This window comes from Citrobacter werkmanii (assembly GCF_008693645.1).
Lineage (GTDB): Bacteria > Pseudomonadota > Gammaproteobacteria > Enterobacterales > Enterobacteriaceae > Citrobacter > Citrobacter werkmanii.
The window spans coordinates 690,086-805,428 of record NZ_CP044101.1; the positions used below are offsets into that span (position 1 = coordinate 690,086).

Here is a 115,343-nt window from a genome sequence, read left to right on the forward strand (position 1 = left end):
ACCGTCACCGGCGGTCTGGCGCTGGAGGATCTGCCGCTGTTCCAGGGGATTCCGATTCACGTCTTTATCGCTGGCCGCAGCATTCGTGATGCCGCTTCTCCGGTTGAGGCGGCGCGTCAGTTCAAACGTTCCATCGCCCAGTTGTGGGGCTAAGGAGCGACTATGCTGTCGAAACAGGTCCCGCTCGGTATTTATGAAAAAGCGCTCCCCGGAGGGGAGTGCTGGCTGGAGCGCTTGCGGCTGGCGAAAGAGTTAGGTTTTGACTTTGTCGAAATGTCAGTTGATGAAACCGATGCCCGCCTCGCGCGCCTTGACTGGAGCCGCGAGCAGCGTCTGGCGCTGGTGGCCGCCATCGCCGAAACGGGAGTACGTGTACCTTCTATGTGCCTGAGCGCTCACCGCCGTTTCCCGCTGGGGAGCGAAGATGATGCGGTGCGCGATCAGGGACTGGCGATCATGCGGAAAGCCATTCAGTTTGCGCAGGATATTGGTATTCGCGTGATTCAACTGGCGGGTTACGACGTCTATTACCAGCAGGCTAATAACGAAACGCGTCGTCGATTTCGCGAGGGGCTAAAAGAGAGCGTTGAGATGGCAAGTCGCGCGCAGGTGACGCTGGCGATGGAGATCATGGATTATCCGCTGATGAATTCGATCAGTAAGGCGCTGGGTTATGCCCACTATCTCAATAATCCGTGGTTCCAGCTGTATCCCGATATCGGCAATTTGTCGGCGTGGGATAACGATGTACAGATGGAGTTGCAGGCAGGAATAGGCCATATCGTGGCCGTTCACGTGAAGGACACCAGACCCGGCGTGTTCAAAAATGTGCCGTTTGGTGAAGGTGTTGTCGATTTCGAACGTTGTTTTGCAACGCTCAAGCAGAGTGGGTATTGCGGGCCATACCTGATTGAGATGTGGAGTGAAACAACGGACGATCCGGCGCGTGAAGTGGCGAAGGCGCGCGATTGGGTGAAAGCGCGGATGGCCAGCGCAGGTCTGGTGGAGACGGTGTAATGCAAAAACTTAAACAGCAGGTTTTTGAGGCCAACATGGATCTGCCGCGTTACGGGCTGGTGACGTTTACCTGGGGTAACGTCAGCGCCATCGACCGCGAACGCGGGTTGGTGGTGATTAAGCCCAGCGGCGTCGACTACCAAACAATGACAGTGGATGACATGGTGGTTGTGGATCTGCACGGCAACGTGGTGGAAGGACGCTATCGTCCTTCTTCCGATACCGCCACCCATCTGGCGCTGTATCGCCGCTATTTATCTCTTGGCGGCGTGGTGCACACCCACTCAACCCACGCGACGGCATGGGCGCAGGCGGGTCTGGCAATACCTGCACTCGGCACGACGCATGCGGATTACTTCTTTGGTGATATCCCCTGCACGCGGGCATTAACTGAAGCAGAGGTTCAGGAGGAGTATGAGCTGAATACCGGCAAGGTGATTATCGAAACGCTGGGGAACGTGGAGCCTCTGCATACGCCCGGCGTAGTCGTGTATCAGCATGGTCCGTTTGCCTGGGGTAAAGATGCGCACGACGCGGTACACAACGCTGTGGTGATGGAAGAGGTCGCAAAAATGGCATGGATTGCGCGTGGCATTAATCCGGCCCTCAGCCCCATCGACAGTTATCTGATGAATAAACACTTCATGCGTAAGCACGGCCCAAACGCCTACTACGGGCAGAAGTAACGTCTTTGCCCCGGACAACGTGCATCTACGGATGTGCGTCACCGATCTGTTCGGGGCAATCTTCAGCGTTGCTGGTAAGCCGCTGGCGTAAATCGCATTCCTGCTAAAACTATCGCACAAATGACAGCACCAGCGTAAAACGTCGAGGCTGCGCCCAACGTTTCCCACAGAATGCCCGCGCCGGTACTGGCTAACAGCAGGGCGATGCCACTGATCAGATTAAACATACCGAAGGCCGTACCGCGTAGTTCTGCTGGCGCGGTATGCGCAATCATGGCAGCCAGCAACCCTTGCGTCATGCCCATATGAATCCCCCACAGTCCCACGCCTATCAGTAACGTGCTCCAGTGGTGACTCAGCGCCAGAGTGATATCCGCCGCGATCAGGACCAGCAGGCCCGCCTGTAACATGCGGGTGTGGTTCATGCTGTCAGACATTTTTCCAAAAGGATAAGCCGACAGACTGTAGACCAGATTCATGGCGACCATCACCAGCGGAATGGCAAACAGCGGGATATCCATTTGATATGCGCGCAACACGAGAAACGCTTCGCTAAAGCGGGCGAGCGTGAAGAGCGCGCCCAGTCCCACGACCCACCAGTAGGCTGCACTCAACTTTTTCAGGTTTTCCCGTCGTAACGGATTGGTGCGTTTATCAGTGACGGGGGTTTTCGGTTCACTCAGGCCAAACCATAGCAGGGCGATAGAGAGCACCCCAGGGATGACGGCAATCCAGAAGATAGTGTGAAAATCGTTGTTCCATAGCAGCATTAGCCCGACGGCGAGCAGGGGGCCCAGAAATGCGCCAATGGTATCCAAAGACTGGCGCAGACCATAAGCGGCGCCGCGGATTTCGGACGGGGTGACATCCGCGACTAACGCATCCCTGGGGGCACCGCGAATACCTTTACCCACACGATCAATCATGCGAGCGCTGAGTACCATGCCTGATGAGCCCGCCATCGCGAACAGGGGCTTACTCAGTGCCCCCAAACCATAACCGAGCATCGCCAGCCCTTTGCGTTTTCCCAGATAATCACTGAGAACGCCGGAAAAAACCTTAATGATCAGCGCGGTGGCTTCAGCTAATCCTTCAATCAGACCAATGATAATGACGCTGGCTCCCAGCGTGGTTGCCATAAACAACGGCAACAGGCTATGGATCATTTCGGAGGAGACATCCATAAGCAGACTCACGCCGCCCAGCACCCAAACGCCTTTTGGTATGCGATTCAGCGTCGCATAGCGTGCAAACATGGTTTCGCCCCAGAGTATCAGTTCGGTAATGCTTTATTTAATCAGTAAATGATGACCAGGATAAGATACAAAGAAAAATAATTCTCATTTACCTGATGTGCAAAAAAAAGCCCCCGGTGAGGGGGGCAAGTCAAACGGTGGCAATGTTCTCGTTGGTTGTTTCTGGTGCTAGCGATAAATATCCGCACTGGCGTGCATATTTCCGTTACTGCCGGGTTCCCTGGTGAGGATCACGTGGTAGTAGTTTGCGCCTTGCGCATCGGTCTCTTCATTCAGGGCCTGAGTGGCTTCACTTTCAGTGGCGAAGTTATGATTTATGTAAATGACGCCTAAGCTCTGCACATCATCCATATTCCTGGCCTGATGATTGTCAATTTGGATGGCTGCCGTTGCATTTGCACTGAGCAAAAGCACAGCCAGAAGGGTTAAAACACGGGCTCGCATATGTACCTCCTCGACTGCGGTCTCTGGTTGCTTCTCTCCTGTGAGTGATGAGCTTCTGATGTAATTTTAACCGCTACCGGCGCAGGCGTTAGCGACCATTTCTGATGCAGTTGTTCAAAAAATTACCGCATACCCGCCTTTTCTTTTATTTACAGGTAACTGATAGATACCGCTGCGTTAAAAAATACCTGTCTTTCGCGCACAAGCTCATACCAAATAGTCAATTTAAACGGATGGATACCCTGTTTATAGTGAGCCGTATAATTAATATAACTTTATGATAATAAGGCAAAAACTTATGGATACTTCATTCATGGATTTCAGCTACTTCGTGATTATGTTTATGGTCGCACTGGTGGCTGGCTTTATTAACGTGGTGTCGGGCGGCGGTGGGTTTCTCTCTATTGGCGCACTGTTAATTTCTGGTTTACCCCCGGCGAATGCGCTGGCAACCAATAAAATTCAGGCGCTGGGCAGTTCGCTAACCTCCGGGATTTACTTTTTACGCCGGGGACATATCAACGTGCAGGAGCACAAGTATGTCTTCCTGTCTGCTTTTATCGGCTCAGCGTTAGGCACGACGCTCATTCAGTTCATTGAACCGGAGGTGTTGAAAAAACTGCTTCCGGTACTGATTATCGCCGTCGCCATCTACTTTATTTCCGCTCCCAATCTCAGCGAACCGAAAAGAAAGCCGCAGGTATCCCTGTTTTTCTTTTCTCTGATCTGCGGCGGCTGTATTGGCTTTTATGATGGATTTCTTGGCGCTGGTGCGGGTTCCTTTTATACGCTCTGCTATATCCTGTTGTGGGGATACAGCATCGATAAGGCACAAATTCACTCGAATTTTATTAACCTTGCATCGAACATCGCCTCGATTTTGTTCTTCATTTTCGGCGGCAAAATGATCTGGTCGCTGGGGCTGGTGATGTTTGCCGGACAATCGCTCGGCGCGCGCCTGGGCGCAACGGTGGTACTGACGCGCGGAAAGAAAGTTATCCGGCCGATGATTGTCATTGTCTCCATTTGCATTAGCGTCAAAATGCTGCTGGATATGTATTAATGGCGACATGGTAAATAATCGTACAAGCGCCTTGAGTTTACCGGCTGACCCCAGTATTATGACGCGTCATTTTTCAGCCGACCTTTAACACGTTCCTTGCCTCCATGGGCCTCGGCTGACCCAGACAGGAGGCTGAATAATCCGTAAGGAGCAATTCGATGCGTCATTACGAAATCGTTTTTATGGTCCATCCTGACCAGAGCGAACAGGTTCCGGGTATGATCGAACGCTACACTGCTGCCATCACTGGCGCAGAAGGCACGATCCACCGTCTGGAAGACTGGGGCCGCCGTCAGCTGGCTTACCCGATCAACAAACTGCACAAAGCTCACTACGTTCTGATGAACGTTGAAGCGCCGCAGGAAGTGATCGATGAGCTGGAAACTACCTTCCGCTTCAACGATGCCGTTATCCGCAGCATGGTTATGCGTACTAAACACGCTGTTACCGAAGCATCTCCGATGGTTAAAGCGAAAGACGAGCGCCGTGAGCGTCGCGATGATTTCGCAAACGAAACCGCAGATGATGCTGAAGCTGGGGATTCTGAAGAGTAATTTCTGATGACCAACTGTCTGGCGTTGTCCGGCACCGTGTGCAGGGCCCCCCTTCGAAAGGTCAGTCCATCAGGAATTCCTCATTGCCAGTTCGTGCTTGAGCATCGTTCTGTGCAGGAGGAAGCCGGGTTTCACCGGCAGGCGTGGTGCCAAATGCCCGTTATTGTTAGCGGACACGAAAACCAGGCCATTACTCACAGTATAACGGTCGGTAGCGCAGTAACCGTTCAGGGGTTCATCTCTTGCCATAAGGCAAAGAACGGCCTGAGCAAAATGGTTCTGCATGCCGAGCAGATTGAATTGATAGATTCTGGAGACTAGCCATATGGCACGTTATTTCCGTCGTCGCAAGTTCTGCCGTTTCACCGCGGAAGGCGTTCAAGAGATCGACTATAAAGATATCGCCACGCTGAAAAACTACATCACCGAAAGCGGTAAGATTGTCCCAAGCCGTATCACCGGTACCCGTGCAAAATACCAGCGTCAGCTGGCTCGCGCTATCAAACGCGCTCGCTACCTGTCCCTGCTGCCGTACACTGATCGTCATCAGTAATCGGTCACGGTCCATTAATACGACTTTGAGAGGATAAGGTAATGCAAGTTATTCTGCTTGATAAAGTAGCAAACCTGGGTAGCCTGGGTGATCAGGTTAACGTTAAAGCGGGCTATGCTCGTAACTTCCTGGTACCACAGGGTAAAGCTGTTCCTGCTACCAAGAAAAACGTTGAATTTTTCGAAGCGCGTCGCGCTGAGCTGGAAGCTAAACTGGCTGACGTTCTGTCCGCTGCTGAAGCTCGTGCTGAGAAAATCAACGCACTGGAAACCGTAACCATCGCGTCTAAAGCAGGCGACGAAGGTAAACTGTTCGGTTCCATCGGTACTCGCGACATCGCTGACGCTGTAACTGCAGCTGGCGTTGAAGTAGCTAAGAGCGAAGTTCGTCTGCCGAACGGCGTTCTGCGTACCACTGGCGAGCACGAAGTGAGCTTCCAGGTTCACAGCGAAGTGTTTGCTAAGCTGACTGTAAACGTAGTTGCGGAATAAGTTTTTATTCTGCTAACCGCGTAAAAGCGCCGGCCCTGTGCCGGCGTTTTGCTTTTCTGTTCCCCGTCTTTCTCTCTGGCTATTCTTTGTCCTTTTCGGGATAATCATAAAAATAAAACATTATTTCAAAGTGGTGATGGAATGGAACCAACGCACCAACCTCTGTTTGCGCGTAAAAATGTTGTCTATCTGAGCGCGGCATTCTGCTGCTTGCTGTGGGGGAGCGCCTATCCGGCGATCAAAAGTGGATACGAGATCTTCCAGATTGCCACGGATGACATTCCCTCGAAAATTGTCTTTGCCGGCTATCGCTTCCTGTTTGCGGGATTATTGCTGCTCCTGCTGGCGGTGGCGCAGCGTAAACCGATTGGTCGGTTAAGCCCGCGTCAATATGGTCAGCTCACGCTGTTGGGGCTGACGCAGACTTCGCTGCAATATATTTTCTTTTATATTGGCCTGGCGTTCACCACGGGGGTGAAAGGGTCCATCATGAACGCGACAGGCACGTTCTTCAGCGTGCTGCTGGCGCATTTTATCTATCAGAACGATAAACTCAGCTACAACAAGGCGCTGGGTTGTATCCTGGGCTTTCTCGGCGTGATGGTGGTGAACTTTAACAGCGGACTGGATTTTAGCTTCAGCCTGTTAGGGGACGGCTCGGTAGTGATGGCTGCCTTTATTCTCTCCGCCGCTACGTTATACGGCAAACGCATTTCTCAGACGGTCGACCCGACGGTAATGACGGGGTATCAACTGGGCGGTGGCGGTCTGGCGCTGGTGATCGGCGGTTACGCTTTTGGTGGCACGCTGACCGTACACGGCGCGTCTTCGTTGGCGATTCTGGGCTACCTGACGTTGCTCTCTTCGGTGGCATTTGCCTTGTGGAGTATTTTGCTTAAACACAACCGCGTGGGGATGATTGCGCCGTTTAACTTCCTGATCCCGGTTTCAGGCGCGGTACTGTCGGCCATTTTCCTCGGCGAAAATATTCTCGAATGGAAATATGCAGTAGCGTTGGTGCTGGTCTGTTCGGGGATCTGGTGGGTGAACAAGGTGAAACGCTAACGCTTCACCTTGCTGCCTGATGGCACTGCGCTTATCAGGTGTGCTGGCTATCGGGCGCGAATAAAACTGCCGTTAGGCTGGCGGGTAAACAGGACCTGCTGGCCATTACCCGTATCGATGGTTAACCCTGTCACTACGCCACTGGCATTCTGCCTGATCTGCACCATCTGTCCGTCTTTCAAATTGCTCAGCGGTTTTCCGGCCCCTTCTACCTGCGCCATGGCGTACACATCGGTTGGCGGGAGATTGTGGTCACGAAATACCTGGGCCAGCGTTTTACCCGAATCTACGCGGTAGGAACGCCACTGCTGGTCAATTCCACTATCCGGCTGGAAAGGTTGCGTCTGTGGCTGAGATTGCTGGGCCTGCGGTTGTGCGTCTGGTTCCCCTTCCTGGATGGGTTCCGGCGCAACCGGCGCGACCTGGCCAGGGTCGTTTTGCGGGGCGACCAGTTGTGCCTGAAGCTGGGCCTCCGTCGGCGGCTGTGACTGCGACTGCAAATCCAACTGGGCAGTACGCGCGACCACTGGTGCATCGCTGGTGTCGCTGGAAGGGAGCAGGAAACCGATCACCAGCACGATAGCAGCAGCAATAATGCCGCGGCGGTGCATCGGCGGCAGCGGGTCCATAATGCGAAAATTGTCCGGTGCATGCCAGATTTTCGCCAGGGTTGGTTTTAATTCAAAGCGCCCGGGCATGGCTTTCCTCCTGCTCCGCGTCTCGTTCCTCAGTCATAGAGTATAGATCGCTAACTCTATGATACTTGTTCGGGTACCCGCTTTCGTGACATTCATGCGGACAATAGTCATTGTTTCTTTTTCCTCGCGATTTGTCATCAGTTCCCGAGACAAAGTTTTACCGGATGCGGCATGGCTGATATGCTGCCCGCTACTTTACATCCGATGAAAGGAAATATGATGGCTACCCCGACTTTTGACACTATCGAAGCGCAAGCAAGCTACGGCATTGGTTTGCAGGTAGGACAGCAGTTGAGCGAATCCGGTCTGGAAGGGCTGTTGCCTGAAGCGCTGGTAGCGGGTATCGCTGACGCGCTGGAAGGCAAGCATCCGGCAGTGCCGGTTGATGTTGTGCATCGCGCACTGCGTGAAATCCACGAGCGTGCTGATGCAGTTCGTCGCGAGCGTTTCCAGGCTATGGCCGCTGATGGCGTTAAATATCTGGAAGAAAACCGTGAGAAAGAGGGCGTGAACAGCACTGAATCCGGTTTGCAGTTCCGTGTTCTGACCCAGGGCGAAGGTGCTATCCCGGCACGCACCGACCGCGTTCGCGTGCATTACACCGGTAAACTGATCGACGGTACCGTGTTCGACAGTTCTGTCGCACGTGGCGAACCGGCTGAATTCCCGGTTAACGGCGTCATCCCTGGCTGGATTGAAGCGCTGACTCTGATGCCGGTGGGTTCCAAATGGGAACTGACGATTCCTCAGGAACTGGCTTACGGCGAGCGTGGCGCTGGCGCGTCCATTCCTCCGTTCAGCACGCTGGTATTCGACGTTGAACTGCTTGAGATTCTGTAAGCAGTGACTTCTGTTCCCCCCGAGGCCGGGGGGAGCAAAGAAATAGAGTGAAAAGCTATAGTTACGCCGTTGTCGATATTTTATCTTGCAAATGCCTCACCAGCGTGTATTTTTGTGAGCTGATTCGCGCTATCAGAGTGATATGACACTCACTTTAAACATTAAATTAACATTATATCTAAATCTTAGTATTCATCCCGCCAATTCTTACCTAATATCGATGAGTCCTGCTAACAGGATCGTCGTATCATAGACACACTAAAGGCCGTAGAGCCTGAACAACACAGACAGGTACAGGAAGAAAAAACATGGTAGATCAGGTAAAAGTCGAAGCCGCAGAAGAGGCTTCGTCTGAACAGTCGCTACGGCGCAATCTCACAAACCGTCATATTCAACTTATTGCCATTGGCGGCGCTATCGGTACCGGCCTGTTTATGGGCTCCGGTAAAACTATTAGTCTTGCCGGACCGTCGATCATCTTTGTGTATATGATCATCGGTTTCATGCTGTTTTTCGTGATGCGGGCAATGGGAGAGTTGCTGCTCTCGAATCTGGAGTACAAATCATTTAGTGATTTTGCCTCCGACCTGCTTGGGCCATGGGCCGGGTATTTTACCGGTTGGACTTACTGGTTCTGCTGGGTTGTTACCGGGATGGCCGACGTTGTCGCCATTACGGCGTATGCGCAATTCTGGTTCCCTGAACTCTCAGACTGGGTCGCCTCGCTGGCGGTGATCGTGCTGCTGCTGAGCCTTAACCTCGCCACGGTAAAAATGTTCGGTGAGATGGAGTTCTGGTTTGCGATGATCAAAATCGTTGCCATTATCGGTCTGATTGTCGTCGGCCTGGTGATGGTGCTGACGCACTTCCAGTCGCCAACTGGCGTTCAGGCATCGTTCACGCATCTGTGGAATGACGGTGGCTGGTTCCCGAAAGGGCTGAGCGGCTTCTTTGCCGGCTTCCAGATTGCGGTGTTCGCGTTTGTGGGCATTGAGCTGGTGGGGACAACCGCTGCGGAAACCAAAGACCCGGAGAAATCTCTGCCGCGCGCCATTAACTCGATCCCGATCCGTATCATCATGTTCTACGTTTTCGCGCTGATTGTGATTATGTCCGTCACGCCGTGGAGCTCGGTGGTGCCATCCAAGAGCCCATTCGTTGAACTGTTTGTCCTGGTCGGTCTGCCCGCGGCGGCGAGCCTGATCAACTTTGTGGTGCTAACTTCTGCGGCCTCTTCCGCAAACAGCGGCGTGTTCTCAACCAGTCGTATGCTGTTTGGTCTGGCGCAGGAAGGCGTGGCACCTAAAGCGTTTGCCAAGCTGTCTAAACGCGCGGTTCCGGCGAAAGGTTTAACCTTCTCCTGTATCTGCCTGTTGGGCGGCGTGGTGATGCTGTATGTGAATCCGAGCGTGATTGGCGCGTTCACCATGATCACCACCGTGTCGGCGATTCTGTTCATGTTCGTATGGACCATCATTCTTTGCTCGTACCTGGTGTACCGCAAGCAGCGTCCGCACCTGCATGAAAAATCAATCTACAAGATGCCGCTCGGTAAGCTGATGTGCTGGGTGTGTATGGCGTTCTTTGTTTTCGTACTGGTACTGCTGACGCTGGAAGAGGATACTCGCCAGGCGCTGATCGTGACGCCGCTGTGGTTCATCGCGCTGGGTCTGGGCTGGTTGTTTATCGGTAAGAAACGTATGGCAGGCGTGCGTTAGGCGTAGCCATATCGGACATAAAAAAGGCCACATAAGCAGTGGCCGAATTCGGACTTCAGGAAGGCGCTCTCGGGCGCCTTTTTTTATTCACCTGCGAGGGCACGCGGGAACAACACATTATTTTCCAGACTGATGTGTTCCATCAGGTCGTCGATCATCTCGTTAATGCCGTTATACATGGCTTTCCAGGTGGTGCAGGCTTCTGGCGGCGGCGTCACATTATGGGTGATGTGTTTGATCACTTCGACCAGTTCACCGGCATCGTCATGCTCGCTTTCCATCACGCTGATTGGTCCCATTGCCTGGCTACCCATGCCCTGTTTAATCATCGGGAACAGGATCTGCTCTTCCTTCATCATGTGGCTGGACAGCTCTTCATGCAGCATGCTCAGGTTCTTCGCCAGACCACGCGGTACGTTCGGTTTGTCTGCGTGGACGCGTTCAACTTTCGTGGCCTGCAGGATCAGTTCCGGCAGCTGTTCGCGGTGTCTGTCGTGATAGCGCACGATGATATGGTCGATGATTTCAGCCAGCGCCACGGTACGCCAGTCTTTCTCCAACGGCTGTTCAGCCAGTTGCGCGAGCTGCGCCTCGATAGCGTCTAAATCCAGCTCTTTACGCGCGGCAGCGCGTGCCAGCGTTTGCTTACCGCCGCAGCAGTAATCCATATCGTATTTACGAAACAGGGCCGAAGCGCGAGGAATAGAGAGCGCCAGTTCACCTAAAGGTTGATCGCGATAAGACATTGCCGTTACCTCATTCTCAATAATATAAGGTGTATTTTAAATGCAAGTTATAGAGAAGGCTATAACCCTTTCGGGGTGGGGTGTTTTGTGATGAGCGTCACGAAAATTTCTTATTTCGTTAAGGTGCTGAATCTTATTGAAAAGGGGAAAAATGGCGAAAAAAGCCGCGTCACAAGATTAAATAAGCGCACGCCGCTGCCGATAGTTAGACCTCAGACAATACCTGCATAATAAAAGGCAACAGATGTTCAAACGAATCAAAGTGATAACCTTACTTATCACCGTGTTACTCGCGCTGGGCGCGATGCAGCTCATCTCCGCAGGCGTCTTTATTGGCGCACTCAATAACGATAAACAGAACTTTAATGTCTCTCAGCTTTCCAGTCAGAACGTGGCTGAATTTACCGATGCGTGGATTAGCCTGAACCAGGCTCGCGTCACGCTCAACCGGGGGATGCTGCGTTTACAGGGAACGATGGCCAGCGAGATCAACGGTGGTCAGTTGAAAGAACTGGTGAACACGGCAAATCGTCTGCTGGCCGAGTCGAAAGAGCATTACGATAAATACTACGCCCTGCCAGAAACGCCGGGGCTGGATGAGCGTCTGGCCGATCGACTGGAAGAACAGTACGGCATCTATTCTGCGACGCTGGCTAAAATGAACGCGCTGCTGGCTGAAGGTAAGCTGGAAGAGATGTTCAAGCAGAATGCTGAGCAGAAGCAGACGGCCATGCAGGAAGTATATCGGGAATGGCGTGCCGCGCAAACGGCGCTGGCCACTGCCGGCGTGCAGGACAATGAGAGTGATTACCGCAAGATAATCTGGCTGTTGTCTGCCGTGATGTTGACTGTCGTCACTGTGATTGTCGCCAGCTGGCTGGCGATGCAGCGCGTGTTGCTCAAGCCGCTCCACGAGGTGATGGGACATATTCGCCACATCGCTGCGGGTGACCTGACGCATAGCATCAACGCCGATGGCAGCAATGAAATGGCGCTGCTGGCAAGTAATGTGCGTGACATGCAGCAGGCGCTGGCGAATACGGTCAGCGTGGTGCGTGACGGGGCTGACACTATCTACACCGGCGCGGGTGAAATTGCCGCAGGCAGTAACGATCTCTCTTCACGTACCGAGCAGCAGGCTGCCTCTCTGGAAGAGACCGCTGCCAGCATGGAACAACTCACCGCCACCGTGAAGCAGAACGCGGATAACGCGCGTCAGGCGACCAGTCTGGCAAAAAACGCCTCACAGACGGCGCTGAAAGGTGGAACCGTGGTTGATGGCGTAGTGCGTACGATGGACGAAATCGCCACCAGTTCCAGCAAAATCGCGCAAATTACCTCTGTTATCGACGGTATTGCCTTCCAGACCAATATTCTGGCGCTGAACGCGGCGGTAGAAGCGGCGCGTGCGGGCGAACAGGGCCGTGGTTTTGCCGTGGTCGCTGGCGAAGTTCGTACTCTGGCGCAGCGTAGCGCTCAGGCGGCAAAAGAGATTAAGGCGCTGATTGATGACTCGGGCAATCGGGTCAATGCCGGTACGGCGCTGGTGCATGAAGCAGGCGAAACGATGGCGGAGATTGTCAGCGCCGTGACCCGCGTGACCGACATTATGGGCGAAATTGCCTCTGCTTCTGATGAACAGAGCCGGGGTATCGATCAGGTAGGCCAGGCCGTTGCCGAGATGGATCGCGTGACGCAGCAAAATGCTTCGCTGGTGGAGGAGTCCGCTTCCGCTGCCGCCGCGCTTGAAGAGCAGGCTGCACGACTGAACCAGACCGTGGCGGTATTTAAAGTGTCGCGCCGGATGGCGGCGTAAACGCCTTATCCGGCCTACATGAGATCGTACAGTCCTTGTAGGCCTGATAAGCGCAGCGCCATCAGGCATCCCCTGAAACCGGCACTACCGCCGGTTTCTGCGGTTTTGACCGCACCGCAATTACCACGCCTGTTACCAGTAGCGCAATACCGCTTAGCGTCAGCAGCGGCGGAAAAGCCTGGCGCAGCATAAAGGTATACAGCAGGCCAGCCAGCGTTTCGAAGACAATCAGCGGGCCGAGGATCACCGTCGGCAGCTTCTGGCTGGCGACGTTCCAGCACAGCGCGCCCACCCACGAACACAATACCGCAATGGCTATCATCAGGCCGATAAACACATCCGGACGCGGGCCGAAGGGCAGGGCGAAACCTGGCGTTTGCCCATGCAGCCACAGACATGCTGCAATGTACCCCAGCAGAGAAACGGGCAGCGTCACCAGCGCCTGAGCCGTCGCCCACATCATCGGATGCTTATCTGGATTCTCGCGTAGCCAGCGGGCATTACGCAGTGCATACCACGCCCAGCACACCACTGAGACAAGCGCCAGCACAATACCAGAGCCATAACGCCAGCCGCTGAAATCGGGTAATCCCTGGTTCAGCTCCGAGATATTCACGCACAGCAGGCCAATAGCAATTAATATCAGCGCAGGTGACAGACGCCACCAGGATAATTTACCGTCACGCTGGCTATAGAGCAGATTGGCGAAGACCGGGATCACCACCGGTAATGTACCAATAATCATCGTTGATACCGGCGCGCCGGTACGCTGGATGGCGCTGGCCAGGCAAACGTAATAAATCAGGTTACCCATCATCGTTAGCGCCAGCGCCGTTATCCAGTCTTTACCCGTCAGTTGGCGCAGACGTGCGCGTCCCAGCCAGGCGATCGGCACAGCGATCAGCCCCAGCGCCAGATAGCGTCCCATCGACTGTAATACTGCCGGGTATTCCGGCACGATCAGCGGCCCGACAAAAATTAATCCCCACATCAGCCCTGCCAGCAGGGCGTACAGCACGCCGCTAATCATTGTTAACATCCACATCATTAAACATTGCGTTGAGTGTAGGCAGGGAGAGTGCAGCCGTATTGTATGAGATTGCGCATTAGCGCGAATAAACCTGCTTCTGATAACGTACCGGCGTAATGCCGTAACGATGAGTAAATGCGCGGGTGAGATGCGACTGGTCGGTCAAACCGGTTGCGGCGGCGACCTCTGCGGCGGGCATTCCGTGAGTGAGAAAACCTTTGGCTCGCCACAGGCGAATGGCCATCAGCATTTGGTGCGGCGTAACGTGGAAATGAGATTTAAACTGGCGTTGAAAATGCCAGGGACTCAGTGAGGCAACCCGCGCCAGTTCGTCGAGCGTTATCGGGTGCATGTAATTATCATGCAGATACTCGCGTACCCGCTCAAAGCGATGCGCCCCCTCTGTAGATGTTGGCGCATGGCGGGCCAGCGGCTGGAACGTATCGATCAGATCGAGCAATAACCCTTTTTGCGCCAGCGCATCTTCCGTGTTCCACAGGCCGTGGATCAGTGAGCAGATCTGGCGCGAGCGCAGCGGATCGTGACGCGTTACGTCATGAAACCACCAGTGGCGGATCCCGGTGACCTCTTCCAGAAGATCGGGCTCAAGATAGATCATCCGATAGCGCCAGCCGTCGGCGGTTTCGGCTTCGCCGGTATGCAGCTCATCGGGATTCATGGTGACGACAGAATGGGCGGGCGCGACGTACTGCGTACCGCGATAGCGAAAACGTTCGGCTCCGGCTTCTATCGCGCCAATGCCAAACGCTTCATGGGTATGTGGTTCAAAGGCGTAACGTGAGATGTGTGCATGATACAGCTCAACGCCCGGCACCTGCGCCAGATGGCGAAAGCGGGCGCTGTCTTTCTCATCAATAAACTGCTCAGGTACACCTTGCACGTTTTCTCTCCCCACGCATCATCCTGTCATTATCAGAGAGGATGCGCGGGGATGCCACCACAATTAACTAATTTTTAACACTTACACGATGCCTTTGACGCTGTCAGCCAACGAGGTGGTTGGGCGGCCAATCAGTTTGCTCAGCGTATGGCTATCATCGAACAGACCGCCTTTAGAGGCGCCAACGTCAGAATCAGCCAGCATCTCCGCCAGCCCGGCAGGCAGACCAAAGTTTTTCAGCGCCGCGGCAAAATCAGCTTCGCTCAGGTTCTGATACACCACTTTTTTACCGCTCTGCTTTGCCAGCTCGGCAGCCAACTGGCTCAGGGTCCAGCCTGCATCGCCCGCCAGTTCGTAGGTTTTACCGGCGTGCCCCTCTTCACTGATGACGCGCGCGGCGGCAGCGGCATAGTCGGCGCGGGTTGCCGAGGCGATTTTGCCTTCTCCCGCCGCCCCGATAAAGAGGCCGTGTTCCAGTGCAGCTGGCGCGCTGGCGAGATAGTTTTCGGTGTACCAGCCGTTGCGCAGTAGCGCATAAGCGATACCGGATTCAGCCAGCATCTTCTCGGTGGCGACGTGTTCATCGGCCAGCCCCAGCGGGGAGGTGTCGGCGTGCAGCAGGCTGGTGTAGGCGATAAATTTCACGTGGGCAGCCTTTGCTGCATTAATCACGTTGCGATGCTGTGGGGCACGTTGTCCCACTTCGCTGGAGGAGATCAGCAGTAGCTTGTCGATACCCTGTAAGGCAGTCGTAAAGGCGGCTTCGTCGCTGTAATCCGCCTGGCGAACGGTAATGCCCTGCTGGCTAAGCGCCGTCGCTTTAGCGGGGTTACGCACGATAGCCACAATCTGGCTGGCAGGAACGGTTTTCAGTAGCGATTCAATAACGTGTTGGCCCAGTTGGCCGGTGGCACCGGTAATTGCGATCATGGGGTAACTCCTTGGTATTGGTCTTGTGTTTAATCACGCTAACACTTAAACTAACTTTTAGTAAGTACGCACAAAAAGGTTAGTATGAAAATGACAGCGTCGACCCTCTCCCAGCAATTACGCGATGGCAATTTGTTTGCCGAACAGTGTCCCTCCCGCGAGGTGTTAAAACACGTCACCAGCCGCTGGGGCGTGTTAATTCTGGTGGCGCTGCGCGACGGTACGCACCGCTTTAGCGATTTGCGCCGGAAGATGGGCGGCGTCAGCGAAAAGATGTTGGCGCAATCCCTGCAGGCGCTGGAGCAGGACGGGTTTATCAATCGGGTGTCCTATCCGGTGGTGCCGCCGCACGTGGAATATAGTCTGACGCCGTTGGGTGAGCAGGTGAGCGATAAAGTCGCCGCGCTGGCGGACTGGATAGAACTGAATTTGCCGCAGGTTTTGGCGCAACGGGAAGAGCGGGTTGCGTGATAGGTTGGCAGTGTGTTTTGTAGGCCGGATAAGACGCTAGTGCGTCGCATCCGGCACGAGAGTTACTTACTCAAATCCAGCTGATAAATCGCAAAGCCGATATCATCGGTAGCGACTTTTTTCAGCGGATATTGCCCTTTCTCTTTGATAAACGCTGCGGCTTTCTCAGACGGTGACGTTTCAAAACGAATATCCAGTGGCGTATCACTGTGAATCGGCGCCAGACGCCAGTTGTTATCTGCCGCCGGATGAATTTCACCGGCCCGCTTCGTCTCAGCACCAATCCATGCGGCCAGCACCGAGCGGTTTTCATCTGGTGACGCAAACGCGATGTGGTTGTCTCCTGTTCCGGCAAACTTACCGCCATAGGCGCGATAGTTGTTGGTCGCGACGAGGAAGGTGGCGTTAGGGTCGACAGGCTTACCGTTAAAGGTCAGATTCTTAATCCGCTCTGCTTTTGGGTTGATGGTCTGGCACTCGCCGTCGTAGCGGGCGGGCTGTGACACATCGATCTGATAATTCACGCCGTCGATCACGTCAAAGTTATAAGTACGGAACCCATCCCAGTTGATCAGCGACTGCGGCTTGCTGCTGTGAATATCAATTTGATTAAACTGCCCGGCGGAACATTCCAGCCACTCTTTCACCTCTTTGCCGCTGGCTTTCACGACCACCAGGGTATTGGGATAGAGATACAAATCAGCGGCATTACGGAAGGTTAACTGGCCTTTTTCGACTTCGACAAAGCTGGCCGGATCGTTCTTGCGTCCACCGACCTTAAACGGCGCGGCCGCGGAAAGTACCGGCAATTTTGCCAGGTCCGGATCGCCCTGAATAAAATGTTCCACATAGGCTTTCTGGGCGTTATTCACCACCTGCACGGTCGGGTCATCCTGAACCAACGCCAGGTAGCTGTACATGTTGTCGGCGGATTTACCAATTGGTTTGCTGACGAATTCACGAGTGGCGTCGTGATCGGCTTTCAGGATCTCAACGATTTTTTTGTCTTCTGCTGCCAGTGATTTTTTCGCCGCGGCGTCATAAATGGGGCGTGCCTCTGCTTTCGCCTGGCTGACCTGCCATTTACCGCTGTCGTTATTCAGTACCAAATCCACGACGCCCAGATGATCGCCCCACATGCCCGGCATCACCGCCGGTACGCCATTGAGCGTGCCTTTCGCGGTATCCGCGCCTTTAATATTGGCAAAATCTTTACCCGGGAAAACGGCGTGAGCATGACCAAACATAATGGCATCCACTCCCGGTACTTCACTGAGATAATAAACGGAGTTTTCCGCCATCGTCTGATACGGGTCGGCAGAAAGGCCGGAGTGAGCAATCACCACCACGACATCAGCGCCTTTTTTCCGCATTTCCGGCACATACTTACGCGCGGTTTCGGTGATGTCATTTACCGTCACTTTGCCGCTAAGGTTAGCTTTATCCCAGGTCATGATTTGTGGTGGCACAAAGCCGATATAGCCAATCTTCAGCGTCTGCTTGTTACCTTGCTGGTCGACCACTTCAGTTTCTTTGATCAAATAAGGCGTAAATAGCGGCTTTTTGGTCTTAACATCGATGATATTGGCGTTAACGTAGGGGAACTTCGCTCCGGCCAGCGCGTTATGCAAATACGCCAGACCATAGTTGAATTCATGATTGCCGAGGTTGCCCACCGCGTAATCCAGCGTATTGAGCGCCTTATATACCGGGTGAGTTTCGCCCGCTTTCAGCCCTTTGGCCGCCATGTAATCCCCGAGCGGGCTGCCCTGAATCAGATCGCCGTTATCAACCAGCACGCTGTTTTTGACTTCACTACGCGCGGCGTTGATCAGACTTGCCGTGCGCACCAGGCCAAATTTTTCAGTCGGCGTGTCTTTGTAATAATCGAAATCCATCATATTGCTATGTAAATCAGTGGTTTCCATTATTCGCAGATCGACGGTCGCGGCATTCACGCTGGCTGCAATCAGCGTTGCCAGAAGCGTTGCACTAAACTTAATCATCAGGGGCATCCTTTTAAGATCTAAGCCACAAAAGAAAATGTATATAAATCTTCTTGCTTACAGAACTGTGAATCATGACATGAATATAGCGTTTAAAACCGCAGACGCTATCACAGTTGGCGGATCCCCTGACGATCGGGTATAAGTAAAACAACGAGTTAACACCACTGACAAACGAGGTGGAGAATGTTAGAACATGTATGCCAGCTTGCACGGAACGCGGGCGATGCCATTATGCAGGTCTACGATGGAATCAAACCGATGGAGATTACCAGCAAGCAGGATGATTCTCCGGTCACGGCGGCGGATATCGCTGCGCACACGGTGATCCTCGAAGGATTACAGGCGTTGACGCCGGATATTCCGGTTCTGTCTGAAGAAGCTCCTCCTGGCTGGGATGTTCGCCAGCACTGGCAGCGCTACTGGCTGGTGGACCCGCTGGACGGTACCAAAGAGTTTATTAAACGTAACGGTGAATTTACCGTCAATATTGCGCTGATTGAACAGGGAAAGCCGGTGCTTGGCGTGGTTTACGCGCCAGTAATGAAGGTCATGTACAGCGCGGCAGAAGGTAAAGCGTGGAAAGAAGAGTGCGGTGTGCGCAAACAGATCCTGGTACGTGACGCGCGTCCACCGCTGGTGGTAATTAGCCGCTCGCATGCCGACAATGAGTTAAAAGAGTATCTGCAACAACTGGGCGAACACCAGACCACGTCGATTGGCTCGTCGCTGAAATTCTGCCTGGTGGCGGAAGGGCACGCGCAGCTGTATCCGCGTTTTGGACCAACTAACGTCTGGGACACCGCCGCTGGCCACGCCGTTGCCGCCGCAGCCGGAGCGCACGTTCACGACTGGCAGGGGAAACCGCTGGACTACACCCCACGTGAATCGTTCCTCAACCCCGGCTTCCGGGTCTCTATTTACTGAGCAATTTATGCAGCAGGGCAATCACCTGCTGCACCTCTTCCTGCGTTAATGCACCATCTTTTGCCCACTGTACGCGTCCGTCCTTATCGAGTACCGCAATAGCGGAGCTTTCTTCATCCAGTTGCCAGGCTTTACGCGCAATGCCGTTGCTGTCGACAATAAATTGTGACCATGGATAGAGCTTCTTGTTGCTCTCCAGACTGCTGCGCACAAACATACCGGAGCCGGGAATGGCGTCATCCGTGTTGACGATAGTGGTGGTCTGGTATTTGTCGTGCGGCAGGTTCGCTGCTTTGATGGCTTCAATCAGGTTCGCGTTTTTCTCTTTAGCGGAGGTGCGCCCGGCGATGTGTTGCACAATCCGTACTTTGCCGGGCAGTTGCGCGCTATTCCAGCTTTTGTAGCTAAACTTATCGTTATCAAGAATCAGTTCGCCGCGATCGGCGATCCCCACCGGTGGTACGCGCTGGTTAGTCTCAAACTTATGGGCGGAGGCAATCATCGGCAGCAGCAGGCACGACAGCGCCAGCAGTTTTCGTAAGGTCATAGGTTTTCCTTCTTTCTTTATTTTGCAGGTGATCCGACCACTTGGGTCTGGAATTTAATCATATGTGCGATTGATGCTTTTTCCCGCAAGCGCGATGCCAGTTTGCGGACGGGCGCACAAATCCTGCGAAAATCGAAGGCTTATACTGAAGACAGCGAAGCGTTGAAAAGATAATTCTGAATAATTGTAACTTGAAGGTAAATAAACTTATACACGCTGGAAACATCAACGAGATAGTCTATAGTCATAGGGCATTAAAATTTGCGCCTGAGGATTGTCGGACCGATTGTGGTACCGCAAAGGCGTAATGCTCAGCAGGAGACAACAATGAAAATTTTCCAACGATACAACCCGCTGCAGGTGGCGAAGTACGTGAAGATCCTGTTTCGTGGACGGTTATATATCAAGGACGTAGGCGCTTTTGAATTTGATAAGGGTAAGATTCTTATCCCAAAAGTGAAGGACAAGCTGCATTTTTCGGTGATGTCCGAAGTTAACCGTCAGGTCTTGCGTCTGCAAACTGAGATGGCTTGATCAAAGTGCTATGCGGTAGTTAAAAAAACGGCTCCAGGACTGGAGCCGTTGATGTTTCTGCAAGGCGCTATGACGCCTTCGCCTCTTCCTTCGCATCCGGCAGTTTTGGGACCAGAACGGTAGGTTTACTGTCCAGACGCGTCACCAGCAGCTGATCGATCTTGTAATTATCGATATCCACCACTTCAAATTTGTAGCCTGAATATTTCACCGAGTCGGTGCGTTTCGGGATTTTACGCAACATGAACATCATAAAGCCGCCGATGGTCTCATAGTTGCCGGACTGCGGGAATTCGTCGATATCCAGGACGCGCATGACGTCATCAATCGGCGTACCGCCGTCGACTAACCATGAGTTTTCATCACGCGCCACGATCTGCTCTTCCAGGCCCTGACCAACTAAATCGCCCATCAGCGTCGTCATCACATCGTTGAGCGTGATAATCCCCACCACCAATGCATACTCGTTCATGATGACGGCAAAATCTTCGCCTGCGGTTTTGAAGCTTTCCAGCGCTTCAGAGAGCGTCAGCGTATCCGGGACAATCAGCGTATTGCGGATCTGCACGCCGCTGTTCAGCGCCATGCTCTGGTTGGCCAGCACGCGGTTGAGGAGATCCTTTGAATCGACATAGCCAATGATGTGGTCGATATCTTCGTTACACACCAGGAATTTGGAGTGCGGGTGTTCCGCCACTTTGTTCTTCAGGCTCTGCTCGTCTTCGTGAAGATCGAACCAGATAATGTTCTCACGCGAGGTCATTGAAGACGGTACGGTACGGGATTCCAGTTCGAACACATTTTCAATCAGCTCATGTTCCTGCTTGCGCAGAACACCCGCCAGCGCACCGGCTTCGACCACGGCGTAAATGTCGTCTGACGTGATGTCATCTTTACGCACCATCGGGATTTTAAACAGGCGGAAAATGTTATTTGCCAGACCGTTAAAGAACCACACCAGCGGGCGGAAGACCAGCAGACAGAAGCGCATCGGGTTGATGATACGCAAAGCCACAGCTTCTGGCGCAATCATACCGATGCGTTTCGGGGTTAAATCCGCGAACAGGATGAACAGGCCAGTAACCAGTGAGAAGGACAGAATAAAACTTAACTGTTCGGACAGCTCTGGAGCGAAGTACTTTGAGAACAGACTGTAAAACGCCGGGGAAAAGGCCGCATCACCAACGATACCGCCGAGAATGGCGACCGCGTTAAGGCCAATCTGCACCACGGTAAAAAACATGCCGGGGTTTTCCTGCATCTTCAAAACACGCTGTGCGTTTACATTGCCTTCATCGGCAAGCAGTTTAAGTTTGATTTTGCGTGATGCGGCAAGCGAGATCTCGGATATCGAGAAAAACGCACTCACGGCGATCAGGCAGAGAATGACTAAAATACTGTTTAACATATCTTATCCGACCGTTCGGGTCAGATCCTCGGAAGGGAGAAGTTGATAAATCCGTGTGAAATACACATTGAAAACCGGCTCGTGGAAGTGAGCCGGTAAATTCAGAAGCTAGTATAGCGTAAGGTACTGTAACGTCGCCAGAGGGGGAAATTTATCCTTGTGGTGGCAAACACACGCCAATCCCGCCAATTCCACAGTATCCATAAGGGTTTTTGTGCAGATATTGTTGGTGATCGTCTTCGGCATAATAGAACGGGGTTGCCGTACTGATTTCCGTTGTAATGGTCCGCTCGTCGCCAGCGGCGTTCATCGCCGCCTGAAAACGCTCAAGGCTGGCCTGTGCTGCGGCGGTTTGCTCTGGCGTTAAGGGATAAATAGCGGAACGATACTGCGTACCCTGGTCGTTCCCCTGGCGCATACCTTGCGCCGGGTCGTGATTTTCCCAGAACACCTGCAGCAGTTGCTCGTAGCTGATAACATGCGGGTCATAGACGACGCGTACCGCCTCGGCATGCCCGGTATCGCCAGAGCAAACTTCCCGATAGGTCGGGTTAGGGGTATAGCCGCCGGTGTATCCGGCTGCGGTGCTGTACACGCCGGGTAATGACCAGAATAAACGCTCCACGCCCCAGAAACATCCCATGGCGAAAAGGGCGATTTCCATACCGTCGGGCACGTTGGTCATCGAATGTTGGTTAACCGCATGCAGCGTTGCCACTGGCATCGGGGTGTTGCGTCCAGGTAGCGCATCTGCTTGAGTAACGAGATGCTTTCTATCAAATAAACTCATGGCCGTTCTCCCGAAATCAGTCATTTGGGTTAAGGTTGTAACGAGACGCGTCTTTGCCCACAATAAACGGCATGAATACGTCTAGAGTTAAACATAAGAAATATTTGGGTTGCCGTCTGTTTTTCAACTCTTATTGTTGATTTTTTGTTAAGCCGAGGAACGGCATAGTATTTTTTTCCAGGGGTGGGAAAAAAGGATATTCAGGAGAAAATGTGCCACATATCCGTCAGTTATGTTGGGTGGGATTACTGTGCTTAAGTGGCTCCGCCGCCGCCGCGAATGTTCGCTTACAGGTCGAAGGATTATCAGGACCGCTGGAGAAAAACGTCCGTGCGCAGCTGTCCACGATTCAAAGTGATGAAGTCACGCCAGACCGACGCTTTCGTGCGCGCGTTGATGATGCCATCCGCGAAGGGCTAAAAGCGCTGGGCTACTTTGAGCCGACCATCGATTTTGAGCTGCGCCCGCCACCGGCGAAAGGACGCCAGGTGCTGATTGCCAAAGTAACCCCCGGCGAGCCGGTGCTGATTGGCGGCACCGAAGTGATTCTGCGCGGTGGCGCGCGTACGGATAAAGATTACCTGGATCTGCTGAAAACGCGCCCGGCAATCGGCACCGTGCTGAATCAGGGAGACTATGACAACTTCAAAAAATCCCTCACCAGCGTGGCGCTGCGCAAAGGTTATTTCGACAGTGAATTTAATAAAAGTCAGCTTGGAATAGCGCTTGAGCGCCGTCAGGCGTTCTGGGATATCGATTACAACAGCGGCGAACGCTATCGCTTTGGGCATGTCACCTTTGAAGGCTCGCAAATTCGTGATGAGTACCTGCAAAACCTGGTGCCATTTAAAGAAGGTGAAGCGTACGAGTCGAAAGATCTGGGGGAATTGAACCGTCGTCTGTCGGCGACCGGATGGTTTAATTCTGTGGTTGTCGCGCCGGAATTTGATAAAGCCCGCAAAACCAAAGTGCTGCCGCTAAAAGGCGTGGTCTCGCCGCGTACCGAAAACACCATCGAAACCGGGGTTGGTTATTCCACTGACGTCGGGCCACGGGTAAAGACCTCGTGGAAAAAGCCGTGGATGAACTCCTATGGCCACAGCCTGACCACCAGCGCCAGCATCTCTGCGCCAGAGCAGGTCCTTGATTTTAGCTATAAAATGCCGCTGTTAAAGAACCCGCTGGAGCAGTATTACCTGGTGCAGGGCGGCTTTAAGCGTACCGATTTAAACGACACCGAGCAGGACTCCACGACGCTTGCGGTTTCCCGCTACTGGGATCTCTCCAGTGGCTGGCAGCGCGCGATTAACCTGCGCTGGAGCCTCGACCACTTTACGCAGGGTAACGTCACCAATACCACTATGCTGCTCTATCCGGGCGTGATGATTAGCCGGACGCGTTCGCGCGGCGGTCTGATGCCCGTCTGGGGCGATTCACAGCGTTATTCCATTGATTACTCCAATACGGCCTGGGGCTCAGACGTTGATTTCTCCGTCTTCCAGGCGCAAAACGTCTGGATCCGCACGCTGTACGACAGGCATCGCTTTGTGATGCGCGGTAACCTCGGCTGGATTGAAACCGGGGACTTCGACAAAGTGCCGCCGGATCTGCGTTTCTTCGCCGGGGGCGATCGCAGTATTCGCGGCTATAAATACAAATCTATTTCGCCTGAAGGCAGCGACGGTAAGCTGAAAGGGGCCTCGAAGCTGGCAACCGGCTCGCTGGAATACCAGTACAACGTGACCGGGAAATGGTGGGGCGCGATGTTTGTCGATAGCGGCGAAGCGGTCAGCGATATCCGCAAAAGCGATTTCAAAACCGGCGCCGGGGTCGGCGTACGCTGGCAATCGCCGGTCGGTCCCATCAAGCTCGACTTTGCCGTTCCTGTCGGCGACAAAGATGAACATGGTTTACAGTTTTACATCGGTCTGGGGCCTGAATTATGAGTTTATGGAAGAAGATAAGCCTCGGCGTGCTGATTTTTATCCTGCTGTTGTTAGGCACGGTGGCGTTTCTTGTCGGCACCACCTCGGGCCTGCACCTGATCTTCAAAGCAGCTAATCGCTGGGTTCCGGGGCTGGAAATTGGTCAGGTCACCGGCGGCTGGCGGGATTTATCGCTCAAAAATATTCGTTATGACCAGCCTGGCGTGGCGGTGAATGCCGGCGAAGTGCATCTGGCCGTCGGGCTGGAGTGTCTTTGGGATAGCAGCCTGTGCGTCAACGATCTGTCGCTGAAAAATATCAACGTGGCGATCGACAGCAAAAAGATGCCGCCTTCAGCACCGGTTGAGGAAGAGGATAGCGGCCCGCTTAACCTTTCCACACCTTATCCGATTACGCTTTCACGCGTGGCGCTCAACAACATCAATATCAAAATCGATGACACCACGGTTTCAGTGCTCGATTTTACCTCCGGCCTGAACTGGCAGGAAAAAACGCTGACCCTGAAGCCAACGTCATTACAGGGCCTGCTGATTGCCCTGCCTAAAGTGGCGGAAGTGGCGCAGGAAGAGGTCGTTGAACCGAAGATTCAAAACCCGCAGCCGGATGAAAAACCGCTCGGCGAAACGCTAAAAGATCTGTTCTCAAAGCCGGTGCTACCGGAAATGACCGATGTCCATCTGCCGCTCAACCTCAATATTGAAGAGTTTCGCGGCGAGCAACTGCGCGTGACCGGGGATACGGATTTAACGGTGCATAACATGCTGCTCAAAGTGAGCAGTATTGACGGCAACATGAAGCTCGACGCGCTGGATATCGACTCTAATCAGGGCACGGTAAACGCCAGCGGTACGGCGCAGCTCACCAACACATGGCCGGTAGATATTACCCTCAACAGCACGCTGAACGTCGATCCATTAAAAGGCGAAAAGGTGAAGCTGAAGGTCGGCGGCGCGCTGCGTGACCAGCTGGAAGTCGGCGTCAATCTGTCTGGCCCGGTTGATATGGACCTGCGTGCGCAAACGCGTCTGGCAGAAGCCGGATTACCGCTCAATCTGGAAGTGGTGAGTAAGCAGGTTTACTGGCCGTTTACCGGCGACAAGCAATTCCAGGCCGATGACATTAAGCTCAAGCTGACCGGCAAAATGACCGACTATACGTTGTCGATGCGTACCGCGGTGAAAGGGCAGGATATTCCTCCGGCTACCATTACGCTGGACGCCAAAGGCAACGAACAGCAGATTAATCTCGACAAACTGAGCATTGCGGCGCTGGAAGGGAAAACCGAACTGAAAGCGCTGGTGGACTGGCAGCAGGCGATCAGCTGGCGCGGGGAGTTAACGCTGGATGGTATCAACACCGCGAAAACAATCCCGGACTGGCCGTCAAAGCTGAATGGTCTGGTGAAAACGCGCGGCAGTCTGTACGGCGGAAGCTGGCAGATGGAGATTCCTGAGCTGAAGCTGACCGGTAACGTGAAGCAGAACAAGGTTAATGTAAACGGCTCGCTGAAGGGGAACAGCTACCTGCAGTGGACGATCCCGGGCCTGCATCTGGAACTGGGGCGCAACAGTGCGGACGTGAAAGGGGAACTGGGGGTTAAGGACCTCAATCTCGACGCGACGATTGATGCCCCGAGCCTGGATAACGCGCTGCCGGGATTAGGTGGCACGGCGAAAGGGCTGGTAAAAGTTCGCGGTACGGTAGAAGCGCCACAGCTGTTGGCGGACATCACCGCCCGCGGCCTGCGTTGGCAGGAGCTTTCCGTTGCTCAGGTTCGCGTCGAAGGCGACGTGAAATCGGCGGAGCAAATCGCCGGTAATCTCAACGTTCGCGTAGAACGGATTGTACAACCTGACGTGAATATCGGCCTGGTGACGCTCGATGCCAAAGGCAGTGAGAAGCAGCATGAGCTACAGCTGCGCATTCAGGGCGAGCCGGTCTCAGGGCAGCTCTCCCTGGCAGGCAGCTTTGATCGCAAAGAGCAGCGCTGGAAAGGGGAATTAAGCAATACCCGTTTCCAGACGCCGGTTGGTCCGTGGGCGCTCAATCGTGCGATCGCGTTGGATTATCGCAATCAGGAACAAAAAATCAGCATTGGACCGCATTGCTGGAACAACCCGAATGCGGAGCTGTGCGTACCACAAACCATTGATGCTGGTGCAGAAGGACGCGCGGTGGTGAATCTCAACCGTTTCGACCTGGCGATGCTGAAACCGTTTATGCCGGATACGACTCAGGCCAGCGGGGTGTTCACCGGCAAAGCCGATGTCAGTTGGGACACGACCAAAGAGGGGCTGCCGCAGGGGCAGGTCACGCTTTCCGGGCGTAACGTGAAGGTCACGCAAAGCGTGAACGATGCGCCGCTGCCTGTGGCATTTGAAACGTTGAATCTGACCGCCGACCTGCACGACAACCGTGCCGAGCTGGGCTGGCTGATTCGCCTGACTAATAACGGGCAGTTTGACGGAAAGGTGCAGGTGACGGATCCACAAGGGCGCCGTAACCTGGGCGGCAACGTCAATATCCGCAACTTCAATCTGGCGATGGTGAACCCTATCTTCTCACGTGGTGAAAAGGCCGCGGGGATGATCAACGCCAACCTGCGTCTGGGCGGCGATGTGCAAAGCCCGCAACTGCTTGGACAACTGCAACTGAGCGGACTGGATATCGACGGTAACTTTATGCCGTTTGACATGCAGCCAAGCCAGTTAGCCGTTAACTTCACCGGAACACGCTCAACGTTGGCGGGTGTGGTGCGTACGCAGCAGGGGGAAATCAACCTGAGCGGCGACGCAGACTGGAGTCAAATAGACAACTGGCGGGCGCGCGTTGCGGCGAAAGGCAGCCGGGTGCGGATCACCGTGCCGCCGATGGTGCGTCTGGATGTCTCGCCGGATGTGGAATTTGAAGCGACACCGAGCCTGTTTACCCTGAACGGCAATGTCGATGTGCCGTGGGCGCGTATCGTGGTCCACGATCTGCCGGAAAGCGCGGTAGGGGTGTCCAGCGATATGGTGATGCTTAATAACGATCTGCAGCCCGAGAAACCACAGACCGCCGGGATCCCGATCAACAGCAACCTGAATATCCACGTCGGTAATAACGTGCGTCTTGATGCCTTTGGTTTGAAAGCGCGTCTGACGGGCGATCTGAAGGTGGTGCAGGATAAACAGGGGCTGGGGCTTAACGGGCAGATTAATATCCCGAGCGGTCGCTTCCATGCCTATGGTCAGGATCTGATTGTGCGTAAGGGCGAGCTGTTATTCTCCGGTCCGCCGGATCAGCCGTTGCTCAATATTGAAGCGATTCGTAACCCGGATGCTACAGAAGATGACGTGATCGCCGGCGTTCGCGTCACGGGCACGGCTGATGAACCGAAAGCGGAGATCTTCTCCGACCCGGCGATGTCGCAGCAAATGGCGCTGTCCTACCTGCTTCGTGGGCAAGGACTGGATAGTGAACAGAGCGACAGCGCGGCGATGACTTCAATGCTTATTGGCCTGGGGGTTGCACAAAGTGGTCAGGTTGTGGGTAAAATCGGGGAGACATTTGGCGTAAGCAATCTGGCACTGGACACGCAAGGGGTGGGTGACTCATCTCAGGTCGTTGTCAGCGGATACGTACTGCCAGGTCTGCAGGTGAAATATGGTGTGGGTATATTTGACTCCTTAGCGACACTCACGCTACGTTATCGTCTGATGCCTAAGCTATATCTGGAAGCAGTGTCTGGCGTAGATCAGGCACTTGATTTGCTCTATCAGTTCGAGTTTTAGCAATGCGAATATTTGTCTATGGCAGTTTACGAACCAAACAAGGCAACAGCCACTGGATGACCAATGCCCTGTTGCTGGGAAATTTCAGTATCGACAACTACCAGTTGTACAGCCTGGGCCACTATCCAGGCGCCGTTCCGGGAAATGGAACAGTACACGGGGAAGTTTATCGTATTGATAACGCCACGCTGGCAGAGCTTGACGCTCTGCGTACCCGTGGTGGTGAATACGCACGCCAGCTAATTCAAACGCCGTACGGAAGTGCATGGATGTACGTGTATCAACGTCCGGTTGATGGCTTAACGCTGATTGAAAGCGGTAACTGGTTAGACAGAGACCAGTACTGATGTGAACACGCCACCCTCGGGTGGCGTTGTTTTATGTGCCCGTTGCACTCGCATTTGGGCACAAAAAAGCCCCGACATGCGGGGCTTAGCATCAAAAGTAAGAATTACTTCTTCGCGCGCTCGAAGGAAGCAACGATTTCAGCTTTAGCAGCTTCTGCGTTGTCCCAACCGTCAACTTTCACCCATTTGCCAGCTTCGAGGTCTTTATAATGCTCGAAGAAGTGGGTGATCTGCGCTTTCAGCAGTTCCGGCAGGTCGGACACATCTTTGATGTGATCGTATTCTTTGCTCAGCTTGGTGTGCGGTACCGCAACCAGTTTCGCATCTTCACCGGATTCGTCGGTCATTTTCAGAACGCCAACCGGACGGCAGCGGATCACTGAACCAGGCTCCAGCGGGTACGGAGTCGGGACCAGAACGTCAACCGGATCGCCATCCAGAGACAGAGTGTGGTTGATGTAACCGTAGTTGCACGGATAGAACATCGCGGTGGACATGAAGCGGTCAACGAACAGGGCGCCGCTCTCTTTGTCAACTTCGTATTTGATCGGATCTGCGTTGGCAGGGATCTCGATAACAACGTAGATATCTTCCGGCAGGTCTTTACCGGCAGGGACGTTGAGTAAGCTCATGTCTGTTTCCTTTAAATAAGCTATGGCAAACAAGTGGCGGGTATTATAGCCAACTCGCGCGGAATGTCTCCGCTTGTTTTCGCTTTCTCTGCGTTCATTTTCTTCTTTTTCTCTCTCTCCGGTGACAGAAAAATCCATATCTTCAGCCGCATTTTTCATAGTGATATGAAAGCGATTACAAACTTGTGATTAACGTTTTATTTACTTTTTTGAAGTGTGATGTAACGCAATCCGTTACATGCTCAATTGTCTATAGTTTTTTCGCGACGGTTTATTAACCAACAATAATCACCCTACGAGGACGCACTTATGTGGAAGCGCTTACTTTTAGTCACAGCAGTTTCGGCAGCCATGTCGTCTATGGCAATGGCAGCCCCATTAACCGTAGGATTTTCGCAGGTTGGCTCTGAATCCGGCTGGCGCGCCGCAGAAACCAACGTGGCGAAAAGCGAGGCCGAAAAGCGCGGAATTACGCTGAAAATCGCTGACGGCCAGCAAAAGCAGGAAAACCAGATTAAAGCAGTCCGTTCATTTGTTGCCCAGGGCGTCGATGCCATCTTTATTGCACCGGTCGTGGCAACAGGTTGGGAGCCGGTGTTAAAAGAGGCCAAAGATGCCGACATTCCGGTCTTTTTGCTCGATCGTTCCATCGATGTAAAAGACAAATCTCTCTATATGACTACCGTCACCGCCGATAACGTGCTGGAAGGCAAATTAATCGGCGACTGGCTGATTAAAGAAGTGAACGGCAAGCCGTGTAACGTCGTTGAGCTACAAGGAACCGTTGGCGCCAGCGTGGCGATCGATCGTAAGAAAGGGTTCGCTGAAGCCATCGCTAACGCGCCAAACATCAAAATTATCCGCTCTCAGTCCGGCGACTTCACCCGCAGTAAAGGGAAAGAAGTGATGGAGAGCTTTATTAAAGCGGAAAACAACGGCAAGAACATCTGCATGGTTTACGCCCACAACGATGACATGGCGATCGGCGCTATTCAGGCGATCAAAGAGGCGGGCCTGAAACCAGGCAAAGACATTCTGACGGGGTCAATCGACGGCGTACCGGATATCTACAAAGCGATGATTGATGGTGAAGCCAACGCCAGCGTCGAGCTGACGCCGAACATGGCAGGCCCGGCATTTGACGCGCTGGAGAAATTCAAAAAAGACGGCACGATGCCTGAGAAGCTGACCATTACCAAATCGATCCTCTATCTGCCAGATACCGCGAAAGAAGAGTTAGAGAAGAAGAAAAACATGGGCTACTAGTTTTCCCAGAGTATACCCGTAGGCCTGATAAGCGCAGCACCATCAGGCGTTGAGATGCCGGATGTCGACGCAAATGCGTCTTATCCGGCCTATATCCAGGCCGGTTAAAACGATGCCGGAGGAATGCCATGACCACCGACCAACACCAGGAAATCCTCCGTACAGAGGGCTTAAGTAAATTCTTTCCCGGCGTCAAAGCGCTGGATAACGTGGATTTCAGCCTGCGACGCGGCGAGATCATGGCATTGCTCGGCGAAAACGGGGCGGGGAAATCGACGCTGATCAAAGCGTTGACCGGTGTATATCATGCCGATCGCGGCACGATCTGGCTCGAAGGCCAGCCTGTCTCCCCCAAAAATACCGCCCATGCCCAGCAACTGGGGATTGGCACCGTGTACCAGGAAGTGAACCTGCTGCCCAATATGTCGGTAGCGGATAACTTGTTTATTGGCCGAGAACCGCGGCGCTTTGGCCTGTTGCAGCGCAAACAGATGGAAAAGCGCGCGACGGAACTGATGGCGTCGTACGGTTTTTCCCTTGATGTGCGCGAGCCGCTGAACCGCTTTTCCGTGGCAATGCAGCAGATCGTCGCCATTTGTCGGGCGATCGATCTCTCTGCGAAGGTGCTGATCCTCGATGAACCTACCGCCAGCCTCGATACCCAGGAAGTTGAAATGCTGTTCGGCCTGATGCGGCATCTGCGCGATCGCGGCGTCAGTCTGATCTTCGTCACCCACTTCCTCGATCAGGTTTATCAGGTCAGCGATCGCATCACCGTCCTGCGTAACGGCGGCTTTGTGGGCTGCCGTGAAACCCATGCGCTGCCGCAGATCGAACTGGTCAAAATGATGCTGGGCCGCGAACTGGATACCCACGCGTTACAGCGTGCGGGCCGCACGTTGCTGAGCGATAAACCGGTGGCGGCGTTTAGTGATTTTGGTAAGAAAGGCACTATCGCCCCGTTCGATCTGCAAGTGCGTCCCGGTGAGATCGTCGGTCTTGCCGGACTGCTGGGATCCGGGCGAACGGAAACGGCGGAGGTGATCTTCGGCATCAAACCCGCCGACAGCGGCAGCGCACTGATCAAAGGTAAACCGCAGACCTTGCGATCGCCGCATCAGGCTTCGTGCCTGGGGATCGGTTTTTGCCCGGAGGATCGGAAAACGGATGGCATTATTGCCGCCGCCTCGGTGCGGGAAAATATCATTCTGGCGTTGCAGGCGCAGCGCGGTTGGTTGCGCCCCATTCCCCGCAAAGAACAAAACGAGATTGCCGAGCGCTTTATTCGCCAGCTTGGTATTCGCACCCCTAACGCTGAACAACCGATCGAATTTCTCTCCGGCGGCAATCAGCAAAAAGTCTTGCTGTCGCGCTGGTTACTGACCAAACCGCAATTCCTGATCCTCGATGAACCCACGCGCGGGATCGACGTCGGCGCGCATGCCGAGATCATCCGCCTGATCGAAACGCTGTGCGCCGATGGTTTGGCCCTGCTGGTTATCTCATCGGAACTGGAAGAACTGGTGGGTTATGCCGATCGGGTCATTATTATGCGCGATCGCAAACAGGTGGCCGAGATCCCACTGGCTGAATTGTCCGTCCCGGCGATCATGAACGCCATTGCGGCCTAAGGAGACTATGGTGATGCCTCAATCTCTCCCTCAATCCAATCCGCCTGAACGACGGTTTCATTGGCCCAAGGGAATGCCACAGCTGGTGGCGCTACTGCTGGTGCTGCTGGTGGACAGTCTGGTCGCGCCGCACTTCTATCAGGTGATTTTGCAGGATGGTCGTCTGTTCGGTAGCCCGATTGATATTCTCAACCGCGCCGCACCCGTGGCGCTGTTGGCGATTGGTATGACGCTGGTGATTGCCACTGGCGGCATTGATCTTTCCGTTGGCGCTGTGATGGCCATTGCCGGGGCGACGACCGCGGCGATGACGGTGGCCGGGCACAGCCTGCCGGTAGTGCTGCTTGCCGCCTTAGGCTCCGGCATTCTGGCGGGATTGTGGAACGGAGTTCTGGTGGCCATCCTCAAGATCCAACCGTTCGTCGCCACGCTGATCCTGATGGTTGCCGGGCGCGGCGTCGCGCAGTTGATCACCTCCGGGCAGATCGTCACCTTCAACTCGCCTGAGCTTTCCTGGCTTGGCAGCGGCTCACTGTTACTGTTCCCCACGCCGGTGATTATTGCGCTACTGACGCTGGTGGTGTTCTGGCTGCTGACGCGGAAAACGGCGCTGGGCATGTTTATTGAAGCGGTGGGTATCAACATTCGCGCGGCGAAAAACGCCGGGGTCAACACCCGCATTATTGTGATGCTTACCTATGTCTTGAGCGGCCTGTGTGCCGCTATCGCCGGGATCATTGTTACCGCGGATATTCGCGGCGCGGATGCGAATAACGCCGGATTATGGCTGGAGCTGGACGCTATTCTGGCGGTGGTCATTGGCGGCGGTTCGCTGATGGGCGGGCGCTTTAACCTGCTGCTGTCGGTGATAGGCGCGTTAATTATTCAGGGGATGAACACCGGGATTTTACTGTCGGGCTTCCAGCCGGAACTGAATCAGGTGGTCAAAGCCGTCGTGGTGTTGTGTGTGCTGGTTGTGCAGTCACAACGCTTTATCAGCCTGATAAAAGGAGTGCGTGGTCATGATAAAACGTAATTTACCGCTGATGATCACCCTCGGCGTGTTTGTGCTGGGCTACCTCTACTGCTTGACGCAATTTCCGGCTTTTGCTTCCACCCGGGTGATTTGCAATATCCTGACCGATAACGCTTTTTTAGGGATTATCGCCGTCGGCATGACCTTCGTGATTCTCTCTGGCGGGATCGACCTTTCCGTTGGCTCGGTGATTGCCTTTACCGGCGTATTTCTGGCAAAGGCGATTGGCTACTGGGGGATTTCTCCGTTACTGGCCTTCCCCCTGATTCTGCTGATGGGCTGCGCGTTTGGCGCGTTTATGGGATTACTGATTGATGCGCTGAAGATCCCGGCGTTTATCATTACCCTGGCGGGAATGTTCTTTTTGCGCGGCGTTAGCTATCTGGTTTCTGAAGAGTCGATCCCGATTAACCATCCGGTTTATGACACGCTCTCCAGTCTGGCATGGAAAATTCCCGGCGGCGGTCGTCTGAGTGCGATGGGTTTGCTGATGCTGGCGGTGGTGGTCATCGGCATCTTCCTCGCGCACCGTACACGGTTTGGCAATCAGGTATATGCGATTGGCGGCAACGCCACCTCTGCTAACCTGATGGGGATCTCCACCCGCAGCACCACCATCCGTATTTATATGTTGTCTACCGGCCTGGCCACGCTTGCCGGCATTGTTTTTTCAATTTACACCCAGGCCGGTTATGCGCTGGCGGGCGTCGGTGTCGAGCTGGATGCGATTGCCTCAGTCGTGATTGGCGGTACGCTGTTGAGCGGCGGAGTGGGTACGGTTTTAGGCACCTTGTTTGGCGTGGCTATTCAGGGCCTGATCCAGACCTACATTAATTTTGACGGCACATTAAGTTCCTGGTGGACCAAGATCGCGATTGGTATTTTATTGTTTATTTTTATTGCCTTACAACGCGGTCTCACGGTGCTTTGGGAAAATCGTCTAAGCTCGCCGGTCAGCCGCGTAAGCACGGCGGCGACACCAAAGTAACGTCCTGATTTTTCAAGAGACATTTAAATACCTAAACTTTTTCCGGTTGTAGTCGATAGGTTCTGTACAGGTCTGTTTTCACCCTACAACCGGAAATATAACAATGCCAAAATCCCTTTCAATTCGATCAAGTTTGTTGGTGTTATTGTCTCTGCTGGCGTTTCTGCTGTTGCTGACCGGCGGGATGGGGCTATACGCCTCTACCCGCATTATTACTTCATTGATTTATCACGGTATTATGAGTGCAGCAATGCTGGCGGCCATCGCCTTGCTGGCGGTTATTTGGTTTATGCTGCGAAATAAGTTTCTCAAACCGCTGGATAACATTGTTGAACAGCTGGAACGTCTGGCGACAGGCGATTTGTCGCCAGTTAGCGCGCCGTCGGCCAGCGCCGAATTCAACCGTCTCAACGCGGCAATGGATGAAATGCGCCATGCGCTGGGCGACTCGGTGCAACGCGTGCGTGACGCCAGCTCGCAAATTGATATCGGTAGCCGTGAACTGACGGCCGGAAACCAGCATCTGGCGCAGCGTACTGAATCGACAGCCACGTCGCTGGAACAGACCGCCGCCAGCATGGAAGAGTTAACGGCGACCGTGAAACAGAATGCGGACAACGCCGAACAGGCGCACCAGTTGGCAAAATCGGTATCGGATACCGCCGATCGCGGCAGCGAGATGGTGTGCTATGTGATCGAGAAAATGCGCGATATTGCCGGCAGTTCCAGTCGTATTGCCGACATCCTTAGCGTGATTGACGGCATCGCATTCCAGACCAATATTCTGGCGCTCAATGCCTCCGTTGAAGCGGCGCGGGCCGGTGAGCAAGGACGGGGTTTTGCGGTTGTCGCAGGTGAAGTACGTAATCTGGCCAGCCGCAGCGCCGAAGCGGCAAAAGAGATCCGCGCGTTAATCAGCGATTCGCACACTCACGTCGGTGAAGGGAGCGAGCTGGCGCAGCAGGCGGGCGAAACCATGGATGAGATTGCCACTGAGGTGATGCGCATGACTAAGCTGATGCGTGAAATCGCCAGCGCATCCCAGGAGCAGAGTCGCGGCATAGAGCAGGTGAATATCGCGGTGATTCAGATGGATGAAACGGCGCAGCAAAATGCGGCACTGGTACAGCAGTCTTCAGCGGCTACCCGCTCGTTGGAAGAGCAGTCACATGCGCTGCTGGAGGCGATGGCGGCGTTTAAGCTACAGACAACGTAACCGAACGTAGGCCTGATAATGCGAAGTCGGTCACTGCATCATGCCGATTGCGACTTCGCTTATCCGGCCTACAACGTACAGTAGGCCGGGATAGGGCGTTTACGCGTCCGGGAACTCGCGGATAAAGCGTTCTACATCTTCAACCATATGGTCATTGCCCACGAAGAAGGAACGGCGCTGGTGCAGGCTTTCCGGAATGATATCCAGAATACGTTCTTTACCATCGCTGGCTTTGCCGCCCGCCTGCTCGGCCAGGAAGGCCATCGGGTTGCATTCGTACAGCAGACGCAGTTTCCCTTGCGGGTGGCTGGCGGTGCTCGGGTACAGGTAGATCCCGCCCTTCAGCAGATTGCGATGGAAATCCGCAACCAAAGAGCCAATGTAGCGCGAGGTGTACGGGCGCTGGGTTGACTTATCTTCTTCCTGACAGAATTTAATGTACTTCTTCACGCCATTCGGGAATTTGATGTAGTTGCCTTCGTTAATGGAGTACGTGCTGCCTTTTACCGGGAAGCGCATACGTTCCTGGCTGAGGCAGAATACGCCCAGAGAAGGATCGTAGGTAAAGGCGTGTACGCCACAGCCGGTGGTATATACCAGCATGGTGGAAGAACCATAAACCACGTAGCCCGCAGCAACCTGCTTGTTGCCCGGCTGCAGGAAATCCTCTTCCGTGACCGGTGTGCCGACTGGGGTTACGCGGCGGTAAATAGAGAAAATCGTACCGACAGAGACGTTAACATCGATGTTGGATGAGCCATCCAGCGGATCCATTAGCACAACATATTTTGCGTGTTCGCAGCCTTCGAAGACGACGATTTCATCCTCTTCTTCCGAGGCAATGCCCGCCACAATGTCGCGCGCCTTCAGTGCAGCTTTCAGTTTTTCGTTCGCGAACAGATCGAGTTTCTGCTGAACCTCTCCCTGCACGTTCTCAGCACCGCTGGCACCCAGGATATCGACCAGACCGGCCTTGTTGATATCGCGGTGGATGATCTTGGCGCCCAGCTTTATTGCCGACAACAAAGCAGTGAGTTCACCGGTAGCATGAGAAAACTCGTGCTGCTTTTCGACAATAAATTCACCTAACGTTTTCATAACACTTTCCCTGCAATTTATGTGGAGTAAAGCGACCGCAACAATATTAACAAATATTTCCATTGTTGCGCTTAGGTGAATCGCGCCAGCAAACTACGGAATATCCTGAAATGCGTTTCTCACTTGCCGGACATGTGCGTAAAATGGCCCCCAGATTAAAAAAGGATAGTGACGTATGCGCATTCATATTTTGGGAATTTGTGGCACTTTCATGGGCGGTCTGGCGATGCTGGCGCGCTCGCTTGGTCATGAAGTAACCGGTTCGGACGCCAATGTGTATCCGCCGATGAGTACCTTACTTGAGAAGCAAGGCATTGATTTAATTCAGGGTTACGATGCCAGCCAGCTCAACCCGCAGCCGGACCTGGTGATCATCGGCAACGCCATGACCCGTGGTAATCCCTGCGTGGAAGCGGTGCTTGAGAAGAACATTCCATACATGTCCGGCCCGCAATGGCTACATGACTTTGTTCTGCGCGATCGCTGGGTACTGGCGGTTGCGGGTACGCACGGTAAAACCACCACTGCCGGAATGGCGACCTGGATCCTCGAAGCCTGCGGCTATAAGCCTGGCTTTGTGATCGGCGGCGTACCGGGCAACTTTGAGGTTTCTGCGCGTCTGGGCGAAAGCGACTTCTTCGTGATTGAGGCGGATGAGTACGACTGCGCCTTCTTCGATAAGCGTTCTAAATTTGTGCATTACTGCCCGCGTACGCTGATTCTCAATAACCTTGAGTTCGATCACGCGGACATCTTTGACGATCTGAAAGCTATTCAGAAACAGTTCCATCACCTGGTACGTATCGTGCCGGGCCAGGGACGCATCATCTACCCGGAAAACGACATCAATCTGAAACAGACGATGGCGATGGGCTGCTGGAGCGAACAAGAGCTGGTGGGTGAACAGGGGCACTGGCAGGCGAAAAAGCTGACCACCGATGCATCCGTTTGGGAAGTGTGGCTGGACGGTGAAAAAGTGGGCGAGGTGAAGTGGGGCCTGGTCGGCGAACATAACATGCACAACGGTCTGATGGCGATTGCGGCTGCCCGTCATGTTGGCGTAGCGCCTGCCGACGCGGCGAATGCGCTGGGCTCGTTCATCAACGCCCGTCGTCGTCTTGAACTGCGCGGCGAAGCAAACGGCGTGACGGTGTATGACGATTTTGCTCACCACCCGACGGCGATTCTGGCAACGCTTGCCGCACTGCGCGGTAAAGTGGGCGGCACCGCGCGCATTATCGCGGTACTGGAACCTCGGTCGAACACCATGAAAATGGGCCTGAGCAAAGACGATCTGGCGCCGTCGTTAGGACGCGCGGATGAAGTGTTCCTGCTGCAACCGCCGCATATTCCGTGGCAAGTGGCGGAAGTCGCTGAGGCCTGCGTACAGCCTGCGCACTGGAGCGGCGATGTCGATGCGCTGGCAGATATGGTGGTGAAAACCGCACAGCCTGGCGATCACATCCTGGTGATGAGCAACGGCGGGTTTGGCGGCATCCATCAGAAACTGCTGGATAGCTTGGCGAAGAAAGCTCAGGCAGAAGAAGAGTAAAAAATGCCCGGTGGCGCTACGCTTACCGGGCCTACGATGCGTTGTAGGCCGGATAAGGTATTTGCACCGCCATCCGGCACTTTCGGCAGACGAAGAGGTTACGCCTCGTTTTCCGCCAGTTCACGCAGGTACTGGAAAATCTGACGCGCTGATTTCGGCGGCTTGTTGCCCGCTTTTTCTTTCCTGGCGTTACGCACCAGAGAACGCAGTTGCTGACGGTCGGCGTCAGGCCACAGGTTCATCACTTCTTCGATGGCTTCATCACTACCGTCAACCATACGGTCACGCAGTTGCTCCAGCTTATGGAAGACAACGACCTGCTGGTTGTGACGGTTTTTCAGCTTGTCCAGCGCCTGACGGATAGGATCAACATCGCGCTGGCGCAACATTTTGCCAATCAGCTGCAGCTGGCGGCGGCGACCTTCCATCTTAATGCGCTGGGCCAGCTCAATGGCGGCACGTAAATCCGCGTCGAGCGGGATTTTATCCAGCGCGTTTTTCCCCAGTTCTACCAGTTCCACACCCAGGCGTTTTAACTCCTCGGCGTCACGTTTTATTTCACTTTTACTGACCCAGATAATTTCATCGTCTTCGTCTTCGATGTCATCACCGGGAACGTCGTCGAGCCAGTCTTCGGGCTGCTTAGTCATGTCAGGCTCCTTAAAAAAAGAGGCTAATGTTACCAGTTAAGATGCGCACTGAAAAACGGTTCTCTGTTAGACTTCAGAGAAACTCTCTCTACATTATGGCATTTGCGATGAAAGTAATCTCACAAGTTGAAGCGCAGCGTAAGATTCTGGAAGAAGCGGTCTCGACGGCTCTGGAATTAGCGTCAGGTAAGTCGGATGGCGCGGAAGTCGCTGTTAGCAAGACCACGGGTATTAGCGTCAGCACCCGTTATGGTGAAGTGGAGAACGTAGAATTCAATAGCGATGGTGCGCTGGGGATTACGGTTTATCACCAGAACCGTAAGGGCAGCGCATCCTCCACCGATTTAAGCCCGCAGGCGATTGCCCGTACCGTGCAGGCCGCGCTGGACATCGCTCGTTACACCTCGCCGGACCCATGCGCGGGCGTGGCAGATAAAGAACTGCTGGCCTTTGATGCGCCCGATTTGGACCTGTTCCACCCCGCGGACGTTTCCCCTGACGAAGCTATCGAACTGGCTGCTCGTGCTGAACAGGCGGCGCTGCAGGCTGATAAGCGTATCACCAATACCGAAGGCGGCAGCTTTAACAGCCACTATGGCATCAAAGTGTTTGGCAACAGCCACGGCATGCTGCAGGGCTACTGCTCCACGCGTCATTCCCTTTCCAGCTGCGTGATCGCGGAAGAAAATGGCGATATGGAGCGTGATTACGCTTACACCATTGGCCGGGCGATGGGCGATCTGCAAACGCCGGAATGGGTAGGGGCAGACTGTGCGCGCCGTACCTTATCGCGCCTGTCTCCGCGTAAGCTTTCCACCATGAAAGCGCCGGTTATTTTCGCCAATGAAGTGGCGACCGGACTGTTCGGACACCTGGTCGGCGCGATTGCTGGTGGCTCTGTATATCGCAAATCCACTTTCCTGCTGGACTCGCTGGGCAAACAAATTCTGCCGGAATGGTTGACCATTGAAGAGCATCCCCATCTGCTGAAAGGGCTGGCCTCCTCGCCATTTGACAGCGAAGGCGTACGCACAGAGCGTCGTGACATTATTAAAGACGGCATTTTGACCCAGTGGCTGCTGACCAACTACTCTGCCCGTAAGCTGGGGCTGAAAAGCACCGGTCATGCGGGCGGGATTCACAACTGGCGTATTCCTGGACAAGGTCTAAGCTTCGAGCAGATGCTCAAAGAGATGGGCACGGGCCTGGTGGTGACTGAGCTGATGGGGCAGGGCGTAAGCGGCATTACCGGCGATTACTCGCGCGGTGCGGCGGGCTTCTGGGTCGAAAACGGCGAAATTCAGTATCCGGTGAGTGAAATTACCATCGCCGGTAACTTAAAAGAGATGTGGCGTAATATCGTCACCGTCGGCAACGATATTGAAACGCGCAGTAATATTCAGTGTGGTTCAGTCCTGTTGCCGGAGATGAAGATCGCCGGGCAATAATACCCGTCATACTTCAAGCTGTGGCGTGAATTATTGAGGGCATCTGGCGTTTGTTTATTTTTGAATAATAAAAAAGGAAGTGAGCAATGCGTAAACACCTGTTAGCGATCGTCGCAGCTTCAACGCTGATTCTTGGTTCTTCTGCGTTTGCAGCCGATCTTGAAGACGATATGGGGATCCTCAACGACAACCTGAAAATCGTCGAAAAAACGGATAATGCGACTGAGCTGAAAGACGCGTTAACCAAAATGCGTGCAGCCGCGCTGGACGCGCAAAAGGGAACGCCGCCGAAGCTGGAAAACAAATCCCCGGACAGCCCGGAGATGAAGGATTTCCGCCACGGCTTTGACACGCTGATCGGTCAGATCGACGGCGCATTGAAGCTGGCGAACGAAGGTAAAGTCAAAGAGGCGAAAGCCGTTGCGGAAGACCTGAAAAAAACACGCAACGAAAACCACAAGAAGTTCCGTTAATTTGCTCTATCCGGCCTGCAAATCGTAGGCCGGATAAGACGCCAAAGGCTATCCCCGTCACATTTTTTCAACTTTAGAGTTAGAGAAGTCATTCGCCGAACTGGCTGTTTTCTGCTCATCTCTTGCGATACCCGTCACAGTTTCCCGCCACTAAAGCGCAAATATCGCCTTTTCTGCGGCATTGATCACTATCGCTGCGCCTCTTTCCACTTCGAAGTGGAAAACAACTCGCTACAAACTTTTAACCCCCGCCGCTAATTTACCCTCAGAGCCATTAGTGGGGTAAGACGAGTGAATAACGGAGCTGTAATGAATGACATGGGGGAATCGGTTGAACTGGCCGACCGCATGCTGGCGCAGGTGTATGCCTTGCTGCGTGAACGCCACATTATTCCCAACGCCGTACAGGAACAGATGCTGACGTCGCATGTTCGCGCCATGGCGCACCGCTCGGTAACGGGTGAACCCTTACCAGAAGTCGATGCCAGCTTGTTTGATGAAATATCTGCCGAATCAATGGCGCTTGCCCGCGACGTGGTCGCTGAGTTTGGCAATCTTCCTGAGGAAGAGGCCTGGCTGCTGTCGGTGCACTTCGAAGTCGCGAAAGACAACCTTTAAGGAGCAAAAGATGGATCAAATTACCGTAGTGATTGGCGATCGCCTGGGTAAAGGCCAGAAAGTGGCGGCAGGCGTTGAGAAAGCGGGTGGCCGCGCGGTCGTGGTGCCGGGTGTCGCGGCAGATATGAAGCTGGGCGATGTGATGAAAGCGGAAAACGCCACCTTTGGGATCTCGTTTTGCGGTAGCGGCGGGGCGGGCGCGATTACCGCGCAAACCAAATATGGCTACAAGGCGAAATATGGCATGCGCTCGGTCGATGAAGGGGTAACCGCCATCAACGAAGGCTGCAACGTGTTGGGGTTCGGTTTTATGGACAAAGAAGAACTCGGCGAGCGCCTGGTACAGGCGTGGCAAAAGAAATACGGCGCTTAAGCATGAAAGAGCAATTCACCACCACGGTGAGAGTCACGGGTAAGGGGGAGGCTAAAGCGCGCGCCTTTGCCGACGCCCTGAACCACGTTCAGGCTGCGGTGATGAAAGCGTCCCCGCATATCTTACTGCGTATTGAGCCACAGGATGTGCAGGTTGTTCAAGCGCGTGAAACGGTGCGCAAAGAGGCGTTTTTGTTCCTCTTCCTGCGCCGGGAAAGACGCACCTTCAGCGTGGAGCTGGACGTGACCGTCAACGTGACTGCCATCAATCTCGACAAGGTGGATTTCGTTACGCAACGCTGATCTTTTATTAAAAGGCATAATTATGTTCCTGATAATATTAATAAAATCGCTCATCATCGGCGGCCTGGTTGGCGTCGGTGTCGGCGCTGGGGCTGCACGCATGTTTCATGCGCCGACCACTCAAGGGATGGGCGCGTTTCGTACTCTGGGAGAACTGAATTCCTGTGAAGGGGATCCGGCTTCTCACTTCTCATTCGGTCTGGGCTTTTTCTTTAACGCCTGGGCTTCTTCCGTTGCCGCAGGGGCGTTCACGCAGGACGTCGACCATCGCATCATCCCCAACTGGGGGGCCGCCGCGCTGATGATCAAAAATCGCAACGTTGGTGAAACGCTGCACGATCCTAAGCGCATGGCGATCGCCTGCGGTGTTATCGGCATGATTGTCGTGACCTTCCTGAACCTCACCGCGTCATCCGTACCGGAAGCGCTACAGGTTACTGCCGTTAAGGTGCTGGTGCCCGCGGCAAACCTGCTGGTCAACACCGTGATGCCAGTGATCTTCTGGCTGGCGGCGATCGACGCCGGTAAGAAATCCGGCTTCTGGGCTACCGTTTTTGGCGGCGCGGCGCAGTTAATTATGGGTAACGCCGTCCCGGGTCTGGTTCTGGGCATTTTGATCGGCAAAGGTGTTGAAGAGAGCGGCTGGAACCACGTGACGAAAGTGATGATGGTGGCTATCGTCGCGCTGTTCGTCCTGAGCGGCTTCTTCCGCGGCTTCGACATGAAGATGATCGAATCCTTCCATCTGACCGTGCCTGACTGGTTGGAACTTATCCATAACTCGCTCAGCGGTAAATAACGGAGGCCATCATGGAACAGAATAAAGGTTTTTGGTTCGCCGACTGGTCGTTCCCGATCTTCGTTGGCCTGCTCTCATCCGGCGTATTTGCCGGAACGCACATGTACTACCTGTACGGTATCGGCGCATTCAACGAAGTGGCGTTCGTGGCGATGTTGAAAGCGGGAATGGACACTGGCTCCTACGGGGCGGTAGCGGCATTTGGCGCCAGCTTCCTGTTTGCCCGCATCATTGAAGGTTCGCTGGTGGGGATTCTGGATATCGGCGGGGCGATCCAGACCGGGGTCGGGTTAGGCGTTCCGGCGCTGCTGTTGGGCGCGGGAATTATCTTCCCGGTCGCCAACTTCGCTGCCTCGCTGGTCACCGGTCTGGTGATTGGTCTGGCGATTGGCTACATCATCATTCTGGCGCGTAAGTTCACCATCAATCAGAGCGACTCAACCTACGGAGCGGACGTGATGATGGGGGCCGGTAATGCTTCTGGCCGCTTCCTCGGTCCCTTGATTATCCTCAGTGCGATGACGGCCTCTATTCCGATTGGCGTGGGTTCGCTGCTGGGTGCGCTGCTGTTTTATATCTGGCAAAAACCGATCACCGGCGGGGCGATTCTCGGCGCGATGATCCTCGGTTCCATCTTCCCGATTGCGATTAGCTAACTGTTGATTTGTAGGCCGGATAAGGCGGTTACGCCGCCATCCGGCAAAGGAGAGAACGATGTTTGATTTACTCCTGCGCCATGCGCGTCTGGTCGATGACACGCTGACTAATATTGCCCTTCAGGATGGCAAAATCGCGGCGTTGGGTGACGTTGATGGTCCGGCGCTGAAAACCATTGACCTGCGCGGCGAATGTTACGTTAGCGCGGGTTGGATTGATTCTCACGTTCACTGCTACCCGAAATCGCCGATTTACCACGACGAACCGGACAGCGTGGGTATTGCCACTGGCGTAACCACCGTGGTGGATGCCGGGAGCACTGGCGCTGATGATATTGACGATTTTTACACGCTGACCCGTGGCGCGGCCACCGAGGTTTATGCGCTGCTGAATGTTTCACGCGTTGGGCTTATTGCCCAAAACGAGCTGGCTGACATGGCCAATATTGACGCCGATGCGGTGCGGCTGGCGGTGAAACGTCACCCGGACTTTATCGTCGGCCTGAAGGCGCGCATGAGCAGCAGCGTGGTAGGGGTTAACGGCATCACGCCGCTGGAGCGCGCCAAAGCGATGCAGGCGCAAAACAGCGACCTGCCGCTGATGGTGCACATCGGCAACAACCCGCCAGATCTGGATGAGATCGCCGAACGCCTCACCGCGGGCGACATTATTACCCACTGCTACAACGGTAAGCCGAACCGCATTCTGACGCCGCAAGGTGAGTTGCGGGCGTCAGTGACGCGGGCGATTTCACGCGGCGTGCGTCTGGATGTTGGGCATGGCACCGCCAGCCTGAGCTTTGCGGTGGCAAAACGCGCTATCGGCCTGGGTATTTTGCCGCACACCATCAGCTCCGATATTTACTGTCGCAACCGTATCAGCGGCCCGGTGCATTCCCTGGCGAATGTAATGTCGAAATTCCTCGCCATTGGCATGTCGCTTCCGCAGGTCATTGAATGCGTTACCGCCCATGCTGCCGATGGTCTGCGCCTGAAACAGAAGGGGCGACTGCAGGTCGGTCTGGATGCCGATTTAACCCTCTTTACGCTGAAACGCCAGCCAACCGTGCTGGTAGATGCAGAAAACGACAGCCTGCAGGCTGAACAACTGCTGGTGCCGCTTGCCGCAATACGTGCGGGCAAGGGCTATATGACCGAACAAGGGAGCGCGGAACATGCCTTCGATTTTTGAGAAATACAAATTAAAACAGGTGATTAACACATCAGGTCGCATGACGGCGCTCGGTGTCTCTACGCCGCGACCCGAAGTGGTTGAGGCCGCGATGGCGGGGATGAACCAATACTTTGAGATGAAAGACCTGGTGAATAAAACCGGTGACTACATCGCGAAATTGCTGGAAGTGGAAGGGGCAACCGTTGTCTCCTGCGCTTCGGCCGGGATCGCCCAGTCGGTCGCGGCTGTGCTGGTTAAAGACAGCGACTGGTTGCTGGAGAACCTGCACGTCACGCCCATCGACAACAACGAAATCGTGTTGCCCAGAGGCCACAACGTTAACTTTGGCGCGCCGGTGGGCACCATGGTAGCGCTTGGCGGCGGCAAGGTCGTAGAAGCCGGTTATGCCAATGAATGTTCCGCGGCGCAACTGGCGGCGGCCATCACACCGCGCACCGCGGCCATTCTGTATATCAAATCTCACCACTGCGTACAGAAAAGTATGCTCAGCGTGGAGCAGGCTGCGGTGGTGGCGCGCACGCATAATCTACCGCTGATTGTGGACGCGGCGGCGGAAGAAGATTTGCAGTGCTACTACCGCGTGGGCGCAGATCTCGTTATCTACAGCGGCGCGAAGGCGATTGAGGGGCCAACCAGCGGTCTGGTGATCGGTAAAACTCAATACGTTGAGTGGGTAAAACGTCAAACGGCGGGTATTGGCCGGGCAATGAAGGTGGGTAAAGAGGGAATACTTGGCCTGACCTGCGCTATTGAACTGTACCTCAACGCGCAGAAAGAGAGCGGTGCGGAAATGGTCGAGAAAATGACGCCGTTTATTAATAACTTGAATCAGCTTCACGGCGTAAGCGCCCGCGTGGTGTGGGACAGCGCAGGGCGCGATATCGCACGCACGGAAATTAAATTTGACGAAGCGGTAACCGGGATCGCCACGGGCGAGCTGGTCGACGCGCTGAAGCAAGGGGAGTACGCGATTTACTTCCGCGGTTACAAAGCCAACGAAGGCATTATCGAAGCCGATGTACGCAGCGTTGATCGCGCGCAACTGGAGATTGTGGCCCGTCGAATTGGTGAAGTGATTTCGCAGGAGAAAAAAGCATGAAACTGATCCCTAATTTTTATCGCGACCGCGTCTGCCTGAACGTACTGGCAGGCTCCAAAGAAAATGCCCAGGAGATTTGCGCGGCGGCGGAAGGGCACGTGCTGGTTGGCGTACTGTCAAAAAATTACCCGGATGTCGCAAGCGCGGTAACGGATATGCGTGAATACGCGGCGCTTATCGACAATGCGCTCTCCGTGGGGCTGGGGGCGGGCGATCCTAACCAGTCGGCGATGGTCAGTGAAATTTCCCGTCAGGTGCAGCCACAGCATGTTAATCAGGTCTTTACCGGCGTGGCGACCAGTCGCGCGCTGCTGGGCCAGCAGGACACGGTGGTCAACGGTCTGGTTTCGCCAACCGGTACGCCGGGACTGGTAAAGATATCCACCGGTCCGCTAAGCAGCAAAGCGCCGGACGGCATTGTGCCGGTAGAAACCGCCATTGCGCTGCTCAAAGATATGGGCGGTAGCTCAATTAAATACTTCCCAATGGGCGGCCTGCAATGCCGTGACGAGTACATCGCGGTCGCCCGGGCCTGCGCGCGTCATGACTTCTGGCTGGAGCCAACGGGGGGGATCGATCTGGATAATTTCAGTGAAATCCTGCAGATCGCCCTCGATGTCGGCGTGAGCAAAATCATTCCTCACATCTATAGTTCGATTATTGATAAGGTGAGTGGTAACACCCGTCCGGACGACGTACGCCAACTGATGGCGATGACCCGGGCCTGCGTAGGCTAATTGACAGATGAGGAAACTGACGTGCGATTCCCCAACCAACGTTTAGCGCAGCTATTTGGCATGTTGCAAAACGAAGCGCTTCCACAGGACGAGCTGGCGCAGCGGTTGTCGGTTTCCACACGCACTGTACGGGCGGACATCACCGCGCTAAACGCGCTGCTCTCCCAGTATGGCGCGCAGTTTGTCCTCAGCCGGGGTAACGGTTATCAGCTCAAAATTGACGATCCGGCAAGTTTTCATACCCTGCAGACGCAGCAGCCCGACTCGTTGCTGCGTATCCCACGCACCAGCCAGGAACGGGTTCACTGGCTGGTGGTTCGCTTTCTGACCTCGGCCTTTTCACTGAAGCTGGAAGATTTGGCTGATGAATGGTTTATCAGTCGCGCGACGCTGCAAAACGATATGGCAGAGGTGCGCGAGCATCTGCAACGTTATCATCTGACGCTGGAAACGCGCCCGCGACACGGCATGAAGCTGTTCGGCAGCGAGATGGCGATCCGCGCCTGTTTGACCGATCTGCTGTGGATGCTGGCACAGCAGGATCCGCAGCACCCATTGGTGACGGAAGAAGCATTGAATGCCGGGCTTCCTGAGCGGCTGCAACCCGTTTTGCAGGACATTTTCGCCCGTTTTCATATCCGCCTGACCGATGAGGGCGAGCTGTTTTTGCGCTTGTACTGCGCGGTGGCGGTACGGCGGATTAGCGAAGGGTATCCGCTACCGGAATTTGCCGCAGAAGAAGCCGAGCAATCTGTATGCCTGGCCACACGGGAAATCGCGGCGGTATTGCATCGGTTGGCGGATAAACCGCTCTCCATTTCTGAAGAGAACTGGCTGCAGGTGCATATTGCTGCTCGCCAGGTTCAGGAGATCGCTCCCAGTGCCATCAATGCGGATGATGATGAAGCGCTGGTCAATTACATCCTGCGGTTTATCAACAGCCAGTACAACTACAACCTGTTGAATGACAAGCAGTTACATGCCGACCTGCTGACGCATATTAAAACGATGATCACCCGGGTGCGTTACCAGATAATGATCCCCAATCCGCTACTGGAAAATATTAAACAACACTATCCGATGGCATGGGATATGACGCTGGCCGCCGTCTCGGGATGGGGCAAATATACGCCGTACACCATCAGTGAAAATGAGATTGGTTTCCTTGTCCTGCATATCGGCGTTGGCCTGGAACGTAGTTACAACATTGGTTATCAAAGGCAACCGAAAGTTCTGCTGGTATGCGATGCCGGAAATGCGATGGCACGGATGATTGAAGCGGTGTTGGCGCGTAAGTATCCGCAGATAGACATCGTCGATACCGTGACGCTACGCGACTACGAACAGCGGGAAAGCATCAGCGAAGACTTCGTGATTTCGACCGCGCGGCTCGGAGAAAAAGATAAGCCTGTGGTGATGATTGCGCCGTTCCCTACCGATTATCAACTGGAGCAGATTGGCAAACTGGTGCTGGTCGACAGAACCCGTCCGTGGATGCTGAACAAATTTTTCGATGCCGCCCATTTCCGCGTTATCGATGGCCCAATGGATCAACAAACGTTGTTCAATACACTATGCCGTCAGCTGCAGGATGAAGGCTTTGTCGATGCGGAGTTTCTTGATTCGGTTGTCGAGCGTGAGGCCATCGTCAGCACTATGCTGGGTGACGGCATCGCCCTGCCGCACTCCCTCGGTCTGTTGGCAAAGAAAACGGTGGTCTACACCATTCTTGCCCCGCAGGGTATTGCCTGGGGCGATGAAACGGCGCACGTGATCTTCCTGCTCGCTATCAGTAAAAGCGAGTATGAAGAAGCAATGGCGATTTATGATATTTTCGTCACTTTCCTGCGCGAGCGGGCCATGACGCGACTCTGCGCGTGCCGGAATTTCACCGAGTTCAAAACGGTCGCCATGGCGTGCGTGAGTCGCTTTTAAAGACGCTGCGATTATCCTGCAGCGTCGTCTCCTGCAATCGTTCCCCCCTTAATTTCAAGGGCATCACATCACGGCACAACGGTCATTACCTGGCCGGGGAAGCTAATCTGGATCACGCCGCCCCACATGCAGATCAGCTTTGACTGGGCGGTGAGTGCGGGCATATTTCCCACTAATACCGTGGGTGAGCCCGGCGCCCAGGGGGCCGGTGTGGCGGGGATACACGGCATTGGCGTTAGCACGCCGAGCGCCGCCGCGGTTGCGGCTGCAACGGTCGGGTTAGCGATGCTGTTGCACATCCCGAACGGCAGAATGTTTACAAACGGTTTGTTATCCATAATATTCGCCATCGGCAGGTTGTTGACGATGGTTCGGCTGGTGGGCAACACGTTCAGTGTAGCTGGCGCAATGCCAAACGAGCATTGCAGCATCGCGCCAGTACATACGGCAGGACAACTCATGGCAGTACCCCCAATTGTTTCCACAGTCGGCGAGCGGACTCATCGCTGCTAATCAGTTCATTGAGCAATTCAGGTAGCGGCGTATTCCCCCAGGCAAAGGCGCGATAGAGCAGATAAGGCACCGGGCTGTGTGGTTCAGTACGCGCCAGGTAATCCGCGACCTCTTTAATCATCCGATACGCTTCCCCGCGGTGGGCAAATGCAACGGGATTACCGGGCACTGGTGCCGCTTCTTGTACGACAGGCTGTGAGGGGGCTGGCAAGTTAGCCCCCAATGCTTGCAGGCAGGTTTTAATTTTTTGTTCCAGCGGATTGAAAGACGGTGCGGATGCTGCGGGCCAGCCCTGACATACGGTATTAAGCCGCGTAAGCCATTCAAGACTTGCTGTTAGCGCCGTAACGATCGACTCTTCCGCCCCAGGTAGGGGAACGTCTGATAATTTTCCCTGCTGCCACTGTGATAAGGAGATATGCTCTCCATTCGCTATAAATAGCGGAGCTTCGGCGACCAGAACGGCGTAATGCTGCGCCATCCAGCAAAGTGGGGCGGCGCGATAATCATAGTCGCCCTCTTTGATTTTTGGGTGCAATTCCTCTGGATAACGCTCCAGCGCCAGCGTGGCCAATGCCAGCGCATCGGGCAAAGACGTTAAGCCTTGTGACCGAATCCATGCCTCACCCAGCCAGCTCATAATCACCAGATCCTTGCTGAGCGTTTTTGTCAGCGACGTGGCGATCTGTGCGACGGCGTCCCAGTCAGCGCGTCGCGGCGTGCTTTGCCAGACGCCCGTGGGCAGCGTTTCGTCATCCTGCTGGCGAGCGGCGACCAGTCGGTCGAACTCTGGTGAATAGCGGATCGCGTCTCCGCACGGTTTATCCGCCTGAATAGGCGTCAGTAATGTCTGAATATGTTCCATCATTTTCCTTGTGATAATCCCTGTTCGGTAAGCGGTACCCACGGTAGCGGCGCTTTGCCCTGTGCATCCAACAGCGCGATCTGCCAAAAGACGGTGGTTTGTGACTGTTGCTGACCATCTCCCACAGGAAGCGAAAAGCGTAATGGCAGCGGTTGCGCCAGCGCGCCGCCGACGCGCTGTTGTTTGATCATCCTCAGCAGTGACCATGCCCCCTGCCAACGCCAGCGACCAGTATCACCGCTTACCGTTACACCTGTCTGTGACAGACCTGGCATTGGTCGCCAGGCGGAGTTAGTTGCCCAGCGTAGACTAAAGTTCAGGCTGTCTCCGCTACGCCAGTGCAGATCCGTCGTGCCGCCGGGGTAGCTTATTGCCTGTTGATTGCCGGTAAGCCGCCAGTCGGCAATTTGGTCAGCGCCGAACTCGCGGTGACGAGAGGTGCGCCAGATAACGCGTAACGTAACCCCTTCCGGACTGACCAGCGCGGAAAGTAATGGCTGCGCCGCCGCCAGTTGTTGAATCAATGGCGGCTGCGCAGAGAGCGTTTCTGGAGGGAGCTGCGCGAGTAAAGTCGTGAGTTCGCGAACCCGATCGACATCGGCATCCGGTGCCTGTGGCGCGGCGGTAAAGGGGAAATGCCCCGCCAGCCAGACGTTGTACAGTGTGAAGATTTGCCCCACCGCGCCTATGCTCGCCTGCTGGCGTAGCTGCTGGCATGTTTGCTGCGATGCATTTACCAGCGCGTTCAGCGATTGGCTGTAAAAATCGTTACCGCCGGAAGTGGTGAACTGCGCCAGCTCGCTCTGACAATTCTGAGCGGAAAGCGTGGGCAGCGCGGCGGCAAGCGTGGTCATTTGCATCGGCGGGCTGCCAGGATCCTGTTGTTGCAGCCGCTGCATTGTGGCCAGTGAACTGCTCCAGCGGACGATAAGCTGGTTTTCCGTCGTGGTAAGCCATGGACGCTGTTTGTCGAGCCAGTCGATATCCTGCTGATAGCGGGTCAATGCGCCGGAGATTTGCGCGGCTTGCGCGTTGGCCCAACCGGCAATCTTCTGCCCGCTGACCTGCGCCTGCTCTGCCGTGGCGTAATTCACGGCGGGAGGGGCGATCGCCGGCAGTAACGCGCCGCCGTCCTGGCGCACGCGGGCAATCACCTGGGCTGCGGCCTGCTGACGTAATGCGATGGCAAACTGAGGACGATTAAGCTGGTTGAATGCGTCAATGAGTTGATCCGTGCTAGCCGTACTGAGATTGCTATGGTCAGGTGACTCGGCAGCCCCCGTGTACAGTGCCTGAAGCATGGCGTTTTCAACTGCTTGCCGGGCCAGCATAGTGAGTTTGGGACGCCAGATACTGTCCGGAAGTTGTTGTATAAAACGCTCATATCCGCCAAACAGCGCCAGTGCCTGCTGGAGTTGTAGATTCCCGGGATAACCTGCTGTTCTGTCGGTCGGCAGGCTCGCCCCACGCTGCCAAAACGGTTGATTGAGCAGATCGCGCAGGCTTTTTTGCAGCGCGACAACATCCGGTGACACGCTGAACTCGCCTTCCGGCGACTGCTCGGTTAGTGAGGAGAAATGCAGACGGGAACCATCGACCTGTGCCAGAAAGCGTTGGCGCAATAAGGCTTCATGACGTAAAACTTCTTGAATCACATCATTGTCGATCAGTCGGAGCGTGCGTGCCTGGGTGAGGAGCTCATCCAACGGCAGCCGAATAGGTGAGTGAGTCGCATCGCGGCTAAGATTATTAATCGTAGTTAGCGTGGCCTGTAAACGGCTGACCTGACGGATTAAGGAACGCACAAATAGCGGAGTAACCCGTGAGTCATTGCTGAATAACGTCAGTAACTGTTCGAGCTGCTCTTCGTTGTTATCCAGACTGGTGTTGCCATAATTCTGCTCCAGCCAGCGCATCGTTTCGCGAGAAAAATACTCGCTGTTTCGCTGCGTTATTTCACTGGCGTCAGGCAACTTGAGGCGTGAAAGGTTGAGGGTGGCAATCATCCCATTCAGACGATCCTGCGACGGTAGCGATTCTGTATCTACGGTCACGCCCCAGATGCTGGCGCTGACGTTTGCCAGCGTCTGTATAGTGGGTTGCTTCACCTGCATTAATTGCAGTAATGGTAAATAACGCGACTCCATTTGCTTTGCCTGGCTAAGCAGGTGCTGAATCTGGCGGTAACGCTCCTCGGGCAGTAGCTCCTCCTGCTCTGACATCTTCTCACTTTGACTTTGCAGACAGATGCTGTTGGTCGCAGGTAATAACAGGCTGGCTAACGTGGCGTTATTAAAGGTGTCCCGTAATTTTGTGTCGGTATGGCTGAACAAGGAACCGGGCCAGACAACAGATCGAAACTGCCACTGTGGAATACCGTTAAGCACTCGCCAGTACAGTGCGGTGGATCGTTCGCCTGCGTTATTGGCGCGCAGGGTTTGTGTGGCCAGCACTTGCAGACGATCGTGTAGTAAAACGGCGTTGGTATGTTGGTATTGCCAGCTCCAGATCATTGCCGCCAGCCAGATAACACAAAGACAGCTATAACAGGCGAGGGTAATGAAATGGCGGCGCAGATTCAGGCGCAGCAGGCGGCGGACCGGGAGCGCCAGACCACGCTCGGCGGCAATTTTGCCGCTCAGTAGCGTCTGGCAAAACTGCATCCGTGGTTTATCATGGGTTAGCGTACGGGCGACAAACCAGATCCCACGCAATAGTGGAGGTTCATCGCGGGCGTTGCTGTTAAACAGAGAATCGAAATAATCATGCAGCGGGGCGGCTAGCGGCAGGAGGTTTTCCGGCAGACGAAACAGATCTTCCGGCGTATTTCCCCGCAGCGCGCCGAGTTCCGTGATGAGCATGCGCAGTGAGCTTCGGGTATTGTCCAGCGCGCTGTCTATCCACTGTGGCTTCCAGATGGCCTCTCTGGCGACCGGGATGGCGCTGCCGATGGGGCTGTGACGAGCCTCCTCCGGCAACATGGCTAATAAAGACGAAGCCCCTTCCAGTGCTTCTACACCGCTTATCAGCAGGTAGACTGGTAAACTCAACCCACATACTTGCTGTAGCTGTTGGCAGTTGTTCAGTAGGCTGGCGCGAGCGGCCTCATCGCCCTGCAGTGCATCCAGCGACAGGGTGATAATCAGCGCGTCCAGTGGACGCTGCGGACGACTTTTCACCAATGCCGCGAGCATTTTTTGCCAGTCATTCTGGCGAATAAGCCGTTTTTTCGCGGCAGTTTGCAACGTTTGCGGCAGACACAAAACACTACACTGAGGGTTAAACCACCATTGCCCGAACCAATACTCCTGGCCGTCGGTGAGTGACCAACTGCGACAAAGCAGACGGTTATCCTCTTCGTCGCCCAGCATCAGTATGCGCATACTGTCGTAAGGATCCTGACCGCCGCAGGCGCGCTGGATCTCTTTTTGCGCACGGATGAACGTATCGTTGCGGTATTCCCACTGCCACCAGACGCACCAGAGGGTAATCGCCAGCAGCACCAGCACAATAATCAGCAGAGTCAGCCAGTGTTGCATCACCTGGAATCTCCCTGGCAGGACTGGATCACCGGGAAATCAGGCAACGTATTCACGCCGATAGCATCTTCAATACTTAGCCACAATCGTTGGCTTAACAGCAGCAGAGCGAGCAGTATGATGAGGGCAATCAGGTGCAGACGTGAGTTGTCAGGCAGGCGACGGTGCGCCGGAAGCTGTAATGGCGTTCCCAGTGCTGCAGATTCCATTCGCTGGGCAATATCGCTGAACCTGGCGTCATGCTGGAAAGCAAAATGCCATAGCAGTTGACAGGTTTCCTGGTGGGTCTGTGGATCAAAATCGTCACGCCGGGAACCGAACCCCAGCGTCAGGCAACGTAAATAAAGCGCGGCTAAATCGCGCTGTCCGGGGCTGCGCTCATTGAGTAACGCGGTGATCTTATGAGGGATCAGATCGCCGGCGCTATGGGTCTGCCACAAATGGTACTCCAGCGGGCAACTCTGCCAGAGTGAGAGGGCTGGCCAGTCGCCATAGAGTACAGATTCATCAATCAGCGCGACCAGGGCGTAAACCGCGTCATCAATCTGCTGCTGAAAGGGGGTACCCAATTCACGGATTAGACGTCGGTTATACTCTGCCACCGCCTGACTGGCGTACTCAAAAGCCTCCGTGTGCAATTCATCAGGCGGCAGCGTGGTGCTTTTCCAGCGTTCAAACTGCGCCAGCCAGCGAGAGAAGACGTCATCAAACAGACGGCAGGCAGGCATATCAGGATTCGTAGGCGTCATGGCGATCCTCCTGACGGTAAAGCATGATCCGCTGCGGCATGTCATCGGTTTCATGCAGCGGAGCAATGACCAGCGGCGTCTCTTTTTCAAACCACTGGGTGGTAAGCGTTAACGTGAACAGGGCGATACTGCTGTCGACTTCCCAGTCGCCGTGCTGTTCGACGGACAGTGGAGTGAGTGTCATCCCATGCATTCGCTGACGACGCAAAACGGCCAAAAACGGTTGGCTGGCGATAAGGCTCTTTTGTAACCAGCTTTCTGCTCTGGAGGTGCTGCCAGCAGGCATCAGCAGACCAATCACCACCTGTTCTCCGGCATGGATATTCGCGGGGAGCTGAAGCGAAAACATGTTATCCAGTTTGCTGAAGTTGATCCGTTGATAGCGGCGATGAATATGCGCCAATTGATTTTTCAACATGGTGAAAAGGGAGGCGAATGCCGGCTGCATGTTTTGATAATCGAAGGTCGGCAGCAAGGGCAGGGTTTTATCCTGGGTCAGAATTGCCGTCTGCCCGAGAAATAAACACAGCGCGCGGTAAAGATCCTCAGGGTGTGGACGCCCACCGTTAATCAGGCTTTCCAGCAGCGGTAAAGCCCCTTGAATACTTTGTAACGACAGCGTTAGCCATAGCCAGTCATTGGTGCGTTGGCTCTGTTGCGCCAACTGCATTTCCCGGCTTAAAAACAGAATTTTTTCTCTTGCCTGTAAGCAGAGTTGTCGCGTGTTGCGGGAAAGATAGCTCTCTTCACTGACGCTGGGCGAGGGCGGAAACCAGTCGCTCTGACGAAATCCTGCTTCGGTATACACTATCTGAAGTAGCGGCAGACAGATTAAATCGGCGCGTTCATGCTGACAAACCAGGCGTGGTGCGGGCTGCCACAGCGAAATACTTTCAGGAAATTCTCCGCTGCTCAGATCCGGCATTGGGGCGCTGTTCGTTGAGCGATAGCGGTCATTCATCAACTGCCACTGTCCGGCGCGGTTTAGCGGCGGCAGCGCCAGCCAGAGAATATGTTCACTGTCCGGCGCGGCGGGGAGCAGATGTTGGCAGTCGAACTCCAGCGGCGAGTCGCGGCTGATATCGTACTCTACCGGCGTGCCGTCGGGCATGATTGCCTCAAGACGTAGGATACGCAGCATACCGGCACACAGTGCGGCTTCGTCGATATGTAGGTGGTTCACGCCCCAGAATCCGGGATTGGCGCACCGCGCCAGCATGGCGGGAAGCATTTCATTGCGCAGCGCCTGTAACTGGAAATGTTGCGGCAACATCGCCATCCCTTCGTACCAGCAGACCATTGCCGGAATCGTGCTCATAGTATCTTCCTTGTTCAGGGCGCCAGAATTGCCTCATCCGTCATCAGTAGCAGATGCAGTGAACTGACTTTATCCAGCCGGAGCCGGTGATCGCCTTCACTGCGATAACGCGCAAACAGTAGTGTTGCTTCTGTCGTAACGCCCTGCAGGGGATTTTCTTGCGCAACAAAACGTGAACCTGGCACCAGCTCCAGAGACCAGACGCGAAATCCGTCAGGGTTATCACGCAATAATTGTGATTTGGCATTAAACCACTGTGTCGCGGAGAGTGACTGGACGGTGGGTAACAGCGCGCTATCGGTAATAGCGACAATATCCACTGCTACCGGTGCGTTATCATTGGCATCCGGAACTGTTTCAATAATTACATCATTAAATGCCACACGGTTTTGCCACAATGAACAGCCGCTATTCAGTAACGTTAAGGTACTGAATAATATTAATATGGCCGAATGGCATATGCCGCTTTTCATATAAAGTCCTTTTATATTGTTATAAGAACGGTAATTAATGGTTGAGGTTTGTTTTTTGATTTAAATCATTATTCAGCGCGGATTATAAAATAAAAAACGTTTTACTTGATTTATTCACATGGTGAATTAGTTTTGTTGAAAATATCATTTCAGTGATTATTTATTTTTATCTTATTGATTTTAATTGGTTATTTAATTGCTTTTGATTTTTATCAAAGCGGCGATCCTGGTGTAAAAACTGAAAAATTAAGTTGATATTTATTTTTTGTTGTGTTTTTTATATTGCATGTAGTTATTCAGAAAAATCTATTTTCGAATAATGGTGCGGCAAAAATAGCACCAGGGATACTATTGCAATAAAAAGGATTAAATATGGCAGAGAGCATTCAGCATAAACTCAACCGTATTAGGCCGCCGCGCGTGCAAATAACCTATGACGTGGAAACTGGTGGCGCGATTGAGAAAAAAGAACTTCCTTTGGTTGTTGGTATTTTAGCGGATCTATCCGGGCATCCGGCATCTCCACCGGCCAAATTACGTGAGCGCCGTTTTGTTGAAATCGATCGTGATAATTTCGACGATGTACTCTCTTCTGCCTCGCCTCGTCTGGCGATACAGGTTGAAAATCGTCTGGCTAATGATGGCAGTAAACTGAACGTAGAACTCCACTTCAACGAATTCGACGACTTTTCTCCTCTCAATATCATTAATCAGGTTAAACCCCTCCAACGTCTTTTTCTTGCCCGTCAACGCTTACGCGACCTGCTGACCAAACTGGATGGTAACGACGATCTGGATACGTTGTTGCAGCAGGTAGTCAATGACAACGCTGAGCTTCAGGCGTTAAGACCCATTGCTGAAGAAAAACCGACTGACAACGCGTAACTAAAAAGGGGAAGAACAATGGACAATGTTCAGGAACAAGCTGAAACCGGTGGGCAAACCGTTACGCTGAGCGTGCTGGACCGCATTATTCAGGAAGGGCGAATGGCGCGCGATGAGCTACAGCAGACCTACGCGCGTGACATGCTGGAAGAACTGGCTACGCAGATTCTTGATGAAGGGATGGTGATTGAAAGCGATACCGTAGCGATGATCAACCACCGCATCGCGCAGATTGACGCGCTCATCAGCGACCAGTTGAATGAAGTATTACATCACCCGGAGATGCAGAAACTGGAAGCCTCCTGGCGTGGCCTGCATCAATTTGTGATGAATACCGAAACCAGCACCCGGCTGAAATTGCGTCTGCTGAATGTGTCACGTAAGGAGTTGCAGGACGATCTGGAAAAAGCGGTCGAGTTTGACCAGAGCACGTTGTTCAAAAAACTGTATGAAGATGAATACGGGACTTTCGGCGGCAACCCTTACAGCGTGTTGGTGGGCGATTTTGAGTTTGGTCGACATCCGCAGGACGTGGCGCTGCTGGAGAAAATCTCCCAGGTGGCGGCAGCGGCCCATGCGCCATTTATTGCTGCCGCCAGTCCGCGCTTATTTGATATGGGATCGTTCGCTGAGCTGGGCGTCCCGCGCGATCTGGCGAAGATCTTCGAAAGCACCGAATTGATTAAATGGCGAGCCTTCCGCGATAGCGATGACTCCCGCTATGTCTCGCTGGTGTTACCGCATGTGTTGCAGCGTCTGCCGTACGGACCGGATACGGTGCCGGTAGAAGGGGTGAACTTCGTTGAAGATGTTAACGGCATGGACGCGAGTAAATACCTGTGGGGCAACGCCGCATGGGTGCTGGCTAACCGCATTACCGAGGCATTTGCCTTGTATGGCTGGTGCGCGGCGATTCGTGGCGCTGAAGGCGGTGGACTGGTGGAAGATCTTCCAGCGCATACCTTCTCTACGCCATCCGGCGATATCAGTCTGCGCTGTCCAACGGAGATAGCCATCACCGATCGCCGTGAGAAAGAGTTGAACGATCTCGGGTTTATCGCGCTGTGCCATAAAAAGAATACTAACACCGCCGCGTTCTTTGGTGGACAAACGACTAATCAGGCAAAAATCTACAACACGCCGGAAGCCAACGCCAACGCGCGCATTTCAGCGATGCTACCGTACATCCTGGCCGCCTCGCGCTTTGCGCACTACCTGAAGGTTATTATGCGCGACAAGATTGGCAGCTTTATGAGCCGTGACGAGATCGAAAGCTACCTCAACAACTGGATTGCCGATTATGTCCTGCTCACCGACAGCGCCCCACAGGAGATCAAAGCGCGTTATCCGCTGCGCGAAGCGCGGGTGGACGTAAGTGCTGTGCCTGGCAAGCCGGGGGTCTATCGCGCGGTTGTATTCCTGCGTCCGCACTTCCAGTTAGAAGAGTTAACCACCTCTATCCGTCTGGTCGCCGAACTGCCGCCACCGGCAGCCGCTTGATCATTAAGGAGATAAACCATGGATGCAATTTTTTTAAAGCTCGACGATATCAAAGGCGAAAGTCAGGTTGATGGATTTAAAGATCAGATAGAGATCATGTCCTACAGCCATAACGTCGCAATGCAGGTCACCAACGACGTCAGTAACACCGAACGCACCTCCGGACGGGCGCACGTGGGGGAAATGTCGCTGACCAAGTTTGTCGACCTTTCCACGCCGAAGCTTAACGAGTACTGCTGTAGTGGGAAGATGATTAAAGAGGCTGTACTGACGTTATGTCGGAATGATGACGGCAAAATGCTGCCACTTATCGTGTATACCCTGGATAACGTGGTTATCTCGCATCTGAGCGTGAGCGGCGGTTCCGGTGGCAAACCGGTGGAAACGATGTCGCTAAATTTCACCAAAATTAAATGGGAAATCACCGCGCAGAAACTGGGAGGTCAGAAAGAGGGTAACGTCTCTTCCGTCTGGGATATGGCGATGAATAAGAAACCGTAACTTGAGGTAATGCCCATGTCACTACCCGTCGCGCTGCTCGACAGACTGATGGATGAGGACATTACGCCGCGTGAGTCGGTTTGCCGGGAGTTGAGAAGACTGTTCAACTCCCGTGCGGCAGAAGATGCTGACACATTGCCGGTGCTGCTTGCCTGGGGCGTCCCGGAATGGCACGGGCTGAACGCAGGCGATGAACGGGTGCTGCGTTGGTATTGCCGTCAGCTGCGCGCTGTTATTTTGCGCCATGAGCCCCGGATTCAGGCGCTGATCGTGAGCGTAAAAGATGCCCATCATCAGACGCTGGCGCTGCAACTTGACGCGATGCTGTGGAACGACGACGAACCGCTAACGCTGGAGCTGGCGTACCAAAATGGCGGTTGGCGATAACCCGTATCAGGGGAGATCAATGGACGATCGATTGCTTGATGATTATCTGCAAGAGCTACGATGGCTGCGAACCGCCAGCGGTGAATTCGCTCGTCGGCATCCGCATGTTGCTTCCCGACTGCGGCTGAGTGAATTCGATTGCCCGGATCCCCATGTTGAGCGACTTCTGGAAGGCTTTGCGTTGCAAAGCGCCAGGCTACATCAGCGTCTTGATGACGGCTTTGGTGAGCTATGCGACTCGCTACTGGAACAGCTCTCTCCCCATTTGTTACGCCCTTTTCCTTCTTGCGCAACCGCTTGTTTTACCGCCGATCCGCTGGCGGGCGATCTGAGTCAGGGCTACATGCTTCCTGCCGGAACGCCGTTATACGCGCAAACGGAAAGTGGAGAAACGGTCTGGTGGCGCACGGCATTGGCGCAAACGCTATGGCCTATCGAGATTGAAAATGTTGACTGGTGTGATGCCGCACAGGCCCGGCAGTTGAGCGGAATGGCGCAGGCGCGTGGCGCATTGCGTATTCAGCTACGTTGCCTGCCGCCGCATCAGTTCTCAACGTTGGCGGTAACACAGTTGCGCATTCATCTCAGCGGTTCGCCGCAAATCAATGCCACGCTGTTTGATTTGTTATACGCCCATGTCATTGGGCCGCTGCGCCCACATCCCATTGGCCTGCTGAATGCCGAAAAGATTTTGCCCAGCGAACCGGGCGTAGAGTCCAGCGTGCTGGCGCTCAGTGCCTGGATGAACTGTCCGCAGACGCTGATGTATTTTGATTTACCGCTGCCGTCGACGGGCGAGGGCGACAGTATCACGGTGTGTATCCCTTTCGACAATGCTCCACAGGCAGCACAGCATATTAAACCTGGCGATATTCGTCTGGGCTGCGTGCCGGTAATAAACCTTTTCACTCGCACCTCAGAGCCGCTGCTTGTCGAACATACCCAGAGCGAACATCGGCTGGTCGCCGATCATCATGACAAAAATGTGCACATCTACCGCGTACAGGCGCTGTGGATGAGTCGCCGTGAGAAAGCCTGGCGCGTTCCTGCGTACTACTCAGCCCAGGGACATAGCGAGGCCCGCTGGTTCTGGTATGCACGGCGTCACCGCCACCAGGGGAATGCGCTGTGGCTAACGCTAGTGGACAGCCGTTTTGACCCGTATATGGCGGATGAAGAAACCAGTCTGACGGCAACGCTCTGGTGCAGCAACGGTGAGCAAGCTGCACAACTTACAGCGGGAACGCCATTGACCTTCGAAGTGCCGGGCCCGGTTGCGCAAGTACATTTACTGGGTACGCCGACCACGCCTTCTGAGCCAGCATTACAGCGGGACACGCGCTGGAAGTTGCTTTCCTCGCTGGCGCTCAATCACCTGTCGCTGGTGGAAGGCGAGATGGCGCTGGCGTCGCTGAAAGAGCTGCTGGCGCTGTACGCCCCTTCCGCCGCGTCACCCGCCGTCTGGCAACAGATTAATGGTATTCGCGAGATGCGTTGCCAACGGGTCAGTGAGCATCGGGGAGGTGATGCCTGGCGCGGCTGGCATAACGGCATTCGGGTGACGTTAACTCTTGAACAACAATCATTTACTGGCAATAGCCGACTGCTATTTGCCGGCATCATCGCCCGTTTTCTGGCTCGCAATGCCACCGCGAACTGCTTTGTTCGTACGGTATTGCAGGAAGATGGAGAGGAACTGTCGCTATGGACAGAAGCCGAACAGACCGCGCTGATAGCGTAATCGCCCAATTGCGGCGCGAGCCGTGGCGCTTTTCGCTCGAGCAGTGTATCCGCATCTTACGGGCGAGCGGTGAAACGCCCGCGCTGCGGGGGGAACTGGGGCTGGCGTTCGCGCCTGCGGAGGTGTCGCTGCGCGACGGTACCCTTCAGGTCCACAGCCTGGGGCCGGGCGGGGCCGATGGGGTGCTGCCCTACGGCTGGCTGGAATGGCTGCAACAGGCGGCGCAGGATAAAAACAGTGCGTCGCAGGACTTTATTCATCTGTTTCAACAGCGCTTGATTCAACATCACTGCCGTAGCCTGAGCCTGTATCGGCTGGCAACGCCTTACGCCAGGCGAGAAGATGCGCCGGGGGTTACGTTGATGCGGGTGCTGTGTGGTTTTGATCTGGATGCCGTAAAAAAGCCTCAGTCTGGGCAGCTACAGCGTCTGCTGTCGCAAAGCAGCGGGCTGGAGAATCGTCGGCGTTCAACGGCGGGATTTGTGGCGCTGGTGGCGGCAACGCTCGGTATCACCGTCCATATTGAGGAGTTTATCGGGCGCTGGCAATCCTTGCCGCTGGCGTCTCAAAGCCGGACCGGGTGTCGGCTGGGGCGCAATAGCGTCGCCGGTCGGCGAATATGGAATCAGCATGCGGCGCTACGGGTGCATCTGCGTGCGGAAAATGCCGCGCAGTGGCGAACATTTTTACCTGGCGGACGGGGATTTATTCAACTGAGCAAATTAGCGGAAATCTGGTTTGGCGCGGGAATAACGCTGGAATTGATGATGCGCGCAACCCTGACTCTGGATCATCGCTTAACCCGCGTTGCACCGCCGCGTCTGGGTTATACCGCGCAACTGGCAGGGCGCAAGCCCGCCATGTTCCATTGCCAACAGCATCTTGAGGAGAACAGTAAATGGATTTGAAAGCGCTGGTAAAACGACTGAACCCAATTTGTTTTCGTGCGCTGGAACAGGCCGCCGAACGCAGCCGGGCGCAGGGACACTGGTTCGTTGAGCCGGAGCATATGCTGCTGGCTCTACTGGATGATGAACACTGTGATTTAGCGTATTGCCTGAGCAACGCGGCGATCTCCACCGATACGTTACGTGAAGAGATCCAGCGTGCTCAGGCGCAGTTCAAAACGGGCTGTACGCGGATGCCGGTGTTTTCCGTACACCTGATAGAGCTACTGGAAGGGGCGATTTTGCAGGCGACGTTCCAGCGTATTCCTCTGGTTCGTTCGGCCTTATTGCTCCTGACCTTACTCACCCGAGAACGGCTGCGTACCCAGTTGGCGCAGGGAATGCCACTATTGTTACAGCTTCCGGCTGCGGAGCTGGAAAGCCAGTGGCAGAACTGGTGTCGCAACTCCGTTGAGGAGGCAGCAGACCCTGACAAGGGCGAATCCCCGAAGCGTGAAGGCGGGGTTCTGGATCAATATACGCACGATCTGACGCGTGACGCGCGGGAAGGGCGGATCGATCCGATCATCGGACGCGACGCGGAGATCCGCCAGTGCATCGACATCCTGCTGCGCCGTCGGCAGAACAACCCGATTCTGGTGGGTGCGCCAGGTGTGGGCAAAACCGCCGTCGCCGAAGGGCTGGCGCTGCGCATCGCCGAAGCCAGCGTGCCGCCGCCGTTGCGTGATGTCGCTCTGCTGGCGCTCGATCTTGGCTTATTGCAGGCGGGAGCGGGCGTGAAAGGTGAATTTGAGCAGCGACTAAAAGGCGTCATTGACGCCGTTAAAAAATCCCCGCAGCCGATCATTTTATTTATCGACGAAGCCCACACGCTGATTGGCGCGGGCGGCGCCGAGGGGGGTAATGATGCCGCCAACCTGCTGAAACCGGCGCTGGCGCGTGGTGAACTGCGTACCATCGCCGCCACCACCTGGCAGGAGTACAAAAAATATTTCGAGAAAGATCCGGCGCTGGACCGGCGTTTTCAGCGTATCCAGATCGAGGAACCGGACGAGAACAGCGCGGTAATCATGCTGCGGGCGGTGGCCGATAAACTGGAGGCGCATCACGGCGTGCAAATTCTGGATACGGCGATCCGCGAGGCGGTGCGCCTCTCGCAGCGCTATATCTCTGGTCGCCAGTTGCCGGACAAAGCGATCAGCGTGCTCGACACCGCCTGCGCGCGGGTGGCGCTGGCGCAGCATGACGTGCCGCCTCAGCTTGAGGAGATCCGTCAGCATCTGGCGGCCATTGAAGAAGAGAGCGAACGTCTGAATCGTGAGCTGCTGGTGGGCGTCGATCATCACGACAGGCTGTGTGAACTGGAAGCGCAGGCGGAAAAACTCCACCAGCAGGCGCGGGAGGTGGAGGAGCGCTGGCAGGACGAGCGCCAGCGGGTCGGCGAGCTACAGGCCGCCCGTCAGCGAATGCTGGATCTCAGCGTGCGGCTGGAAGAGGATGATGAACTGGAAGAGGAACTGGTGGAGTGCGCCGCGCTGATCGGCAAATTGGAAACCGCCGCCGCCCAGCTACGTGACGAAGTGCCGCTGGTGCCGGACTGCGTCGATCCCGCCACGGTGGCTTCGGTGATCAGCGGCTGGACCGGGATCCCAATCGGCCAGATGCAGACCGATGAAGCCCACGCCCTGCGTACGCTGGTTGCACGCATGAGCGAGCGGGTAATGGGTCAGCAGGCGGCGCTGGAGACCATTGCCCAACGTCTGCGCGCCTATCGCAGCGGTCTGACCGACCCGCAAAAACCGGTTGGCGTGTTTCTGCTGGTGGGGCCAACCGGCGTGGGTAAAACCGAAACCGCCTATGCGCTGGCCGATGCTTTGTACGGCGGCGAACGCAATCTGATCACCATTAACCTGTCGGAATATCAGGAGGCGCATACCGTCAGCCAGCTCAAAGGCGCGCCGCCGGGCTACGTCGGTTATGGCAGCGGCGGGGCGTTAACCGAAGCCGTGCGCCGTCGGCCTTATTCGGTGGTGCTGCTCGACGAAATCGAAAAAGCGCACCCGGACGTGCTGGAGGCGTTTTATAACGTTTTCGACAAAGGGGTAATGGAAGATGGCACCGGGTTGATTGTTGATTTTAAAAACACGGTGATGCTGGCGACCAGCAATGTCGGCGCAGAGTTAATTCTTGATACGCCAGCGGCTGAATTAAACAGCGAGCGGTTTAATGAGGCATTGCGCGAGGAGTTATTAAAACATTTCCGCCCGGCGTTTTTAGCAAGGATGACCACGGTGGTCTATCGGGCATTGGATGAAAAAATATTAAAAGGCATTGTGCTGGCGAAACTGGAGAAATTATCACAGCGATATTTCGTGGCGACGGGGGAGAACTTAAATATGGAGGATGGATTAGTCGAGAGGGTGATGGAGAAGTGTAAGGGGGTTGGTGCCAGGGATGTGGAGAACCTGGTGATTGGGGGTTTTTTTCTAAGGTTTAAATAGAGGTTGATATGGTGGAAATAATATTTAATTCAGACTGTTCTAATTCTTCACTCAAAGATTTGCTGACAGAACAACTTGATGAATTTTTGAAATGTGTTAAAAGTGATGATGATTTAACAAGAGTCTTAAGTGGACCATGGTCTGTTAAAATTTCCAATTCTGGAAGTACCTCGACTGTTGGTACCAGGGTGAATATAAATTTAAAAGATATTTCCAAAGGTTCTATTGCTTCTGATGATAATAAAAAAGAGTTTGTTGAGAGTGTGATTTTTGAATTAACCAATGCAAAGAACTCAGATAAATTTGCAGAATTAGAATCTAATCTTTTGAATACAGGATTATCAATAAAAGAATATGGCGAGAAAAAATCCTTTCTTGAATCCGAAGCCAGTTTGAATTTAGTGGCATTGATTAAGCTCCGTACAGGATATGAACCATCGAGTTTTGGTAAAGCTCAACTTGCTCAAGTTGGAAGCCATGATAAAACAGCTTTTATGTCTTTTTTTTCAAACGGTGCTCATAATAGTTCTGGTTTAGGAATAGAGCGATTCCCCTCAAAACTAATGTATGCGTACAAAGGGGCGTGCGCTATAATTAATGACGACAATGCTTTCGAAAAAAAATTTAAAAATGTAAAAATAAAAAACAAAAGCTTTTCATTTAAAGAGTTAAAAAGCAAAATGGAGAAAGCGATAAGAGGAACGCCAGCCTATTCTTTTACAAAATTTGAGCCTATTAGATGTGCTAAGTTATATGTTGTATTAACAACATATGAAGGAGACAACTATTCATTAAATAGCTCACCTGTAGGTGAAGAACACAAATTTGATACGGTAATGATGGATGGTTGGGTTGACATAGATATGATGAAACAAAAATTAAGTTATATAATAGATGCTTCTGATGCATCTGGAATTAAAATAATGTTTAAATAATACTAATGAGAACTCACCATGCTCGACACTATTATAAAAATCACCACCCCAACCCTGACCGGCCTAACCGCCGCAACCGCGCAAACCGAATCAACGCTCAACGGCCTGACCACCTCCACCGTCGCCGCCACCACTTCCGCGCCGCTAACCCTCGACGCCGCGCTGGCGATTCATCTAACCACCACCATCAATGACGCCAACTACGACGGGCTGATTGCCGAAGCGCGCCAGCTTTCGGCGACCGGCAATGCCGATCGCTACCAGTTTGTGCTGCGCCCGTGGCTGTGGTGGCTGACGCTTGCCAGTAACAACCGCGTGTTTCAGAACCTCAGCGCGCAGGAGATCGTCGAGCAGGTGTTTAAGGACGGCGGTTTTAGCGACTATAAATTCCAGCTCAAAACCAAACCGGCAAAACGCGAATACTGCCTGCAATATAACGAAAGCGATTTTAATTTTGTCTCGCGCCTGCTGGAGCAGGAGGGGATCTTCTGGTTCTTCACCTATGAAGCGGGCAAGCACACCCTGGTGCTGGCGGATGATAACAGCGCTTTTCCGCCGATACCTGGCGACAAAAAAGTGAAGTATCAGGCCGCAGCAAGCGGCGCACGGGAAACCGGGATGATTCGCTCGGCAGAACTGCATTTACAGGCCACCGCCCAGGGCTTCCAGAGCAGCGATTTTAACTACGAACAACCAAAAGCTGCGCTGTTTTCGCAGGCCGGTGAGAAGAAGGGCGGGATGCAGTATCAGCATCCGGGGCGTTTTAGCGTTAAAGCCGAAGGCGACGCGCTGACGGCGTGGAAGGTTAACGCCCTGAAAGCGCAGGCGAAACAGCTGGTGGGCGAAAGCGACTGCGCGGCGCTGATGGCCGGGCACTGGTTTACGCTAACCGATCATGACGACAAATCTCTGAACATCGACTGGCTAATCACCGCCGTTAGCCACGAGTACGATGGTGAACGCTATCGCAACCGCTTCACTGCTATTCCAAAGGCCACGCCGTATCGCCCCCTCGCCGTGACGCCACAACCCTTTATGCATACGCAAACGGCGATGGTGGTGGGTAAAAGCGGCGAGGAGATCTGGACCGACAAACTTGGTCGGGTGAAGGTGCAGTTCCCATGGGACAGAGAGGGCAAAAGCGACGAAACCAGCTCCTGCTGGCTGCGGGTGGCGACGGCGTGGAGCGGCAACGGCTTCGGCGCGCAGTTTATCCCGCGCATCGGTCAGGAAGTGGTGGTGAGCTTTATCGACGGCGACCCGGATAAACCGCTGATTACCGGCTGCGTCTACAACGGCGCGAATGCGCTGCCGTACGCACTTCCGGCGAACCAGACCCAGTCGGGCATTAAAACCAAAAGTGAAAAAGGCTTCAACGAACTACGCTTCGACGACAAAAAAGATGCCGAGCTGCTGGCGATGCAGGCGCAAAAAGACTTCCAGCTTACCGTTCTTAACGACAGCAAAACGACTATCAGCCATGACGACATTCAGAACGTCAAAAACGACCGCACGCGTACCGTTGAAGAGGGCAACGAAACCGTCACCCTAAAAAAAGGCAATCGTGCGGTGAAAATCGAAAAAGGCAGCGACACACTGGAGGTAAAAGAGAAGCGCAGCGTGACGGTGAAAGGCGATCAGGAGCACGTCATCGACGGCAACGAGACGCATAAGGTAAAGGGCAACTACACGCTGAACGTCGATGGCAACCTGACGATTAAGGTCAGCGGTACGCTAACTCTCGAGAGCGGTAAAACGTTGGACATCAAGAGCGGGTCGGGTCTTAACGCCAGCGCGTCGGGCAGCATGAAGCTGGATGCCACCAGCATAGCCAGTGAAGCGAAAGCCTCTCTGACCCAGAAAGCCGCAACCATCAGCCACGAAGCAAAAGCCACGCTCACCAGCAAAGCCAGCGCGACCCAAACGGTGGATGGTGGCGGGATGCTGATAATTAAAGGTGGCCTGGTGAAGATTAACTGATGAGCGATATGCAGGAATATCACCTGGATAACACCCTGCTACGGGCAAATCTTGCGAACGACCAGCTAAACGGTGAGACGAGAATTGAAGAGAACGGACGCCTGCTGGCAGTTTTGCGATATCAACAGGGGGCGCTGCATGGGGTAATGGAGCGCTGGCATCCTAACGGTCAGCTAGCTATGCAGCAGGCGTATCGTGAGGGCAGGCCGGACGGTATTGCTCGTTACTTCTCGGAAAACGGCGAGCTACTGCGAGAAGAGCAGTGGCTTGACGGCCTGCTGCACGGCGAATGCCGCAGCTTTTATCCTTCCGGGCAGCTACAGCAGCGTGAGCAGTGGAGTCAGGGGTTGCGTCACCAACTCAGCGAACAGTTCTATCCGGACGGCTCGCTTGCCCAGCGTCTCTGTTATGAAAAGGGGATACTGAAAGGGGAAGCGGAGCGCTGGCTGCCGGATGGGCGTGCCATTGATGCCCGTGGTAAAGCGCAATCGCGAATGAGTAAATGGACGGAGAGGCTGTGAACACGCCTCTCCTGAGTGATTTTATCGCAAATGATGCACGACCTGGTTGCTGCTACCGCGCCAGATCAGCGCCGGGTCTTTGAGGTCCTGCACAAATTTGCCATCTACCAGCACATTGATGAGATCCACCACCTGCATCTGTGCGGCGTTGAGTTCATCGAGCTTGTAGCCGGTCCACACCCAGATATCTTTCCCCGGACACTCAGCGCGAATACGTTGTACCAGTTGCAGAATATCCGGCACGTTTTGCGGATGCAGCGGATCGCCGCCCGACAGCGAAATTCCCTGACGGTGAATACGCGTGTCGTTCAGATCGGCAATGATCTTATCTTCCATCTCTTTGGTAAACGGCTCGCCGGAATTGAGCCGCCAGGTGCTTTTGTTATAGCAACCGGGGCATTCGTGCACGCACCCTGACACAAACAGGGTGCATCGGGTTCCTGGGCCGTTGACGATATCGACAGGATAGTATTGATGGTAGCGCATAGAGGATGTCCAGAAAGCATGTAGGCCGGATAAGGTGCTTGCACCGCATCCGGCAACATGGTGATGCCTGATGGCGACGCGATTGCGTCTTATCAGGCCTACGGCCTTTGCAAACGGATATTAACCTATCTGCCCATTGCCTAAATGCTTAACGCGGCGCTTCACTTCTTCCTGCTTACCGGCGTTAAACGGACGTGCGTCCGGGCTGCCTAAATAACCGCACACGCGGCGGGTGACCGACACGCGCGCGGCGTCGTGGTTACCACATTTCGGGCAGGTGAAGCCTTTACTGGTGCACTCGAACTCACCGGTAAAGCCGCACTCGTAGCATTCATCGATTGGCGTGTTGGTGCCGTAATACGGCACGTGCTGATAGCTGTAATCCCAAACGTCTTCCAGCGCTTTCAGGTTGTGCTGAATATTCGGGTACTCGCCGTAGCAAATGAAGCCCCCGCTCGCCAGCGGCGGGTATGGCGCTTCGAAATCGATCTTGTCGTACGGGTTCACCTTTTTCTCCACGTCGAGGTGGAAGCTGTTGGTGTAGTAACCTTTGTCGGTTACGCCCGGCACCACGCCAAACTCGGCGGTATCCAGACGGCAGAAGCGGTCACACAGGTTTTCACTCGGCGTGCTGTACAGGCTAAAGCCATAGCCGGTCTCGTCTTTCCACTGATCGACCGCCTGACGCAGACGTTCCACAATGGCGATACCTTTGGCGCGCAGCTGCTCGCTGTCATAGACATGTTTGTCGCCAAACAGCGCGTTGATGGTCTCATGAATGCCGATGTAGCCCAGAGAGATAGAGGCGCGACCATTTTTAAAGATCTCAGACACGTCATCGTCCGCTTTCAGACGCACGCCGCAGGCACCTTCCATGTACAGAATGGGCGCAACGCGGGCTTTTACACCTTCCAGACGCGCGATACGGGTCATCAGCGCTTTACGCGCCAGCACCAGACGGTCGTCGAGCAGTTTCCAGAAGGTGGCTTCATCGCCATGGGCTTCCAGCGCGATACGCGGCAGGTTGAGGCTGATAACGCCGAGGTTGTTGCGACCATCGTGAACCTGTTCGCCGTTCTCGTTTTCCCACACGCCGAGGAAGCTGCGGCAGCCCATTGGCGTTTTGAACGAACCGGTGACTTTGACCACCTGATCGTAGTTCAGGATGTCCGGATACATACGCTTGCTCGCGCACTCCAGCGCCAACTGCTTGATATCGTAGTTCGGATCGCCAAACTTGTGGTTCAGACCATCGCGAATCGCGAACACCAGTTTCGGGAACACCGCGGTTTTACGGTTTTTACCGAGGCCAGCAATGCGGTTACGCAGAATAGACTGCTGGATCAAACGCGATTCCCAACTGGTGCCCAGGCCAAAACCAAAGGTGACGAACGGCGTCTGACCGTTGGCGGTATGCAGGGTGTTCACTTCATACTCAAGGGACTGGAATGCGTCGTAGCACTCTTTTTCGGTACGGGAATGGGCATAACCGTCAGCGTCCGGGATCTGCCATTCTTCAGCGGTCTTGCGATGTTTATTAAAGCTCTCGGTCACGAATGGCGCGAGAACTTCATCAATACGGTTAATGGTAGTACCGCCATAAATATGGCTGGCAACCTGCGCGATAATTTGCGCGGTCACGGCGGTCGCGGTAGAGATGGATTTTGGCGGCTCAATCTCCGCGTTACCCATCTTAAAGCCCTGCGTCAGCATGCCTTTCAGGTCGATCAGCATGCAGTTAAACATCGGGAAGAACGGCGAGTAGTCGAGATCGTGATAGTGAATATCACCACGCTCGTGCGCCTGAACGACATCACGCGGCAGCAGGTGTTGGCGCGCATAGTGTTTGGCGACGATACCGGCCAGCAGATCGCGCTGGGTCGGGATCACTTTGCTGTCTTTGTTGGCGTTTTCGTTCAGCAGAGCAGAGTTGGTTTGCTCAACCAGACCACGAATCTCCTGGTTCAGACGGCCACGTTTTTCACGCTGGATATCACGGTCGTGGCGATATTCGATGTACGCACGGGCGAGTTGTTTGTACGGGCCAGACATCAGCTGGTTTTCTACCGCTGTCTGGATCTCGTTGATATCGACCTGGCTGCGCTCATTCATCAGGCTACTAACGACTTCTGCGACGGTGGCACAGTAATCTGCGTCATCGACTCCCGCTGCTTTAGCTGCACGCAGAATGGCTTCTTTGATGCGCTCTGATTTAAACGGCACTTTACAGCCATCTCGTTTCATCACATGCGGTGTCATGATCACTCCATATTTATAAGAACAGGTTATCCACAGAGGTTGGGGAAGCGGCCATGGCTTTATTCATCTCTATTGCCAATGACTTCCCGCAATCCTGACCCACGTTATCCACAATTCCACCGTGAAGCGGTGCATTGTAGTTGTAGCAATTATAGGCGATTAATACAACATATTGGGTCGGCGTGCATTTTAAGTTCTATATGTAGTGATTTGCATCAAGGATGTTTACGATTTTTTTGATGTAGCGCAAAGTAAAAATCGGAGCGTACAGATGACGGGCGCTACAGCCGATTGTAAATTACCCCTGGAAAATTCTGATTAATTATTCAGCAAAAACAGGAAGGTAAGCTGAGCGTAGGCGACAACGCCCGGCCACGCTATGCGTACCGGGCCTGAACATCATTGCAAGTTATTTTTGCACCCACCAGACGGCTTCAAAAGGACGCAGCGTCATGTCAACGGGTTGGCTGGCGACCTCGGCATAGTTGTGCATCAGCACCTGCCAGTTTCCGTCGGCATGCGTCGGTTGCCAGTTCTGGAAGGTATCGCTCAGGTTGGCAATAACCAGCAGCCGCCGTCCTTGCCATTCGCGCTGATAACACCATACGTGTGGGCTGTCTGGTAACAGATCCTGGTAATCGCCCCAGGTGATAACCGGCTCCGTTTTACGCAGGGCGATCAGCTTCTGATAGGTGTAAAACACAGAATCAGCATCATCAAGCGCCGCTGCAACGTTGATCTCGGCTGCGTTGTCACACAGATTGATCCACGGTTCGCCCGCGGTGAAACCCGCGTGCTGGCTGGCATCCCACTGCATTGGCGTGCGGCTGTTATCGCGGGATTTACTGGCGAGGATTGCCAGCAACTCTTCGGCATCGCGTCCCTGCCCGTTCAATTCGGCGAACATGTTATGGCTTTCTACATCGCGGTAATCGGTAATCTGGCGGAAGTGCGGGTTGGTCATGCCAATCTCTTCCCCCTGGTAGATATAGGGCGTGCCCTGCATACCGTGCAGCACCATCGCCAGCATTTTGGCGGCGGGCACACGGTATTTCCCTTCATCGCCAAAACGCGACACGATGCGCGGCTGGTCGTGGTTACACCAGAACAGCGCATTCCATGCGACGTTGTGCATGCCCTGCTGCCAGTGGCGGAACAGAGTTTTGAGCGCCACGTAGTCCGGTTTGGCTAACGTCCATTTTTCACCGTTGGGGTAATCCACCTTCAGGTGGTGGAAGTTAAAAGTCATCGACAGTTCGCTACCGTCCAGCGCGGAGTATTGCTGACAGTTTTCCAACGTGGTGGAAGACATTTCGCCGACCGTCATCAGGCTACGCGGGGTGAAAACGTCGCGGTTCATCTCGCGTAAAAACTCATGCGCGCGCGGACCGTCGGTATAAAAACGGCGGCCATCGCCGTCGGGATCGTTCGGGAAGTCCTGATCTTTGGAGATAAGATTGACTACGTCGAGGCGCAGGCCGTCCACGCCGCGATCGGCCCAGAACTCGCACACTTTTTTCAGCTCGGCGCGTACCGCCGGGTTTTGCCAGTTCAGGTCGGCCTGCTCCGGGGCAAAGAGATGCAGATAATACTGCTCGCTTTCGGCGTGCCAGCCCCAGGCGCTGCCGCCAAATTTTGACTGCCAGTTGTTCGGCGGGGTGGTCGGTTCGCCGTCGCGCCAGAGATAAAACTGACGATATGGGCTGTCTTTATCCAGCGCCTCACGAAACCAGGCGTGCTGGGTTGAGGTGTGGTTAAACACCATATCCAGAATAATACGTATGCCGCGCGCTTTCGCCGCTGCTACCAGTTCGTCAAAGTCTGCAAGCGTGCCGTAAGCCGGGTCAACTGACATGTAGTCGGCGACATCGTAGCCGTTATCAACCTGCGGCGAAATGTAGAACGGCGTCAGCCATATAGCGTCCACGCCCAGCTTTTGCAGATAGCCGAGGCGCTGCGTTACGCCGCGCAAATCACCCGTGCCGCTGCCGGTGGTGTCCTGAAAACTCTTGGGATACACCTGATAGATAACGCCGTTTTGCCACCAGTGTGGAATATTCATTGCTGTTTCCTGGAGATACGATGGGGCGCAACTGCGCCCCGAAGAAAAGTTACACAATCTGTAATGTGCCCTGACGGTATTTACGCTGGTAGACGAATGAGGTCAGTACCATCGGGATAACGATCGCGATGACCATCGCCATGCCAAACACCTGCCAGTAAGTCGGCTGAATGGAGAGGATACCCGGCAGGCCGCCGACGCCAATGCCGTTCGCCATCACGCCGCTCAGGCCGCACAGCAGACCGGCGAGACCGGAGCCGATCATCGCGCACAGCATCGGGAAGCGGTATTTCAGGTTGATCCCGTACATCGCCGGTTCCGTTACCCCGAGATAAGCCGAGATCGCCGCAGGTACTGATATTTCGCGTTCATTGTGTTTGCGGCTGGAGATAATGATGCCGACCACCGCAGAAGCCTGAGCGATGTTTGACAGCGCAATCAGCGGCCATACCGGCGTACCGCCCATGCTCTGGATCATCTGCATGTCGATAGCCAGCGTGGTCTGGTGTACGCCGGTGATCACCAGCGGCGCATACAGGAAGCCGAACAGCGCCGCGCCAATCGGCGCAAAGCTGCCGGTCATCAGATGACGAACCGCGAACGCCACGCCGTCGCCGATCATGCGACCAAACGGACCGATAAACGCGTGTGCAAGGAACACAGCGAGGATCAGCGAGCACACCGGGACGATCACCAGATACAGATAATCCGGGACGATGCGTTTCATGCGCGTTTCAATAAACCCGAGCGCCAGGCCAGCCAGCAGGGCCGGGATAACCTGCGCCTGGTAGCCCACTTTCTCTATGCTGAACAGGCCGAAGTTCCACACTTCCGGCACCTGTTGACCGAGCAGATAGGCGTTCATCAGCTGCGGCGAAACCAGGGTCACACCCAGCACAATACCGAGGATCGGCGTACCGCCCATTTTCTTCACCGCTGACCAGCAGATCCCGACAGGCAGATAGAAGAAGATCGCTTCGCCAATCAGCCACAGGAAGTCGTAGAGGGTTTTCAGCGACGGATGCATCTGCGCCAGCGTCTGCCCGTTACTCATTGGCAGATCGCCGATCACATTGCGAAAACCTAAGATCAAGCCGCCGCTAATCAGCGCTGGCAGCAGCGGGAAGAAGATCTCTGCAAAATGAGAAATGAGCTGTTCATGCCACTTCATGTTCTGCCGGGCGGCTTTTTTCGCCTGCTCTTTGTCGGCACTGGCCTGGCCGGTGGTCGCCAGCAGCGCTTTGTAGTAATCGCCCACCTCGGTGCCAATCACCACCTGAAACTGCCCGGCGTTGGTGAAGCAGCCTTTGACCATCGGCAACTGCTCTATCTCTTTTGGCCTGGCATTCGCAGGCTGATTCAGCACAAAACGCAGGCGAGTGATGCAGTGGCTCACCGTAGCGATATTGTCGCGCCCGCCTACCAGCTCAATCAGCCGGTCGATGTCTGCTTGTTTTATTTTGCTCATGATGATGTGTGTTCCCCGTAGGCCGGATAAGACGCGTTAGGTCGCCATCCGGCAACTCCCGCGTTGTTGGCGCAAGAGTATATCTTCGATGAATATTTAAAAACGGGAACGTTCCCGAAACGCAGCGAAGATCACAAATTAGCGCTCAGAAAGCGATCAGGCGAGGGTGGAGGGAATAACGATTTGCCGCGGTTCGCTACGGCCGTTGATCTGCTCGATCAGCTGCGAGGCCGCTTGTCGTCCGGCTTCGGCGTAACCGGGATCGACGGTGATAATTTCCGGATGGAGGAATTTCATTAGCGGTGTGTTGCCCACACTCGCCAACTGCAGATTATCAATTCGCTGCTCCTGCAGATATTTGCTGACCCCAAGGGCAAGGGTATCCGTCGCACAGACTAAGGCGGTGGTTTCCGGGGTGATGACATTGGCGGCCTGCTCATAACCCTGCTTCATGGCCAGGCCCGGTAGCGCGGCAACCGGATGCAGTTTGTGTTTCTTACAGAATGCCAGGTAGGCTTCATGACGGCGCTTACCGGTGGTCACGTCGCTATGGGGGACGCCAAGAAAGCTAATATGGCGGTGGTCGCGATCGTATAAACGCTGCATCAGGGTATGAATAGCGCCCTCATCGTCATAGCAGACGGAGGCAAAGCCTTTGGCATCTCTGGCCAGCAGTACCAGAGAATCCTGCCAGGAGGTGAGCATCGTTTCGGTAATGCCGGTAAAACCAAACAGCACCACACCGTCAATATTACGGCGTCTGAGCATGCCCAGATGTTCTTCGACCAGTTCAGGCGAGAACTGGCTTTCCATCATGATCGGATCGTAACCCTGTTCATAAAAAGCGGGCAGCATGGTCTGCACGGCGAGATTTTCTGAAAGAGAATCCAGGCGCGTGACGATAATCGCCACCACCTTGTCGCTTTGCCCACGCATGGCGCGTGCGGAGCGGGAAGGGGAAAAACCGTGCTGATTCATCACCGCTTCGACGCGTTCACGGGTACGTTCGCTGACGCCGCTTTCGTTGTTGAGAACGCGGGAAACCGTGGATTTCCCCACACCGCTTAAGCGGGCGATGTCTTTAATGGTCAGCCGATTTTGCATCCTGTTTTCCCGTGTCGCGTGTGAAGTTATGCCAAAAGAGAATAACTTTACTCAAGCACAGTGCAATGGGCAAAGTCTGGTATACGTTTGGTTTAGTTTCTATGCTTTATCATACCGCCATAATTGCCACAAACCTTATGGTTTTCTGCGTATAATCCGCGGCGCTTATCATTCACTTACCGGAGGCTATATGGATCCCGATCCCACCCCTCTCCCGAGACGGAGAAACACAACTTTCCGGTAAGCCTGTCTTTCACTGTCTTACCGGATGCGTAAGACAGTGACGTTCTGACGTCCCTGTTGTGATTTTAAAATTGCCATCAGGCAAGGCTTTGCCACGCCTGAAAGATTTACTGCGCCTGTTAAGACTGGCGCAGGGGGACTGCCTATGTTCAAAAATATTACTCGCCAGCTGTTTGCCCGGCTTAACCGCCATTTACCACATCGTCTGGTGCATCGCGACCCGTTGCCCAATGCGCAGACCGTTGCCAGCACACCGATCCCGCCCTCGCTGAGCGAACATTGCCTGAAAATGGCGCTGATGGACGAAGCCGCGCTGTGGAAAACGTTTGGCGCACACCCGGAAGGATTAAACGCCGCAGAGGTCGAGAGCGCCCGCGAAATCCATGGCGAAAACCAGTTGCCGGCGCAGAAGCCGTCGCCGTGGTGGGTGCATCTGTGGGTCTGCTACCGCAATCCGTTTAATATTCTGCTGACCATTCTTGGCGCCATTTCCTATGCCACTGAGGATCTGTTTGCTGCTGGCGTAATCGCGCTGATGGTCGCCATCTCGACGCTGCTGAATTTTGTGCAGGAGGCGCGTTCCACCAAAGCGGCAGATGCGCTGAAAGCGATGGTCAGCAACACCGCCACGGTGCTGCGCGTTATCAACGAAAAAGGCGAGAACGGTTGGGTTGAACTGCCAATTGACCAGTTGGTACCCGGTGATGTCATCAAGCTGGCGGCAGGGGATATGATCCCGGCGGATTTACGTATCGTCCAGGCGCGCGATCTGTTTGTGGCGCAGGCTTCGCTGACCGGGGAATCGCTGCCCGTGGAGAAAGTCGCAACCAGCCGCGACCCGCAGCAAAGCAACCCGCTGGAGTGCGATACTCTGTGCTTTATGGGGACCAATGTGGTGAGCGGCACGGCGCAGGCTATCGTGATTTCGACCGGAGCCAATACCTGGTTCGGGCAACTGGCGGGCCGCGTCAGCGAGCAGGAAAGCGAGCAGAATGCCTTCCAGAAAGGGATCAGCCGCGTCAGCATGTTGCTGATCCGCTTTATGCTGGTGATGGCGCCCATTGTGCTCATCATTAACGGCTATACCAAAGGCGACTGGTGGGAGGCGGCGTTGTTTGCGCTGTCTGTTGCGGTAGGGCTGACCCCAGAAATGCTGCCGATGATCGTCACCTCGACGCTGGCGCGCGGGGCGGTGAAGCTGTCTAAACAGAAAGTCATCGTCAAGCACCTTGATGCCATCCAGAACTTTGGCGCGATGGATATCCTGTGCACCGATAAAACCGGGACCCTGACGCAGGATAAAATTGTGCTGGAGAACCATACCGATATCTCTGGAAAACCCAGCGAGCACGTTCTGCATTCCGCGTGGCTGAACAGCCATTACCAGACCGGGCTGAAGAATCTGCTGGATACGGCGGTACTGGAAGGCGTGGATGAGGAGTCTGCCCGCCAGCTTTCTACCCGTTGGCAGAAAATCGATGAGATCCCGTTTGATTTTGAACGTCGCCGCATGTCGGTGGTGGTGGCGGAAGAAACGGATGTGCACCACCTGGTGTGCAAAGGCGCGCTGCAGGAGATCCTCAGCGTCTGCACCCAGGTGCGCCACAACGGCGAGATTGTCCCCCTGGATGAGGGCATGCTGCGTCGGGTGAAACGCGTTACCGATACGCTGAACCGTCAGGGGCTGCGCGTAGTGGCGGTGGCCACCAAGTACCTGCCCGCGCGTGAAGGTGATTACCAGCGTATTGATGAGTCGGATCTGATCCTCGAAGGCTATATCGCGTTCCTCGATCCGCCGAAAGAGACCACCGCGCCGGCGCTGAAGGCGCTGAAAGCCAGCGGTATTACGGTGAAAATTCTCACCGGCGATAGCGAGCTGGTGGCGGCAAAAGTGTGCCATGAAGTGGGGCTGGATGCGGGCGATGTGGTGATTGGCAGCAGCATTGAAGGATTAAGCGATGACGAACTGGCAACGCTTGCTCAGCGCACCACGTTGTTTGCCCGCCTGACGCCGATGCACAAAGAGCGCATTGTCACGCTGCTCAAACGTGAAGGCCACGTGGTTGGCTTTATGGGCGATGGCATCAACGACGCTCCGGCGCTGCGCGCGGCGGACATCGGTATCTCTGTTGATGGCGCGGTCGATATTGCGCGTGAAGCGGCGGATATTATCCTGCTGGAAAAGAGCCTGATGGTGCTGGAAGAAGGGGTGATCGAAGGACGCCGTACTTTTTCTAACATGTTGAAGTACATCAAAATGACGGCCAGTTCTAACTTCGGTAACGTGTTTAGCGTGCTGGTGGCGAGCGCCTTTTTACCGTTCCTGCCGATGTTGCCGCTGCACTTACTGATTCAGAACCTGCTGTATGATGTATCCCAGGTGGCGATTCCGTTTGATAACGTCGACGAAGAGCAGATCAAAAAGCCCCAGCGTTGGAATCCCGCCGAACTGGGCCGCTTTATGATCTTTTTTGGGCCGATCAGCTCGATCTTTGACATTCTGACCTTTTGCCTGATGTGGTTTGTCTTCCATGCCAATACGCCAGAGCATCAGACGTTGTTCCAGTCGGGCTGGTTCGTGGTGGGCCTGCTGTCGCAAACGCTTATTGTGCATATGATCCGTACCCGTCGCGTGCCGTTTATCCAAAGTCGCGCCGCATGGCCGCTGATGCTAATGACGCTGGTCGTGATGGTGGTGGGCATTGCATTGCCGTTCTCGCCGCTGGCCAGCTATCTGCAATTGCAGGCGCTGCCGCTGAGCTACTTCCCGTGGCTGATTGCGATTCTGGCGGGCTACATGACATTGACCCAATTAGTGAAAGGTTTTTATAGCCGTCGCTACGGTTGGCAGTAAACATCAAACTTCTCAGCAGGATGGTGTAAATACCATCCTGCATTTCTCTTTTTCATTCGAAAGATATTCTCGCGAAATAGTAGTGTTTTATTTTTATTGAAATGCTAACTGAGAGAATTAGTATCAAATCGCCTTCTTTGCGTTGTTTTTTTATCAATAAAACGATCTGCGTTGCAAAAATGAAACACTGTGCTAAAAATTATTAGCGTCTGCGATTTTTTGTGAACGCAGTCATCGAAATAAATTGTTACACCAGCTAGTCTGCGCAGGTAACGTCGTTAAGAAAGTTTCTCGCTGCCCGTTTTAATTCCGGCAGTCATTTGCTCTGCAAGCTATTCCTGTTAATGGATATTATGAACTTCTGGAGAAGGACAAATGAAACTGACAAAAAACCTGTTAAGTCTGTATATTGGCGCGTCCGTATTACTGGCGAGTCATGCAACGCTGGCACAAACTTTTCGCGCCGCGGATGTGCATCCGGCTGATTACCCGAACGTCGTCGCAGTGAAACATATGGGGGAGAAGCTCAGCGCCGCGACCGATGGCCGTCTGGAGATTAAAACATTTCCAGGTGGCGTGTTAGGTGATGAAAAACAGATGATTGAGCAGGCGCAATTAGGCGCTATCGATATTATTCGCGTCTCAATGACGCCTGTTGCCGCTATTCTTCCTGAAATTAACGTATTTACCCTGCCGTATATCTTTCGCGATGAAGATCATATGCATAAGGTCCTTGACGGCATGATCGGTCAGGAGATTGGCGACCGCCTGACGGCCAATACGAAATCGCGGCTGGTATTCCTGGGTTGGATGGACGCCGGGACGCGCAACCTGATTACCAAAAATCCGGTGGTGAAACCGGAAGATTTACACGGTATGAAAATCCGCGTTCAGGCGAGTCCGATAGCGCTGGATACCTTAAAGGCGATGGGCGCTAACTCTATCGTGATGGGCGTCAGCGAAGTGTTTAGCGGTATGCAGACCGGCGTTATTGATGGTACGGAAAATAACCCGCCAACATTTGTTGCGCACAACTATTTACCGGTCGTTAAAAACTATACCTGGAGCAAACACTTTATTATTCCTGAGCTTTTTCTGTTTTCCAAAGCCAAATGGGATAAATTGAAAAAAGAAGACCAGGAACTCATTATTAAGCTCGCCAAAGAAGCGCAGGTTGAACAACGCAAACTTTGGCAAGAATATAATGCGAAATCTCTGGAAACTATGAAAGCCAATGGCGTTCAGTTCCACGATATTGATACGGACTATTTCTATAAAGCCACGCAGTCAGTGCGGGATAATTACGGTAAAGACCACCAGGATTTGATCAAACGTATTCAGGATGTGAAGTAATTCATCAGGCGGAGGGGAGCAATCCTCTGCCTGAGTCTTTTGATTAATTCGAGGTGATAATTATGGGTGAATGCTATTCATCGGTAATGGATTTTCTTTATCGGGTCTCTATGTGGATTGCCGGTGTCGCATTATTGGTTATGGTCGCCATTATCCCTATTGGCATATTCGCACGCTATGTCCTGAACAATGCCCTGTCATGGCCTGAACCGGTCGCCATTCTTTGTATGGTGACGTTCACCTTTATTGGCGCGGCGGTGAGCTATCGCGCAGGTTCGCATATCGCGGTGAGCATGGTGATTGACCGTCTGGGGGAGTCCGCCCGTCGTTACTGCTCGATTGTCGCAGATATCATGTTGGTGGCGATCAGCCTGTTTATTCTCTGGTATGGAATCAATCTGTGTCTTGAGCTGTGGGACCAGCCTGTCGCGGAATTCCCGCTTTTAAGCGCCGGGCAAAACTATCTGCCGTTGCCGATTGGCTCCGCTATCACGCTGCTGTTTATCGCAGAAAAGATTTTCCGCGGCCCGCAATATCAACGTCCCGTTGTCATGCTGGGTTCAACCAGCTAGTTACCGCCCCCATTTCATTAAGGAAAGCAGATGGATGCATTTATTCTCGTCTTTACGCTTGGCATTATGCTGGCGATTGGGGTACCGGTAGCGTACGCGGTTGGCATTAGCGCCATCATTGGAGCCTGGTATATTGATATTCCGCTGGAAGCCGTGATGATCCAACTGACCAGCGGAGTAAACAAGTTTTCGCTGCTGGCGATCCCATTCTTTATTCTGGCCGGGGCAATCATGGCGGAAGGGGGGATCGCGCGCCGACTGGTGAATTTTGCCTATATTTTCGTTGGCTTTATCCGCGGCGGGCTGTCGCTGGTAAATATCGTCGCCTCGACCTTTTTTGGCGCAATTTCAGGATCGTCGGTGGCCGATACCGCTTCTATCGGTTCAGTGATGATCCCGGAGATGGACAAGAAAGGCTACCCGCGCGACTTTGCCGCTGCGGTAACCGCCAGCGGCTCGGTGCAGGCGATCCTCACGCCGCCCAGCCATAACTCGGTTATCTACTCGCTGGCAACGGGCGGGACGGTGTCGATTGCCGCGCTGTTCATCGCCGGGATCCTGCCGGGCCTGTTGCTGAGCTTTAGCCTGATGGTGATGTGCGTGGCTTTTGCCCATAAACGCGGTTATCCAAAAGGGGAGCGCGTACCGTTTCGCCAGGCGCTGAAGATTTTCGTCGATACACTGTGGGGATTAATGACGGTGGTGATCATCATGGGCGGGATCCTGTCAGGTATCTTTACCGCAACGGAATCCGCGGCGATTGCCTGTCTTTGGGCCTTCTTTGTCACCATGTTTATCTATCGTGACTATAAATGGTCAGAGCTGCCGAAGCTGATGTTCCGCACGGTGAAAACGGTCACTATCGTGATGATCCTGATAGGTTTTGCCGCCGCGTTTGGGGCCGTCATGACCTATATGCAGTTGCCGATGCGGATTACCGAAGCCTTCACCAGCATCTCGGATAACAAATATGTCATCCTGATGTGCATTAACATCATGCTGCTGCTGATCGGTACGCTGATGGACATGGCACCGCTGATCCTGATCCTGACGCCGGTGCTACTACCGGTGACCAACGCGCTCGGTATTGATCCGGTCCATTTTGGCATGATCATGCTGGTGAACTTAGGGATCGGCCTGATTACGCCGCCGGTGGGGTCGGTGCTGTTTGTGGCCAGTGCGGTGAGTAAGCAGAAAATCGAGCAGGTGGTGAAGGCGATGCTGCCATTCTACCTGGTGCTGTTCCTGGTGCTGATGCTGGTGACGTACATTCCAGCGATTTCGCTGTTTCTGCCGAAACTGTTTGGCGTGATGTGATAAATGCCCGGTGGCGCTCGCGCTTACCGGGCCTACAAACTACGTTTGCATAGGCCGGATTACGCGAAGCCGCCATCCGGCACAAGGTGGTTTAGCGACGAACGGCGATCGCTTCAATCTCGATTTTCACGTCTTTCGGCAGACGAGCAACTTCCACGCAAGAACGCGCCGGGAAGGTCGCGTTGTGCTCGGTGAAGAACGCTTCGTAGGTGGCGTTGACGGTAGCGAAATCGTTCAGGTCTTTCACGAAGACGGTCGTTTTAACGATGTCGCCCACTTTCAGACCTGCTGCTTCAACGATAGCTTTTACGTTTTCCAGCGACTGACGCGCCTGAGCGGACACGTCTTCCGCTACGGCGCCGGTTTTCGGATCGACCGGGATCTGACCGGAAGTGATTACCATGCTACCCAGGTCAACACCCTGTACGTATGGGCCGATTGCTGCTGGTGCATTTTCCGTCGCGATAGTCTTGCTCATGATTTCTCCTGAATTACAGCGGTAATAGAATGTTCCCGCTCATTATAGGGAGCAGGGATCTCATAACCAACCCCAATTAGTTGGCCAGCACCACATAATGCGAAAACTCTTTTTCACAGTATTTGCATTTGAGTGCGATGTCATCAGCACGCTTTTTCACTGCAAAACTGGAAGAAACCGGCTCAGCATGACTGATACAGTTGCTGTTCGGGCACACCAGCACGTTGTCGATGCGCTCTGGCAGACTCGGACGTGATTTACCCACCACGTCGTAATCGTCAATGCGGTTCACCGTTGCCTGCGGCGCGTACAGAGAGAGTTGGTTAACCTGCTCGTCGGTCAGGAAGGTATTTTCAATTTTGATCAGGTCCTTACGACCCATCTCACCGGACGGCAGGTTCAGACCGATGGTGATTCGCTGGTCGGTTTCTGTCAGCTTGAACAGCGTCAGCAATTTAAAACCAACCTGTGCGGGAATATGGTCAATCACGGTGCCACGTTTGATGGCTTCAACCTGCAGTTTGTTATCGTGTGTCATCTCTTTTTCTCCCTTACAGTGCCAGTTCGCTATTCAGTACCAGTGCCAGTAACGCCTGGCGGGCGAAGATGCCGTTGCCAGCCTGCTGGAAATACCAGGCGTGCGGCGTCTTATCGACGTCGGTGGTGATTTCATCAATACGCGGCAGCGGATGTAGTACCTTCATATTGGCTCTGGCGCCGTTCAGGTCGCTGGCGCGCAGGACAAACTGTGCTTTCACGTTGGCGTATTCGGATGGGTCCAGACGCTCTTTTTGTACGCGGGTCATGTAGAGGATATCGACTTCCGCCATCACCTCTTCGATAGTGCCATGCAGGCTCCAGGCGATGCCCTTTTCAGTCAGCATATCCAGAATGTACTGCGGCATGGCCAGCGCATCCGGGGCGATGAAGTAGAAGCGGTTGCCTTCAAACTTCGCCAGCGCCTGGGTTAAGGAGTGGACGGTGCGGCCATATTTCAGATCACCCACCATGGCGATTTGCAGATTGTCCAGGCGGCCCTGTGTCTCCTGAATGGTAAACAGATCCAGCAGCGTTTGGGTTGGATGCTGGTTAGAGCCGTCGCCCGCGTTAAGAACCGGGACGTTACCAGAGAATTCTGTTGCCAGACGCGCGGCGCCTTCCTGCGGATGACGCATGACGATGGCGTCGACATAGGTGCTGATGACGGAAATGGTGTCAGCCAGCGTTTCGCCTTTTTTGCCCAGAGACGTGTTGCTGCTGTCAGAGAAACCTACCACGCTGGCGCCCAGACGGTGCATAGAAGTTTCAAAGGATAGACGGGTGCGGGTGGACGCCTCAAAGAAGCAACTGGCGATGACCTTATGCTTTAACAGCTCCGGTTGTGGGTTCGCTTTTAATTTCGCCGCCGTTGCGAGGACCAGATTGAGGTCATCGCGGCTGAGGTCGTTTATGGAAATGATGTGTTTTTGATAGAGCGGGTTAGCCATGTTTATCTCCTGACGCCTGGGCAAAAAAAAAGCCCCTCAATTGAGGGGCTCGGAATGGGTGATCAACGGAAAGAAAAACGGCAGGCCAGCGTCCTTTTTCAGACGCGGTAAGACAAAATGTCGTACACACTGAACCATACATCCTCCCGGCAAATTGTCCGCGATTATACTCAGCTACGTTATGGGATCAAGCGAAAAATGCACGATTTATTCATCGCAAACGGTTCTTCTGAATTTTAATTCATTTTAAAGAGATAATTAATCTGCTTGTGAACCAGGCCCGTTCGCTGCACGACGCGCGGCGCGACCCAGACGATACTGCTGCCGGCAATGACGCCCAGAATTTCCGGCAAGGCGTGATAATCGAGGATTCTGGCAACCGCGCGACCATATCCTGCAGCGGTGTGAATGAGGATAAACTCGCTATTGTGTTCTATGCTGACCACCATTTCAGCGATCGATCGCGCCGCATCAGGAGCGGGTCGTGACTGAGGATTGACAGAATAAATTTTTTGCCCTTTTGTATTTCTTATTTTTATGGCCCCAAGCAACTTCAGCAAACGAGACACCGTCGACTGACTAATACTGGTAAAGCCGTGGCTTTGCAGGTCGCGGCGCAGCGCTTCCTGGGACAGGTAGCTTTTTTCGCTAATCAGGCGCTGACACATCGCCAGCTGTTTTTGCTCTTTGGCAGAGTAATCATCGAATTCCTTCATAAAATCACCTTATATTTCTTATCTGTATCAATGCGATGGCGAAATTCACCACATTTGCAGTATCAATAACGGCTCAAACGGGCGGTTGTGCAGAAAAACGAGAGAACGATCAAAAAAGCCGTCGGATACCGACGGCTAAAAGAGCTACAGCATCGCGCCGATACTCAGGACGACCATGTTCAGTAACGTCAAAATAAGCAGTAACGGAGCGACCCATTTCAGGTAACGCACATAGGGAACGCGCGCGATGGCCAGCCCCCCCATCACAACCGCAGAGGTGGGCGTAATCAGATTCACAATGCCGGAAGCGGATTGATACGCGGTGACGACCAGATCCCTCTGTACATGCGCGAAGTCGGCCAGCGGGGCCATAATGGGCATGGTGAGGACCGCCAGCCCAGAGGACGATGGGACCAGGAAGGAGAGCAAAACTTCCAGCCAATAGGTCACATTGATGAAAATGGTGGTGGAAAGGCCGGAGACTATATTTTCGGCGCTGTGCAGAATGGTGTGAGTGATCATGCCGTTATCCATCACCACGACGATGCCGCGCGCAATACCGATAATCAGCGCCACGCCAAGCAGATCCCGCGCACCGTCAATGAATGTACTGGTAAATGCCTCTTCACTCATGCGGGCGATTACGCCGACGATAATCGCAGCAGCCAGAAAGACAGCGGATATTTCTGCCATCCACCATCCGAGTACCGCCACCCCATAGATCATTACCGCAAAGGCGGCGGCGAAAATCAGCAGGATCCATTTCCGCGTTGCCGTAAATTCCAGATTGGTATTGGCGCGACTACCGAGAAAATGGGCGCGGTTTTCCTCCATTTTATCCGCCACGATAGACAGCTCAGGATGGCTGCGAACTTTCCGGGCATAGCGCATGACCCACACCACGCAGATCACATAGCCGACGACCAGCAGCAGAATGCGCATCAACATTCCCTGGGTGAAGGGGATCCCGGCCGCGTTGGCAGCGATAACCGTTGCGAACGGGTTAATGGTCGAACCGAGTGTGCCGATACCTGCGCCGAGCAAAACGGTCGCAGCAGCGACCAGTGGATCAAAGCGGGCCGCCATCATTACCGGGACGAGCAGCGTGTAAAAAGGTAGCGACTCTTCCGCCATCCCGTAAATCGTACCGCCGGCGGCGAAAAGTCCCATCAGGATGGGGATCATCCACTCTTCTTTGCCGTTAAGCCTGACCGTCACGCGTTCGATACCGGCGTCGATGGCCCCCGTTTTGTTTACCACGCCGAGAAACCCGCCGATGATCAGGACAAACAGCGCCACATCAATGGCGCCGGCGGTGTAGGTCTCGTGATTATAAAGACCGTCAATTGGCGCCAGCAGTACAGCGGTAATACCTTGTGGATGCGCCTCTGTGGGGGCATAAGTCCCGGCAACCGGCACTTCTTTACCCAGGGTCGCATTCATCGCCATCTGGTATTTCCCTGCCGGGACAATCCAGGTCATAACAGCGACGAGTGCAATAAGAATAAACAGGATGGTATACGCGCTGGGAAATTTGAATTTGCCCATGATGTTCTCCGGATAGCTCGGGCATATGCCGTCAGGCGACATATGCCCGCAGGGGTTAGTCGCCGAGTGTCGCTACCATGACCGCTTTGATGGTATGCATCCGGTTTTCTGCTTCGTCGAAGACGATGGAGTGTGCTGACTCGAACACCTCTTCCGTGACCTCAAGCCCTTTCAGGCCGTAAGCCGCTTCGATTTCACGCCCAACTTTGGTGTGTTCGTTATGGAAGGCGGGCAGACAGTGCATAAATTTCACATTGGGGTTGCCGGTTGCGTTGATGACTCGCTGGTTAATCTGGTAAGGCGTCATCAGGCTTACGCGTTCTGCCCATGCCTCTTTGGGTTCGCCCATGGAGACCCAGACATCGGTATAGAGGAAATCCACGTCGTAAACGCCTTCCTCAACGTCCTCCGTGAGCGTAATGCGCGCGCCTGTCACGCTGGCGATTTCACGGCATTCGGCAACCAGCGTCTCATCCGGCCAGAAGGATTTAGGGGCGACGAGGCGGATGTCCATCCCCATTTTCGCCGCGCCAACCATCAGCGAATTACCCATGTTATTGCGGGCGTCACCGAGGTAGGCGAAGCTCAGTTCAGGTAAGGTTTTGCCCGGCGCGTGTTCCAGCATGGTCATCAGATCCGCAAGGATCTGCGTAGGGTGAAATTCGTTGGTCAGTCCGTTCCATACCGGAACACCGGCGAACTGCCCCAGTTCTTCGACGATCTCCTGGCCATATCCGCGATATTCGATGCCGTCGTACATGCGGCCTAACACGCGGGCGGTATCTTTCATCGATTCTTTGTGACCAATCTGCGAGCCGCTTGGGCCGAGATAGGTCACCTGCGCGCCCTGATCAAAAGCGCCAACCTCAAAGGCACAGCGGGTGCGGGTTGAGGTTTTTTCGAAGATGAGCGCGATATTTTTACCGACCAGCGTCTGTCTTTCGCGTCCGGCCTTTTTCGCCGTTTTTAATTCGATAGCCAGATCGATCAGGTACTGGATCTCTGCCGGGGTGTAGTCGAGCAATTTAAGAAAATTGCGATTTTTTAAGTTAACAGTCATCAGAATGTCCTTATGTAGGCCGGATAAGGCGCAGTCGCCCATCCGGCAAAAATGGGTCACGCGTCGTAAGCAATGGTTTCGGGCCGAATCAATGTGCCTTTCTCTCCCGAGAGAATGGCCGGGCCGTCGGCCAGGGAGCCGATGCCTGCTATCCCCTGGCATTGAGAGACAAAATTCGCGCAGGCGGTAACTTTCGGCCCCATAGAACCGGCGTCGAACTGCATCTCGCTGAGTATTTCGGGGGTGACCTGAGCCAGAGGGCGCTGGGTGGGTTTGCCCCAGTCGAGGTACACCGCGTCGGCATCGGTCAGGATGAGCAACGCATCAGCATGAAGCTGGCTGGCGAGCAGGGCGGCGGAGAGATCTTTGTCGATTACGGCTTCAATGCCGTGGTAGCCATCGGCTTTTTCCACGACCGGCACACCGCCGCCGCCATTGCAGATGACCAGATGATCGCGGGCGATCAACGCCTGGATCGCGTCACTTTCAACAATACGTTTGGGCTGCGGAGAGGGCACAACGCGACGGAACGCTTTACCATCGGCTTTGAAAACCCAGCCTTTTTCCACCTGTAATGCACTGGCCTGGGTTTGGTCGTAAATGGGCCCGATATATTTGGTGGGATTGCTGAAGGCTGGATCGTGGGCATCGACTTCAACCTGCGTCAGCAGGACGCTAATTTCTCGCTGTGGAAGCTGGTTTTTCAGCGCCTGTTGCAACATATAGCCAATCATTCCCTGACTTTCCGCGCCGAGAATATCGAGCGGATAGGGGGTGACGCTGGCGTAAGCGCTGTTTTGTAACGCCAGCAGTCCAACCTGTGGGCCATTGCCGTGTACCAGAATCACACGCCACTGTTGCGTAAGCCGGGCGATGGTTTTTGCCGCCAGCTCAATATTCTTACGTTGGATGTCTGCTTCCAGCGGCTCGCCGCGTTTGAGCAGCGCGTTGCCGCCCAGAGCCACAACCAGGGTTGGTTTATTTTCCATGACGTCTCCTTAAATACCGTCGCGTTCCAGCGGGCAGCTCATGCAGCGCGCGCCGCCGCGTCCGCGTCCAAGTTCGTCGCCAGGAATGGGTAAAACGGTGATGCCGGCTTTGTCGTATTTCTCGTTGGTCCAGATATTGCGCTCGTATCCCACAACAACGCCGGGGCGTAGCGTCAGGACGTTGTTGGCGTCATTCCACTGTTCACGTTCGGCTTCGAAGGCGTCACCGCCGGTAGTAATCAGGCGAATTTGATCGAGCCCCAGCGCTTTTTCCAGGGCATGGACCAGCGTACTTTCCTGCGTCCGTTTCAGGCCGCCGCGCCCGTCTGGCGTCAGAGTCCAGCACTGCACGTCCGGGCGCACCACTTCCGGGTAGACAGAGAAGGTATCGATATCGATGTGGGTCATCACGGTGTCGAGATGCATACAGGAACGATGCTTAGGCAGTTCGACCGCGATGACGCGCTCTGCCTGGCGATGCTTGAAGAGTGACTGGGCAAGGAACTCGATTCCCTGTGGCGTGGTGCGCTCAGACATGCCAATAAGTACCGCACCGCGACCAATGACCAGCACATCTCCACCTTCTAATGTGGCGTGGTCGTAATTAATATTTTCATCACCGAAATATTTAATAAATTCACCATCGGCGAATTGCGGGTGCCAACGGTAAATCGCCCGCAGATTATTAGTTTCTCGTTGCCGGGCAGTTTTAGCCATCGGATTAATCGACACGCCGTTATATATCCAGCATGAGGTGTCGCGGGTAAATAAATGGTTGGGCAATGGCTTCATAATAAAATCATTAATATCATGAGTATCCACCACCATATTTTTTATAGAGGCAGGGATTTCGCCATAGGTCAGGCCGCCGCTTAAATGCCGTGCCAGTTCCCGGTGCTGCATGTCCGCAAGCCAGGCGCGGACATCGGCGGCGAAAGTGGGTCCAAGGCGATAATCAGAAATTTGCGTATCCAGCAGCCAGCTTTTAGCGTCGGGAATATCCAGGGTTTGTGTTAATAAATCAGTGAGTAACAGAACCTCAATTCCCTCCTGGCGCAGCGTGTTGGCGAAAATGTCGTGCTCTTCACCTGCACGTTCTACCGAAAGCACATCATCAAAAAGCAGCTCCTGACAGTTGGATGGCGTCAGCCTTTTTAAGCTGAGATTAGGGCGATGCAGCATCACGCTACGTAATTGACCGATTTCAGAACCGACATAATGCTTTTCCATCATTATTCCTTTAATACGATTTTAAAAAATAAAGAGGAGATGGCTGCAAATGCAATTTATTGCAGTCATGATTTTTCAGCTGATTTCAGAATCTATATTTAGATCTTATTTGATACGGAAACGTGATTTGTTTCACAGTCGGTTCGATATTTGAATTTGCTTTCCTAATATATGAGATGGCTCTGAGATTTTAAAAAATAATAAATTCAATAACTGAATTGCTACGCATGAATATGTCTTGTTATTTATCTATGTTAATTTTATGTACATTTTTAAAAATATATGCATTTAATAATGAATTGATTTTTATGTGTTTTTTATTATGAGGTGAATGTTTATGCGGTTCTGTGATTCTATTATTTGTACGGGACAGTTTATTGCCAAATAAATATGGTGGCGAACAAAGCGAGTGGGGGAGGTGTGAATTGTGATCGACGGCTGGGTTTTATCATAACACTTTCAAAACCAGTAAGTTACCAGCAAAGAGAAAAATGAGGGGGTAAGAGTTATGCAGTGTTTATGCATAACCTGATGCGTTAGGTTAACAACTATCTAACATCATCAGCGATAAACATGCGTTGCCGCAAAATATCGGTAATTAGGAGTGGTATGGCAGGCCGTTTTTTCGTATAACAACAAAAATGAAACGATGTTTTAATAAAGAGGTTTGAGATGATTGTCGGCAATATTCACAACCTGGGTGCCTGGCTGCCGGAAGAGCTGCGTCAGGCGATTGAGCACATTAAAACGCATGTTACGGATGCGACGGAAAAGGGTAAGCATGACATCGATGGCGATCGCCTGTTTTATCTGATTGCCGAAGATATGACGGAGCCGTTTGCACAGCGCCGTGCCGAGTACCATGCCCGCTATCTGGATATTCAGATCCTGCTCAAAGGGCAGGAAGGCATGACCTTCAGTACGCAGCCTGCGGGCGCGCCGGAAACTGACTGGCTGGCGGATAAAGACATTGCTTTCCTGCCGGAAGGGGCACAGGAGAAAACGGTGGTGCTGAACGAAGGTGACTTTGTGGTGTTCTATCCGGGGGAAGTGCATAAACCGCTGTGCGCAGTCGGCGCTCCGGCGCTGGTACGCAAAGCGGTGGTGAAATTGCGGGTGGAATAAGCGTGTTTGCCGGGGGGCGGCTTCGCCTTGCCCGGCCTACGGTAGCGCGGTTGTAGGCCGGATAAGATGCTGAGCATCGCCATCCGGCAAATCAATCACGCAACGCTATCATTTGGAAAGCGTCGCCACCATTACCGCTTTAATGGTGTGCATCCGGTTTTCCGCCTGATCAAATACGATGCTGGCGGGTGACTCAAAGACGTCGTCGGTCACTTCCATCCCGCCGTGCAAACCGTACTGTTGCGCCATTTGTTTGCCAAGCGTGGTTTGATCATCATGGAACGCGGGCAGGCAGTGCAGAAATTTAACCTGCGGATTGCCGGTGAGCGCCATCATCGCGCTGTTTACCTGATATTTGCGCAGCAGCGCAATACGCTCGGCCCACTTCTCTTTCGCTTCGCCCATTGACACCCATACGTCGGTGTAGATGAAGTCTGCACCTTTTACGCCCGCGGCGACATCTTCCGTCAGCGTAATATTGCCACCGTTTTTCTGTGCCAGCGCTTTGCATTCTGCCACCAGACTCTCATCCGGCCAGCAGGCCTGCGGTGCAACCAGACGCAGATCTAACCCGGTTAACGCGGCGGCTTCCAGCATCGAATTGCCCATATTGTTACGGGCATCGCCGGTGTAGACTAACGTCATCTCATTAAATGCTTTACCCGGCAGGTGCTCCTGCATAGTTAACAGATCCGCCAGTAACTGGGTGGGATGAAACTCGTTAGTTAATCCATTCCACACCGGTACCCCGGCATATTCCGCCAGCGTTTCCACTACTTCCTGACCGTGACCCCGATACTGAATACCGTCGTACATGCGGCCGAGTACGCGGGCGGTATCTTTAATCGACTCTTTATGCCCAATCTGGCTGCCGCTTGGCCCGAGATACGTTACGCGAGCGCCCTGATCGTATGCGGCAACTTCGAAAGAGCAACGAGTACGAGTCGAGTCTTTTTCGAAGATGAGCGCGATATTTTTACCGGTGAGTTGAGCGACCTCGGTGCCGTTTTTCTTATCTGCCTTGAGCTGCGCGGCGAGCTTGAGCAGTGACGTGAGTTCAGCAGAGGTGAAATCAAGCAGTTTCAAAAAGTGCTTCTGATAAAACGTAGACATGGTTTCCTCACATGGCTTAAGCCATTTATTGAATTAAAATTCAATTTATATGGATGTTTATTCATTTGCAACCTTGTTTAACAAATCTTTCCTGGAAAGGTGGAGGCAATGACAGCGGTATGTGACAATAAGAGTATCGGCAGGACATTATGAGGAACGAGCCATGGCAAACCCGGAACTACTGGAAGAGCAGCGTGAAGAAACACGCTTGATTATTGAAGAGTTACTCGAAGATGGCAGCGATCCAGACGCGCTGTACACTATCGAGCATCACCTTTCCGCGGACGACTTTGAAACCCTGGAAAAAGCGGCAGTAGAAGCCTTCAAGCTGGGTTATGAAGTGACCGAGCCGGAAGAGCTTGAAGTCGAAGAAGGCGACACGGTTATTTGCTGTGACATCCTCAGCGAATGCGCCCTGAATGCCGAGCTGATTGACGCTCAGGTTGAGCAACTGATGAACCTGGCTGAAAAATTTGAAGTGGAATACGACGGTTGGGGCACCTATTTTGAGGACCCGAACGGCGAAGAAGGTGAAGATGGCGACGATGAAGACTTCGTCGACGAAGATGATGACGGCGTGCGTCACTAAGTCATCTGCTGACCTGCGGTAGCCCAGGCTGCCGCAGGCCAAGGACAACGTATGGATTACCCGCAAATACTCTCCCCGATCCACAACTTCCTGCAATGTAAAACGCCTCAGGCCTGGCTTGATAAAGCGCGAGACCCGGCGAATCTGCCGCTGTTACTGACCGATCACCTCGTCTGCGAACTGAAAGCGGCGCAAACGGCAATGCTGCTGGTGCGTAAGTATGCCGCGGATAAACAGGGATCGCAGGCGCTGCTGGACTGGCTAAAACCCTATGAAGCCTTTGCTTTCAGGGAAGGGGATGAGCCGGATTTTATCGCGCTGAATAAACAGATAAGCAAAAGCGTTATGCCGCAAACCGTCGACCCGTGGGGACGAAAGCTTATCGACAGCATGGTGTTGCTGATCAAAGAAGAGCTGCATCACTTCTCGCAGGTACGCGAGGCGATGACGATCCGCAATATCCCTTACATCAAAATTACCGCCAGTCGTTACGCCAAAGGTATGCTCAAAGAGGTTCGCACCCACGAGCCGCTGACGCTGATCGACAAGCTGATTTGCGGGGCGTATATCGAAGCCCGTTCCTGTGAACGGTTTGCCGCGCTGGCGCCGTATCTGGAGGCGGATTTGCAGGCGTTTTACCTGTCGCTGCTGCGATCCGAGGCTCGGCACTATCAGGATTATCTGGCGCTGGCGCAGCAGGTTTCTGCTGACGATATCAGCGACCGGGTGCGGTTTTTTGGCGAAGTCGAAGCCGCGCTGATTACCTCTCCTGACGACGAGTTCCGCTTTCACAGCGGCATACCGGCTTGATTCCTTCTGTGACGCGCGCTGTTCAATCATCGCGCGTTTTACCTCTTCTCCCTTTCCGCTAGCAAAATCTGGTGGCTGGAAATCGCCCGCCGCTGCCGTAATAATCAACACACACGAAGGGGGAAATATATCTCCTTACTTGAGATTGTTTTGCATAAGGATGGTTAATGAACTGGGCTCACGTATTGTTAGCAGGCTATATCGGGGTGGTGATTGCCATCGTCGTTGGCATGTTCCGTAAAAAAGGGTGGCTGGGCAAGATCTCTGGCGCGGTGGTCTTTGTGGTGGCGATTATTGCGTGGAATCTGTTTGATGTGCACTACCTGATCCCACGTGAAAACCCGGATTATGGTCTGACCGAAGAGCAGCAGTTTGAAAAGGCGATGCTCTCTAATCCGGCGTTTCAGGTGATTAAGGAACAGGAGCCTGCGCTGACGCAAAAAATAATCAGCCAGGCAGCGCAGATGAAAAAAGCAGGGAGCAGTGAACAGCAGGTTATCGACGCGATACAGCCGCAGATTCTTCAGTTGCAAATGGCACGATTGCAGCAAGCTCCTGATGCCAATGTCATTGAATATATGAAAATTAATCTTGAGCAGATCGCCGCCGTGGCCAAAATAGGTGATGACGAATGCTTCCGCTTCCTGTTTCCGGCGGTAAAAGGTGGGATTAACCCGGCACGTCTTGTTCCGCGTGAGATCATGGATCGTCGTATGGCGAGTGACATGAGCATGATGTACGCCTCTCACGGACCGAAAAAACATACGGTTACGGCAGAGGAAAAGCAACTGGCGCTTCAGGACCTGCAAAGCATCAGCCCTGGCCTGGTACAGCGCTATGGACCGGATATTCAAATCATGGCCGATCCGACTAAAGCTGTCGGCAAAGAGAAGATTGCCTGTGAGATAGTGCAGGATCTCTGGTCACAGGTGTTGAAGCTGCCGACCGCGCGTTCGGCCGGCGTGATTCGTCTGATGCTTTCAGCTGAGATGCAGTAAGGTCAATATGGCCCCTCGGCGTAAGGTCAGAGGGGCTTCAACATCCGCACTTCACAATCCACGTGCCCGGTACAGCCCAGCGCTTCGCTGATGTGCTCAAAGCCTAAATGTTCATACAGGCGAATAGCCTCAGTCAGAAACGCGGTCGTTTCCAGATAGCACTGCTTAAAACCCTGCTCACGGGCGTGATCCAGCGCCATCAGCGCCAGCTTTTTCGCCAGCCCCTGGCCGCGTACGCTCGACAGGAAATACATCTTCTGCAGCTCGCAAATGTCCGGCTCGCTACAGCCTAACGGCGCGACGCCGCCGCCGCCCACCACCTGACCATTCTGCTCAACGACCCAATAGGCTGCGCCCGGCTGGCTGTAAACCTGGAACAGTTCATCCAGATTTGGGTCGGCCACGGTATAGCCTTTATCAGCGGTAAGCCCGTATTCGGCGGAAACCTGGCGGATAACGCGGGCGATGGCGGCGTTATCGTCGGCGGTAAGACGACGCAGCGTCGCAAAGACAGGGGTAGTAACACTCATAGCGAACTCATGACAGAAACGTGAAACATATGCAGTTAATAACACTGCGGGGAGGGGAAGTGCAAGCGATGATAATTCAATAAAAAGCCTCTGATGCACACGCTCAGAGGCTTTTTATTCGTCAGTGGTGTCGGATGCGCTACGCTTATCCGACCTACGTTGACGCTGCCCGTTGGCCGGATAAGCGCAGCGCCATCCGGCAAATATACGGGCACGATGATTACAGCGCGGCGATAACCGCCTGCTGCTCAATCAGCTTCGCTTTCGCTTCCGCGTAACCGTCCAGCTTCTCACGCTCTTTGGCGATCACCGCTTCCGGCGCGCGAGCAACGAAACCTTCGTTGGAAAGTTTGCCTTCGATACGGGCAATCTCACCTTCGATTTTCGCCACTTCTTTCGCCAGACGCGCCAGCTCATCTTCTTTGTTGATGAGGCCAGCCATCGGGATCAGCAGTTCAGCGCCGTCGATGATTTTGGTCACGGAAACCGGACCTTTGTCATCGGCAGGCAGCACGGTGATGCTTTCCAGACGCGCCAGGTTAAGCAGGAAGCTACGGTTGTCGTTCACACGACGCATCGCGTCAGCGCTGCAACCACGCAGCAGCAGCTCCAGCGGTTTGCCCGGCGCGATGTTCATTTCCGCACGGATATTACGTACGGCGACGATCGCCTGCTTCAGCCATTCGGTATCGGCCAACGCGGCTTCATCAACCTGCGCGGCGTTATATTCCGGGAACGGCTGCAGCATGATGGTGTCGGCGGTAATACCGCAAATGACCTTCACGCGCTGCCAGATAGTTTCGGTGATGAACGGGATGATCGGGTGCGCCAGGCGCAGCAGACCTTCCAGCACAGTGACCAGCGTATTGCGGGTGCCGCGCAGTTCAGACTCGGAACCTCCGGTCATCACCGGTTTGGTCAGTTCCAGATACCAGTCACAGAACTGGTTCCAGGTGAATTCGTACAGAATGCCCGCGGCGATGTCGAAGCGGAAGTTATCCAGCGCTTCGCGGTACGCTTTAACGGTCTGGTTGAATTCAGCCAGGATCCAGCGGTCTGCCAGCGACAGGGTCATTTCGCCGCCGTTGAAGCCGCAATCATTTCCTTCAGTGTTCATCAGCACAAAGCGGCTGGCGTTCCACAGCTTGTTGCAGAAGTTACGGTAACCTTCCAGGCGCTTCATATCCCAGTTGATGTCGCGACCGGTCGATGCCAGCGCCGCCAGGGTAAAGCGCAGGGCGTCGGTGCCGTGCGGCTCAATGCCGTTCGGGAACTGCTTCTCGGTACGTTTGGCAATCTTCTCAGCCAGCTGCGGCTGCATCATGTTGCCGGTACGTTTTTCCAGCAGTTCCGGCAGGGAGATGCCGTCGACCATATCCAGCGGGTCAATGACGTTACCTTTGGATTTGGACATCTTCTGGCCTTCGTCGTCACGAATCAGACCGGTCATGTAGACGGTATGGAACGGCACCTGCGGCTTGCCGTTTTCATCTTTGATGAAGTGCATGGTCATCATGATCATGCGGGCAATCCAGAAGAAGATGATGTCGAAGCCGGAAACCATCACGCTGGTTGGGTGGAACTGACGCAGCGCGTCGGTGTTTTCCGGCCAGCCGAGGGTGGAGAAAGTCCACAGCGCGGAGGAGAACCAGGTGTCGAGAACGTCTTCGTCCTGACGCAGCGCAACGTCGGCGCCGAGGTTGTTTTCCTGGCGGACTTCGTCTTCGGTACGGCCTACATAAACGTTGCCGTCGTTGTCGTACCATGCCGGGATACGGTGACCCCACCACAGCTGACGAGAGATACACCAGTCCTGAATATCACGCATCCAGGAGAAGTACATGTTTTCGTACTGCTTCGGCACGAACTGAATGCTGCCGTTTTCAACGGCTTCAACCGCCGGTTTCGCCAGCACGTCGGCACGGACGTACCACTGGTCGGTCAGCATCGGTTCGATAACCACGCCGCCACGGTCGCCGTAAGGAACGGTCAGGTCGTGCGGTTTGATCTCTTCCAGCAGACCCAGGGCGTCAACGGCTGCGACGATCGCTTTACGCGCGGCAAAGCGTTCCAGCTTCTGGAATTCAGCCGGAATCGCGTTGGAGTAAACGTCGGACTCTTCGCCTTTGGTGTCGTACACTTCCGCGGTTTCACGGATGTCGCCGTCAAAGGTCAGAATGTTGATCATCGGCAGGCCGTGACGTTTCCCGACTTCGTAGTCATTAAAGTCGTGCGCCGGAGTGATCTTCACGCAGCCGGTGCCTTTTTCCATGTCGGCGTGTTCGTCGCCCACGATCGGAATACGGCGGTCAACCAGCGGCAGGACAACGAATTTACCGATCAGATCTTTGTAGCGCGGATCTTCCGGGTTAACGGCCACGCCGGTATCCCCGAGAATAGTTTCCGGACGAGTGGTAGCGACGACCAGGTAATCTTTACCGTCTGCGGTCTTCACGCCGTCGGCCAGCGGATAGCGGATGTGCCACATCGAGCCTTTGGACTCGCGGTTTTCCACTTCCAGGTCAGAAATGGCGGTGCGCAGTTTCGGGTCCCAGTTCACCAGGCGTTTGCCACGGTAAATCAGGTCTTCTTTGTACAGGCGAACAAAGACTTCTTTCACGGCATTGGAAAGACCTTCGTCCATGGTGAAGCGCTCGCGCTCCCAGTCAACGGAGTTGCCGAGACGGCGCATCTGACGGGTAATGGTGCCGCCAGATTCCGCTTTCCACTGCCAGATTTTGTCGATAAACGCTTCGCGACCGTAGTCGTGACGAGTTTTACCTTCTTCAGCGGCAATCTTACGCTCAACCACCATCTGGGTCGCGATACCCGCGTGGTCGGTACCGGCCTGCCACAGGGTGTTTTTGCCCTGCATGCGCTGGTAGCGGATCATGGTGTCCATGATGGTTTGCTGGAAAGCATGACCCATATGCAAACTGCCGGTGACGTTCGGCGGCGGGATCATGATGCAGAAGGACTCTTTGCTTTCATCGCCGTTAGGTTTGAAATAGCCCTGCTTTTCCCAGTGCTCGTAAAGCGGCTGTTCGATATCTTGTGGGTTATATGTCTTTTCCATTATTTCCAGGTTGCCGTATTCAGGTTAAAACCAGCCACGCGGTATGCTTTGTAGCGATCGCGTGCCGATTGTTTCAAAGAATCTTCGTAAGGGACGAAGTCTATCACTTCTGTGAAAGCGGTGGCAAAATCTGCAAAGCCAACGCGCAAACTGATCAGCAGGTCGCGCGGGCTGCTGTTGCGTTTTTCCGGCCAGGCAATCTCTACCGGCGAGCCGCCTCTGGGACCTTCACCCGCCAGATTATGCGGCACGAAGCTTTCTGCCGGTCTTGCCCACAGGGCTTCATCAAGGCGAAAGGCCTGCTTTTCGTTTTCGCAGGCGATCAGCACGCGCTTGCCAGCACGCCAACGTTCTGCGGCAATTTCACACACCAGTTGCTCGACGGCGCTTAAGCCATCAACGGTAGTGTCATTATCCAGAAGATAGAACGTCGCATTCTTCATATATGGGGCTTCTTGTGGTGGATTTAAATACAAGGCCGGGTGACCCGGCCTTTTCGCCTGATGGCGACGCTCGCGCGTCTTATCAGACCTACAGCTTACTGCTTTGTAGGCCGGATAAGCGTAGCGCCATCCGGCATTTACACATTACTCGTCGCCGTTAAATCCGGCTCGATTGAGCAGGAACTGCGACAGCAGCGCTACCGGACGACCAGTGGCGCCTTTGGCTTTACCGGAACGCCATGCGGTACCCGCGATGTCCAGGTGCGCCCAGTTATATTTACGGGTAAAGCGCGACAGGAAGCAGCCCGCGGTGATAGCACCGCCAGGACGGCCGCCGATGTTGGCCATATCCGCAAAGTTGGACTCCAGTTGTTCCTGGAATTCATCACCCAACGGCAGACGCCACGCGCGGTCGCCCGCCTGCTCGGAAGCACCGATCAGCTCGTGCGCCAGCGGATTGTGGTTCGACATCAGGCCGGTGATGTGATGGCCCAATGCAATCACGCACGCGCCGGTCAGCGTTGCCACATCAATGACCGCTTCCGGTTCAAAACGCTCGACGTAGGTTAACACGTCGCACAGTACCAGACGGCCTTCAGCATCGGTGTTCAGTACTTCAACGGTTTGACCAGACATGGTCGTCAGCACATCGCCTGGGCGATACGCGCGGCCGCCCGGCATGTTTTCGCAGCCCGCCAGTACGCCGACGACGTTGATTGGCAACTGTAGCTCCGCCACCATGCGCATCACGCCGTAAACCGCTGCCGCGCCGCACATGTCGTATTTCATCTCATCCATACCTTCGGCAGGTTTGATGGAGATACCGCCGGAGTCAAAGGTTAACCCTTTACCCACCAACACGATCGGGCGTACGTCTTCGGATTCGACACCTTTATACTCAATCACCGACATCAGCGATTCATTTTGCGAACCATTGCCGACCGCAAGATAGGAGTGCATGCCCAGCTCTTTCATCTGCTGCTCACCGATGACGCGAGTGACAACATTTTTGCTATAGCTGTCAGCCAACTGACGCGCCTGAGAAGCCAGGTAGGCGGCGTTACAGATATTCGGCGGCATATTGCCGAGATCTTTTGCCGCTTTGATCCCGGCGGCAATCGCCAGGCCGTGCTGAATGGCACGTTCACCGCTGGTCAGTTCGCGTCGGGTCGGTACGTTGAAGACCATTTTACGCAGCGGACGACGTGGTTCGCTTTTGTTAGTCTTCAACTGATCAAAGCTGTACAGCGTTTCCTGGGCCGTCTCAACGGCCTGACGTACTTTCCAGTAGTTATTGCGGCCTTTGACGTGCAGCTCAGTCAGGAAACAGACGGCTTCCATTGAGCCTGTATCATTCAGGGTATTTATAGTTTTCTGAATGACCTGCTTATACTGACGTTCATCAAGCTCACGCTCTTTACCACAACCGATGAGGAGAATTCGCTCAGACAGGACATTAGGAACATGGTGCAGCAACAGGGTTTGACCCGGTTTGCCTTCCAGTTCGCCACGACGCAGCAGTGCGCTGATGTACCCGTCGCTGATCTTGTCGAGCTGCTCTGCAATCGGAGAGAGGCGGCGTGGTTCAAAGACGCCCACAACGATGCAGGCACTCCGCTGTTTCTCCGGGCTACCGCTTTTTACACTGAACTCCATGCACTACGCTCCTGAATCTTAAAGACAACGGCGGTGGCTACGGATAGAATTGCAAGCTTTCGTAACTCATTCCCGCTGTTGCGGTGACTTCGTGTTAATCTTAACGTTATTACGGCATTGGCACGTCAGAACAATTTCTGAGAGGTGGATCCGTTGAGTATAATGATCTTAGCGACGATTTCGACGACTCAAGAGAATAAATGACGTTTAAGCCATGAAACAAGCTAAATTCCGGCAAAAGACGGGTTTTTACGGGCGTATTTAAAGTGATAATCATAAGATATCTGGTTCGGGAAACGCTCAAAAGCCAACTTGCGATCCTTTTCATCCTGCTTTTGATCTTCTTTTGTCAAAAGTTAGTCAGGATCCTTGGTGCGGCGGTTGACGGTGATATCCCGGCGAATCTGGTGCTCTCGCTGCTGGGGCTGGGCGTGCCAGAAATGGCGCAACTTATCTTGCCCTTAAGCCTGTTCCTCGGGCTGCTGATGACGCTGGGCAAACTGTATACCGAAAGTGAAATTACGGTCATGCACGCCTGTGGGCTGAGCAAGGCTGTGCTCGTGAAAGCGGCGATGGTGCTGGCGTTGTTTACCAGTATTATTGCGGCGGTTAACGTGATGTGGGCCGGACCGTGGTCCTCCAGGCATCAGGACGAAGTGCTGGCGGAAGCGAAAGCTAACCCCGGCATGGCTGCGCTTGCTCAGGGGCAATTCCAGCAGGCGACTAACGGCGGTTCGGTGCTGTTTATCGAAAGCGTTGACGGCAGCAACTTCAAAGATGTGTTCCTCGCGCAAATCCGCCCGAAAGGTAATGCCCGTCCTTCGGTGGTGGTGGCTGATTCCGGACATCTTACCCAGATGCGCGATGGCTCCCAGGTCGTGACGCTGAACCAGGGCACGCGCTTTGAAGGGACTGCGCTGCTGCGTGATTTCCGCATCACTGACTTCCAGGATTATCAGGCGATTATTGGCCATCAGGCTGTGGCGCTGGATCCAAACGATACCGACCAGATGGATATGCGTACGCTGTGGACGACCGACAACGATCGTGCTCGCGCGGAGCTGACCTGGCGTATCACGTTAGTATTCACCGTATTTATGATGGCGCTGATGGTCGTACCGCTGAGCGTGGTGAACCCGCGTCAGGGGCGCGTACTGTCGATGCTGCCCGCCATGCTGCTCTATTTGCTGTTCTTCCTGGTCCAGACATCCCTGAAGTCGAACGGCGGCAAAGGTAAGCTGGATCCGGTGTTCTGGATGTGGACGGTTAACCTGGCGTATCTGGCGCTGGCGATTGTACTTAACCTCTGGGATACGGTGCCTATGCGCCGCTTGCGTGCCCGTTTTATGCGTAAAGGAGCGGTATAATGCAGCCCTTTGGTGTACTTGACCGCTATATCGGTAAAACCATTTTCACCACCATCATGATGACGTTGTTCATGCTGGTGTCGCTCTCCGGGATCATCAAGTTCGTCGACCAGCTGAAAAAAGCCGGGCAGGGGAGCTACGATGCGATGGGCGCCGGGCTGTATACCCTACTCAGCGCACCAAAAGATATCCAGATTTTCTTCCCGATGGCGGCGCTGCTCGGCGCGTTGTTGGGGCTGGGCATGTTGGCTCAGCGCAGTGAACTGGTGGTAATGCAGGCTTCCGGCTTTACCCGTATGCAGGTGGCGCTGTCGGTGATGAAAACCGCGATTCCGCTGGTGCTGTTGACGATGGCCATCGGTGAATGGGTGGCGCCGCAGGGCGAACAGATGGCGCGTAACTATCGTGCCCAGCAGATGTACGGTGGCTCGCTGCTCTCTACGCAGCAGGGTCTGTGGGCGAAAGATGGTGACAGCTTTGTCTACATCGAGCGGGTGAAAGGCGACGCCGAGTTAGGCGGAATTAGTATCTACTCCTTTAACGATAAGCGTCGTTTGCAGTCCGTTCGCTATGCTGCGAGCGCGACGTTTGACCCGGAGCAGAAGGTGTGGCGTCTGTCGCAGGTGGATGAATCTAACCTGACCGATCCAAAGCAAATCACTGGTTCGCAGATGGTGAGCGGGACCTGGAAAACCAACCTTACGCCGGACAAGCTCGGCGTCGTCGCGCTGGATCCTGATGCGCTCTCGATTAGCGGTCTGCATAACTACGTGAAGTATCTGAAGTCGAGCGGCCAGGACGCCGGACGTTACCAGCTCAATATGTGGAGCAAAGTCTTCCAGCCGTTGTCAGTGGCGGTCATGATGCTGATGGCGCTGTCGTTTATCTTTGGCCCGCTGCGTAGCGTCCCGATGGGCGTGCGCGTGGTGACAGGGATTAGCTTCGGTTTTGTGTTCTATGTGCTGGACCAAATCTTTGGCCCATTAACGCTGGTGTACGGCATTCCGCCGATTATCGGCGCGTTGCTGCCTAGCGCCAGCTTCTTCCTGATAAGCCTGTGGTTGATGCTGCGTAAGTCGTAATATCCGCCCCTCCCGTAGTGCGGGAGGGGCGTTTCACTGCTAGCGTTTTCTGCCGCCCATCAAACTTCCCAACATGCCGCGAATTATCTGATTAGTGACCTGTCGCGCCGCGCTTTTCGCCACGCTCTGTACTACGCCATCGCGCTTACCGCCGCGTGGTCCGGTGCTACCAAACAGAATATCTTTCAACCCACCGAGAATACCGCCATCCACGTCGATCGCTTTCCCGTTGGCGGGAGGCGTATTTTGCTGCTCGGTGCTGGCCTGTACGCCTTGCTGTAAACGCTCATAGGCGGACTCACGGTCGACCTCTTCCTCATATTTTCCATACAATGAGGAGTGATTAATCAGCCCGTTGCGCTCGTCGTCGGTTACCGGTCCCATGCGCGAGCACGGCGCAATTACCATCGCCCGTTCCACCACTGAGGGGCTACCTTTGGCATCGAGGAAGGAAATTAGCGCTTCGCCGGTACCCAGCTCCTGAATGGCTTTTTCGGTATCAAATGCCGGATTGGCGCGCATAGTTTGCGCCGCGGTTTTCACCGCTTTCTGATCTTTTGGCGTGAAGGCGCGCAGGGCATGTTGCACGCGGTTTCCCAACTGCCCGAGTACGTTGTCCGGAATATCGGACGGGTTTTGTGAAACGAACCACACGCCGACCCCTTTCGAGCGGATCAGGCGGATTACCTGTTCAATTTTATCCAGCAATACCTGTGGGGCGTCATTGAACAACAGATGGGCTTCGTCGAAGAAGAACACCAGTTTTGGCTTCTCCAGATCGCCGGCTTCCGGCAGTTGTTCATACAGTTCGGAGAGCATCCACAGCAGGCTGGCGGCGTACAGTTTGGGCATCTGGTACAGCTTCTCGGCGCTGAGGATGTTGATTACCCCTTTACCGCTGGCGTCAGTGCGCATCCAGTCTTTGATATCCAGCATCGGCTCGCCAAAGAAGTGCGCCGCTCCCTGTTGTTCCAGTGACAACAGTCCGCGCTGGATAGCGCCCACCGAGGCGCTGCTGATGTTGCCGTACTGGTTCTGGAACGATTTAGCGTTATCGCCGATGTACTGCGTAATGGCCCGCAGATCTTTGAAATCGAGCAGCAACAGACCCTGGTCATCGGCAATACGGAAGATAATATCCAGCACGCCGGACTGCACATCGTTGAGATTCAGCAGACGCGCCAGTAGCAGCGGCCCGAGGTCAGAGACCGTGGCCCGCACCGGGTGGCCTTTTTCGCCGAAGATATCCCACACCGTGACCGGATTCGCATGCGGTTGCCAGTCGGTAATGCCGATGTTTTTCAGGCGGGCGAGCAGCTTTTCAGAGGCTTGTCCTTCCTGCGCAACGCCGGTTAAGTCACCTTTTACGTCGGCCATAAATACCGGCACGCCAATCTCAGACAGCGATTCGGCCAGTTTCTGTAGCGTGACGGTTTTACCGGTCCCGGTCGCGCCGGTAATCAGCCCGTGACGGTTGGCCATGCCTGGGAGTAAAAACAGTTCGGTGTCCGGCGTGCGGGCGATTAGCAGGGGTGCGCTCATTGAGATTTCCTCCATTTATCCTGCCTGGAGTATAGGCAATATGAATGAAAGAAAGTATGAGCAAGGGAGATAAAAAATCTTAAAGCGTGTGGCCGTGATAAATCTGATACCCCAAATCCACGGTGTTGTGGTTATGGTCGTTGTTCTTGATTTTGCTCAGCAACATCTGCGCCGCCATACGGCCAATGTCGAAACGCGGGGTGATCACGCTGGCGAGGCTTGGGATCATCTGCCGCCCCATTTCCAGTCCGTGAAAACCAGCAATCGAGATCTGTTCCGGAACGGCCAGCTCGCGTTCGCGGCACAGCAGCAGCGCGCCCATCGCAATATCGTCGTTGGTGCAAAAGACGCCGTCTAAATCCGGATGCGCGGCGAGCGCGTCCCGCATCATCTGGGTGCCGAGATGAATGGACGAAATAGAACGCGGATTAACGCGCAGTGGCGACAGACACCGCCGCGTCATGGCATCGCAATAACCGCGATAGCGCTGTTCATCGCGCACGTCGTCTTTCGAACCCAGATAGAGGATTTTGCGGCGCGGGCGTTTATCCAGCATGGTGCTGACCATATCAAACGCCGCCTGACGGTTATCAAAGCCCACCTCCATGTCCAGACGGTCACCTTGAATATCCATCAGCTCGACCACCGGAATATTGGCTGAACGCAGAAATTTAACCGTGCGCAGAGTGTGATATTTCTCGGACAGAATAATGCCGTCGATATTGTACGACAGCAGGTTGATCACCGACTCTTCCTCGGATTCCCGGTCATAATTGTAGTTGGCGATCAGCGTCTGATAGTTATGGTCCGAGGTGACCGACTCAATACCGGCCAGAATGTCAGCGAACAGCTGGTTTTGAAACGAGGGGATCAGCACGCCGAGCGTATAGCTTTGCGCATTCAGCAGCATCGCGGGCGCGCGGTTGGGGATGTAATTAATCTCCTCCATAATCTGCGCAATGCGTTCACCGGTTTCCTTTGCGACCTTTTTCGGCGAGCGAATGTAGCGGCTCACCGTCATTTTGGTCACGCCCGCCAGTGTGGCGATATCTTGCAAAGAAATTCTGTGGTTCCTCATTTTCTCTCCCGTGCCGGGGAGCGCTGACCTGTGCTCCCCGGTGATGACCGTCTTAATGCAGGATGGCGTTCAGCGCCAGTACGCCCAGCAGACCCATAATGGAAATCAGCGTCTCCATCACCGTCCAGGTACGCAATGTTTCCCCAACGCTGAGATTAAAATAGCCTTTAAACAGCCAGAATCCCGGATCGTTAACGTGGGAGGCAATCACGCTGCCCGCGCCGGTAGCCAGCACCATCAGCGCCGGGTCGGCGTGAGTAACGTTAATAATCGGCAGCACCACGCCTGCGGTGGTGATCGCCGCCACGGTCGCAGAACCGAGCGCGATACGCAGCAATGCGGCGACCGTCCAGCACATCAGCAGCGGAGAGAGCGACGTGCCGGTCATCAGGTGCGAGATATACTGCCCCACGCCGCTGTCGACCAGTACCTGCTTAAACGCACCGCCGCCGGCAATGATGAACACAATCATCGCGATTGCGCCGATAGAGTCGCCAATGATATCCATAATTTGCTCGATCGTCCGTCCGTTACGTCGACCAAGGGTAAAAATGGCCAGCACGATGGCGATAAACAAGGCGACCGCAGGGTTGCCGATAAACTCAAAGAATACCCGCACGCTATTGGACTTCGGCAGCGTAATTTCACATACCGCCGCCACCGCCATCAGTATGACCGGGATAACCGCCGCAAAGATACTGTTCCAGAACGACGGCATCTCTTCTTCGGTGAACAGATGCGGGTTGAATAACCCTTCCGGCGGCGCTTTCTCAAAGCGGGTCAGCAGCTTGGAAAACAGCGGCCCGGCAACAATTACCGTCGGGATGGTAATAATAAAACCGTACAGCAGGGTGGTGCCGAGATTGGCCTCGAAAATGGTGGCAATCGCGGTGGGGCCCGGATGCGGCGGCAGGAAACAGTGGGTTACGGACAGCGCCGCCACCATCGGCACGCCGACATACAGCAGCGGCAGACCGGAAGAGGCCACCACCGTAAATACCAGCGGCAGCAGCAGAACAAAGCCGACTTCGAAGAACATCGCCAGACCGACGACCAGACCGGTGATCACCAGCGCCCACTGCACACGTTTCTTACCGAACGTGTCAATCAGCGTGGTGGCGATGCGCTGGGCTGCGCCCGTATCGGAGATCAGCTTGCCGAGCATCGCACCAAACCCGAGGATCATCGCCAGCCCGCCGAGCGTCCCGCCGATCCCATTTTGTATAGAGTGCAGAACGGCCTGGGCATCCATCCCTTCGGCAAAACCGACGACCGCCGCCACCAGGACCAGCGCAATAAAGCCGTTAACTTTAAAGCCAATCATCAGGACCAGAAGCAGCGCGACGCCTGCCGCAATTATTATTAATGGCATAATCGTTTCTCTTATATCCCCGTCATACTTCAAGTTGCAGGTGTGTTGGCTGCGCTCACTCACCCGAATCACTTACTCAAGTAAGCTCATCGGGTTCATTCACTTGCCGCGTTACTCGACCTGCGGCCTCGCCCCTTCGGGGCCAGCGCAAGCGCTGTTCAAAATGCTTTTGGCATTTTGTCCTGCAACTCGAATGATTTCGGGTGGGTGCCAAAATGCAGCGCCTGGGCGCTGCGTGATGTTGCGTTGTGCTGTATCAGACGGCGACCAGCATGCCGCCATCGACGAACAACAGGTGCCCGTTAACAAAATCGGATGCTTTGGAAGAGAGAAATACCGCCGCGCCAATCAGCTCCTGCGGATCGCCCCAGCGCGCGGCTGGCGTACGTTTGCACAGCCAGGAGGTAAAGGCTTCATCCTCGACCAACGCTTTAGTCATTTCAGTTTTGAAGTAGCCCGGCGCGATACCGTTGACCTGGATATTGTGGCGCGCCAGCTCAACACACATTCCGCGGGTGAGCATTTTCACCGCGCCTTTCGAGGCGGCGTACGGCGTAATGGTGTCGCGGCCCAGTTCGCTCTGCATCGAGCAGATGTTGATGACCTTCCCGGCCTGGCGCTCCACCATGCGGCGAGTGACCGCCTGCGAGACCAGGAACACCGCCGTCTGGTTAACGGCAATCACATCGTTCCAGTCCTGTTCCGGGAACTCGGTAAACGGATGGCGGCGCTGGATACCGGCGTTATTCACCAGCACATCAATTTGGCCAATGTCTTTTTCGATATGCTCGATGGCGGCATCAATGTCCTGTTTCTGCGTAACATTGAATGGCGCGGCAACGGCGCGGATCCCTTCCTGCTGCAATTTGGCGACGGCGGCCTCCGCGCGCTCTGGCGTAATATCATTGACGATAATCTGCGCACCGTATTTACCCAGGCCGGTCGCCAGTAAATAACCAATACCCTGAGCCGAACCGGTGATCAGAATGTTTTTGCCATCCAGTGAAAAAAGATCGTTCATCATGTTATTCCTTATTTTGTTTCTGCAAAAACGAGCTGGACCTTTGCCGCCTGGGTTTTGTCCCCGGCGAAGATCAGCGCTTGTTCAAGCTCGGTAAATGGATATTCGGCACTGAGTAACGGCAGCGGATCGATAACGTTATTCGCCAGCCACGACACCGCGGTGTTGAACTCGGTGGTAAAGCGGAACGAACCTTTGAGCGCGATCTCTTTGCCGATCAGCATCATCATCGGGAAGTCCGGCACCGCGCCGCCCATGCCGACCTGCACCATCACGCCTTTTGCGCGGGTCACTTCCAGACAGGTGGTGATTGAGGACGGATGACCGGAGACTTCGAAGCTAACGTCGAAGTAGCCTTTCTCTTTTTTCCACTCCTCGAGCGAGTCCTGCTGCGGGTTAATCAGCGTGTCGGCCCCCATCTGCTGGGCCAGCGACAGCGAACGCGGGCTGATATCAGCACAGACAATCTCTGCCGCACCGAGCGTTTTTACCGCGCTGACGATCAGGCAGCCGATAGGACCGACGCCAGAGATAAACACGCGCTTGCCCTGCAGGTCGCCTGCTTCATGCGCGGCGTGGATCGCGACCGCCAGTGGTTCGGCAAAGGCCATGACTTTTTCATCGGCCTCTTGGGGGTAGGGGATACACTGCGCGGTATCGACGGTTTTAAACCGGGTAAAACCGCCGTCGACATGGGGAAAATACATGGCGCTACCAAAAAAGCGCATTTCCGTGCACTGGTTTTCTTCATGCCGCAGACAATATTTACAGTGGCCGCACGGCTTCGACGGATTAATCGCCACTGACTGGCCTTCATGTAATTCTTTGGAGTCGCTGTGCACCACTTTACCAATAACTTCATGGCCTAAAATCATCGGCGCTTTAACAGTGAAATTACCGACTTTCCCTTCCTGATAATAATGTAAATCGGAACCGCAAATACCACCGCGGGTAATTTTTACTAATGTCCCTTTATTATCCCATTCAATATTCTGGTCGGTAACGGCAACAGTTTTCTTACCCGCGACAACGCAGGATTGGGTTTTGACTTGCATAAATGCCTCACTGGTCAGGTAGTAACCTCGACAGCATTAAAACGGTTTTAATTATTATTATTTGTGAAGTAGGTCACGCTGGAAAATTGTTACACTACAATGTTACGCATAACGTGATGCGCCTTGTAAATCTGTGCGGTCGTGCCGAAAAAAGGTGAATTCTGCAATGTGCAAGGCGTAGTATCGCCTCATGGAATATAAATCTGGAGTTTTTTGATGGCCGGGGAAAGTTATATTTTGATGGGCGTTTCGGGGAGCGGTAAATCTTTAATTGGCAGCAAAATTGCCGCTGTATTATCGGCTAAATTCATTGATGGCGACGATCTTCATCCAGCTAAAAATATTGATAAAATGTCTGAGGGTATTCCATTAACCGATGAGGACAGACTTCCCTGGTTAGCGCGATTAAATGATGCCTCATACAGTTTATATAAAAAGAATGAGACCGGATTTATTGTCTGCTCATCATTAAAAAAACAGTACCGCGATATATTGCGGCAGGGCAGCCCGAATGTGCATTTTCTGTGGCTGGATGGTGATTACGAGACCATTCTGGCACGCATGCAGCGTCGGGCAGGGCATTTTATGCCGGTGGGCTTGTTAAAAAGCCAGTTCGACGCGCTGGAATGTCCGCAGGAAGATGAACGCGATATTGCCCGCATCGATGTGAACCATGACATCGAGCATGTGACGGAACAGTGCCGCCTGGCAGTGCTTGCGTTTCGTAGCGGGCAATAGGCCCAGCCCCTTGCGGGACTGAGCCCTGCATCAGAAGTCGGCTTTCAGCACCACGCGGTAGCGGGCTTTGCCGTCGCGCACGTGCTGGATAGCGTCGTTAATTTGCGACATCGGGTACAGTTCGGTAGTCGGCGACACCTTGCTGCGCCCGGCAAACTTCATCAGCTTACGCAGCTCGAAGGGCGTACCGGTCGCCGAACCGGAGATGCTACGATCGCCGGCAATTAAGGTAAATGCCGGCACCGGCAACGGTTTCAGCACCGCACCGACGGTATGGAAGTTACCGCCGTAGGCCAGCGCTTCAAAATAGGGCTGCCAGTCGAGGTCGACGTTAACCGTGTTAATGATGAGATCGAACTGGCCCGCCAGCGCTTTTAGCGCATCCGGATCGCGGCTGTTGACCACCTTATCCGCTCCCATCGCCAGTACCTCCTGCTCTTTCGCCGGATTGGAGCTGAACGCGGTCACCTCGCAGCCCATCGCGTGTAACAGTTTAATGGCGATATGCCCCAGGCCGCCGATGCCGATCACCCCGACGCGGCTGGTGGCAGTGATGTGGTGCATCAGTAGCGGTTTGAACACCGTGATACCGCCGCACAGCAATGGGCCAGCCGCCGCCAGGTCGATGCTCTCCGGCAGCGGGATCACCCACTGCCAGTCGGCCCGCAGCTTCTCGGCAAAGCCACCGCGATTGAGAATCGTGGGAACGGAACCTTGCAGGCAGTTAATCTGATTACCGCTGATACAGGCGTCGCAATGCCCGCAGCTGCGCGCCGTCCAGCCAACGCCGACGCGCTGGCCAACTTTCAGACCCTTATCCTGCGCCGCGCTGCCGAGCGCCGCCACGCGACCAATCACCTCATGCCCGGCAACCAGCGGATACTGAGAGAACCCCCATTCGTTGTCGATCATCGACAAATCGGAATGGCAGATACCGCAGTAATCGACCTGTACCTCGACATCTTCCGGCTTAAGCTCGCCCGCATCATATTCATAGAGTTCGAGTTCGCTGCCCGCCGATTTTGCGGCGTAGCTTTTTATCATCGACATCGTGTTTCCCTCAGTGTGGTGTTGAATTGGAAGTGTAGAGCATGGGGAAACGGGACGCTTCGCAGAACGGGGGCTTAAGGAGGTTATTGCGGGGACTAAACCGTGATGTTGATTGCAGCTCCGAAAGGTAATGCTGAAATTTTCAACACTTAGCGGGCCATACGCACGCTGACGCTTGCATGGTGGCGCATGACAGGTATAATCCACAACGTTTTCCGCATCCCTTCCGTGCCGGAGTGGCGAAATCGGTAGACGCAGTTGATTCAAAATCAACCGTAGAAATACGTGCCGGTTCGAGTCCGGCCTTCGGCACCAAGTGATGCAATAATTAGCTACCTAAGGGTGGCTTTTTTTGTGTCCATTTTCGTCCAAATTCGTCCATATCCGTCTGTAATTCAAAGATAATTTATTTTTCAATAATAACCATTTTTATTTTGTGGTCTTTACGTGTTGGTCATTTTTCATCCATTGACATCCACGCGATTTGGGGGCCAAATTGGGGGCTTAGACGTAGTTCGATAATAGTGAGGCCCCCAAATGGCACTAACAGATCGCGCTATAGTCCACGCCAAGCCTTGTGGCAAGCCGTATAAGCTCAGTGACTCGCATGGACTTTACCTGCTGGTTAACCCTAACGGTTCAAAACGCTGGTACATCAAGTACCGCTTTGTAAACAAAGAGAAAAAGCTCGCTTTAGGTCCTTATCCGCTTTTGACGCTTGCACAGGCAAGACGCATGCGTGAAGAGGCACAATTACTGCTGATCTCCGGCATCGACCCGAGTGCACACCGAAAGGCTGAACGTCTTGCGATAACGCCGGAACATACGTTTGAGTCTGTGGCACGCGAATGGGTCACCAGTAACGTGAACTGGTCGGCGGAACATAAGAAGCGGGTGCTGCGTTATTTCGAGCTTTACGTATTCCCCACGAACGGCAGCTGCGACATCACTAAAATGAAGGTCAAAGACCTTCTGGTGCCCATCAAGGAGGTGGAGAAAGCGGGCAAACTGGATGTTGCTTCCCGGCTTCAGCAGCGCACTGCCTGCGTGATGCGCTATGCCGTCCAGAACGGCATTATCGATCATAACCCTGCATCAGATTTAACCGGCGCGGTCTCCACGCCCAAAGTACGTCACCACCCGGCGCTGGATCTGAATCTTATCCCTGATTTCCTGGAAAGAATCGACGATTACAAAGGCCGTCAACTGACTCAACTGGCGGTAAAGCTGGCGCTGCTGCTGTTTATCCGTTCCAGCGAACTGCGCTTTGCCCGCTGGGATGAAATTGACCTGCGTAACGCCATGTGGACAATCCCCGCCGAGCGTGAGCCGATCCCCGGCGTTAAATATTCAGCGCGTGGGGCGAAGATGCACTCCCCACACCTGGTCCCATTGTCGCGTCAGGCCATCGAACTGCTGCACGAGGTGCGGCAGCATTGCAGATCGGGAACTGAACTGGTGTTTCCCGGCGATCACAATTACCACAAACCGATGAGCGAAAACACCATCAACAAAGCGCTGCGGGTGATGGGCTACGACACCCAGAAAGACGTCTGCGGCCATGGTTTTCGCACTATGGCCTGTAGCGCGCTGGTGGAGTCGGGCCTGTGGTCAAGCGACGCGGTAGAGCGCCAGATGAGCCATCAGGAGCGTAAGCGCGTGCGAGCGGCGTATATCCATAAGGCGCAGCACCTGGAAGAGCGCCGGGAAATGATGCAGTGGTGGGCGGATTATCTGGATGCAAACCGGTTCAGGCATGTGGTGCCGTATGGCTTTAAAAAGTCGCCGGGAGGCACACTCGACCATATGAGCTTCCAGGAGCGCAATGACCGGCAGCTAGAGGAGCTGAAAGCCAGAATACTGGCCGACTCGGAATGGCTTACAGCGTCTGAGTTATCGGCAAAAGCGGGTTTCCGTTCTGCCGATCCTGAGGCTGGTCCGAAAGGCTGGAAAGCCGCCGGGAAGATATTCTCGTTGAAGGTCGACGGGGAGGATCTGTACCCGGATTATGTTCTGGATGAGAAAATGCGGCCTCTTAAGGTTGTCCGTTTGATTCTCTCACTGTTTAAGGAGCGTAAAACCCCGTGGGGGCTGGCTATCTGGTTCGGTTCGGCAAACCGCAGGTTGCGCGGCGGGAGGCCGAAAGATCTGCTGGTATCAAAGTCAGAGTTGGTACTGCTGGCAGCGCAGGATGAGGTAGAGTTGGGGGGATAGGGAAGATTCTGGTATTTAGTCATTCCATGAGCATGGCCGTTTATGTCAGGGCAACGGGAGCAAAACAACTGGCATTTATATAGGCGAACAATGTTGGCTGTGGTTTAGCTTGGCACTCTCAGTGATTAGTTAAATTTGACAGTCAGCTAAGAGCGAGGAGCTGACGTTGCGTACTATCTTTTATGGTCATAGTAGTGTAGGCATCCCGCTGAATATGGCATATTCATGTGTAGGAAACGTTTGAAAGGAGATAGAGCCAATGTTTCGTGTAGATATAATAAATAAGACACTAATCAAACTGAAACCAACAAACTTCTCGGAACTTGGGCTGAAGGAACGTTTTGATATTCAGGAATGGATCGAAAAAAGCCCGACTATTTTAGGTGAGGAACTACTTGTCATTGGCAAAGAGGTCATTCTTGCCTCTGGTAAGCGCCTTGATTTGCTTTGCGTAAATAAATCGGCAGCACTTGTTGTGGTTGAGTTGAAACGGGATGATTCTGGCTCGTCCGTTGAATGGCAGGCAATAAAGTATGCATCGTATTGCTCAAGTCTCTTGCCCGGTGAGATTTTTAAGCTATACGCGTCCTATTTAAACAAGTCAGAATTTGATGCGACTAAAAAAATTGAGGAATTTATTGATGCTGACATTGAGTTACTTAACGCGAAACAGCATATTATTTTGGCCTCAAAAGAGTTTAACTCTGAAGTCATCTCCGCAGTATTATGGTTGCGAGAATATGGCATAGATATTCAATGCACTCGGATTGCTCCATTTATCGATTCTGATGGTGAGCTATTTATCAAGCCGGAAACAATTATTCCGTTGCCGGAGGCTAAAGATTATATTGAACGAAAAGAAGTTAAGCAAAGAACAATTGCTTCTAATCAAGATGAATGGACTGGTAGTTGGTTCGTGAATGTGGGCGAATGCGAATATCGAACTTGGGACGATAACAGACAATTTGGCTTTATTGGAGCAGGTCAAGGGAAGGTGTATTCATCTGCACTTAATCGTCTTGCAGTTGGTGACAAAATTTATGCTTACATGAAGGGATGCGGTTACGTCGGCTTTGGGGAAGTGACCAAACCAGCGGTTATGATTCGCGATTTCATAACTGATTCGAATGTTCCTCTACTCTCTGCAGGATTGAAAGCGGAACACCCAAACGCAAACTCTGACAATGAAGAGCTTTCCGAATGGGTTGTTGGTGTTCGTTGGATCAAGTCTCTTCCGAGAGAACAGGCGAAAACATTTCCTGGCATCTTCGCGAACCAAAATATCGTCTGTAAATTGCGGCATGGGCAGACATTAAAATTTGTGCAATCTGAATTCGGTCAGTAAGCGCTGATTTCAGCGAAGTTCGCTGTTGGCATTAAGCGGACTAGTTGGCTGAGCTGAAGATCCGCTGTGAGCGAAGAGCAGAAGTTCGTAGTTGAGTCACTATGAATCTTGCTAACAATGGCGTGTGTCGGTCAACTGGAAACAGGTCAATCATGATCTGGCTAAAGTGGATCGGTAATATGCAAATTTGTTTAGGTAGAAGTAATAAAAAGTTCAACGGAATTCTATAATGTCTGTTGTTGTCTAAGAGTGGTTCCTTGAACCGCCTGCGATTTGGCTATAGTGGGCTTATTGAGATTTTGCAGATCACCATGGCGAAGGTCGTCGGCGCCAGCTACGGAAAAGGGAGATCATCTTGTTCTTAAATATTGACTTCGACGATCAACTGGCAGTTGCCAGTATTTCGTTGGAAGGTTGGGCTCAGCCGCTTGTCGAATTCCTCTCACAGTATTTTACCATCCACAAAGACATGCTTCGTCTGGACTACTCCCACATATCACCTGATAACCACGTTTTTACGGGTTGGAAGCGTGAACAGTTTAAAGACGAATTCAAGTATGCGGCACAGCAGGGGCAGATAGCGCTGACCTTAAAAGTTCTCGGACACGGATCCACGGGGATTGAGAATTCGTCCTCTATCTTGGACCCAAATTCTTACCGGTGCGCTCAGGATACCTTCAGGAATGGCTTACTTAAGGTCGATCCCCCGGGCTTACGTGAAATCATTGTAGCGGAAATCGAGCCACGTGCGCTTTGGGTGAACTGGTTGCTCGATGACCGTTCATATTATCGGCGTAATTTTTTGGACGATCAGCAGATCATGGAGGCGTTGGTGGACAATACGTCCGAGGAAGATTGCATCGATGTTCTTCAACTAGTCGACCCTCACCAGTGGCAGAATAATTGGGCTTTCGAGAAACTGGTCAAGCTGTATTGGCAGCGTGTACGCGACTATTTGAAGAATCATATCGGCATGTCGTCGGACTATTCAAGCGTCACAAGGCAAGAGCTCGTCTTCTCTCTATTTGCGAATTCGCCGACAGTGCAGACATCCCGGTGGGCTTGCGAACAGGTTTTTGAACAAGCAGTTCCGTCAGTCTTTCCTAAGCTTATCCAACATTGCTGCAAGATATTGCCGGAAGATGTACGTAATCTGTTCCTGCGCTGGAATATCCGTTCGCAGAAAGAGAAGGAAAACAATATCAAGGAGTGCGTTGCCAAAGCCTTCTCGAGGCTTGCTGAATTGTCCGGGGACACTATACCCTCGGACCTCGCACTTGCGGCGGCTTGGCACGAGTTTGGAGACCCAGCGCGCTCTAGTCAGCAAAGCGTCATTGCCAGCCTCAGAGAATTGCCATCCCAGCCGTGGGATCGAGAAACGCTGTGGACCCAACTAGGCCCGGCCGCCCGCGAGGCCTGGCGGCAGGATCTGTTCGATCTGGTGAATGAGGAACCTGAATTAGCCCAGGGGCTCCTCAATTTTGCCTGCCTTTGGCTCGAGCAGACGGCATTTGCCGAAGTCGAGCCAGTGCTTTTGCGATTGATGGATGACGAGGAGCATCTGGCGTTTGCGAATCGGCTTGTCGGTACTCCTGCAAGGCAACTGCAACTGAGGAGCAAGGGACTAGTGCGGTCCAAGCAGGGGGCACTGGACCTGGAGGGGCCAGTAGGCCGGGGCGAGGGTGCTACTGCGTTGCCTAGCGTAGGAGCCCAAACTTGGCTGAGCGACCCTTCCGTGGAGCGCGTCATCCATAGGGCGCTTAGCCAGATGGAGGAAAAATTTTGTCGCGAATATTCGGAGACCTGGGGAGATGACGAGGAGGCCCATACGGCGCGCCTCCTGACTCTGACAATGGAGGCGTTGAACAACGCGAGTGACCAGTTACATCAACTCTCGGTTACGACGCGGGCGACATATCCGAGCCTGACAGTGAAGGTGCGTCAACCTAGCAAGCGAGAGGAAGGGGCGAACACATCAGCCGGGGCTCCGCTGGGGGCAGACGTGCTGTTCCTGAGCCGTATCGTGGACAAGGGGGAAACAGTGATCCAGCGTGCGACCCTTATGCAGGTGAAAAAGCGCAGAGGCACTGTTTCGGGACGGGGCTTCAGTTCGACAGTAGGCATCGACCTGCTGCAGTGCGAGGACATACTCAAGCAGTCAGAACACGCCTATTACCTGTTCACGACTCCGGCCTCGCCTCACCCGGTTCTCTGGGTTGCCCCAGCGCGGCTCGTCAGAAATTTGACCCAGTTGCACACGAGCAAAACTACTGTTTTGGCGATGCAGGTACGCGACGCCAGCTGCTCCTACGCGGATTTTTTTCTGCACGAGCTTG

The 115,343-nt window shown here is 54.1% G+C and carries 109 protein-coding genes and 1 tRNA gene (2 of these 110 running past the window's edge); 63 read left to right on the forward strand and 47 right to left on the reverse strand.

Features of this window, described 5'->3' with window-relative positions:
• The 3 genes in view from ulaD to FOB24_RS04005 are tightly spaced (at most 9 nt apart) and all read left to right on the forward strand, a layout consistent with a single transcriptional unit that may run on beyond the window.
• Positions 1–153: the end of a 3-keto-L-gulonate-6-phosphate decarboxylase UlaD gene (gene ulaD / locus FOB24_RS03995; protein ID WP_032940270.1), read on the forward strand. It extends 498 nt beyond the left edge of the window; 153 of the gene's 651 nt are visible here — the last part of the coding sequence; the start codon falls outside the window, past its left edge; the stop codon is at positions 151–153.
• Positions 154–162: 9 nt separating this feature from the next.
• Entirely contained in the window at positions 163–1,017 is an 855-nt protein-coding gene (locus FOB24_RS04000; protein ID WP_038636566.1) for an L-ribulose-5-phosphate 3-epimerase, read from the forward strand.
• The gene (locus FOB24_RS04005) at positions 1,017–1,703 is read left to right on the forward strand and encodes an L-ribulose-5-phosphate 4-epimerase (protein WP_121529869.1); all 687 of its coding nucleotides are present in this window, start codon (positions 1,017–1,019) and stop codon (positions 1,701–1,703) included. Before FOB24_RS04000 ends, FOB24_RS04005 begins: the two co-directional genes overlap by 1 nt.
• A gap of 62 nt (positions 1,704–1,765) precedes the next feature.
• On the opposite strand, the gene FOB24_RS04010 is transcribed toward FOB24_RS04005, so the two are convergent.
• Both FOB24_RS04010 and yjfY read right to left on the reverse strand, forming a co-directional pair.
• Positions 1,766–2,959, reverse strand: coding sequence for an MFS transporter (locus FOB24_RS04010; protein WP_150344533.1), 1,194 nt, complete (start codon positions 2,957–2,959; stop codon positions 1,766–1,768).
• Positions 2,960–3,127: 168 nt separating this feature from the next.
• Positions 3,128–3,403 (reverse strand): DUF1471 family protein YjfY, encoded by a 276-nt coding sequence (gene yjfY, locus FOB24_RS04015; RefSeq protein WP_038636575.1) that lies wholly within the window; start codon positions 3,401–3,403, stop codon positions 3,128–3,130.
• Positions 3,404–3,701: 298 nt separating this feature from the next.
• Here yjfY and FOB24_RS04020 point away from each other — a divergent pair, with 298 nt between their 5' ends.
• The 6 genes from FOB24_RS04020 (at position 3,702) to FOB24_RS04045 (ending at position 7,129) form a co-directional block, all read left to right on the forward strand.
• The gene (locus FOB24_RS04020) at positions 3,702–4,466 is read left to right on the forward strand and encodes a TSUP family transporter (RefSeq protein WP_038636579.1); all 765 of its coding nucleotides are present in this window, start codon (positions 3,702–3,704) and stop codon (positions 4,464–4,466) included.
• Positions 4,467–4,624: 158 nt separating this feature from the next.
• On the forward strand, positions 4,625–5,020 hold the full coding sequence (rpsF, locus tag FOB24_RS04025; RefSeq protein WP_003025672.1) for a 30S ribosomal protein S6: 396 nt from the start codon (positions 4,625–4,627) through the stop codon (positions 5,018–5,020).
• A 6-nt stretch (positions 5,021–5,026) separates the two neighbouring features.
• Positions 5,027–5,341: a primosomal replication protein N gene (gene priB / locus FOB24_RS04030; RefSeq protein WP_150344534.1), complete on the forward strand. Its 315-nt coding sequence runs from the start codon at positions 5,027–5,029 to the stop codon at positions 5,339–5,341.
• Positions 5,342–5,345: 4 nt separating this feature from the next.
• Complete coding sequence (gene rpsR / locus FOB24_RS04035) at positions 5,346–5,573, forward strand: 30S ribosomal protein S18 (RefSeq protein WP_000135199.1); 228 nt, start codon at positions 5,346–5,348, stop codon at positions 5,571–5,573.
• 41 nt (positions 5,574–5,614) lie between these two features.
• Positions 5,615–6,064 carry a 50S ribosomal protein L9 gene (gene rplI / locus FOB24_RS04040; RefSeq protein ID WP_003025676.1) on the forward strand — a complete coding sequence of 150 codons (450 nt, stop codon included), beginning with the start codon at positions 5,615–5,617 and terminating at the stop codon, positions 6,062–6,064.
• 141 nt (positions 6,065–6,205) lie between these two features.
• Positions 6,206–7,129 (forward strand): DMT family transporter, encoded by a 924-nt coding sequence (locus FOB24_RS04045; protein WP_085048461.1) that lies wholly within the window; start codon positions 6,206–6,208, stop codon positions 7,127–7,129.
• A gap of 47 nt (positions 7,130–7,176) precedes the next feature.
• Here FOB24_RS04045 and FOB24_RS04050 read toward each other — a convergent pair whose 3' ends face one another.
• Positions 7,177–7,827 carry an OapA family protein gene (locus FOB24_RS04050; protein WP_085048460.1) on the reverse strand — a complete coding sequence of 217 codons (651 nt, stop codon included), beginning with the start codon at positions 7,825–7,827 and terminating at the stop codon, positions 7,177–7,179.
• Between the two features lie 219 nt (positions 7,828–8,046).
• Here FOB24_RS04050 and fklB point away from each other — a divergent pair, with 219 nt between their 5' ends.
• A complete protein-coding gene (fklB, locus tag FOB24_RS04055; RefSeq protein ID WP_038642968.1) occupies positions 8,047–8,667 on the forward strand; it encodes an FKBP-type peptidyl-prolyl cis-trans isomerase in 621 nt (206 codons plus the stop codon).
• Positions 8,668–8,975: 308 nt separating this feature from the next.
• The gene (gene cycA, locus FOB24_RS04060; RefSeq protein ID WP_038636591.1) at positions 8,976–10,385 is read left to right on the forward strand and encodes a D-serine/D-alanine/glycine transporter; all 1,410 of its coding nucleotides are present in this window, start codon (positions 8,976–8,978) and stop codon (positions 10,383–10,385) included.
• Positions 10,386–10,468: 83 nt separating this feature from the next.
• Here the strand turns inward: cycA and ytfE are convergent, their stop codons facing one another.
• Positions 10,469–11,131 (reverse strand): iron-sulfur cluster repair protein YtfE, encoded by a 663-nt coding sequence (ytfE, locus tag FOB24_RS04065; protein WP_069324744.1) that lies wholly within the window; start codon positions 11,129–11,131, stop codon positions 10,469–10,471.
• Between the two features lie 244 nt (positions 11,132–11,375).
• Here ytfE and FOB24_RS04070 point away from each other — a divergent pair, with 244 nt between their 5' ends.
• Positions 11,376–12,947: a methyl-accepting chemotaxis protein gene (locus tag FOB24_RS04070; RefSeq protein WP_061382738.1), complete on the forward strand. Its 1,572-nt coding sequence runs from the start codon at positions 11,376–11,378 to the stop codon at positions 12,945–12,947.
• A 61-nt stretch (positions 12,948–13,008) separates the two neighbouring features.
• On the opposite strand, the gene FOB24_RS04075 is transcribed toward FOB24_RS04070, so the two are convergent.
• The 3 genes from FOB24_RS04075 to FOB24_RS04085 all read right to left on the reverse strand — a co-directional run bounded on the left by FOB24_RS04075 (position 13,009) and on the right by FOB24_RS04085 (position 15,808).
• A complete protein-coding gene (locus FOB24_RS04075) occupies positions 13,009–13,977 on the reverse strand; it encodes a DMT family transporter (protein WP_150345555.1) in 969 nt (322 codons plus the stop codon).
• Between the two features lie 76 nt (positions 13,978–14,053).
• Positions 14,054–14,878: an AraC family transcriptional regulator gene (locus tag FOB24_RS04080; RefSeq protein ID WP_137351294.1), complete on the reverse strand. Its 825-nt coding sequence runs from the start codon at positions 14,876–14,878 to the stop codon at positions 14,054–14,056.
• 81 nt (positions 14,879–14,959) lie between these two features.
• Positions 14,960–15,808 (reverse strand): SDR family oxidoreductase, encoded by an 849-nt coding sequence (locus FOB24_RS04085; protein WP_150344535.1) that lies wholly within the window; start codon positions 15,806–15,808, stop codon positions 14,960–14,962.
• Positions 15,809–15,898: 90 nt separating this feature from the next.
• Between FOB24_RS04085 and FOB24_RS04090 the strand changes: the two genes are divergently transcribed.
• Positions 15,899–16,279: a winged helix-turn-helix transcriptional regulator gene (locus FOB24_RS04090; protein ID WP_038642973.1), complete on the forward strand. Its 381-nt coding sequence runs from the start codon at positions 15,899–15,901 to the stop codon at positions 16,277–16,279.
• A gap of 62 nt (positions 16,280–16,341) precedes the next feature.
• Here the strand turns inward: FOB24_RS04090 and FOB24_RS04095 are convergent, their stop codons facing one another.
• Positions 16,342–18,285: a bifunctional 2',3'-cyclic-nucleotide 2'-phosphodiesterase/3'-nucleotidase gene (locus FOB24_RS04095; RefSeq protein ID WP_110496168.1), complete on the reverse strand. Its 1,944-nt coding sequence runs from the start codon at positions 18,283–18,285 to the stop codon at positions 16,342–16,344.
• Between the two features lie 186 nt (positions 18,286–18,471).
• Between FOB24_RS04095 and cysQ the strand changes: the two genes are divergently transcribed.
• The gene (cysQ, locus tag FOB24_RS04100; protein WP_038636607.1) at positions 18,472–19,212 is read left to right on the forward strand and encodes a 3'(2'),5'-bisphosphate nucleotidase CysQ; all 741 of its coding nucleotides are present in this window, start codon (positions 18,472–18,474) and stop codon (positions 19,210–19,212) included.
• On the opposite strand, the gene FOB24_RS04105 is transcribed toward cysQ, so the two are convergent.
• On the reverse strand, positions 19,202–19,759 hold the full coding sequence (locus FOB24_RS04105) for a YtfJ family protein (RefSeq protein WP_038636612.1): 558 nt from the start codon (positions 19,757–19,759) through the stop codon (positions 19,202–19,204). The two genes, cysQ and FOB24_RS04105, sit on opposite strands and share 11 nt — an antisense overlap.
• A 327-nt stretch (positions 19,760–20,086) precedes the next feature.
• On the opposite strand from FOB24_RS04105, the gene FOB24_RS04110 reads away from it, so the two are divergent.
• Positions 20,087–20,293, forward strand: coding sequence for a DUF1107 domain-containing protein (locus FOB24_RS04110; protein WP_003025710.1), 207 nt, complete (start codon positions 20,087–20,089; stop codon positions 20,291–20,293).
• Between the two features lie 67 nt (positions 20,294–20,360).
• On the opposite strand, the gene FOB24_RS04115 is transcribed toward FOB24_RS04110, so the two are convergent.
• On the reverse strand, positions 20,361–21,701 hold the full coding sequence (locus FOB24_RS04115) for a hemolysin family protein (RefSeq protein WP_003025713.1): 1,341 nt from the start codon (positions 21,699–21,701) through the stop codon (positions 20,361–20,363).
• A 151-nt stretch (positions 21,702–21,852) separates the two neighbouring features.
• A complete protein-coding gene (msrA, locus tag FOB24_RS04120; RefSeq protein WP_087857486.1) occupies positions 21,853–22,491 on the reverse strand; it encodes a peptide-methionine (S)-S-oxide reductase MsrA in 639 nt (212 codons plus the stop codon).
• Between the two features lie 212 nt (positions 22,492–22,703).
• Here msrA and tamA point away from each other — a divergent pair, with 212 nt between their 5' ends.
• The 3 genes from tamA to FOB24_RS04135 are packed head-to-tail and all read left to right on the forward strand — an operon-like array spanning position 22,704 to position 28,557.
• On the forward strand, positions 22,704–24,437 hold the full coding sequence (gene tamA, locus FOB24_RS04125; RefSeq protein WP_069324750.1) for an autotransporter assembly complex protein TamA: 1,734 nt from the start codon (positions 22,704–22,706) through the stop codon (positions 24,435–24,437).
• Positions 24,434–28,210: an autotransporter assembly complex protein TamB gene (tamB, locus tag FOB24_RS04130; protein ID WP_150344536.1), complete on the forward strand. Its 3,777-nt coding sequence runs from the start codon at positions 24,434–24,436 to the stop codon at positions 28,208–28,210. The genes tamA and tamB overlap by 4 nt, the downstream gene beginning before the upstream one ends.
• 2 nt (positions 28,211–28,212) lie before the next feature.
• Positions 28,213–28,557: a gamma-glutamylcyclotransferase family protein gene (locus FOB24_RS04135; protein ID WP_003025723.1), complete on the forward strand. Its 345-nt coding sequence runs from the start codon at positions 28,213–28,215 to the stop codon at positions 28,555–28,557.
• A 104-nt stretch (positions 28,558–28,661) separates the two neighbouring features.
• Here the strand turns inward: FOB24_RS04135 and ppa are convergent, their stop codons facing one another.
• The gene (gene ppa, locus FOB24_RS04140; RefSeq protein WP_038636623.1) at positions 28,662–29,189 is read right to left on the reverse strand and encodes an inorganic diphosphatase; all 528 of its coding nucleotides are present in this window, start codon (positions 29,187–29,189) and stop codon (positions 28,662–28,664) included.
• A 309-nt stretch (positions 29,190–29,498) separates the two neighbouring features.
• Here ppa and ytfQ point away from each other — a divergent pair, with 309 nt between their 5' ends.
• The 5 genes from ytfQ (at position 29,499) to FOB24_RS04165 (ending at position 35,326) form a co-directional block, all read left to right on the forward strand.
• Positions 29,499–30,455 carry a galactofuranose ABC transporter substrate-binding protein YtfQ gene (gene ytfQ / locus FOB24_RS04145; RefSeq protein ID WP_006686362.1) on the forward strand — a complete coding sequence of 319 codons (957 nt, stop codon included), beginning with the start codon at positions 29,499–29,501 and terminating at the stop codon, positions 30,453–30,455.
• 128 nt (positions 30,456–30,583) lie between these two features.
• Positions 30,584–32,086: a galactofuranose ABC transporter, ATP-binding protein YtfR gene (ytfR, locus tag FOB24_RS04150; RefSeq protein ID WP_038636628.1), complete on the forward strand. Its 1,503-nt coding sequence runs from the start codon at positions 30,584–30,586 to the stop codon at positions 32,084–32,086.
• A 13-nt stretch (positions 32,087–32,099) separates the two neighbouring features.
• The gene (ytfT, locus tag FOB24_RS04155; RefSeq protein ID WP_038642975.1) at positions 32,100–33,122 is read left to right on the forward strand and encodes a galactofuranose ABC transporter, ATP-binding protein YtfT; all 1,023 of its coding nucleotides are present in this window, start codon (positions 32,100–32,102) and stop codon (positions 33,120–33,122) included.
• The gene (gene yjfF, locus FOB24_RS04160) at positions 33,109–34,110 is read left to right on the forward strand and encodes a galactofuranose ABC transporter, permease protein YjfF (RefSeq protein ID WP_150344537.1); all 1,002 of its coding nucleotides are present in this window, start codon (positions 33,109–33,111) and stop codon (positions 34,108–34,110) included. The genes ytfT and yjfF overlap by 14 nt, the downstream gene beginning before the upstream one ends.
• Positions 34,111–34,213: 103 nt before the next feature.
• Positions 34,214–35,326, forward strand: a complete 1,113-nt coding sequence (locus FOB24_RS04165; protein ID WP_074458528.1) for a methyl-accepting chemotaxis protein — start codon at positions 34,214–34,216, stop codon at positions 35,324–35,326.
• Between the two features lie 99 nt (positions 35,327–35,425).
• On the opposite strand, the gene fbp is transcribed toward FOB24_RS04165, so the two are convergent.
• The gene (gene fbp, locus FOB24_RS04170) at positions 35,426–36,424 is read right to left on the reverse strand and encodes a class 1 fructose-bisphosphatase (RefSeq protein WP_032940279.1); all 999 of its coding nucleotides are present in this window, start codon (positions 36,422–36,424) and stop codon (positions 35,426–35,428) included.
• Between the two features lie 175 nt (positions 36,425–36,599).
• Here fbp and mpl point away from each other — a divergent pair, with 175 nt between their 5' ends.
• Entirely contained in the window at positions 36,600–37,976 is a 1,377-nt protein-coding gene (gene mpl, locus FOB24_RS04175; RefSeq protein WP_150344538.1) for a UDP-N-acetylmuramate:L-alanyl-gamma-D-glutamyl-meso-diaminopimelate ligase, read from the forward strand.
• Between the two features lie 98 nt (positions 37,977–38,074).
• Here mpl and yjgA read toward each other — a convergent pair whose 3' ends face one another.
• Positions 38,075–38,626, reverse strand: a complete 552-nt coding sequence (gene yjgA / locus FOB24_RS04180) for a ribosome biogenesis factor YjgA (RefSeq protein ID WP_038636638.1) — start codon at positions 38,624–38,626, stop codon at positions 38,075–38,077.
• A gap of 95 nt (positions 38,627–38,721) precedes the next feature.
• Between yjgA and pmbA the strand changes: the two genes are divergently transcribed.
• The 11 genes from pmbA (at position 38,722) to FOB24_RS04235 (ending at position 48,261) form a co-directional block, all read left to right on the forward strand.
• Complete coding sequence (pmbA, locus tag FOB24_RS04185) at positions 38,722–40,074, forward strand: metalloprotease PmbA (RefSeq protein ID WP_038636641.1); 1,353 nt, start codon at positions 38,722–38,724, stop codon at positions 40,072–40,074.
• Positions 40,075–40,160: 86 nt separating this feature from the next.
• Complete coding sequence (gene cybC, locus FOB24_RS04190) at positions 40,161–40,547, forward strand: cytochrome b562 (protein ID WP_038636643.1); 387 nt, start codon at positions 40,161–40,163, stop codon at positions 40,545–40,547.
• Between the two features lie 309 nt (positions 40,548–40,856).
• Entirely contained in the window at positions 40,857–41,165 is a 309-nt protein-coding gene (locus tag FOB24_RS04195; protein WP_016151467.1) for a PRD domain-containing protein, read from the forward strand.
• 10 nt (positions 41,166–41,175) lie between these two features.
• The gene (locus FOB24_RS04200) at positions 41,176–41,538 is read left to right on the forward strand and encodes an SFCGS family glycine-rich protein (RefSeq protein WP_038636646.1); all 363 of its coding nucleotides are present in this window, start codon (positions 41,176–41,178) and stop codon (positions 41,536–41,538) included.
• A 2-nt stretch (positions 41,539–41,540) separates the two neighbouring features.
• A complete protein-coding gene (locus FOB24_RS04205; RefSeq protein WP_038636649.1) occupies positions 41,541–41,840 on the forward strand; it encodes a DUF4312 family protein in 300 nt (99 codons plus the stop codon).
• Positions 41,841–41,862: 22 nt separating this feature from the next.
• Complete coding sequence (locus FOB24_RS04210) at positions 41,863–42,639, forward strand: DUF4311 domain-containing protein (RefSeq protein ID WP_006686375.1); 777 nt, start codon at positions 41,863–41,865, stop codon at positions 42,637–42,639.
• 11 nt (positions 42,640–42,650) lie between these two features.
• On the forward strand, positions 42,651–43,295 hold the full coding sequence (locus FOB24_RS04215) for a DUF4310 family protein (RefSeq protein WP_038636652.1): 645 nt from the start codon (positions 42,651–42,653) through the stop codon (positions 43,293–43,295).
• A 58-nt stretch (positions 43,296–43,353) separates the two neighbouring features.
• Complete coding sequence (locus FOB24_RS04220; protein ID WP_150344539.1) at positions 43,354–44,487, forward strand: amidohydrolase/deacetylase family metallohydrolase; 1,134 nt, start codon at positions 43,354–43,356, stop codon at positions 44,485–44,487.
• Positions 44,471–45,589: a DgaE family pyridoxal phosphate-dependent ammonia lyase gene (locus FOB24_RS04225; protein WP_061382749.1), complete on the forward strand. Its 1,119-nt coding sequence runs from the start codon at positions 44,471–44,473 to the stop codon at positions 45,587–45,589. The genes FOB24_RS04220 and FOB24_RS04225 overlap by 17 nt, the downstream gene beginning before the upstream one ends.
• A complete protein-coding gene (dagF, locus tag FOB24_RS04230; RefSeq protein ID WP_150344540.1) occupies positions 45,586–46,326 on the forward strand; it encodes a 2-dehydro-3-deoxy-phosphogluconate aldolase in 741 nt (246 codons plus the stop codon). The genes FOB24_RS04225 and dagF overlap by 4 nt, the downstream gene beginning before the upstream one ends.
• 21 nt (positions 46,327–46,347) lie before the next feature.
• On the forward strand, positions 46,348–48,261 hold the full coding sequence (locus FOB24_RS04235; protein WP_150344541.1) for a BglG family transcription antiterminator: 1,914 nt from the start codon (positions 46,348–46,350) through the stop codon (positions 48,259–48,261).
• A 68-nt stretch (positions 48,262–48,329) separates the two neighbouring features.
• Here FOB24_RS04235 and FOB24_RS04240 read toward each other — a convergent pair whose 3' ends face one another.
• The 6 genes from FOB24_RS04240 to FOB24_RS04265 are packed head-to-tail and all read right to left on the reverse strand — an operon-like array spanning position 48,330 to position 55,718.
• Positions 48,330–48,722, reverse strand: coding sequence for a DUF4280 domain-containing protein (locus FOB24_RS04240; protein ID WP_085048426.1), 393 nt, complete (start codon positions 48,720–48,722; stop codon positions 48,330–48,332).
• The gene (locus tag FOB24_RS04245) at positions 48,719–49,642 is read right to left on the reverse strand and encodes a type VI secretion system protein TssA (protein WP_223851230.1); all 924 of its coding nucleotides are present in this window, start codon (positions 49,640–49,642) and stop codon (positions 48,719–48,721) included. The genes FOB24_RS04240 and FOB24_RS04245 overlap by 4 nt, the downstream gene beginning before the upstream one ends.
• A complete protein-coding gene (locus FOB24_RS04250) occupies positions 49,639–53,178 on the reverse strand; it encodes a type VI secretion system protein (RefSeq protein WP_223851231.1) in 3,540 nt (1,179 codons plus the stop codon). The genes FOB24_RS04245 and FOB24_RS04250 overlap by 4 nt, the downstream gene beginning before the upstream one ends.
• Entirely contained in the window at positions 53,178–53,927 is a 750-nt protein-coding gene (locus FOB24_RS04255; protein ID WP_150344543.1) for a DotU family type IV/VI secretion system protein, read from the reverse strand. The genes FOB24_RS04250 and FOB24_RS04255 overlap by 1 nt, the downstream gene beginning before the upstream one ends.
• Positions 53,908–55,245, reverse strand: coding sequence for a type VI secretion system baseplate subunit TssK (gene tssK / locus FOB24_RS04260; RefSeq protein WP_150344544.1), 1,338 nt, complete (start codon positions 55,243–55,245; stop codon positions 53,908–53,910). The genes FOB24_RS04255 and tssK overlap by 20 nt, the downstream gene beginning before the upstream one ends.
• Positions 55,246–55,259: 14 nt before the next feature.
• Positions 55,260–55,718 carry a hypothetical protein gene (locus tag FOB24_RS04265; protein ID WP_038636684.1) on the reverse strand — a complete coding sequence of 153 codons (459 nt, stop codon included), beginning with the start codon at positions 55,716–55,718 and terminating at the stop codon, positions 55,260–55,262.
• A 372-nt stretch (positions 55,719–56,090) separates the two neighbouring features.
• Here FOB24_RS04265 and tssB point away from each other — a divergent pair, with 372 nt between their 5' ends.
• Genes tssB through FOB24_RS04315 form a run of 10 tightly spaced genes read left to right on the forward strand, consistent with a single transcriptional unit; the run spans position 56,091 to position 67,577 of the window.
• Positions 56,091–56,603: a type VI secretion system contractile sheath small subunit gene (gene tssB, locus FOB24_RS04270; protein WP_038636686.1), complete on the forward strand. Its 513-nt coding sequence runs from the start codon at positions 56,091–56,093 to the stop codon at positions 56,601–56,603.
• 18 nt (positions 56,604–56,621) lie between these two features.
• A complete protein-coding gene (gene tssC, locus FOB24_RS04275; RefSeq protein ID WP_069324762.1) occupies positions 56,622–58,103 on the forward strand; it encodes a type VI secretion system contractile sheath large subunit in 1,482 nt (493 codons plus the stop codon).
• Positions 58,104–58,121: 18 nt separating this feature from the next.
• Positions 58,122–58,604 carry an Hcp family type VI secretion system effector gene (locus tag FOB24_RS04280; RefSeq protein WP_121529883.1) on the forward strand — a complete coding sequence of 161 codons (483 nt, stop codon included), beginning with the start codon at positions 58,122–58,124 and terminating at the stop codon, positions 58,602–58,604.
• Between the two features lie 9 nt (positions 58,605–58,613).
• Positions 58,614–58,991, forward strand: coding sequence for a type VI secretion system baseplate subunit TssE (tssE, locus tag FOB24_RS04285; RefSeq protein WP_085048419.1), 378 nt, complete (start codon positions 58,614–58,616; stop codon positions 58,989–58,991).
• 19 nt (positions 58,992–59,010) lie between these two features.
• Positions 59,011–60,732: a type VI secretion system baseplate subunit TssF gene (gene tssF, locus FOB24_RS04290; RefSeq protein ID WP_150344545.1), complete on the forward strand. Its 1,722-nt coding sequence runs from the start codon at positions 59,011–59,013 to the stop codon at positions 60,730–60,732.
• Complete coding sequence (locus FOB24_RS04295; RefSeq protein WP_150344546.1) at positions 60,696–61,640, forward strand: type VI secretion system baseplate subunit TssG; 945 nt, start codon at positions 60,696–60,698, stop codon at positions 61,638–61,640. The genes tssF and FOB24_RS04295 overlap by 37 nt, the downstream gene beginning before the upstream one ends.
• Positions 61,631–64,141, forward strand: a complete 2,511-nt coding sequence (gene tssH, locus FOB24_RS04300) for a type VI secretion system ATPase TssH (protein WP_150344547.1) — start codon at positions 61,631–61,633, stop codon at positions 64,139–64,141. The genes FOB24_RS04295 and tssH overlap by 10 nt, the downstream gene beginning before the upstream one ends.
• An 8-nt stretch (positions 64,142–64,149) precedes the next feature.
• Positions 64,150–65,076, forward strand: coding sequence for a hypothetical protein (locus tag FOB24_RS04305; RefSeq protein ID WP_150344548.1), 927 nt, complete (start codon positions 64,150–64,152; stop codon positions 65,074–65,076).
• Positions 65,077–65,094: 18 nt separating this feature from the next.
• On the forward strand, positions 65,095–67,056 hold the full coding sequence (locus FOB24_RS04310; RefSeq protein ID WP_150344549.1) for a type VI secretion system Vgr family protein: 1,962 nt from the start codon (positions 65,095–65,097) through the stop codon (positions 67,054–67,056).
• Complete coding sequence (locus tag FOB24_RS04315) at positions 67,056–67,577, forward strand: toxin-antitoxin system YwqK family antitoxin (protein WP_110496140.1); 522 nt, start codon at positions 67,056–67,058, stop codon at positions 67,575–67,577. The genes FOB24_RS04310 and FOB24_RS04315 overlap by 1 nt, the downstream gene beginning before the upstream one ends.
• Positions 67,578–67,598: 21 nt before the next feature.
• Here the strand turns inward: FOB24_RS04315 and nrdG are convergent, their stop codons facing one another.
• The 5 genes from nrdG to treR all read right to left on the reverse strand — a co-directional run bounded on the left by nrdG (position 67,599) and on the right by treR (position 74,956).
• Positions 67,599–68,063, reverse strand: coding sequence for an anaerobic ribonucleoside-triphosphate reductase-activating protein (nrdG, locus tag FOB24_RS04320; protein WP_069324767.1), 465 nt, complete (start codon positions 68,061–68,063; stop codon positions 67,599–67,601).
• Between the two features lie 120 nt (positions 68,064–68,183).
• Positions 68,184–70,322 (reverse strand): anaerobic ribonucleoside-triphosphate reductase, encoded by a 2,139-nt coding sequence (gene nrdD / locus FOB24_RS04325; RefSeq protein ID WP_038636715.1) that lies wholly within the window; start codon positions 70,320–70,322, stop codon positions 68,184–68,186.
• Positions 70,323–70,731: 409 nt separating this feature from the next.
• Positions 70,732–72,384 (reverse strand): alpha,alpha-phosphotrehalase, encoded by a 1,653-nt coding sequence (gene treC, locus FOB24_RS04330; protein WP_150344550.1) that lies wholly within the window; start codon positions 72,382–72,384, stop codon positions 70,732–70,734.
• 49 nt (positions 72,385–72,433) lie between these two features.
• Complete coding sequence (gene treB, locus FOB24_RS04335) at positions 72,434–73,852, reverse strand: PTS trehalose transporter subunit IIBC (protein WP_150344551.1); 1,419 nt, start codon at positions 73,850–73,852, stop codon at positions 72,434–72,436.
• Positions 73,853–74,008: 156 nt separating this feature from the next.
• Complete coding sequence (gene treR, locus FOB24_RS04340) at positions 74,009–74,956, reverse strand: trehalose operon repressor TreR (RefSeq protein ID WP_038636723.1); 948 nt, start codon at positions 74,954–74,956, stop codon at positions 74,009–74,011.
• A gap of 190 nt (positions 74,957–75,146) precedes the next feature.
• Here treR and mgtL point away from each other — a divergent pair, with 190 nt between their 5' ends.
• The 5 genes from mgtL to FOB24_RS04360 all read left to right on the forward strand — a co-directional run bounded on the left by mgtL (position 75,147) and on the right by FOB24_RS04360 (position 81,295).
• Positions 75,147–75,200 carry a mgtA regulatory leader peptide MgtL gene (gene mgtL / locus FOB24_RS24620; protein ID WP_223229530.1) on the forward strand — a complete coding sequence of 18 codons (54 nt, stop codon included), beginning with the start codon at positions 75,147–75,149 and terminating at the stop codon, positions 75,198–75,200.
• A 144-nt stretch (positions 75,201–75,344) separates the two neighbouring features.
• On the forward strand, positions 75,345–78,053 hold the full coding sequence (gene mgtA, locus FOB24_RS04345) for a magnesium-translocating P-type ATPase (protein WP_150344552.1): 2,709 nt from the start codon (positions 75,345–75,347) through the stop codon (positions 78,051–78,053).
• Positions 78,054–78,428: 375 nt separating this feature from the next.
• Positions 78,429–79,406, forward strand: coding sequence for a TRAP transporter substrate-binding protein (locus FOB24_RS04350; RefSeq protein WP_150344553.1), 978 nt, complete (start codon positions 78,429–78,431; stop codon positions 79,404–79,406).
• 62 nt (positions 79,407–79,468) lie between these two features.
• Positions 79,469–79,978, forward strand: coding sequence for a TRAP transporter small permease (locus FOB24_RS04355; protein ID WP_038636733.1), 510 nt, complete (start codon positions 79,469–79,471; stop codon positions 79,976–79,978).
• 30 nt (positions 79,979–80,008) lie between these two features.
• Entirely contained in the window at positions 80,009–81,295 is a 1,287-nt protein-coding gene (locus FOB24_RS04360) for a TRAP transporter large permease (RefSeq protein WP_003839607.1), read from the forward strand.
• A gap of 91 nt (positions 81,296–81,386) precedes the next feature.
• On the opposite strand, the gene ridA is transcribed toward FOB24_RS04360, so the two are convergent.
• From ridA to pyrL, 5 genes are all read right to left on the reverse strand, one after another.
• Complete coding sequence (gene ridA, locus FOB24_RS04365; RefSeq protein WP_000047544.1) at positions 81,387–81,773, reverse strand: 2-iminobutanoate/2-iminopropanoate deaminase; 387 nt, start codon at positions 81,771–81,773, stop codon at positions 81,387–81,389.
• Positions 81,774–81,849: 76 nt separating this feature from the next.
• Complete coding sequence (pyrI, locus tag FOB24_RS04370) at positions 81,850–82,311, reverse strand: aspartate carbamoyltransferase regulatory subunit (RefSeq protein WP_003025816.1); 462 nt, start codon at positions 82,309–82,311, stop codon at positions 81,850–81,852.
• A 13-nt stretch (positions 82,312–82,324) separates the two neighbouring features.
• Entirely contained in the window at positions 82,325–83,260 is a 936-nt protein-coding gene (gene pyrB / locus FOB24_RS04375; protein ID WP_038636743.1) for an aspartate carbamoyltransferase, read from the reverse strand.
• Between the two features lie 2 nt (positions 83,261–83,262).
• Entirely contained in the window at positions 83,263–83,316 is a 54-nt protein-coding gene (locus tag FOB24_RS24625) for a pyrBI operon leader peptide (RefSeq protein ID WP_106875647.1), read from the reverse strand.
• Positions 83,297–83,398 carry a pyr operon leader peptide gene (gene pyrL, locus FOB24_RS04385; RefSeq protein WP_003025819.1) on the reverse strand — a complete coding sequence of 34 codons (102 nt, stop codon included), beginning with the start codon at positions 83,396–83,398 and terminating at the stop codon, positions 83,297–83,299. Before pyrL ends, FOB24_RS24625 begins: the two co-directional genes overlap by 20 nt.
• On the opposite strand from pyrL, the gene FOB24_RS04390 reads away from it, so the two are divergent.
• Positions 83,378–83,500 (forward strand): hypothetical protein, encoded by a 123-nt coding sequence (locus tag FOB24_RS04390; protein ID WP_087857458.1) that lies wholly within the window; start codon positions 83,378–83,380, stop codon positions 83,498–83,500. The genes pyrL and FOB24_RS04390 overlap by 21 nt on opposite strands.
• On the opposite strand, the gene FOB24_RS04395 is transcribed toward FOB24_RS04390, so the two are convergent.
• From FOB24_RS04395 to arcA, 5 genes are all read right to left on the reverse strand, one after another.
• Positions 83,497–83,976: an arginine repressor gene (locus tag FOB24_RS04395; protein WP_038636746.1), complete on the reverse strand. Its 480-nt coding sequence runs from the start codon at positions 83,974–83,976 to the stop codon at positions 83,497–83,499. The two genes, FOB24_RS04390 and FOB24_RS04395, sit on opposite strands and share 4 nt — an antisense overlap.
• A gap of 144 nt (positions 83,977–84,120) precedes the next feature.
• The gene (locus FOB24_RS04400) at positions 84,121–85,524 is read right to left on the reverse strand and encodes a YfcC family protein (RefSeq protein ID WP_038636748.1); all 1,404 of its coding nucleotides are present in this window, start codon (positions 85,522–85,524) and stop codon (positions 84,121–84,123) included.
• A gap of 55 nt (positions 85,525–85,579) precedes the next feature.
• Positions 85,580–86,584, reverse strand: coding sequence for an ornithine carbamoyltransferase (gene argF, locus FOB24_RS04405; protein WP_085048409.1), 1,005 nt, complete (start codon positions 86,582–86,584; stop codon positions 85,580–85,582).
• Between the two features lie 56 nt (positions 86,585–86,640).
• Positions 86,641–87,573: a carbamate kinase gene (gene arcC, locus FOB24_RS04410; RefSeq protein ID WP_121529890.1), complete on the reverse strand. Its 933-nt coding sequence runs from the start codon at positions 87,571–87,573 to the stop codon at positions 86,641–86,643.
• 9 nt (positions 87,574–87,582) lie between these two features.
• On the reverse strand, positions 87,583–88,803 hold the full coding sequence (gene arcA / locus FOB24_RS04415) for an arginine deiminase (RefSeq protein ID WP_038636756.1): 1,221 nt from the start codon (positions 88,801–88,803) through the stop codon (positions 87,583–87,585).
• 672 nt (positions 88,804–89,475) lie between these two features.
• Here arcA and FOB24_RS04420 point away from each other — a divergent pair.
• Complete coding sequence (locus tag FOB24_RS04420; protein WP_038636759.1) at positions 89,476–89,928, forward strand: YhcH/YjgK/YiaL family protein; 453 nt, start codon at positions 89,476–89,478, stop codon at positions 89,926–89,928.
• A gap of 108 nt (positions 89,929–90,036) precedes the next feature.
• Here FOB24_RS04420 and argF (FOB24_RS04425) read toward each other — a convergent pair whose 3' ends face one another.
• Together argF (FOB24_RS04425) and argL are read right to left on the reverse strand one after the other, a co-directional pair.
• On the reverse strand, positions 90,037–91,041 hold the full coding sequence (gene argF, locus FOB24_RS04425; RefSeq protein ID WP_150344554.1) for an ornithine carbamoyltransferase: 1,005 nt from the start codon (positions 91,039–91,041) through the stop codon (positions 90,037–90,039).
• Positions 91,011–91,106, reverse strand: coding sequence for a putative translational regulatory protein ArgL (argL, locus tag FOB24_RS24630; protein WP_371414783.1), 96 nt, complete (start codon positions 91,104–91,106; stop codon positions 91,011–91,013). The genes argF (FOB24_RS04425) and argL overlap by 31 nt, the downstream gene beginning before the upstream one ends.
• A 98-nt stretch (positions 91,107–91,204) precedes the next feature.
• On the opposite strand from argL, the gene rraB reads away from it, so the two are divergent.
• From rraB to FOB24_RS04440, 3 genes are all read left to right on the forward strand, one after another.
• Positions 91,205–91,630, forward strand: a complete 426-nt coding sequence (gene rraB / locus FOB24_RS04430) for a ribonuclease E inhibitor RraB (protein ID WP_005134179.1) — start codon at positions 91,205–91,207, stop codon at positions 91,628–91,630.
• Positions 91,631–91,681: 51 nt separating this feature from the next.
• Positions 91,682–92,440 carry a tRNA isopentenyl-2-thiomethyl-A-37 hydroxylase MiaE gene (miaE, locus tag FOB24_RS04435; protein WP_150344555.1) on the forward strand — a complete coding sequence of 253 codons (759 nt, stop codon included), beginning with the start codon at positions 91,682–91,684 and terminating at the stop codon, positions 92,438–92,440.
• A 167-nt stretch (positions 92,441–92,607) separates the two neighbouring features.
• Positions 92,608–93,438: a hypothetical protein gene (locus FOB24_RS04440; RefSeq protein WP_038636769.1), complete on the forward strand. Its 831-nt coding sequence runs from the start codon at positions 92,608–92,610 to the stop codon at positions 93,436–93,438.
• 26 nt (positions 93,439–93,464) lie between these two features.
• Here the strand turns inward: FOB24_RS04440 and FOB24_RS04445 are convergent, their stop codons facing one another.
• The 4 genes from FOB24_RS04445 to pepA all read right to left on the reverse strand — a co-directional run bounded on the left by FOB24_RS04445 (position 93,465) and on the right by pepA (position 99,143).
• Positions 93,465–93,968, reverse strand: coding sequence for a GNAT family N-acetyltransferase (locus FOB24_RS04445; RefSeq protein ID WP_038636772.1), 504 nt, complete (start codon positions 93,966–93,968; stop codon positions 93,465–93,467).
• Positions 93,969–94,188: 220 nt separating this feature from the next.
• Positions 94,189–97,044 (reverse strand): valine--tRNA ligase, encoded by a 2,856-nt coding sequence (locus tag FOB24_RS04450; protein WP_085048405.1) that lies wholly within the window; start codon positions 97,042–97,044, stop codon positions 94,189–94,191.
• Positions 97,044–97,487: a DNA polymerase III subunit chi gene (gene holC, locus FOB24_RS04455; RefSeq protein WP_038636780.1), complete on the reverse strand. Its 444-nt coding sequence runs from the start codon at positions 97,485–97,487 to the stop codon at positions 97,044–97,046. Before holC ends, FOB24_RS04450 begins: the two co-directional genes overlap by 1 nt.
• A 144-nt stretch (positions 97,488–97,631) precedes the next feature.
• Positions 97,632–99,143: a leucyl aminopeptidase gene (gene pepA / locus FOB24_RS04460; RefSeq protein WP_038636783.1), complete on the reverse strand. Its 1,512-nt coding sequence runs from the start codon at positions 99,141–99,143 to the stop codon at positions 97,632–97,634.
• A gap of 153 nt (positions 99,144–99,296) precedes the next feature.
• On the opposite strand from pepA, the gene FOB24_RS24390 reads away from it, so the two are divergent.
• The 3 genes from FOB24_RS24390 to lptG all read left to right on the forward strand — a co-directional run bounded on the left by FOB24_RS24390 (position 99,297) and on the right by lptG (position 101,592).
• Complete coding sequence (locus FOB24_RS24390; RefSeq protein ID WP_212723231.1) at positions 99,297–99,347, forward strand: hypothetical protein; 51 nt, start codon at positions 99,297–99,299, stop codon at positions 99,345–99,347.
• Positions 99,348–99,409: 62 nt separating this feature from the next.
• A complete protein-coding gene (gene lptF, locus FOB24_RS04465) occupies positions 99,410–100,510 on the forward strand; it encodes an LPS export ABC transporter permease LptF (protein ID WP_038636786.1) in 1,101 nt (366 codons plus the stop codon).
• Positions 100,510–101,592: an LPS export ABC transporter permease LptG gene (lptG, locus tag FOB24_RS04470; protein WP_038636788.1), complete on the forward strand. Its 1,083-nt coding sequence runs from the start codon at positions 100,510–100,512 to the stop codon at positions 101,590–101,592. Before lptF ends, lptG begins: the two co-directional genes overlap by 1 nt.
• 39 nt (positions 101,593–101,631) lie before the next feature.
• Here lptG and FOB24_RS04475 read toward each other — a convergent pair whose 3' ends face one another.
• From FOB24_RS04475 to idnD, 5 genes are all read right to left on the reverse strand, one after another.
• The gene (locus FOB24_RS04475; RefSeq protein ID WP_085048488.1) at positions 101,632–103,134 is read right to left on the reverse strand and encodes a helicase HerA-like C-terminal domain-containing protein; all 1,503 of its coding nucleotides are present in this window, start codon (positions 103,132–103,134) and stop codon (positions 101,632–101,634) included.
• 79 nt (positions 103,135–103,213) lie between these two features.
• Positions 103,214–104,212 carry a DNA-binding transcriptional regulator IdnR gene (gene idnR / locus FOB24_RS04480; RefSeq protein ID WP_085048403.1) on the reverse strand — a complete coding sequence of 333 codons (999 nt, stop codon included), beginning with the start codon at positions 104,210–104,212 and terminating at the stop codon, positions 103,214–103,216.
• Positions 104,213–104,264: 52 nt separating this feature from the next.
• Positions 104,265–105,584, reverse strand: coding sequence for a gnt-II system L-idonate transporter (gene idnT / locus FOB24_RS04485; protein ID WP_038636794.1), 1,320 nt, complete (start codon positions 105,582–105,584; stop codon positions 104,265–104,267).
• 256 nt (positions 105,585–105,840) lie between these two features.
• A complete protein-coding gene (gene idnO, locus FOB24_RS04490) occupies positions 105,841–106,605 on the reverse strand; it encodes a gluconate 5-dehydrogenase (protein ID WP_038636797.1) in 765 nt (254 codons plus the stop codon).
• 11 nt (positions 106,606–106,616) lie between these two features.
• Complete coding sequence (gene idnD, locus FOB24_RS04495) at positions 106,617–107,660, reverse strand: L-idonate 5-dehydrogenase (RefSeq protein ID WP_150344556.1); 1,044 nt, start codon at positions 107,658–107,660, stop codon at positions 106,617–106,619.
• Between the two features lie 216 nt (positions 107,661–107,876).
• Between idnD and idnK the strand changes: the two genes are divergently transcribed.
• The gene (gene idnK, locus FOB24_RS04500) at positions 107,877–108,398 is read left to right on the forward strand and encodes a gluconokinase (RefSeq protein WP_121529896.1); all 522 of its coding nucleotides are present in this window, start codon (positions 107,877–107,879) and stop codon (positions 108,396–108,398) included.
• 30 nt (positions 108,399–108,428) lie between these two features.
• Here the strand turns inward: idnK and ahr are convergent, their stop codons facing one another.
• Positions 108,429–109,448, reverse strand: coding sequence for an NADPH-dependent aldehyde reductase Ahr (gene ahr, locus FOB24_RS04505; protein WP_150344557.1), 1,020 nt, complete (start codon positions 109,446–109,448; stop codon positions 108,429–108,431).
• Positions 109,449–109,678: 230 nt separating this feature from the next.
• Between ahr and FOB24_RS04510 the strand changes: the two genes are divergently transcribed.
• From FOB24_RS04510 to FOB24_RS04525, 4 genes are all read left to right on the forward strand, one after another.
• A tRNA-Leu gene (locus FOB24_RS04510) sits at positions 109,679–109,763 on the forward strand.
• Positions 109,764–109,985: 222 nt separating this feature from the next.
• A complete protein-coding gene (locus FOB24_RS04515; RefSeq protein WP_150344558.1) occupies positions 109,986–111,662 on the forward strand; it encodes a tyrosine-type recombinase/integrase in 1,677 nt (558 codons plus the stop codon).
• Between the two features lie 259 nt (positions 111,663–111,921).
• Entirely contained in the window at positions 111,922–113,007 is a 1,086-nt protein-coding gene (locus tag FOB24_RS04520) for a PDDEXK family nuclease (RefSeq protein WP_064188545.1), read from the forward strand.
• Positions 113,008–113,362: 355 nt separating this feature from the next.
• Positions 113,363–115,343, forward strand: partial view of a hypothetical protein gene (locus tag FOB24_RS04525; protein WP_150344559.1) — the 5' portion only. It continues 119 nt past the right edge of the window; only the first 1,981 of its 2,100 coding nucleotides appear in the window; the start codon lies at positions 113,363–113,365; the stop codon falls past the right edge of the window.

Coding starts and splice junctions, on each gene's coding strand:
- FOB24_RS04000 (WP_038636566.1), top strand. CDS start 163: ATGCTGTCGAAACAGGTCCCGCTCGGTATTTATGAAAAAGCGCTCCCC.
- FOB24_RS04005 (WP_121529869.1), top strand. CDS start 1,017: ATGCAAAAACTTAAACAGCAGGTTTTTGAGGCCAACATGGATCTGCCG.
- FOB24_RS04010 (WP_150344533.1), bottom strand. CDS start 2,959: ATGTTTGCACGCTATGCGACGCTGAATCGCATACCAAAAGGCGTTTGG.
- yjfY (WP_038636575.1), bottom strand. CDS start 3,403: ATGCGAGCCCGTGTTTTAACCCTTCTGGCTGTGCTTTTGCTCAGTGCA.
- FOB24_RS04020 (WP_038636579.1), top strand. CDS start 3,702: ATGGATACTTCATTCATGGATTTCAGCTACTTCGTGATTATGTTTATG.
- rpsF (WP_003025672.1), top strand. CDS start 4,625: ATGCGTCATTACGAAATCGTTTTTATGGTCCATCCTGACCAGAGCGAA.
- priB (WP_150344534.1), top strand. CDS start 5,027: ATGACCAACTGTCTGGCGTTGTCCGGCACCGTGTGCAGGGCCCCCCTT.
- rpsR (WP_000135199.1), top strand. CDS start 5,346: ATGGCACGTTATTTCCGTCGTCGCAAGTTCTGCCGTTTCACCGCGGAA.
- rplI (WP_003025676.1), top strand. CDS start 5,615: ATGCAAGTTATTCTGCTTGATAAAGTAGCAAACCTGGGTAGCCTGGGT.
- FOB24_RS04045 (WP_085048461.1), top strand. CDS start 6,206: ATGGAACCAACGCACCAACCTCTGTTTGCGCGTAAAAATGTTGTCTAT.
- FOB24_RS04050 (WP_085048460.1), bottom strand. CDS start 7,827: ATGCCCGGGCGCTTTGAATTAAAACCAACCCTGGCGAAAATCTGGCAT.
- fklB (WP_038642968.1), top strand. CDS start 8,047: ATGGCTACCCCGACTTTTGACACTATCGAAGCGCAAGCAAGCTACGGC.
- cycA (WP_038636591.1), top strand. CDS start 8,976: ATGGTAGATCAGGTAAAAGTCGAAGCCGCAGAAGAGGCTTCGTCTGAA.
- ytfE (WP_069324744.1), bottom strand. CDS start 11,131: ATGTCTTATCGCGATCAACCTTTAGGTGAACTGGCGCTCTCTATTCCT.
- FOB24_RS04070 (WP_061382738.1), top strand. CDS start 11,376: ATGTTCAAACGAATCAAAGTGATAACCTTACTTATCACCGTGTTACTC.
- FOB24_RS04075 (WP_150345555.1), bottom strand. CDS start 13,977: ATGATTAGCGGCGTGCTGTACGCCCTGCTGGCAGGGCTGATGTGGGGA.
- FOB24_RS04085 (WP_150344535.1), bottom strand. CDS start 15,808: ATGATCGCAATTACCGGTGCCACCGGCCAACTGGGCCAACACGTTATT.
- FOB24_RS04090 (WP_038642973.1), top strand. CDS start 15,899: ATGACAGCGTCGACCCTCTCCCAGCAATTACGCGATGGCAATTTGTTT.
- FOB24_RS04095 (WP_110496168.1), bottom strand. CDS start 18,285: ATGATTAAGTTTAGTGCAACGCTTCTGGCAACGCTGATTGCAGCCAGC.
- cysQ (WP_038636607.1), top strand. CDS start 18,472: ATGTTAGAACATGTATGCCAGCTTGCACGGAACGCGGGCGATGCCATT.
- FOB24_RS04105 (WP_038636612.1), bottom strand. CDS start 19,759: ATGACCTTACGAAAACTGCTGGCGCTGTCGTGCCTGCTGCTGCCGATG.
- FOB24_RS04110 (WP_003025710.1), top strand. CDS start 20,087: ATGAAAATTTTCCAACGATACAACCCGCTGCAGGTGGCGAAGTACGTG.
- FOB24_RS04115 (WP_003025713.1), bottom strand. CDS start 21,701: ATGTTAAACAGTATTTTAGTCATTCTCTGCCTGATCGCCGTGAGTGCG.
- msrA (WP_087857486.1), bottom strand. CDS start 22,491: ATGAGTTTATTTGATAGAAAGCATCTCGTTACTCAAGCAGATGCGCTA.
- tamB (WP_150344536.1), top strand. CDS start 24,434: ATGAGTTTATGGAAGAAGATAAGCCTCGGCGTGCTGATTTTTATCCTG.
- FOB24_RS04135 (WP_003025723.1), top strand. CDS start 28,213: ATGCGAATATTTGTCTATGGCAGTTTACGAACCAAACAAGGCAACAGC.
- ppa (WP_038636623.1), bottom strand. CDS start 29,189: ATGAGCTTACTCAACGTCCCTGCCGGTAAAGACCTGCCGGAAGATATC.
- ytfQ (WP_006686362.1), top strand. CDS start 29,499: ATGTGGAAGCGCTTACTTTTAGTCACAGCAGTTTCGGCAGCCATGTCG.
- ytfR (WP_038636628.1), top strand. CDS start 30,584: ATGACCACCGACCAACACCAGGAAATCCTCCGTACAGAGGGCTTAAGT.
- ytfT (WP_038642975.1), top strand. CDS start 32,100: ATGCCTCAATCTCTCCCTCAATCCAATCCGCCTGAACGACGGTTTCAT.
- yjfF (WP_150344537.1), top strand. CDS start 33,109: ATGATAAAACGTAATTTACCGCTGATGATCACCCTCGGCGTGTTTGTG.
- FOB24_RS04165 (WP_074458528.1), top strand. CDS start 34,214: ATGCCAAAATCCCTTTCAATTCGATCAAGTTTGTTGGTGTTATTGTCT.
- fbp (WP_032940279.1), bottom strand. CDS start 36,424: ATGAAAACGTTAGGTGAATTTATTGTCGAAAAGCAGCACGAGTTTTCT.
- mpl (WP_150344538.1), top strand. CDS start 36,600: ATGCGCATTCATATTTTGGGAATTTGTGGCACTTTCATGGGCGGTCTG.
- yjgA (WP_038636638.1), bottom strand. CDS start 38,626: ATGACTAAGCAGCCCGAAGACTGGCTCGACGACGTTCCCGGTGATGAC.
- pmbA (WP_038636641.1), top strand. CDS start 38,722: ATGGCATTTGCGATGAAAGTAATCTCACAAGTTGAAGCGCAGCGTAAG.
- cybC (WP_038636643.1), top strand. CDS start 40,161: ATGCGTAAACACCTGTTAGCGATCGTCGCAGCTTCAACGCTGATTCTT.
- FOB24_RS04195 (WP_016151467.1), top strand. CDS start 40,857: ATGAATGACATGGGGGAATCGGTTGAACTGGCCGACCGCATGCTGGCG.
- FOB24_RS04200 (WP_038636646.1), top strand. CDS start 41,176: ATGGATCAAATTACCGTAGTGATTGGCGATCGCCTGGGTAAAGGCCAG.
- FOB24_RS04205 (WP_038636649.1), top strand. CDS start 41,541: ATGAAAGAGCAATTCACCACCACGGTGAGAGTCACGGGTAAGGGGGAG.
- FOB24_RS04210 (WP_006686375.1), top strand. CDS start 41,863: ATGTTCCTGATAATATTAATAAAATCGCTCATCATCGGCGGCCTGGTT.
- FOB24_RS04215 (WP_038636652.1), top strand. CDS start 42,651: ATGGAACAGAATAAAGGTTTTTGGTTCGCCGACTGGTCGTTCCCGATC.
- FOB24_RS04220 (WP_150344539.1), top strand. CDS start 43,354: ATGTTTGATTTACTCCTGCGCCATGCGCGTCTGGTCGATGACACGCTG.
- FOB24_RS04225 (WP_061382749.1), top strand. CDS start 44,471: ATGCCTTCGATTTTTGAGAAATACAAATTAAAACAGGTGATTAACACA.
- dagF (WP_150344540.1), top strand. CDS start 45,586: ATGAAACTGATCCCTAATTTTTATCGCGACCGCGTCTGCCTGAACGTA.
- FOB24_RS04240 (WP_085048426.1), bottom strand. CDS start 48,722: ATGAGTTGTCCTGCCGTATGTACTGGCGCGATGCTGCAATGCTCGTTT.
- FOB24_RS04245 (WP_223851230.1), bottom strand. CDS start 49,642: ATGATGGAACATATTCAGACATTACTGACGCCTATTCAGGCGGATAAA.
- FOB24_RS04250 (WP_223851231.1), bottom strand. CDS start 53,178: ATGCAACACTGGCTGACTCTGCTGATTATTGTGCTGGTGCTGCTGGCG.
- FOB24_RS04255 (WP_150344543.1), bottom strand. CDS start 53,927: ATGACGCCTACGAATCCTGATATGCCTGCCTGCCGTCTGTTTGATGAC.
- tssK (WP_150344544.1), bottom strand. CDS start 55,245: ATGAGCACGATTCCGGCAATGGTCTGCTGGTACGAAGGGATGGCGATG.
- FOB24_RS04265 (WP_038636684.1), bottom strand. CDS start 55,718: ATGAAAAGCGGCATATGCCATTCGGCCATATTAATATTATTCAGTACC.
- tssB (WP_038636686.1), top strand. CDS start 56,091: ATGGCAGAGAGCATTCAGCATAAACTCAACCGTATTAGGCCGCCGCGC.
- tssC (WP_069324762.1), top strand. CDS start 56,622: ATGGACAATGTTCAGGAACAAGCTGAAACCGGTGGGCAAACCGTTACG.
- FOB24_RS04280 (WP_121529883.1), top strand. CDS start 58,122: ATGGATGCAATTTTTTTAAAGCTCGACGATATCAAAGGCGAAAGTCAG.
- tssE (WP_085048419.1), top strand. CDS start 58,614: ATGCCCATGTCACTACCCGTCGCGCTGCTCGACAGACTGATGGATGAG.
- tssF (WP_150344545.1), top strand. CDS start 59,011: ATGGACGATCGATTGCTTGATGATTATCTGCAAGAGCTACGATGGCTG.
- FOB24_RS04295 (WP_150344546.1), top strand. CDS start 60,696: ATGGACAGAAGCCGAACAGACCGCGCTGATAGCGTAATCGCCCAATTG.
- tssH (WP_150344547.1), top strand. CDS start 61,631: ATGGATTTGAAAGCGCTGGTAAAACGACTGAACCCAATTTGTTTTCGT.
- FOB24_RS04305 (WP_150344548.1), top strand. CDS start 64,150: ATGGTGGAAATAATATTTAATTCAGACTGTTCTAATTCTTCACTCAAA.
- FOB24_RS04310 (WP_150344549.1), top strand. CDS start 65,095: ATGCTCGACACTATTATAAAAATCACCACCCCAACCCTGACCGGCCTA.
- FOB24_RS04315 (WP_110496140.1), top strand. CDS start 67,056: ATGAGCGATATGCAGGAATATCACCTGGATAACACCCTGCTACGGGCA.
- nrdG (WP_069324767.1), bottom strand. CDS start 68,063: ATGCGCTACCATCAATACTATCCTGTCGATATCGTCAACGGCCCAGGA.
- nrdD (WP_038636715.1), bottom strand. CDS start 70,322: ATGACACCGCATGTGATGAAACGAGATGGCTGTAAAGTGCCGTTTAAA.
- treC (WP_150344550.1), bottom strand. CDS start 72,384: ATGAATATTCCACACTGGTGGCAAAACGGCGTTATCTATCAGGTGTAT.
- treB (WP_150344551.1), bottom strand. CDS start 73,852: ATGAGCAAAATAAAACAAGCAGACATCGACCGGCTGATTGAGCTGGTA.
- treR (WP_038636723.1), bottom strand. CDS start 74,956: ATGCAAAATCGGCTGACCATTAAAGACATCGCCCGCTTAAGCGGTGTG.
- mgtA (WP_150344552.1), top strand. CDS start 75,345: ATGTTCAAAAATATTACTCGCCAGCTGTTTGCCCGGCTTAACCGCCAT.
- FOB24_RS04350 (WP_150344553.1), top strand. CDS start 78,429: ATGAAACTGACAAAAAACCTGTTAAGTCTGTATATTGGCGCGTCCGTA.
- FOB24_RS04355 (WP_038636733.1), top strand. CDS start 79,469: ATGGGTGAATGCTATTCATCGGTAATGGATTTTCTTTATCGGGTCTCT.
- FOB24_RS04360 (WP_003839607.1), top strand. CDS start 80,009: ATGGATGCATTTATTCTCGTCTTTACGCTTGGCATTATGCTGGCGATT.
- ridA (WP_000047544.1), bottom strand. CDS start 81,773: ATGAGCAAGACTATCGCGACGGAAAATGCACCAGCAGCAATCGGCCCA.
- pyrI (WP_003025816.1), bottom strand. CDS start 82,311: ATGACACACGATAACAAACTGCAGGTTGAAGCCATCAAACGTGGCACC.
- pyrB (WP_038636743.1), bottom strand. CDS start 83,260: ATGGCTAACCCGCTCTATCAAAAACACATCATTTCCATAAACGACCTC.
- FOB24_RS04390 (WP_087857458.1), top strand. CDS start 83,378: ATGTCGTACACACTGAACCATACATCCTCCCGGCAAATTGTCCGCGAT.
- pyrL (WP_003025819.1), bottom strand. CDS start 83,398: ATGGTTCAGTGTGTACGACATTTTGTCTTACCGCGTCTGAAAAAGGAC.
- FOB24_RS04395 (WP_038636746.1), bottom strand. CDS start 83,976: ATGAAGGAATTCGATGATTACTCTGCCAAAGAGCAAAAACAGCTGGCG.
- FOB24_RS04400 (WP_038636748.1), bottom strand. CDS start 85,524: ATGGGCAAATTCAAATTTCCCAGCGCGTATACCATCCTGTTTATTCTT.
- argF (WP_085048409.1), bottom strand. CDS start 86,584: ATGACTGTTAACTTAAAAAATCGCAATTTTCTTAAATTGCTCGACTAC.
- arcC (WP_121529890.1), bottom strand. CDS start 87,573: ATGGAAAATAAACCAACCCTGGTTGTGGCTCTGGGCGGCAACGCGCTG.
- arcA (WP_038636756.1), bottom strand. CDS start 88,803: ATGGAAAAGCATTATGTCGGTTCTGAAATCGGTCAATTACGTAGCGTG.
- FOB24_RS04420 (WP_038636759.1), top strand. CDS start 89,476: ATGATTGTCGGCAATATTCACAACCTGGGTGCCTGGCTGCCGGAAGAG.
- argF (WP_150344554.1), bottom strand. CDS start 91,041: ATGTCTACGTTTTATCAGAAGCACTTTTTGAAACTGCTTGATTTCACC.
- argL (WP_371414783.1), bottom strand. CDS start 91,106: ATGAATAAACATCCATATAAATTGAATTTTAATTCAATAAATGGCTTA.
- rraB (WP_005134179.1), top strand. CDS start 91,205: ATGGCAAACCCGGAACTACTGGAAGAGCAGCGTGAAGAAACACGCTTG.
- miaE (WP_150344555.1), top strand. CDS start 91,682: ATGGATTACCCGCAAATACTCTCCCCGATCCACAACTTCCTGCAATGT.
- FOB24_RS04440 (WP_038636769.1), top strand. CDS start 92,608: ATGAACTGGGCTCACGTATTGTTAGCAGGCTATATCGGGGTGGTGATT.
- FOB24_RS04445 (WP_038636772.1), bottom strand. CDS start 93,968: ATGAGTGTTACTACCCCTGTCTTTGCGACGCTGCGTCGTCTTACCGCC.
- FOB24_RS04450 (WP_085048405.1), bottom strand. CDS start 97,044: ATGGAAAAGACATATAACCCACAAGATATCGAACAGCCGCTTTACGAG.
- holC (WP_038636780.1), bottom strand. CDS start 97,487: ATGAAGAATGCGACGTTCTATCTTCTGGATAATGACACTACCGTTGAT.
- pepA (WP_038636783.1), bottom strand. CDS start 99,143: ATGGAGTTCAGTGTAAAAAGCGGTAGCCCGGAGAAACAGCGGAGTGCC.
- lptG (WP_038636788.1), top strand. CDS start 100,510: ATGCAGCCCTTTGGTGTACTTGACCGCTATATCGGTAAAACCATTTTC.
- FOB24_RS04475 (WP_085048488.1), bottom strand. CDS start 103,134: ATGAGCGCACCCCTGCTAATCGCCCGCACGCCGGACACCGAACTGTTT.
- idnR (WP_085048403.1), bottom strand. CDS start 104,212: ATGAGGAACCACAGAATTTCTTTGCAAGATATCGCCACACTGGCGGGC.
- idnT (WP_038636794.1), bottom strand. CDS start 105,584: ATGCCATTAATAATAATTGCGGCAGGCGTCGCGCTGCTTCTGGTCCTG.
- idnO (WP_038636797.1), bottom strand. CDS start 106,605: ATGAACGATCTTTTTTCACTGGATGGCAAAAACATTCTGATCACCGGT.
- idnD (WP_150344556.1), bottom strand. CDS start 107,660: ATGCAAGTCAAAACCCAATCCTGCGTTGTCGCGGGTAAGAAAACTGTT.
- idnK (WP_121529896.1), top strand. CDS start 107,877: ATGGCCGGGGAAAGTTATATTTTGATGGGCGTTTCGGGGAGCGGTAAA.
- ahr (WP_150344557.1), bottom strand. CDS start 109,448: ATGTCGATGATAAAAAGCTACGCCGCAAAATCGGCGGGCAGCGAACTC.
- FOB24_RS04515 (WP_150344558.1), top strand. CDS start 109,986: ATGGCACTAACAGATCGCGCTATAGTCCACGCCAAGCCTTGTGGCAAG.
- FOB24_RS04520 (WP_064188545.1), top strand. CDS start 111,922: ATGTTTCGTGTAGATATAATAAATAAGACACTAATCAAACTGAAACCA.